This is a genomic window from Pseudomonas sp. PS01301 (genome assembly GCF_029960215.1).
Lineage (GTDB): Bacteria > Pseudomonadota > Gammaproteobacteria > Pseudomonadales > Pseudomonadaceae > Aquipseudomonas > Aquipseudomonas coleopterorum.
On sequence record NZ_JASCPM010000014.1, the window covers coordinates 1 to 107,945 of the forward strand.

A 107,945-nucleotide genomic window follows, 5' to 3' on the forward strand; every position below is an offset into this window, starting at 1 on the left:
GCTCTGGGCTCTGGGCTCTGGGCTCTGGGCTCTGGGCTCTGGGCTCTCTGGGCTCTCTGGGCTCTCTGGGTCGACTTGGCTTTTGGCCAAGTCGACCCAGACCTCCCCGACGCCACATTCTCGAATGGCAGAGAGATCCTGAGGCTCGGTCAGCAGGAAGCTGCCGCGCCAGAATGGGTGTCGAACCCAAGAGCAGGCGAGCTTGTGGATGTACATGCCGAGACGAAGCTCGGATACGGGAATGCGTTTTACCAACTTATTTTCCTTTCTGAGTTGGGTGGTTAGGCGTGCGCCGAGGCTGGCACCCAGCGGTAGAGCGGAGGTAAGGTCACGCCAAGATTCTTGGATCAGCCGGAACCGCCGAAATTTCCGTCAGCCGATCAACATGGCTTTGTCTCGCGCTCGGTCGATGCGTTCCTGCATCGCCTGCATGACTTCTTCGTGGGTGTACGACTTGGCGTTGGGGTCGTCGGCCTCTCGGAGAGCTTCCTCGACCTCGCGGGTCATCCGCGCATATTCTTCCGGCCACAGCGCTTGCTCCATGCGCAGCGACGCCTGCCCAAGCAGGTGCAGCAGGCCGAACAGCCGCATGTCATTGGTGGCGACGACGTGCTCTCGAATCCGCTCCTGGATCACCTCGCAGGCCCGATGCGCCTCTGGCGTCGCCGTGCCCTCGTAGCCGGCTGGGAGTTCTGCTTCTTCAGCGATTCGCGCCCAAGCGATAGCCAGCGCCTCGATGGTGGACAGGTTCATTTGCTCATCCACTTGCGCAGCAGACGCTTTTTCAGGGAGGCGCGCTCTTGCGGATTGCGTCCCTTGTGGTTGGCAATGCGATCCGCCGTGGCGGCCTGGCGCTTGATGGGCCAGTAGGAGCGGCCATCCTTACCCATCGACCAGACGTTGCTGACCTGGTTTTCCAGTAGAGGCAGATGGGCGCATAGAGCTTCCGGCGACGCGCTGGCCAGCGCGGTGCGCTCGTGGGTTCGCCAGCGCTGATGCCAGAGTTTCTTGTCCTCGCGCTCGCTACGGCAGGTCGTGTGCCCAACGATGGGCGTTTTGCGGCGGCTGCGGCTCATGATGTGGTTGTCTCCAAGAACATTCAGGACAGGCTTTCTGGGTAGAGCGCCGTCACCGGGACAGGGTTTCTTGCACTTGTTCCAGCGAGGTCATCAGATGATCAACCTGATCCTGAAGATCCACGGCGAGATCAAATAGCTCAGCCACTCGGCTGCGTGATCCCTCGTTGAACGCGGCCATTGCCAGTTGATGCAGCTTCAACAGGTCGGTGCGCAGTTGCGGAGGTGCGCCGTCTGCGCTGTCATTCAAATCGCCGCGCAGCACGTCCACGGCATCGACTGCACGCAGCAGTGCCGTGGTATCGAAATTCTCGGGAGTCAGTTCGTCCCATTCGTCGTCGGTGATGCGGGCTGCCATCAGGAGAGCTCCGATTAAGCGGTTGCGAGCGTTAGATGCCCGATCGGCTCGGCTGCTGGCCGTACCTTGATTTCGATGTCGTAGCCGAGGCGATTCAGACAATCCATCAGCTTGCGTTCGGATAGATTGGTGAAGTCGCCGCGCATCATGCCCGACACCTTCGGTTGCGGGATGCCCATGCGTTTGGCCGCCGCTTGTTGAGTCAGCCCAAGGGCGCGCATGGCCCTCCTGATCTCGACCACCAGGCCGGTCTTGATCTTGAGCTTTTCAGCGTCAGGCAGTCCAAGGTCGGCAAAGACGTTGCCCGAGCTGCGCTGAACCTCGACGCCTTCAATGATTCGTTTTTGCATTTCGTAGCTCCTGTGCCAATACCTCGGCCACCTTCAGCCGAGCGCGGATGATGTCCATGTCGGCCTTTGGCGTGGCGATTCCGCTCTTGCTCTTCTTCTGGAAGCAGTGCAGGACGAACACCGCTTCCGCAAACTTGACCGTGTATACCGCTCGATAGGTGCCGCCGGCATCGTCTTCGACGACCTCCAGCACGCCGGCACCACCGAACCCCTTGAGCACCTTTGCTGCGTCATCCTGATCGCCTATCTGCGCCAACGAGAGCGCGTAACCGAAACGGCGACGCACGTCGGACGGCAACGCCATCAAATCCTTGTGGCTGCTCGCGATCCATTCGAGCGGTTTTTCTTTGTTTGTCATGACGGAATTTTATACCTGTTCAGGTAATGATGTAAACGCGGCAACCTCAAGGAGGTGTCGTAAAACATTTGTTTTGCGACAGGCTGTCAGCCGCCGCTGTGCTACCTGTGCAACACCCCCTCAAAAATGTACGGAAAACTCTATCGCTATTCACTATTATGCGGAAACCTGTTTTTGATGGTTATCCGCCTATGTTGGTTGGCTACATGCGCGTGTCGTCGGACTCCGACCGCCAGAGCACGGACTTGCAGCGCGACGCGCTGCTCGCCGCCGGCGTCGATCCGCGTCACCTGTTTGAGGATCGTGCCTCTGGCGCGAAGGATGACCGTGCCGGCTTGGCGCGGGCGCTTGAGTTCGTTCGAGCCGGCGATGTGCTGGTGGTGTGGAAACTCGACCGGCTCGGTCGCTCGCTGTCGCACCTGCTCGCCATTGTGACTTCGCTCAAGGACAAGCGGGTGGCGTTCCGCTCGCTGACAGAGAACCTGGACACTACGACGCCCTCGGGCGAATTCCTGTTCCAGGTGTTCGGTGCGCTCGCGCAGTACGAGCGCGCCTTGATTCAGGAGCGCGTCGTCGCGGGCTTGGCCGCCGCACGCAAACGCGGCCGGATCGGCGGCCGGCCGCAGGCGATCACTGGTGAGAAGCTGGACGCCATCGTCGCCGCGCTCGATGGCGGCATGTCTAAGGCGGCGGTGTGCCGCAACTTCAATGTCAAGCGCACTACGTTGATCGAAACATTGACGCGAGCAGGTTGGCGTGGTGCGGGAAGGACGGTCGATGAGCAACAAGAATAAGCTACTCACCGTCTTTTCTGACGCAGAGCAGGAAGCCTTGTACGGCCTACCGGACTTCGACGATGCTCAGCGGCTGGAATACCTGGCGTTGGCCGAATCTGAACTGGCGTTCGCCAGCAGCCGGCCTAGCCTGCAGGCCCAAGTCTATTGCGTCTTGCAGATCGGCTACTTCAAGGCCAAGCATGCTTTCTTCCGCTTCGATTGGCATGAGGTCGAGGACGATTGCGCCTTCGTGCTGAGTCGCTATTTCCACGGCGAAGCGTTCGAACGCAAGGCGATCACCAAGCATGAGCACTACAGCCAGAGGGGTCAGATCGCCGAACTGTTCGGCTACCGGTCGTGGGCGGCTAGCTTCCTGCCGCAACTGGCACAGCAGGCTGAACAGATCGTGCGGCGCGACGTAATGCCAGGATTCGTGGCCGCCGAACTGATCGTTTGGCTCAGCGAGCACAAAATCATCCGGCCCGGCCACACCACCTTACAAGAGCTGGTCAGTGAAGCCCTGTCCACCGAACGCAGGCGCTTGGGCGGCTTGCTGGCAGAAGTGTTGGACGAATCGGCCAAAGCTGCGCTGGGCCAGCTCCTGGTGCGTGACGACACCCTGTCTCAACTGGCAGCGCTCAAGCAGGACGCTAAAGATTTCGGCTGGCGTCAGATGGCAGGGGAGCGCGAGAAGCGCGCCACGCTGAAGTCCTTGCACGGGATCGCCAAGGCGCTGCTGCCCAAGCTCGGCATCTCGCAGCAGAACCTGCTGTACTACGCGAGCCTGGCGAACTTCTATACCGTCCATGACCTGCGCCACCTGAAGGCGGAGCAGACCCGGCTCTACCTGCTGTGCTATGCCTGGGTACGTTACCGGCAGCTCACCGACAACCTGGTCGACGCGATGGCCTTCCACATGAAAAAACTTGAGGACGAGAGCCGCACGGGTGCGAAACAGTCCTTTGTCGCCGAACAGCTGCGACGCCATCAGGAAACGCCGCAGGTTGGCCGCCTGCTGTCGCTGTACGTGGACGACAGCGTGGCCGATCCGACGCCGTTCGGCGAGGTGCGCCAACGCGCCTACAAAATCATGTCCAGGGAATTGCTGCAAAACACGGCGCAGCGCATGAGCGTCAAGCCACTGAACAAACTGGCGCTGCACTGGCAGGCGGTGGACGGCCTGGCCGAACGCATTCGACGCCATCTACGGCCGCTGTACGTCGCGCTCGACTTCGCCGGCACGGCCCCCGATAACCCATGGCTCGCGGCGCTGACTTGGGCCAAGAGCGTGTTCGCCAAGCAGCAGCGCCTATCACAACGGCCACTCGACGAATGTCCGGCGGCAACGCTGCCGAAACGCTTGCGTCCGTACCTGCTGATGTTCGATGCCGAAGGCACGCCGACAGGCCTGCATGCCGATCGTTACGAATTCTGGCTTTACCGTCAGGTCAGGAAACGCTTCCAGGCGGGCGAGCTCTACATTGACGATAGCTTGCAGCACCGGCATTTGTCCGACGAGTTGGTTTCGATGGACGAGAAAGCCGCCGTGCTCGCGCAGATGGACATCCCCTTCCTGCGGCAGCCGGTCAGTGCCCAGCTCGATGCACTGGCGACCGAGTTGCGTGCGCAATGGGTGGCGTTCAATCGCGAGCTGAAACAGGGCAAGCTGACGCACCTGGAATACGACAAGGACACGCAGAGACTGACCTGGCGCAAGCCCAAGGGGGAGAACCAGAAGGCGCGCGAGCAAGCTCTCTACGAGCAACTGCCATACTGCGATGTCGCCGACGTGTTTCGCTTCGTCAACGGCCAGTGCCAGTTCCTGTCGGCGCTGACACCATTGCAGCCACGCTATGCGAAGAAGGTAGCCGACGCCGACAGTCTGATGGCGGTGATCATTGCCCAAGCCATGAACCACGGCAACCAGGTTATGGCACGTACCAGCGACATCCCGTACCACGTCCTGGAGAGTACCTACCAGCAGTACCTGCGCCAGGCGACGCTACATGTGGCCAACGATTGCATCAGCAACGCCATCGCCGCACTGCCGATCTTCCCGCATTACTCGTTCGACCTCGATTCGTTGTACGGTGCCGTTGATGGGCAGAAATTCGGCGTCGAGCGACCAACTGTGAAGGCGCGCTACTCGCGCAAATATTTCGGCCGCGGCAAGGGCGTCGTCGCCTACACGCTGCTGTGCAATCACGTGCCGTTGAACGGCTACCTGATAGGCGCACACGAGTACGAGGCTCACCACGTGTTCGACATCTGGTACCGCAACACGTCGGACATCGTGCCGAGCGCGATCACCGGCGACATGCACAGCATCAACAAGGCCAACTTCGCCATCCTGCACTGGTTCGGACTTCGTTTCGAGCCGCGCTTCACCGACCTCGACGACCAGTTGCAGGAGCTGTATTGCGCCGATGATCTGGCATTGTACGAGAAATGCCTGATCCGGCCGGCTGGCCAGATCGACCGGCAACTCATCGTCGGTGAGAAGGCGAACATCGACCGAATCGTCGCCACACTGGGCCTGAAGGAAATGACGCAGGGCACGCTGATCCGCAAGCTGTGCACCTATACGGCGCCGAACCCGACGCGGCGCGCAATCTTCGAGTTCGACAAGCTCATCCGCAGTATCTACACACTGCGCTACCTGCGCGACCCGCAACTGGAGCGTAATGTTCACCGCTCGCAGAACCGCATTGAGTCCTATCACCAGCTACGCTCGACCATCGCCCAAGTCGGTGGGAAGAAGGAATTGACCGGCCGCACCGACATCGAAATCGAGATCAGCAACCAGTGCGCCAGGCTGATCGGCAACGCGATCATCTTCTACAACTCGGCGATCCTGTCCCTGCTGCTGACGAAGTACGAGGCAGCTGGCAATGCCAAGGCGCTGGCGTTGATCACGCAGATGTCGCCAGCGGCCTGGCGGCACATCCTGCTGAACGGGCATTACACCTTCCAGACTGACGGCAAGTTCATCGACCTGGATGCGCTCGTGGCGGGACTGGAGCTGGGCTGACGGAAATTTCTGGGATTCCGGCGTACAACCCCAGTAACGGCCGCGCGCAGTGTCAACAGCAGGCGAGAGCAATCTCGCCTCTCGATGGATTCGAACCAGGATTAGCCATGCCACTCGTTCACACCGAACTGCCCGCCGGCAGCCTGGCAGAAACGTCCCTCTCTCGTGGCCATGCGACGCAACGGCCACGGGGCACCGGGACCGCCCGATCGGAGGTGATTCCGGTCCGACGGGATCCTGGGCTCAGCCCAACCCCGGCACGTAAAAGGCGCTTGACCGCAACATCGCCCGTGGAAGGCCTAGAGCGTTTGGCGCTTGAGAGCTTGGCCGGGAGGCACACCCAACGCGACGTGGTGTCGATCACTTCAGAGATCGTCGCTCAGCTTCCTTCGCAAACCGGCTGGCGCTGGGCGGCGGCCGTCCGGTATCTTCATTCCGGACGATTCGCCCAGCTGCTCAGCTTCGTCGACCGAGATCAGCCCGTCGAGGGCTTCACCTACGCCATGTCCATCGGGCCGTGCGCGTACACGCCAACAGTTATCGGGGTCTCCTCGTTTTCAGTGCAATAAGTGACGGTACGAAAAGCTAGCACTGGCGCGGAGGTGGTGTTGGTAGATCGTTGATTTCATTGACTTTCCTGTTCACTTTCAAATCTGCGATTCGTGGCGTCAAACCGTGGTCGGTTTCATCCATTGGTGCCAGTTATCGATGCATTTGGCCGCGAAGGCAGGATTTGGTCAGCATAGCGGTCAACCGGGAAGCGAAACACACCCCGCAAGTTGATGCTCTCCAGCCTGGTGGGCGCAATCTTCTCGATCAGTTCCGGTGGAATGACCTGGCGGCGGTTCGACCAGCGATCCAGGACCGCCTGCATCTGTGAGGTATTCCACGCCATCACGATGTTGGCCATCAGGCTCAACGCATCGGCCACAGCCTGCATTTCATCGACACGTTTGGCCTGCGCCGGGCTGATCCGGCCGGTATAAATGGCGCGCTTGAGGGCGTTAACAGCCTCGCCCCGATTGAGCACCCGGCGCAACTCGTTCCTGAAAGCGTCCTTGACAAAGTAGTCAGCCAAAAACGCCGTACGCAGCAACCGCCCCAATTGCACGCCAGCCTCATAGATTGGATCGCCCTGGGCGGCAGAACCGAACCGCGCAAGAGCTGCCACCGCACTGGCATGTCCGCTCATGACCGAGGCTGCCAGGTGCACCAGACTATCCCAATGCTTTTCGATCAAAGCGACGTCGACATTGGCTTCGCACACCGCAGCGATTTCTGCGGGCACTTTGGTGCCGCGTGGCACAAAGAGGTGGCGCTGTTTGAGTTCCTTCAACCGCGGGCAAAGATCAAAACCAAGCAAACGGGCATGTGACATGGCAAAGTCGGTGTAGCCATGGGTATCCACAGCAAGCTGGCTGGTCTCCAGCTTTTCTTGGCGGATGACACCTTCAATGGCCACGCCCGCCTGGCGCTCATTGAGCACAAAGGGCTGCGCATGGAAGATGCCCCACCGGTCTTTTACATGGGAGTAGATTCCAATGGAAGGTGTGTTGCGCCGAGGATCAAGCCGGGCTTGCCACACCCGTTTGGTGGTCTCCATGGTCATCATGTCAGAAGATGCCAAATCGGACCGCCCCCAGGTGGCGGCAATCGGGTGTCGCTGCATGAATTCCAGCACAGCCTGGCAGGCCTGGCTCAGACGCCGTTCGTCCCGCGCCCAGCGCATGGCCTGGCGAATGCTGGTGGCAGACAATTGCGGAATCATGCGCGCGCATTCGACCGCAGTCAGACTGGTGCCGTGGGCCATGATGCCGGCATAGACCATCAGCAGCTCGTCGGTAGAGCGCGGCTCACGTCCGAGCATGATCCAGCTAAAGCGCACCTGGGCGTCAACGGCCAGAATCACTTCCGGCAATTGAACCTCACCGATGCGGTGATCCAAAGCCGCGCGCAGCTTGGTCACTTCTGGGTCTTCGTCCTCTGCGGGCAATGGCGACAAATGGAGTTCATCATCCACGCGCAGTACGCCACTGCGGGCTGCAGCGGCCACCGCATCGACACCGGCAGTTACTCTGGCCAGCAAAGGCTTCAAGAAAGTGGCAGCCTTGCTGGGTAACGATAGACGGGCATAGTGTTTCTTGGACTCTGCCTGCCAACGCTCGTCCGTGAAGAACAAGCGCGCACGACCCCGAAAGCTCAGGCTGTGCTCAATCCAGACCGAGCCATTGCGCACCGCGCGGCGCAGGGCAAACAGGGTGGCCACCTCCAACGCCTGAAACGCCCGTTCCCGGTCTGGGCTGGAGATCGAAACCTGCCAGATCATTCCCAGACTTGGTGCCACCACTTCAACTGGCAGCTTTCTGGATCCTTTGAGATATAAAGCTTGCAGCTTGGCAAGGTACTCGATGGCAGGATGCTCGCCGGTGGCCTGCCAGGGCAGCTTTGCAATGGCGACGAGCAACGACCGCACGGGGCGAATTCCATCAATCAATCCCTCGCGGACCAGGGAGGCCCTGCTCGGTGGTTTGCGTTTCTGGGTTTCGGTGATCAAGGCTTCAAGACGGGCACGCAACTCAGCATCTGGCACCGCACCTTGCGCGCTCAAGGCAACAAGTTCGCCGAGCAGCGTTTTGTACATTGCGGCCCAATTGACGGTAGCGGGGACATCGGCGGCAGCCTGACGCCACAGATCGGCGATCCGGCGCTGCACCATAAGGGGTCGTTTGCGGGAGGGGGCGGAATCCTACGCTAAGGCTTTGGCCAGCGATATTCTCCGGTGAGATTGATGTGTTCCCATCCGAGCGGCGAAACATGGGCCAAGAGATCGGGCGATAGCAGCTTTCCATCGCGTTTCTGGTTTGCAACGACCTCGCCGAGCTTCATGGTGTTCCAGAAGATGATGATGGCGGCGAGCAGATTCATGCCGGCGATGCGGTAATGCTGGCCTTCGGCGGAACGGTCGCGGATTTCACCGCGGCGGTGGAAGCTGATTGCCCGCTTCAGCGCATGATGAGCTTCGCCTTTGTTGAGCCCGATCTGGGCACGCCGTTGGAGTTCGGCATCCAGAATCCAGTCGATCATGAACAGGGTGCGCTCGACGCGACCGACTTCCCGCAGGGCTGTCGCGAGCTCGTTCTGCCGCGGATAGGAGGCGAGTTTCCGCAGAATCTGGCTTGGCGCGACGGTCCCGGCAGCAATGGTGGCGGCGATGCGCAGGATGTCGGGCCAATTGCGCTCGATCATGGCTTGGTTGACCTTTCCGCCGATCAACGCTCGCAGGTGCGCCGGGGCGGCCGACGGATTGAACGCGTAGAGCCGTTTGGATGGCAGGTCGCGGATGCGCGGAGCGAACCGGTAGCCGAGAATGGCACATGCGGCAAAGACGTGATCGGTGAAGCCGCCCGTGTCGGTGAACTGCTCGCGGATATGGCGTCCAGCATCGTTCATCAGCAGGCCATCGAGGATGTAAGGCGCTTCGCTTGCCGTTGCAGGAATCACCTGGGTTGCGAACGGCGCATATTGGTCGGAGACGTGGCTATAGGCTTTCAGGCCCGGGGTATTGCCATATTTCGCGTTGACCAGGTTCATGGCCTCACCTTGCTCTGTAGCGACGAAGAACTGTCCGTCGCTCGAAGCCGACGTGCCCATGCCCCAGAACCGGGCCATGGGTAACGCTGCCTGTGCCTCGACCACCATGGCCAGCGCCCGGTCATAGGCTTCGCCCTCGACATGCCACCGTCCAATGCGGATCAATTCCCAGAAGGTGTGGGTGTTTGTCGCATCCGCCATTTTGCGCAAGCCGAGGTTGATCCCTTCCGCCAAGATAACGTTCATTAGCCCGATCCGGTCAGCGCAGGGTGCTCCTGTGCGCAGATGGGTGAACGCTTCGGTGAAGCCGGTCGCCGCATCCACCTCCAGCAGGAGATCGGTGATGCGCGTGGGCGGGATCTGCTTGTAGAGATCGAGCACCAGATCTTCGGCGCCTGTCGGCGCGGCGGCTTCGAGTTTCTCGATATGCAGAACGCCGTTTTCAATCGACCCGCCCGGGATCGTGCCTGCGCGAGCGGCACGGCCAAGCTCGCGCAACCGCATGTCGAGGCGAGCTTGCCGGTCTGCCAGCCATTCCTCCGGCCGCAATGGCACAGCGAGACGACCGCCTTCCGCGATGGATTGTGCCGGAACGAGTGCGTGTTTCAGATCGCCATAGCGCCGGGACCTAGTAAGCCAGACATCTCCGGAGCGGAACGCATCGCGCAGATGGAACAGCACCGCGATCTCCCATAGGCGAGCGTCGCCAGCCCTCTGGGCCCGAAGGTGGCGATGCCATTTCGAGCTGGGCCGCAAGAAGCTGGTCATCGCGGCATCGTTCAAACCGGTACGAAGGGCCGTCACCGCTTCCAGAAGCGGCAGTGCAACGGGCGCAGCTCGCAGATCGAGCAGGCGCAACATGCGTGGAGCGTATCGGCGGAAGCGGTGATAACCGTCGAGCACATGATTGAGCGGATCGTCGGCCATGGTGGCGGTCAGCCTGGTTGCCATTGCAACAAGGGTTTTTAAGCCGTCCCACCCTGACCCACTCGCGATGACATCGCCCAGCGGCTGGCCATCATCCTGTGCATCGACCAGGGCGCCCCCGATCTCGGCGAAGGATTTCAGGGTGTCACGCACCACCCCCGCTTCGTCTGCGACCTTTGCATGGCAAATACGCTCCGAAGCACGGTAGAGACGGCCGACGATCCGGTCGTGGGTTTCGACCACTGCGTCGGCCAACATCGCCTGCCATTCCGAGACGCAAACAGCCAAGATCGCAAGCCGCCTGTCCTCCGGGAGATCGCGCATGCCGTCGGCATAATACCGTTCACCCTGCCTGCGCAGACGAGTCACCCGATGGGCAGGAACGCCGGCAAGCAGATCCTCGGGGAGATCGATGCGTTGCAGATATTCGAGCCGGTCGAGCAGCCGGTTGGCCGACGAAGAGTTCGAGCCAGGCTCGAACTGGCGCAGCCACACAAAACGGGTCACCCGATCATCAGCCGTCTCCTCGAGCAATGCCAGCAACTGTTCTCGGATCGACATAGGCAGCCGACTGGCGATCCTCGTCTCGATGCGTCGCTCGGCATCGACGAGAGCCGCGGCACAAAGCCGCTCGATCGTGGATGTCGCGGGAAGGACAGTGCGGGTGCGTCGGCACTCGGCTACGAAGCGACGGGCGATATCCTCGTTCGACACCGCCATCTCGGCTTCTCGGAACAACCATTCCTTCAGCTCGCTCGCACCACGTCCGGAGAAGGTGCGGAAGCCGTAGAGCCCCCGTAACTCGGCAAGATGCTCGTGCCGTGTTTCCTCGCGGGCAGCATAGTCTACGAGATCGTCGGCACCCAGGCCAAGCTGCGCTCCGATAAATTCGATGACCTCTGCAGGGATCAGTTCGCCTGGAGCCAGCACCCGGCCGGGATAGCGCAGGACACACAATTGCAGGGCGAAGCCGAACCTGTTGTGAGCGCGCCGACGCAGCCTGATATGCCCAAGGTCTTCATCACTCAGCGTATAGTGCTTGAGCAAATCCGTCTGTGAAGTCGGCAAGCGCAACAGCGCGTCTTTCTGCCGATCGGTTAGAGTGACGCGACGCGGCATACATGTTCCTTTTTCAAAATCTGATAGCGTTCAAGACGCTTTGTTTATGAAGCTGGTTGAGATACATTTCCAGAGGTCAATGCAATCGTGGCCGAAGCGCCGCCTCAAACCAACGTTTGTGATACATGCTGATCGGATATGCCCGCGTCTCCAAAGCCGATGGCTCGCAGTCTCTCGACCTGCAGCACGACGCCTTGCGCGCCGCAGGTGTCGAACGGGACAATATCTATGATGATCTTGCTTCCGGCGGTCGTGATGATCGCCCTGGCTTGACTGCCTGCCTCAAGTCATTGCGTGACGGCGATGTGCTGGTGGTCTGGAAGCTCGATCGCCTCGGACGATCGCTTGCCCATCTGGTCAACACGGTGAAGGAGCTGTCAGACCGCAAGATCGGCCTGCGGGTTCTGACTGGAAAGGGCGCTCAGATCGACACCACGACTGCGTCCGGTCGCATGGTGTTCGGAATCTTCGCCACCTTGGCCGAGTTCGAGCGGGATCTGATCCGAGAGCGCACCATGGCGGGTCTCGCCTCCGCGAGAGCGCGCGGTCGCAAGGGCGGACGAAAATTCGCGCTCACCAAAGCTCAGGTGCGTCTCGCGCAAGCCGCCATGGCCCAGCGCGATACTTCAGTTTCCGATCTCTGCAAGGAACTCGGCATCGAGCGCGTCACTCTCTACCGATATGTCGGTCCCAAAGGCGAGCTCAGAGACCATGGAAAGCATGTTCTCGGACTTACGTAGCAACTCGTTTCTTTTCGCAGGTTGAGCCACCTCCGCGCTTCATCAGAAAACTGAAGGAACCTCCATTGAATCGAACTAATATTTTTTTTGGTGAATCGCATTCTGACTGGTTGCCTGTCAGAGGCGGAGAATCTGGTGATTTTGTTTTTCGACGTGGTGACGGGCATGCCTTCGCGAAAATCGCACCTGCTTCCCGCCGCGGTGAGCTCGCTGGAGAGCGTGACCGCCTCATTTGGCTCAAAGGTCGAGGTGTGGCTTGCCCCGAGGTGATCAACTGGCAGGAGGAACAGGAGGGTGCATGCTTGGTGATAACGGCAATTCCGGGAGTACCGGCGGCTGATCTGTCTGGAGCGGATTTGCTCAAAGCGTGGCCGTCAATGGGGCAGCAACTTGGCGCTGTTCACAGCCTATCGGTTGATCAATGTCCGTTTGAGCGCAGGCTGTCGCGAATGTTCGGACGCGCCGTTGATGTGGTGTCCCGCAATGCCGTCAATCCCGACTTCTTACCGGACGAGGACAAGAGTACGCCGCAGCTCGATCTTTTGGCTCGTGTCGAACGAGAGCTACCGGTGCGGCTCGACCAAGAGCGCACCGATATGGTTGTTTGCCATGGTGATCCCTGCATGCCGAACTTCATGGTGGACCCTAAAACTCTTCAATGCACGGGTCTGATCGACCTTGGGCGGCTCGGAACAGCAGATCGCTATGCCGATTTGGCACTCATGATTGCTAACGCCGAAGAGAACTGGGCAGCGCCAGATGAAGCAGAGCGCGCCTTCGCTGTCCTATTCAATGTATTGGGGATCGAAGCCCCCGACCGCGAACGCCTTGCCTTCTATCTGCGATTGGACCCTCTGACTTGGGGTTGATGTTCATGCCGCCTGTTTTTCCTGCTCATTGGCACGTTTCGCAACCTGTTCTCATTGCGGACACCTTTTCCAGCCTCGTTTGGAAAGTTTCATTGCCAGACGGGACTCCTGCAATCGTCAAGGGATTGAAACCTATAGAAGACATTGCTGATGAACTGCGCGGGGCCGACTATCTGGTATGGCGCAATGGGAGGGGAGCAGTCCGGTTGCTCGGTCGTGAGAACAATCTGATGTTGCTCGAATATGCCGGGGAGCGAATGCTCTCTCACATCGTTGCCGAGCACGGCGACTACCAGGCGACCGAAATTGCAGCGGAACTAATGGCGAAGCTGTATGCCGCATCTGAGGAACCCCTGCCTTCTGCCCTTCTCCCGATCCGGGATCGCTTTGCAGCTTTGTTTCAGCGGGCGCGCGATGATCAAAACGCAGGTTGTCAAACTGACTACGTCCACGCGGCGATTATAGCCGATCAAATGATGAGCAATGCCTCGGAACTGCGTGGGCTACATGGCGATCTGCATCATGAAAACATCATGTTCTCCAGTCGCGGCTGGCTGGTGATAGATCCCGTCGGTCTGGTCGGTGAAGTGGGCTTTGGCGCCGCCAATATGTTCTACGATCCGGCTGACAGAGACGACCTTTGTCTCGATCCTAGACGCATTGCACAGATGGCGGACGCATTCTCTCGTGCGCTGGACGTCGATCCGCGTCGCCTGCTCGACCAGGCGTACGCTTATGGGTGCCTTTCCGCAGCTTGGAACGCGGATGGAGAAGAGGAGCAACGCGATCTAGCTATCGCGGCCGCGATCAAGCAGGTGCGACAGACGTCATACTAGATATCAAGCGACTTCTCCTATCCCCTGGGAACACATCAATCTTACCGGAGAATATCGTTGGCCAAAGCCTTAGCGTAGGATTTCGCCCTCTCCCGCAAACGACCCCATGTAGCGTATGACTTGCTCAAGCGCCTCGATCGCCCAATCTGGACAGGGCCGCGAGCTCGGCTTGTCTGGATCATTCAGCCAGGAGCGCACTGTGCGTGCCGAGCATGGCCGCTTGGTGAGGTACGCAATAAGGCGGGCGCTTTCGGCTTGAGTGATGCGGTGCGCATCGAGCAGGGCGAGGTAGCGTGTACGGTTGTCCATGGCTTGCTCAGTGATAAGTGAATAGGCACAAGTGCCTAAAGCAGCATGATAGGCACTTGTGCCTATTCGCTCAAGCCTGCTTCGTCATCGTAAGGCCGGTACCGAACTCGCCTATCCATTCAGTGCGCAAGTGCATCAGGCTACGCGCCGTGTCCACATAACCCAAACGTGCCGCGAGCTGGCCCTCATAGCTCAGGTTGGCGCAGCGCAGCCATCCTTTGCCCTGCTCGCGAGCCCTACGGCCGAAATAGTAGGCCACATTGAGGTTTACCGCGCCGGACTCGACCGATTCCTTCCAAGCACGTACCCGCGCCGCGTACCGTTCCACCAGGGGGCTCGGGCGGGCGTGACGGCGGTAGTGCAGTATCCACGTTTTGTCCCACGCTTCCTGGCTGTCCTCGGTGTGGCCGCACACGCGGCACTCATACCATCCATGACATGGTTCCTCGCCGATATCGAAAGCCATGGGCTTGAAATGACACATCGGCACCGGGTCATTCTTGCGACGCTCACGCTCGGCCGCCATTTCGCTCATGGCGTTGTCCAGCGCGCTACTGTGCTCTTGAGCCGTTTGGTATGTGTTCACGATGCAGACTCCTTGTCATGTGAATCAGTGTCGTTTCAATATTGAAGTTATATGCTTGCTATGGTGATCAGGGTTTGGATCAGGGGTGATTCAACGGATTCACGCGCCACCGCTATCGCGGTAACAGCCGTAGTGGTTGATATCGTGGGTGAGCGGGCAATCGTTGTTTTGTCGCTCAAGGATGGCCTCACAGGCCGATCGGGCTAGCATTTCCTGTTCGAGTTCATCATTGCGGACTGATGCGAGCAAGGCGCCGTCAATGCCCACCATCACCAGGCCTGCGCGCTTCATGTTACGCAGTGCAGCCTCAAGGTCCTTGATGGCTGCCTGCTGATTGAGCTTGAGGTATTTCTGAGGCATCAGTTGCTTTCTCGCTCATGAGGGTGAACGGTGTGCGTCACCACGCCCCACACGTCGAATTGATCCCCCTCCATCACATGGCGGGGTGGGTAGTCTGGGTTTGCAGATCGGAGTACATGGTGGTATCCGTTGTGATCCAGGCGCTTCACCATGGCGTCGCCATTCACCACGGCGATCACGATATGGCCTCGCACTGGCTCGATGCCTTTGCTGACAATCATCAGATCCCCGTCGTACATGCCAGCGCCCTGCATGCTGTCGCCAGACAGACGCACCAGGTACGTGGATGGGTCACTGATATTGAGCACGTCATCAATCGACAGCACACCGCTGTTGGCCAGCTCGTCGAACGGGTTATCGTCAGTCATGCAGTGCTACCTATCAATCCTGCTTGCGCAGCGCAGCGTCCATGACGGCCTGCAGCTCACGCTGCAAACTGCCGGCATCTGGATTGCCAGTTTCCACTGCCGTAAAGCTGACCTCGCCTTTACCTGGGTGATAGCTGGTGCCGCTGCCTGCACTTGTTTCGATCAGCTGGACGGCAGCAAGCCACAGCTCGTTAGCGTGCTCTGCGCTGGTGGCCTTAATGTCGATGACGATCTTTGCGGTGTAGGTCATGTCCACGGTATGAATACCTCAGTACTAATAAAGTGAGTCGGGCTCGTTTCAATATCGGAACCATACCTTTTCGGTGCTATAGCTGCATCATTCCAATGCTGCAGGGGTACTAGCGGCAAGATCCATCGACACGGTGCCAACTTGGGCCCCGTGGGCTTGCATGGTTGCCGTAATTCGCTCCATGTCACTGTCATTGAGGGTCAGGATCGCTGCCATGTAAAAATGCATATGCATGCCCAGGGCGCGGGGATCTGCACTGCCAGTGTACTTGCGCCACTGGCTGCCCTGAGTGAGGCCAGCCAGGCGCGCCATTTCAGCGCTAGTGGCTTGCAGTTTGCTTTTCAGCGCAAGCAGATCCGCCGGCTCAGGTGGCCGGTACTGGTCGATTCGTTTCATGGTGAGCTCAAGCAGAATAGCGCAACAGAGTCGCGCGTAGTCGATAGCAGAATGCATCTGCATGGGCGTCCTTTCGGGTGGCGGGGCTTGCGCAAAGCAGCCCCTGATAGTTGCTAGTGTACCCTTCGGGGCTAGCCTTTCAAGTGCTCGATGCTCGATCGTTTCACCATGCTGAGCATCGGCCCTTCTTTGCCCTGGACTTCGGCCAGGTCGTACTCGGGCACGTCATTGGCCGTGATCACTTTGCGCAGGTTGCGATAGAAACCTTTGCGGTCGCCGGTGCTACCACTGCGCGCGTAAACGTTCTCGAAGGTCCAAGTTGAATTCGTCTTGCCGGCCGTGCGCCGTGCAAAGCGATAGATGAACCGGGCAATACCCGACTCATGCGAAAAGTAGTCGGGGTGCATGGTGAGCACGTCAGGCCGATCGCCAGACGTTATGTCGTCATACATCCAGCTGGGCAGGGCAAACTCGACATACTCGACTTTACGATCGTCGCCTGAGCTGACCACCTTGGCGTCGTTGATCAGGGTGAACGATTCATCTATCCATTTCTGTACGCCATTCACTATCCGAGGCCGGTTGATAGTCACCTTGGTACCCATCAGTCGATCAATGGCTTTGCCAATGGCCTCGCGCTGATTGCCACCATTCTCCTTACGGCAAAACTTGATTATGTCTACCAGTTGGGGAGTGAGTTTGCGGCCAGGTTTCTCAGCGCCAGGCTTGTCGCGGTACTGGTTCATGGCCTCGGTAAGGGTTGAGATTCCCATCAGCACCAGGTCGTAGTCAAACACCGACGCCATGCCCGCCGGACCCGACGTGATCGTAACGGTGCCCTCGTCGAGCTCATAGGTGATGACCTCGTTCGCTCTGGCATCACGTTTGGACAATCGAAACGGCGCCACATCCATCACCGCTCGATGGTCGCGCGCGCTGACGTCATACAGCATTGGAGCAAACAGGTCCTGTAACTCCGTAGCCTTGGCTTTGGGCTTGCGTCCACGCTTGGGCTTTTCAGCTGCCGGCTCAGCAACCACCTGGGAACTACTCGACTCGACGTCGATATCCTGAAACAGTGGGACCTGCTCCTCGGTGCGCTTTTGCTTAGGCTTTCTGGTCTTGGCTTTTTGCTGCAGCGCATGCAGCTGTTGCATCTTGCGGGTAGCTTGTTCTGATGGTGGTTTGTTGGTCATGGCTAGGTCCGTAGAATCTGTGATGCAAAGGCGCTGGCAAAGGCTTGGGAGGAGGGTGCTTAAATTACGTTTTCACTAGGTGCTTGAGGCTGAAACCCAAGCATGGCGCGGTTTGTAGCGGAAAAAAATGCGCGGTTTTTGGCAATTTATGGCCAAAAACCGTAATTTGGGCACCCAAGAGCTCTGAAGGCGTAATTTAAGCACCAGAACCCGTAATTCAAACACCCGAAACCGTAATTTAAGCACCCCAAACCGTAATTTAAGCACCTGTCCACAGGGTTATCCTTGACCTGCAGGCCACGGGGCGTAAGGCCTGCAGCGGTTATGCACAATCGCTAAATCTTATATACCTAATCTGCTTAAATCTTAAAAATCTGTTTTGGTCGTTTCTGGCAGATGGTCGATAGGTGTGCAGAGCGCCGAGGCGCCCAGCGTCATCGCCGGTCGCCGACTGCCTTGAGATATTCGATATAGGCCTGCGGGCTGCCCAAGGCTTCGCTCATTTGCTGTACTTCTGACAAGCGACTTGCAAGGGCCAGGTCTGCACGGTCCACAGCAGCCTGCGCATCACGCATACGCGCACCAGGCAGCAGGCTGGCAGAAACCATCAGCACCAGGAACGCCGTCACAGCCGCACAGCGAGCCGTGACGCCGTTTCGGGTGGTGGCAGGCCGCTTGAAGTAACGAAACGCCACCAGAGCCGCCACAGGCGCTACAAGAGCCAGCACCAGAACCATCATCGTGTTCATTGAATCACCTCGCGGCCGCCGTTGGTGTTCATGGGGGTGATCACACCGGTGTCTTCCATCAGCTCGATCATGCGAGCCGCACGGTTGTAGCCAATCAGCAAAGCCCGCTGTACCGACGATATCGACGCGCGGCCCGATTTGCGTACATGAGCGACCGCCTTGGCGAACAAGGGATCATCCTCACCACCGATATCGTCATCGTTCATGGCCTTGCTGGCCGCAATGGCTTCCTCAAGGTCGATCTGGCGTTCAGGGCGCCCGGTGCGCACCTGAATCGCAGTTACCGATACGCTCGGCACTGCATCGTTGAGGCCTTGCGGTATCTCCTCTCCGCCCAGCACCTCATACAGCGCCGGCAGGAACTCGGCGAAGGTCAGGCCCATGAGGTGAAAACTGGCATCGAGCTGGCCCAGGGCATCCTCCCCGCCGTCCGCCTCGGCCTGTTCTTCGAGCAGCGCCTCAAACTTCACCGACTTGATGCCGAGCTTGTCATCGAGCGCAAAGGACAGCTTGTCCTGCCACGCCAGTTTCATGCTGGTGGCCAGCTTGCCGGTGGCCAGGTGCATCTGCAGCTCCTCGCTGGTCAGATCCTGTGCCTTGAAGACTACGCGGCCGCCGCTTTCATCGGGGTCGGCCAGCTGGCAATCACTGAGGACATAGAAATCCGGCGCCGCTTTCTGCTGTCTGAGCCAATCGGTCATCGTAGCGCTTGGGGCGATCTTCACTGTGACCGGCCGCACTGGAAGGCTGCCCAGTACTTCGCGAAGGGTAGACAGCAGATCCTCGGCGGTGCTGGCAGAGCTCGCATTCACCACGATAAGGTCATGGCGCGGCATGATCATGGCGAACGTCTTGCGCCGATCGATGAACGCGTGGGGCAGGCGCGCCTGGATCACCTCGTCGCGGATCTGGTCGCGCTCTTTTTTGTAGACCTTGCGCAGCTGCTCCACCTCGATCCCTTTGATGTTGCGCTTCACCTCGCTGGTGATCGCCGCCGGCGGCAAGATACGGCTCGCCTTGGCTGCGCAGACCATCAGGAAATCACCACTCACATGCACCAGGGGCGCATCCTCGCCCTCACCGAACGGTGCGGTGAAACCATAGGTGGACAGCTCCTGACTGCCAGGCTCACGCGCCGGCTTCCTGGACAGGGCGTCCTGCAGGCTTTGCGGATCGAATGGCAGGGCCTGGGTCAGGCGGAACACGCGCAGATTCTTGAAAAACATGGGGTCACTTCCTGTCAGTGGCCAGGGTCTGAGCCTGGGCCAGTGGCGAGCTGCGCTGTTGACGTGCCTGGAACTCGGCGACGGCCTCGGCAAGGGCCTGGCGAGCGCCGGCCTTTGCTGCGACGGTGAACAGCGTTTTATTCAAGTACTCTTGGACTTTCATCAGGGCTTACGTACCCTGCAGCCAGTGCATGGGCCGGAACGGTATGTCGTCGTCTTCGAAATCAGGGGGAGTACCGCCCTGGGGGCCATTGGCGCGGTGTTGCTGAGTCTGATCGTACTGCTGGCCCTGCTGGCCCTGCTGGCGCGTCTGCTGGGGGCGCTGGCCAGTGCCTGGCTGGCGATTTTGCGCGTTGCCGGACTGCTGGTAGCCCTGATGGCGCTGGCCACCGTTATCCTGGCCTTGTGGGCGGCCGCCGAGCAGCTGCATGGTGCCCTGCATGTCCACGATGATTTCCGTGGTGTAGCGCTTGATGCCGTCTTTTTCCCACTCGCGGGTCTGCAGCTTGCCCTCGATGTAGACCTGGGACCCCTTGCGCAGGTATTCGCCGGCAATCTCGGCGACCTTGCCGAACAGCGCCACACGGTGCCACTCGGTGCGCTCAACTTTCTGGCCGCTCTGCTTGTCGGTCCACTGCTCGCTGGTGGCCAGGCTCACGCTGCACACAGCGTTGCCGTTGGGCAGATAGCGCACCTCGGGATCTTGCCCGCACGTACCCACCAGGATGACTTTGTTTACGCCTCGCATGTTTCGTACCTCTGAGCCCCGGCGCACCGGGGCGGTTGAATGGGGGAGTTAAGCGACAGCCTGCAGGTGGCCGATGGCATCGCTGTAGCCTTCCCAGTTGTCCACGCCGTGGGCGTGCAGGCTGGCCAGCAGGGCCGAGTCAGCCAGCAACTTCTCGTGCTCAGCTGCGCTGATGGTCACCATCGCCGGTGCGGCGTAGGAGTGACGGTGATTGCTGGCTGGGGCGTTGCGGCGATCCATTGTCACGGGGTCGCTGGCGCGGCTGCCGGCCAGGTTTCCGGTGCGGCCGGCGGGGGCGCTTGAAGTCACTTGCGCCGGTGGCGCCTCAAGCAGGTCGTAGAACTCACCAGTACTCGCGTCGAAATCGATCGACAGATCCATGTCCTGGGTAACCGGTGCGCTGGCCCGCGCTGCAGCAGCCTCGTCGGCCGCACGCTTGTCGTTCTGGCGCTGCTCCTCGGCTACGCGCTCACGTTCCTGGCGATCGCGCTCGGACTGCTCGTGCTGCTGCAGGCGGGAGTTGATCAGCAGCACCAGGTCTTCGTCGCTTTTGGTCACCAGGTACTGCAGGTCGGTGAACAGTGCCGGATACTGGCCGCCCATTTCGTCGATGGTGAACAGCGCTTGCTTGTAGCGCTCACCGATTTCGGTGGCTTCGTTCTTGGCGCGGATCAATTCGGCAGTGATGGCGTTGTCCATGCTGTCGAGGTTGCGCTTGCCCTTGATCGCACCAGCGAAGTCGCCAGCGATGTTCGGCAGGAACACGCGACCGCCCAAGGCCGAATTCACTTCGGCGACGTGCTCAGCCAGGGCGCTATCGGCCTTGACCTTGCGTTCGTTGCGCACCTCGGTTTCGCGGGTTTTAACGATCTTTTCCAGCTCCAAGCGCTTTTTGGTCAGTGCGCTTTTGAGCTCGTCCACGGTGCGGAACAATTCGTCGATCGAGGCCGTCTGCGCCAGGGCTTGTTTCTTGCCAACTTCGAGCTCGGTTTCAGCCTCTTTGCAGAATTTGACCAAGGCCTTGGCGTCCACGAAATCCTGATCGGTCTGCAGATCGGTTTTGATGTTCGCGACGAATTCCAGGGCAGTCTCGCGGTACAGCACCATATTGCTGGACTTGATGCCGCCCTCGACGATGATCGTGAGCGCCGGCAGCTTCTTGGCCTCATTGGCTACCAGTTTGGGCGCCGCTTCGACCACGACGTGGTTCGCCAGGTCGGCCTCGAACATGGCCCAGCCCTGTTCGATCTGCTCCCAGCGACCCGGTACCGCGCGGTACTCCATCCACACCATGTTTTCGGCGGTACCGTCGGAGACCACGAAAATGACTCGCTCAGCGCCGGAGACGTGCAGCTGCTGTTCGAGCTGAATCCAGTACTCGGCTGGCAGACTGCACGCCTGGACGGCTGCGACCAACTCGATGTTCCACATCTTGTGTTCGAAAAGGGTGTCACCCAGCAGGTTTTGCCCGTCCAGGGAGGCAAGGAACCGACCGCGTGTCATCACCACGGCGTACAGATCCTCGCCAATCTGGCCCTCGATCACCGTGCGCGCAGTCGCCTCAGTAGCATGGCCACGGTCGAACAGGCGCTGCTGGAAGTCGGTGACGTCCTTGGCAACACCCAGCTTTTTCAGGTCCAGTAAAGCCGTGCGGGTCATGCGAGACGACTGCGCCATCATGGCCGGCGCCTCGGATGCGGTGTAGTGGTTCAAGCGCAGCGCGTGCCACTCGGGGGTGCCTTGGTCGAGGTCGTGAATCATGGCTTCGTTGTTCATGCTACTTGTCCTTCCAATGGCTGCAGCTGGCGAATTTTGTCGGCCTGCGCTTCGGTCAATGTGTACTTCTGGCGAATGCGAGCGATCAGGTGCTCGGGGGTGCTGCGCCTGGCCTCGATCGCGGTGCGCCAGGTCGGCAGGCTTTCCTCGATGGTTTTGTCGGAGTACTCAGGCTTCTTCGGCTCAGCCTGATCAGCTGCAGGGCGCTCGTCGGCCGCTGCCGTTCGGGTGTGGGTCTGTTGCGTCTGTTGGGCGCCCTGGGCGGGCTGCTGAGGAGTGACGTCACGCTCGTGCTTACCCTCCATTTCCTCGGCAGTCGGCTGCGAACCAATCTCGGGGAAGGCCTTACGCAGGGCTTGAGCCTCGGTGCATTTGGCCAGCTGAGCGCGCGGGCGCTTGGCCCACATGGTGTTGGGGGTGCCGTCGGCCTTCTCGGCGTAGTTTTCCATCCAGTACTCTTTGGCCGTGAATTGACAGGACACGCCGCCGACCATCTTGGTGACCGTGATCGAGCACCATTCCGGCACTGCAATCTGATATTCCTCACGGGTCTTGGTCCGGTTGCTCGATGGGCCGGACCAGTTATCGCGGAAGCAGGACATAGGAATCATGGGGCCGAAAGTTGGCTCGCTCATGCCGGCATAACTGCCGCCACGGGTGGCGTTGATGCGGTACAGGCCGATGCCAGGCAGTACAGTGTCGCGCATCGCTTTGATTTCTTTCCCTTGGCCGTCGTATTGGCCGGTGCTCACCTTCATCGGGACGATGTGGACCGGCTTGAGTAGAGGATCCAAGCCCTGCGCGCGGCAGTAGTCCCACACCATCAGCACGCTTTCCTGCTTTGCACCTGGGTAGATGGAGTCACACAGCGCCCCCCATGTCGCCTGATTAAGGCCTCGCTCCACGAGCTGGGGGTTCTGCTGCTCCCACAATGTGATTTCGCTGCTCATATGCTTCTCCCTTGCCGTATAACATTTGAGTACGGCGAACGATACCGGACGATATTCACGCCGGCAAGCATATGATATAAATTTCCTAGCGCAAAAGATGGCTTTCCCATTTTTGCGGTATCGGAGAGGCCCCAGTCTGCAGCCCCCAAGGAATCACGAAATTTTCGGAAAGTGGGGTTAGCATTCGATTGCTGGACCTCATATCATTTGATATATTCCGCCAATCGAAACACACGCCATTGGTGGAGAAAAGCATGGCACCCCTTGAAAACGGCCCGGATGGGTCAGTTGATGACGAGTCAGCGATAGCGGAACGGGATGTTCGCAAGCAGAAAGCAATCGCGTCTCTTCGCGCGTTTTTTGGGTCCGAGGAAATGGACACAAAGCGCCGGAGGGCTGCCTTTGTCGCGAAATGCGGAACGACCTGGAACCACATGCAACAGGTCATGCAGGGCGAGCGAAACGTCGCGCCCTGGCTTGCGATCAACCTTGATCGAGAGTCGGGCGGTCAGCTCGATATGACAGCACTTACTGTCGAGGCTGATGAACGACACAGAATCGACTGGATGTATGTCCGCACAGCAATGCGGAGAAAACCGAGAGACTAAAACTGATGACCCAGCTGTCGCGCGTATTGGAAATTCTTGAAACTTCAAGCAAGCCACTTGCTCTGTTTGAAATCAAAGCCGCGATTCTGGAAAGATTCAGACAATTAGACTCTGAGGCCGGCATATCGGCCAGGATTCGTAATATCCGCCATCGTTTAGAAAATGATGGGGCTGGAACCGTTCGCGCTGAAAAAGCCGAAAATGTTTCGTGGTACCGATACCGATTACAGCGCAACACAACGAGCAATGCAGTCATCACTCCTGTCTGAGTGACGCAAGCGGATAGGTCGGGTTAGCTCCCCGGCTGACAAAGCCCACCCTCCAGGCTCGGGGCTTTCTGCTTGTAATCCTGGGGGGAAGCGCCTGCACTTTGCGTGCGGCGATCATGGAAAGTCATGCGCCTGGAGACAAGCATGAGAGTCAAATCAAATTCAGCAGTTAAGCTGGCGGCACCCTTTTGCCTGAAATTGACAAACCGTCAATTCCCGGAAAAAGACTTCATCGCAAATAAGCAATATCTGATTAATTACCAGGGCGGTGCTGTATGAGCATTCGTCGTGGCCCACGCCCCGAACAACGGTTCTATACCGTGGACAAGTCGCTGAGTGAAAACGAGCGTCTTTCGTGGGGTGCGCGTGGTCTTTTAATCTTCCTGTTGGGCAAGCCCGACAACTGGGAGATATCGGTCGCGCATCTGATCAAGCAGACAGCAAATGCCCAAGGCAAATCATCGGGGCGTGATGCCGTACGGATGATCCTCAAGGAGCTGGAGCACGTTGGGTACCTGGTTGCTGACCATGCGCGAAACAGCACCGGTAAATTCAGCGGAATGGCCTACACCGTCTACGAACAGCCCATTGCACCGCAGACGGATTATCCGTCGCTGGATTCACCGCAGACGGATTATCCGTCGCCGGCTAAACCGGCCCCGGCAAATCCCCCACTAACAAGTACTGATAAAACAACAAGTACTGAAACCCCAGCAAAGGGTTCGCCTAACGGCTCACCCGGCGCGATGGATTTCGGCGATCACGCAGCCTCCTCGTTCTCCTCGATCCAAAGCAGTTCTTCGAATGGCACCGGCGAAAGCTGGGCAGCCACCTCGGCCGACACGATGGCTGCACCCACGATCCAGTCGAACCGGTCGGGCGATGCAGCTGCAGCGGTTGGCAAGGAGGCGAAGAAGTCTGCGAAGGCGGCACCTGGCAAGGCGGCTGCGATTGATATGGCCATGTTTACGATCCCTGAGTGGCTTGACGAACAGCTGATTGTGGATTTCATCGAGAGCCGCAAGGAAATCAAAAAACCTGCGACCCAACGTGCTGTTGCAATGCTGATAAAACAAATGGTTGATCTGCGAGCCAAGGGCTACGACAGCGTTTCGATGTTGCAAAAGACGATCGTTGCAGGATGGCAGGGCTTGCCCGATCGGAATATCGATCAGTACCTGACAACAAAACAGCAACGTCGTTTCCCGGAGTCTAGTAAAAAATTCGACCCTTGGGCATTCACCGGCGCGAACTCGAACCACGGCATCCACACTGGAGGCAATTTCCATGAGCACAATGACCGAAACATCATTGACGTCGCGCCTGAGTGAGTGGACCGTCAAGCGTGCCCAGCAGCCCTATGAGCCTGGTGGTGACGCTCCCGATCCGGTGTCGTACATGGATCGGCTGTGGCAGCGTTTCGCGGCGTTGTTCCCCACGCAGTGGGCGCCAAAGTTTACCAGCGCCGAGTCGGTGCGAAACTGGGCTGAGCTGTGGGCTATCGCGTTTTGTGAGGAATCTCTCACGCCCGAGGAGGTGATGCTGGGGCTGCGCTCTTTGCGCCGGCACAAGTTCCCGCCAAGCCTGGGTGAGTTCATCCAGGTATGCCGTCCGATCCTGTCTGACGAACAGGCGTACTACGAGGCGTGCGACCAGATGAAACGCCGCCGTAGACCTCGGCTGTTGCCCACCGGTGAGCGAGTCTCGGAAGACAAGTGGACAGAGCCTGCGATCTACTGGGCAGCTGCGCGCATGGGCAGCGACCTGCTCAACCGCACCTACCCCGAGGTCAAAGTGCGCTGGGCGCGGGTGCTGGAAATCGAGCGCAAGAAGCCACGCCGCGAAGTACCGGCGCCGATGCTGGCGATCGAGGCGCCCAAGCCTGAGCCCAAGATCAGCGAGGCGGATCAAAAACGCATCATTGGCGACCTGTTGACGACTTTGCGCAAGCCGGTGGCCAGGGCACCGTCCAGGCCTAGCGATCATGACCTGGCAGAGCGCAAGCGCGCCATGGGCGATCTGCTAGCGATGCGTGAGCGCAACCAAGCCGGAGCCGCCCTGGCCCGGTAACCCTGGTGCCGCTGGCGGGCATGGTTCGGAAACCCACCCCGAATCACTGTCTGCCAGGTGCCGACAATGTGACCCAACGATCAGCCACTGACCCGCTCTGTCACCTCGACAGGTCCGGCGTCGATCAGGGACACAAGCCGCATGAAAGGTCGCACCCCCACAACCCGCGAAAAGGCCTGGCACGACCAGCTGGCCCAGCACGTCGGCTGTTTGCCCTGCCTGCAGGACAACGGCGTGCGTAACACCTGGGTCTCTATCCACCACATCGACGGTCGCACGAAGCCCGATGCGCACTGGCAGGTCCTGCCACTGTGCGGTGGCCACCACCAGGAGGGTCGAGGCCTGCCTGGCCAGCTGGCCGTCCATGGTCACAAACGCCGATTCGAGACCCTGTATGGGACGCAGCAGGAGCAGCTGACCCGCGCCGCCGAGCAGCTGCTGGATATGGGCTGTGAAGTGCCCGAGCGGGTACTGGAGCTCACCGGCCTGGCGACTGAGGCATGACGGTTCTGCGTCAGCTGCGCCTGCTGGTGCATGTGTGTGCAGCCATGGTCCTGGGTCGCCTGCTCACCCAGCAGCTGCAGATCCTGCATCGCCTTGGCCATCACCATTCGCGCCGGCCGCCAGCCAGCACCAAGACCTGCCCCAGCTGCGGCGACCCGAACATGGTTCCCCTGCACTCGACCAACGAGAAAATCTGCCCCAGCTGCGCCTACTCGGTGCCTTGGATGCTGACGGGCGATCAACAAGCCACCCACCAGCCCCATAGGGCAACACGTAAGGCGAACACACCATGAGTTATATCGCAGTCCAGCGTATCGGCGACCATGACTGGCCATTGCCGATGCAACAGACCGCTGGCGCTGCCGGTTACGATCTGCGCGCTGTCGAGGCGACCGTACTGGAGCCAGGACAGCGCAAGGTCATCCCCACCGGTTTTGCCTGGGCCCTCCCTGACGAGTTCGCCGGTCAGATTTGGCCCCGCTCGGGTATCGCGGTGAAGTACGGCATCGACGTGTTGGCCGGCTTGATCGACAGCGACTACACCGAGGAGGTCAAGGTGGTTCTGGTGAACCACGGCGACAAGCCATTCCACATCGAGGCAGGCGATCGCGTGGCGCAGATGATGCTCACCCTGTATGCGCGGTCTCGTGTCCAGGAAAGCGTCGTGGAGCAGACTGGCCGTGGTGGCTTTGGCAGCACCGGAGTCCAGTGATGGCCAACGCGCTGCGCATGAGCCCCGAGGCCTACGTCGAGCACCAGCGGCGCGTGCTCGGCGCGGCCGCACCTGCCTCCAAGTCAGCGCAACCGGTCAAGGGTGCCGCGAAGCCTGTCGCCGGGGCGACCCAGCGGCTCTATGCCCTGGGGCGGATGGCCGACGGGCACATGAACAAGACCGAGGCGCGATATGCCGAGCACCTGGATGCGCTCAAGCGTACCGGGGAGGTGCTGTGGTGGGCGTTCGAGGGGATCAAGTTCAAGCTGGCCGACCGTACGCACCTGTGCGTTGACTTCGCGGTGATGAAGGCCGACGGCATGATGCAGTTCCACGACGTGAAAGGCAGCAAGGGCGTGATTCAGGACAAGGCGGCCGTGAAAATGAAGGTCGCCGCCGCTCAATTTCCCTTCCCGTTTTTCTACGCCTTCCCGCCGCCGCGTGTGGGCGGTGACTGGATCCTGGAGAGCGTATGACCCTGCACGAGGTTTACATCGGCCACGTCATGGGCTGTCCGCACTGCTACGCACCCAAGAACCGCTATTGCACGGACGGCGCGCACGTACGCGCCGACTACCTCGCCGCCTACCTGATGGAGCTGGAGCCCACTGTGGCCAAGAGTCTGATGCGTGCTGAGAAGCGCGATAACCCAAGCCTGTTCCCAGGCGTGGCTGATCGAGTGCGTGAGCTGCAGGCCGAACAGGTCGTGCAGGAGGATCTGGCCAATGGCTGAGCTATGGGTGGTCAAGTCACTTGACGGCAGCCTTCGCCCCTTGCATGAGGAGGACGCCGAATTCTTGAAGGTTTTCAAGCCAGGCGATCCGTTCAAGATCAAGACGGGCAAAGCCCGCAACCCCCAGCATCACCGACTAGGCATGGGCATGCTGCGATTCGTGTTCAACAACCAGGAGCGCTATGACGAGTTCGAGGACTTCCTGGTGGAGATCAAGCTGCGCACCGGGCACTACCGCGAGCACATCACCTGCCGGGGAATTGTCACGTACGTTCCCAAGTCGGTCGCTTTCGAAAATATGGACGAATCCGAGTTCAAAATCTGGCGCCAAAAGACGATCGACGTCGTGCTGAAATATTTTATGCCAGAAATAGATACACCCGAATTCGAGAAAGCGTTAGCGCGGGTGCTCCATTCCGCATGAATGGTTATAAGTCGCGTCTGTAGGGGGCTACCGTGCGTCATTATTTTGCCACCTCGTGCATTCGTAACGTTTTTGACAATTTCGGATGCATGTCAAAACGTATATCATTTGACTCAGTAAACAGACCTTAGCTCGGAAGCAAAGATGACCCCTGAACAGGAACGAGGCGAACGCTACAAAGTCATTGCGACACGCCTTGCGGCAGCCCGTCGCCACGCTGGCATGAACCAGATTGAGGTTGCCAAGCGGGTCGGCCAGAAGAACATGACGCAGGTGTCATTGTGGGAGACTGGCGACCGGCTGCCCAAGCTGTTCGACCTGATCGAAATGGCTCAGATTTACTCGGTTCCGATGGATTACCTGTGTGGTCTGAGCGACGACTGGATGGCCGATGCGCCAGAGAACAATCAGGCGTTCCTGGCAAACGTGATCTGTAAAGCGATCATGACCAATCACACCAGCTGGGCGTCATCGACTGCGCAGGTTATCTCTGCAACGCTGGCGGGTAATTCCCAAGACCGCAGCGATCTGCTCCAAGTGGCCAAGGCCATGAACGAAGCCCGTGAGGCCTTCGACACGTTCGTGAAGCGCAACCCGGATTTCGATGACTATCCAGGTGGTGCGCAGCTGGTCAGTCGCTTCAAGACTGCCGAGCGCATGATCAGCATGGCCAGTAGCCGCATCAGCGACGAAGTGCGCCAACGCAGCATGATGGATGCTGAAATCGGTGTGGCAAGCGGGCAATTCACTGCTCGTGCTGAGCGCGACGTCAGCGTAAGCGTCAACCAACAGCTATTGGATCTTACCAACGGATGAGCACCCGAACACTCAAGTGGTTCAAAGGCGCGCCTGAGCGCCTGGTATGCGGCATGGCAGTACGCCGCACCAGCACTCAGGCGATCGAATTGATTGGTACGCACACTACCAGCGAGACCCAAAGCGCTATTGCGTCGGACTGCGCTGAATGGGCACAAATGATCCAGGGATATGAGCTGGAATGGCTGGGTAAGACTGGCGCAGTCTGATTGCGCTGGTCCTGGCATTCCAGGGCGCATCGGGGAAATCTTGTGGTGAGAGATTTGCCCGATGCGTAAGCATCCGCCCCCCGTGCTATCGGGGTGACAGAGGCCGAATAGTTGGCTGATGGTCCAAGGGGCTAGACCCTATCCCGACCTACTTCGGGATCAAGAATTTCGAGCAGTACGATGACCCTACAAAGGCTCGATGCTTGCTCAAGGCTTGGAACTAGCTACCGGCTAGCCGGTGTTCCACGCGGTGTCCTCATGCTAGCAGGGGCCCGCCCCCAAGGGTCACGGGGAGAAGGTTGCGGAAAGCCGGTCCAATCAGTAGACCTTAACCCCAGGCTTGACGGTTCGGAGAGACGAGCACGAATTGACGTGAGCGCTGGCGCGCCACATGAACCGGTGGCCGTGGAATACGGGAACTCCTCAAGGATCGATCGTGAGCTTGGGGCGCAATACGGCAGGAGCATGCGGGCCAGTGACAGTCGGGAATAGACCGATCCGATGACCTGGGCGACCAGGCCGTATCGGGGAATGATCAAGGCGTGCCCATGTGGGCTGCAGCGCTCGGACAGCAAAGACCCCAATCTCCTGGGCCGGTATGAGCAAGACGGCCAACCACCAAAAACGGCGGGGGGAAGTAAGCGGGTGTGACGGCCCGGTGTCTCGATCATTGCCCGATACGGGTCAATACCCAGGCTGATGGGTAGAGCAAGCATGGCGAGCATGTGATCCCCGCTCGTTGAGGCGCCATTCACGAAGTTGACCATGCGCTTAAGTCGTGAAATGCCGGATCTGCAGCACCGGCGGCCCGTTGTATTTTCAACCTTTCAGGGAATGACGTACATGAACAAGCAGGAACTGGTCAGTGCAGTGGCTGATGCCACCGGTATGACCCAGGCGCAATCCACCAAGGTGCTCAATGCCGTGCTTGAGTGCGTCACCAGCTCGCTGGCCAAGGGCGAGGACGTGGTACTGGTCAATTTCGGCACCTTCGCGGTGCGCAATCGGCTGGCCCGCAATGGCCGCAACCCGCAAACCGGCGCCGTGATCCAGCTGCCCGCTACCAAGGTGGCATCCTTCACAGCCGGTAAGGCCCTCAAGGCTGCAGTAAACCAGTAACGCCCCGCGCCATGAGGGTCACCCGATGAACGAAATCGGGAAGGCCCTCAAGCCACCGCCTCGCCCCGTAGTGCCCCATCCGTAGTGTCACCATCACCCAATCAGCGAAATCGGGAAAGTCCCGCATATCACCCTCTCTGCGCCCGTTTAACCTCTCTCCTGCATCACCGGTGTGCCTGTTCACCGTAGGGGAGTAACACAAGCCTCCCCCTTCCTCGACCGTTAGCCGAGTTGCTGAAACTCACAACACTGACCGTGCAGGCTTGCGCTATTAGGTGGGCGCGCTAGGGAAGCAATAAGCATGGAATCGCCGTGGGTTTGATCCTTCCCACTCACAGGGCCGCGCTGGGCAATCAGCGGCACCCCTTCCCCCATTTCCATAGGACGCACCCCCATGGCAGCCAAGACACCGGTTACCACGGGCAAGGACGGACAAGCACAACAGTCCAAAGCCACCGCCGCCCGTAAGAAGCCCGCAACGCCCCGCGCCACCACCAAGCCCAAGACGCCCAAACCCGCCGCTCCTGCAGAGCCCGTAGTCCCGGCCGCACCGCTGTCCCCCGAGGACGAGCTCATTGCTGTCATGGATCCGCGCCATGTGGAGTTCGTCGAGCATTACCTGGTCGATCACAACGCTACCAAGGCCTATCTCACCGCGTTCAACCCCGAGCTCGCCGAAAATGTGGCCCGTTCCGCCGCCTCCCGCCTGTTAACAACAGTTAACGTCAAAAAACTCTTGTGCGTGCGCGTAAAGGCGATGTTCGAACGCACCGAGGATCTGCAGGACCGGATGCTGGCCCAGCAATTTGCGATCGCCTTCGCCGACCCCAACGAGCTGGTAGAGCACCGCCGTGAGGCTTGCCGCTATTGCTATGGCGAGGGCCACCGGTACCAACGTAAGACCAGCGAGCAGGACAGGCGCAGGCAGGATTGGGCGAAGGCCGTAGACGAGGCGATCGAGGAGGGCGAGCCCCCGCCAGAGTGGGACGAGGAAGGCGGTATTGGCTACGACCCGCGCAAGCGCCCGCATGAGGATTGCCCGGAGTGCTTCGGCGAAGGTGAGCCGCGCATCGTGATCAAGGACACCCGCGACCTCTCCCCAGGTGCCCGCGCCCTGTACGCCAGCGCCGAGCTGACAAAGGAAGGCTACAAGATCAACACGCACAGCCAGGAGAAGGCCCGCGACGTGCTGCTCAAGATCCTCAAGCTGTTCGACGACAAGGCCGAAATCATCGTCGGCGTTATACCGCAGGACAAGCTGGACGATATGTATGCCAGGGCTATGGCCAACGCCGAGGCCGGACGCGCTCGCACCCAGGGCCGTTCGCGCTTGCCATCAGCCACCAATGCCGAGAAAGCGCCGTGAAGGCCCCAACGAGCGCCGTACAGGCGTTTTCACATGCTCAGCTATGCGACGTAGCCGTAAAGTGGCTCAAGCGGCCTCACAGCGCCGGCGGGCCTGGCTGCCTGGTGGCCGTCAGTGAGGTGGCCACCGGCTGGACAGGAGAAATCCCCGACGCCATTGGTTTCAGCCTCTCGCACTGGGAGACGGGCGCCACCGTGGTGGAGGTCAAGGTCAGCCGCTCGGACTTTCTCGCCGATCGGCGCAAACCGCACCGCATGGTGGGTGGTGTGGGTGCCTGGCGCTACTACATGGCACCCAAGGGGCTGATACGCCTGGACGAGTTGCCCGCCGGCTGGGGCCTGATCGAGGTCACCCCTGGCGGGATCTGCCGCGTCCAGGCTGGCGCAATGGCTGACGTGCGCAAACTGGGCTATGACGCCCTGCAGCTGCAGGTGGAGCGCTGGAAACACCACTACGCCGACCGTGACCGCGAGCAGTGGCTGCTGGTCAAGCTGCTGGCCCGCCTGGGTGACGTGGAGAAACTGAATCGCGATCGCCGCGACGAGTACGCCATCAGGGCGCGGCTCAATGGAGTGATCGAGGAGCAGGCCAAGACCATCAGCGCCCAGCGCCGCATGATCTACAAGGTGGGCCATCTGGAGCGTGCAGCCCTCAAGAAGGCGAGCAATGGTGAACAAACTTCGCTTGCCCATAGAGTAGGGAACTAAGTTCACATGGCAAAGGCACAACGACCCCCGCTCACGGCCAAGCAGGTTCGGGAAATGCGCGATCGGGCCGGCCTGACGGTCGCGTCGAGCGCTGAGCTGATCTATGTAAGCCGCCGCATGTGGCACAAGTACGAGTCTGGCGAATCGCAGATCCACGCCGCGTTTGTCGAGCTGTACAGGATCAAGACCGGCCAGTTTTAAACGCGCCCCGAGTCATAGCCCGCAAACGCGGGCTTTTCTATGCCTACATCGCACTCAAACGATATCCGTATCGTATATCAAATGGTATTGACATTCGAGTCGTCGTGATGCGACTATGGCGCCCTCACAGCGACAGGCTGACCGCCAGTCTCCGCGCACCTTGCGCCCCAGGAGGGCAAGACGATGATCCAGGCCAATACCCAGCAGCAGCCAGCGACCCCCACCAAGATCACCGCCCCCGGCGTGCGTTTTGGCGTGCGCTCTATCGGTCCTGATGGCGTGCATATGAAAGACATGGTTTCGGGCCACTGGACCACCTACCCGGTGCGCGACATGACCCGCCAGGAAGCCGAGGAGGTGGTTGCCTATGAGTTGACCAAGGGCACCGTGAGCACCTACGAAATCATTGACCTGGACGAGCAGGCCCAGTGCAACCAGGTGCGATCCGCCGCCGTCAAGGCTGTGCTTGATGCAGCTGGATACGACGACCTCGCTTACGAGGTTCGCAAAGGCGAGGTCGGCCGAGTGCTGCGCGCTGCTGCCCGTATGGCAGGTGACAAGGCCGTAGCTGCCGCCCGCGCTTAAATCCACTTGCCTGGTTCGCTGGGCGCCTTGCAAGGAATCACCATGAACAACGAACGCCGCAAACAGATCGCCGCCCTGCTCGACCGCATCGAGTCGGTGTGCAGTGAAGTCGAGGATCTGCAGAGCGAGGAACAGGACTACTACGACAACATGCCCGAGTCGTTCCAGGGCGGCGAGAAAGGCGAGAACGCGCAGGCTGCGATCGACGCGCTCGACTCCGCCGCCCAATCGCTGCGTGAGGCCGTTGAGTTTCTAGGCACTGCCCAAGAGTAGCCGCCTCCCTTTGCGCCCCAGCCCGCCCCGTGCGGGCCTTGCCAGTACCAGAACCCCACAAGAGACGCGCCATGACCATCGCCACCAGCACCACCGACCAGATTGATAGCCTGATTGCTGCCGGCGCGCTGTTTGTGGCGAATCACTCCGGGGGCAAGGACAGCCAGGTGCAGCTGATCCGCCTGCTGGAGCGCGTGCCAGCGTCGCAGATCGTCGTGGTACATGCCTCGCTCGGCGCCATGGAGTGGCCAGGCGCAATGGAGCTGGCCCGCGATCAGGCTGCAGCTGCCGGTCTGCCATTCATTGTGGCCAGTGCAGCCAAGACCCTGCTCGAAATGGTCGAGCGCCGGTTTGCAGGTCGCCCCGAGGTGCCAAGCTGGCCGTCAGCCTCGACTCGCCAATGCACCAGCGACCTCAAGCGCGGCCCGATCCAGCGTGAGGTGCGCAAGTTCGCCAAGGCCAATGGTTTCAAGGTGATCGTTAACTGCCTCGGGCTGCGCGCCCAGGAGTCGCCAGGCCGTGCCAAGCGCAAGGAGTTCGGCCTTATGGGTATCAGCAACAGCGTGCATACCTGGTACGAATGGCTCCCGGTACACGACCTGTCGGCCACCGAGGTGTTCGGCATCATCGAGCAGGCCGGCCAGCAGCCGCACTATGCCTACGCGCTCGGCAATGACCGGCTGAGCTGCGTGTTTTGCATCATGGCCAGCAAGGAGGATCTGCGCACCGGGGCGAGCCACAACCCCGACCTGCTGCAGCAGTACGACGCGCTCGAAAAGCGCACCGGCTACACCATGCACATGAGCCGAATCCCCCTGGTTGAGCTGGCCGCCTAACCCCACGACAACACACCGCCCCTCACGGGGCTTTGTCAGTATCGAAACCCTGCACCTGGAACACCCCATGGACACCACGAAACCCGCTGAATCCAAATTGGAGCGCGTGATACGCAAGATCAAGCGATGCCTTGCCCTGGCTCGCAGTGCCAACGAGAACGAGGCCGCGACGGCTATGCGCCAGGCGCAGGCACTCATGCGCCAGCACCGCCTGAGCGAGGACGATGTGCGCGCCAGCGATGTGGGCGAAACCCAGTCGCGAATGACCCGCGCTACCCGCCGGCCGTACTGGGATCGCCAACTTTCCGGCCTTGTGGCCGAGACATTCGGTTGCACCACCTTGCGATACAGGCACTGGTGTCGGCAGTCCGAGCGTGTCGTGGAGGTGGCAACCTTCGTTGGGGTAACGCCTTCACAGCACATCGCCCTGTACGCCTATGAGGCCCTGCTGCTGCAGGTGCGGCAGGCCCGTAAAGAGTACGTCGCCGGTGTGCGTGCAGGCCGCTACAAAAGCCGTTACAGCCCGGATACGGCGGGCGACCATTTCGCGATCGCTTGGGTCGGCCAGATGGCTGGCAAGTTGCGGGCGCTGGTGCCGACTGGCGAGGTAGACCTGGAGCTGGAGCAGCATTCGGCAGGACGAAGCCTGGTCACTGTCCAGGCGCAGGATCAGGCGCTTATCGACCTGTACCTGGCCGACATGAAGGTGGGCAAGGCCCGAAAGCAAACCGAGCGCGAGCTGGACCTGGATGCGCAGATCGCCGGCATGCTGGCGGGCTCCAAGGTCGAGCTGCATGCAGGCCTGGCGACAGGCGATGAAGAACAGGTGCTGCTCGCCAGCGCGTAGAACGTGACCCTATGGGCTGGGAGGCTCAAACATGATCGACACCACCTACACCATCATTCGCGCTGACGGCGCACAGGAAGTCCGCAAGGTAGCCCTGGGCGAGCACAGCAACTACGAGGCGCTGCAGGCGCTGCTGTGCCCGCTGCTGGACTGCGACTACGCCGAGCACGTCCGTGTGTGGCACAACGGCGAATACCTGGACCTGTTCGTGGACGAGGACAGCCTGCACAAGGACCTGCCGCGCAACGAGCTGGCCACCACGATCTATCGCAACAACGTCATGACACACGAGCCAGATACGGATCCAGACAGCCTGCCCTTCATCCTGGGCGACGCGGTGCTGTTCGATCGCAGGGTTTGGAGCTGATCAAGCATCACCCCGCAAGTGACTTGTAGCCCGCCCTGTGCGGGCCTTGTCAGTGAAACCACTCACACAGGATGCAACCCATGGTACCCGTAAAGAAAATCACCCTCGTCGATCGTGGCCAGGACTTCACCCAGTGGTACGTGCGCAACGGCATCGTGATCGACTGTCAGCCTGCCCAGGGCGACGTATGGGTCGGCACCTTGATCGTGGGCGCCCTCAATGCTGCGCAACCCGATGCGACTGGCGAGCAGCAGGCAGGTGCTGATCATGATGTGCGTGTCGGCAGTCTGCTGGGCGTGAAGCCGCGCAACACTGGCGTGCCTACTACGCTCAACTATCCAGTCGAGACAGTGGAGGCTCTGGAGCCTGCCGAGGCCTTGGAAGTCGAGGAGTTCGCGCGGCGCTGGGCTGAGCGCCTGGAAATCCCATTGGTCGAGTTGGGGTTGTAATTGCTTTCAGGTTTTAAGGGGTGTAGCACACCCCTCCTGCACTATTAATACCAGCTAGTACCTATAGTTGCGTTACATACTACGATCTTTTTCCTAGGCGCCACCATGGGGGTGCCACAGGGCTTTGGAGATTAATGTGGCCTGCAAGAAATCCTGCGTAAAGTTCGTCTTTGGGTATCACATCAGGATCAAGATCTGGTGAAACAATCAGTTTTTGTATGGTTATTTTAGCATTTGTAATTTCTTTATAGCGTTTTTTCAACTCTGCTGCATGGTCGTATAAGCTTTCACACATCTTAAGGCAATAAAATATTGTGTCGTCATTAAACTTATTGATGCTTCTAAGGCTGTCCTTGTATTCAGTGTTTGTAATTTTTTTGTAAGTTTCACCAAAATACATATCTTCGAACCTTAATGGCTTTTGGAAATCACCGTCTTGAAAGCGCTTAATTAAAGCGTTACGCTGTCCGTGCGCATGTGCATAGCTATGTGTAGAAATCTGCAGTTGAACAAACGCACGCATGGCTGCAGTCGAGGATGATATTTCGGTCAATACCAGATGGCTCAGTTGATCGATTGGCATAGGCGCACACTTTATCGTTTCAAGGTTCAAGGGGCGTGATAGGTGTTTAACAAAGTCATCCCCATGCTTCTTAAATATTTCTAGTTCTTCGTCAAAATTTTCTTGAAGAGTGCGTGACCATTCTATCTTGGTAGTAACTGCTACATTGAAGATTACCTGGCCTAAAAGCAATGCAGAGTTTGTACTTCTAATCTCTTTAATTAGCTCTTCTCGCAATTTACTTCTCGTAGCAATGCGCTGTGCAGCCCAAGCGCCTGCGAATGCCCCAGCCAGCGCGCCGAAAACGGTAGTAAAAAATGACGAGTTACCCAAGTCTACCAACCATCCTATACATGGCAGGAATGATCCATTGCTCGAATAAACCCCGCACACGGGTTCCCACAGATTCGTCATTGCCGCTCCTTGTGAAGGGTATGGTGCCGTCGTAGCAAATAGCCATTCATCATAGTAGCTGTTCCAATTTGGCAGCAATCATTTGCTATCTGTGGGTCTAGCCGGCGCAGCAGCCAGGGCATGGCCGGCCTTACGACCCCCCAACGTCCCACTGCCGCTGCTCCCTCTCGCCTGACCACTGCGTTCTGCCGCTGACCACAATAGGTCCCCCCCCGCCGTGTCATGAGGTAAGGCAGTGGTCTCTCGCTCCCTCCACATGACATAGGGAAGCAATTCTTATTTTCTAAAAATATATCATTTGAGTGTTGAAACGTATATCAAATGAGTGTGATAATCAGCGTCGGAGCATCGTAAGAAAAGAACCACATGGAGAGCATCAAAGTGGACGCTAATCAGCAGCAAGCAAAGCCCCGAGCGGGTCGTGAATGGTGGGACCGCTTTCGCGCCCTGCCCCGTTTCAGTTTCTGGCGTGGCGAGAAGGGAGACGGCATCGTAATGCGGATGGCCGACCCGTCTGGCAACTGGGTGGAGGCAGACAAGGTGGGCACGTTGGCGGAAATCGTGGACGGCCATACCAACGATCTGCGCAATTCACTTGCGGCGTTCGAGGGCTTGGGGGAGATAAGCCGCAACGCACTGCTGCTGCATCGCCAGATCGGGAAGGTGACCGTGGGCCCCACGGCCGAGACGGCCATCGTCCTGGAGCTGCAGGCCACTCACCCTACTGGCGAGCCTGTCGTACGCCACCCTGACGGCCGCACGTTCGTGCTCAGCTGGGCCGATATCTCCCGCCTGGCCGCATTGGCCTTTGACCGTGACGAAAAAACTCTGCAAACCATCCAGGAGAACCCGCTGTGATTAACCTCCCACTGGCCTCGATGATCCTCGTCACTGCTGTGCTCGTGCTGGTAATGGCCGTCGGCCTGGCTCACATCGTCATGAACGACCACGGCACCCGCAAAGCTGCCAGCCTGGGCGCTGGTGCTGCTGCTGTCGCCTTTGGCCTGATTGTCTGGCTGTGGACTGCCTTTTCGCCCCTGGCTGCCTCGGTGGCCTCGTGAGTCAGACGCCCAAGGTATTCACTTCCGCTGAGATTCGTTTCAGCACCAACGGGGGCGCCTTCGTGGCGCTCCACGACTTCCAGGCCCTGCAGGCGCGCCTGGCGACGCTCGAACGCTCGCCCCTGCGCGCGGCATGGATCCCGCTCGGCTCGCACCGTCCGCCCGAGCAGAAGGGCCCCAACGGGCGACCCGTGGAATACCTGTGTCTGTACAGGGACGGCCGCCAGGCTGTTGACGAGTGGCTGGAGGATGACACCGACGGCTGGGTGTTCTGGCAGGGTGAGCCCACCCACTGGATGCGCCTGCCCGAGGGTCTGCCCCAAGCACCGGATCTGCTGAACTTCACGCCCGGTCTGTACGCGGTGCATTACATCGACAATTGGAATGGCGAGGGTGATTACACCTTTGGCCTGGCCGAGCTGGACAAGTCCGGCACCTGGTACAACGCCAACCCGAACGAAAGGCAAATCCCCCTGCTGACGCACCACGGCGATCGCCTGATCCAGGCCTGGCCGCTGGTGGACAACGGTGCGCCCGAGCTGACGTATCAGGCAGGCATCACCGCTGCCCGAGCAGCTGCAGCACAGCACCTGCGCCAGTACTGCGACAACCACTCGCCCACTGGCCAGGTCCGCGACCTGGAGCCGGAGCACTTCGCCATCTGGCACGCGCTGTATGCCATGGCCAACACCATCACCGAGCAGCTGGACGCCGAGCCTGTGCCGTCGAGCGCCATCCTGACACCTGCCCTGGAGCTCACCGTATGACCGATATTGCATTGTTTCTCGCCGGCTGGGTGCTGGCGGCTTGCCTGGCCGTGCTCCCGGTTCTGCGCGCTATGCGTCGGGCCAATTACTCGCCCAACGTTGCCGCCCAGGCAGGAGGTGCTTGTTCGGTGGGTCTGGCTGACGCTCCACGTTTGCCAGGCCGGCGAATCATGAGGATCGAAGCGTGACCCGCGAACAGATCAAGGCCATTTTTCTGGCCAACCGCTACCTTCAAGACGTCGAACAGGCGATCCGCGACTCGGGCACCGAGGTGGTCAAGTGATCGTGTGGACTATTCGCGATGTAGTGCAGGTGTCCATCCTCGGATTGTGCCTGGTGGCGTGGGCTGGTGTCGTACTCAAGCACTGGGTTTGCGACAAGCTAAGGCTCTGGCGCAAGCGTTTCAGCTGATTCGCCATGGTGGGCGGTAAGTGACCGCATAGCTGCGCCATAATTCAATCGGAACGATGGTCGATTTATTTGTGTAACAGTCAATGAACATAGGCAAATTACCAAATAAATTCGTAGCAAATGATATAAACCGCTGATAGCATACGCTACAGCATAGAGCAAAGGGCCGCCCTACGCAGGGTGGCCCTTTTTCGTTTCCAGGAGGGCGTCATGGTTTCACCGATCGAAGTATTAACAGCTGAGGCGCCGCAAGCCGCTGGCGAGGGGAAATGGTCCGTTCGCATCAGCGGCGGCCGCTTCCAGTGCCAGGTGATTGTCACCGACAGCACCCCGGAGCGCGTACAGCTGCAGGCCGACCGTGTTCTGCAGGGCATGAATGGGAAAGTCCGCCCTGCCAGCGACGACTCAATCGCCACACTGGACGCCGCCGAAACGCCTGATTTCAAGCGCGGTTATGCGGCAGCCCTGGATCGGGTACGGAAATTCATCGATCGCATTTAATGATTCGCCAGCGCTGGGCGACAACCACATCGAATTTCAAGGAAGCCACCGTGAAACAAGCCAAAAGCGCCACCCTCAAGCAGTTGCAAGAACAGTGCGACGCCTGGAAAGCCAAGCATCCAGAAGGCACCCAGGTCTCTTATGAGTCGATCATCGGCGAGGGCGAAACCCATCGCGGTGCCACGCGCAGCGAGGCTCAGGTTTTAAGCCAGCACAGCGCCGTCGTGTGGCTCAAGGGCAAGAGCGGTTGCGTGCTGCTGGACCACTGCACCGTCATCGAGCCGGAGGAGGTATGCGCGTGATCCAGTTCTTCAAGGCTCTGTTCAAGCAGACAGGCAGCGTCACCATCAACGGAGTCACTTATCGCGGCAATAGCGTTGTCGTCAGCGGCAACATCGTAGGCGGCGATCTGAACATCGGAACGGTCACCATCGACGGCAAGCGCCAGCAACAGCAACTGCACCTGGGCGCCAGCATCGCCGTACGGGTAATGGGCGACGTATCCCAACTCGATTGCGGAGCGGGTGACGTCAAGGTCTCGGGCAGTGTCGGCTCGCTCAAGACCGGTAGCGGCAATGTGGAGTGTCGCGACGTGCAAGGCGACGTCGCCAGCGGTAGCGGCAACGTGTCCTGTGGCCATGTCGGCGGCAGCGTGCGCACCGGCAGCGGGAATGTTTCAACGCGAAGGCGATAGCAAGTCGCTTGCGGACTGATCCGTAACCCGCGCGCGGCCGCGCCCAACCGCCGTACACCTCCAATCAACCCGTTGTGCCACAAAACCGTGGCAGGGGTTTGTCATGCCCAGCGATCAAGCAAGATCATCGAAAAAGCGGGTGCTAGAGCCTGCAGAGATTGAGAAAAAGGCCCGTGCATTGGCCGCCAAGGGATACAGCATGACAGCAGCAGCCAAGGCAATGCAGACGAGCTATCGCCGCCTTCGCGAGCTGTGCGCCAGCCTGATTAAGCCAATTCACTGGCCGCATCGCTCAATCTCACAACAGGAAGTGATCAAGAAGCGCAAAGGAGTTTTGCGACCTGGGCAAAAGGAAGGCCTAAAGCGCGGCACGCAAAGCCGCCGCTCGAAAGGAAGGCATACGGTAGACGGGCGTACTGGGAATATTGACTACCTGGCCCCGTTCTACGGCGTCAGCCCGCGCACTGTGTATCGACGTATGCAAAAGGGCCTTACCGTAGAGCAGGCCTTGAAGGGCAGCAGAGTGCCCAAGGCCAGAAAGCCGGTCCTCAACGAGATACAGAACGACTAATGGACGTTGGTCGGCTCAGCTAGAACCACAACAGTCCAGCTTGATGCCAAGGTCATTAATTCCGAGGTAAGCTAGCTCCCCAATCACGTCTGTGATCGAGGCGATGGACCGCCTACGCCAGGCTCTTGGCTTTGCGGCAGATACTCAACGCGGTAAAAGTACGTATCACCTGTTCATAGTCCTGTATGGGTAACGGTGCCTGTATTTTAGACTAGGCTTTGTGCCATGATCGTAAAGATTTTCTGTCATCTTCGCCTATAGGAAAATAAATGAGTGATGTAAAAATTACAAAAATTGAAATAACTAATTATAGATCCTGTGTCGCTACTAAGTTCTACCCAAACAAAGATCTTTCCGTTTTGATTGGGCCAAATGGTAGTGGCAAAACAACCGTCCTTTCGGCGTTCCAGCTATTAACTAAACTTGTAAATGTTAGTCACCGCAGAAGTTATCATGATACATCCTCAATTGCTTGCGGCTTGAAGGTGGTTTTTATTTGGAATGGATATCCTATAACCTACGAGGCTAAAGTAAATCTTGTAAATAACGAGCGTAATGAGGACGAAATCCAAGGTGCCGTTGAAACTTGGTATGCTTATTCCATAACCGGCTCCAAGAAAAAGATAGTTTTCCCACTGAATGCTCTAGGGGATGCCTATAGTTTTGGGACGCGCTATCAAAATCCGGTGGTAGGTTATTTTGCAAAGAACATAGTAGATCCTGAGAGTGCGAGGAAGCTAACAACCGCAATTACTGAAATCGCAGGATTTGTTAGTGAAATTACTTACTACAGCGCTTCCGTATTTACAAACCCTTCTACTTCTCCGATCTCATTTGAAGTAGAAAGTGAGTCGGGAAACCGTAGAGTAATTTCTATAACAGGCCACAAGAAGTTTCTTTATGACCTGTATATGAGCTACAAAGCCAATGATGATGACTACCAAAATTTTATAGACGTCGTAGGTAGTAATGGTGCTTATTTAATTGATGACCTAACATTTTTAGAGGTAGAAACATCTTCTTCTATATACAAGGTGTTGGTTGGCGGTAAATTAAGTACAAAACAAAAGAAAAATAATCTAGTCATTCCGAACTTTATTATCCAAAAAAGCTCTCTTTCTCCAAGCCAACTTTCCGAGGGGACTTTCAAAGCACTGGCTTTGATATTTTATATAATAACTAATCATGGATCTCTGATGCTTATTGAGGAGCCAGAGGTCTGCGTGCATCACGGCCTACTTTATAACCTGATAGACCTGATCAAAATTTACTCGCAAGAAAAACAAATCATTATCTCCACTCACTCAGACCAACTTCTAGATAAGGTTGAAATGAGATCTGTATTTAAAGTAATAAGAGGTGAAGATGGAACGAAAGTTTCCAGCGTTAGGCAAGGATTGAATTTTGACGAGCTGAATGCTTTGAAAGACTATCTTGCCAATGAAGGCGGGCTTGGTGAGTATTGGAAGCATGGAGATCTTTAATGGCTACGAGATTTGGTATAATAGCAGAAGATAAAAGTGACGTCGATGTTATAAAAGTACTTATAGAGAAATATCTTCATTCTTCCGAGTTTTCTGTCAAGCAGTTTGTGGGGCAAGGTTGTGGCAAGCTTAAATCAAAATGTCAGGCATGGGCCGTAAACCTGAAAAAGAGCGGATGCGATCATATTATAATATTCCACGATCTAGATCGTAACAATGAATCACTATTGCGCGCAGAGCTGAACAATAAGCTTGCAGCTCCCGGAACGCCGCCAGCGTTGGTTATAATTCCTACCGAGGAGCTGGAAGCATGGCTTTTGACCGATCTAGATGCTATCAAAATAACCTTTTCAATTCCGGCAAGTGGGATGATTAAAAAGATTCCTCATGCCGAATCAATCAAGTCACCAAAGGAATACTTGCAAAAGCTTGTCCAGCAGAGCTGCAAGAAGATCTACATGAATACTGCACACAATAAGAAAATAGCGGCTAATACAAGACTGGAGAGGTTGGTCACATGTAAATCTTACACGCCATTTGATGCTTACATGAAGGCAATTTAAACTGCTAAAGCTATTTTCGAATGTCGTAGTGCTGCGTTAGTAGGCTGGTGCTTGGCTCCCAAGCCTACAAACCTTTGATGATTCTATTTAAGTGCTTCAAGATTTTTATTTGGGTAGTACCTAACAACAAAAAAGAAACACTTAGATTTTTGAAATAACATGCGACTATCCCTAGATTTTGATGAAATGATAGCCGTTCGAAATGCAAAGCCATATGCAAAAAGCCATATTCGGAATATGGCCCCGTAGAGCCTTCCTAGCCCCCAATACGCTATGTACTCCTTTCCTAGTAATGATTCACGGAGTACATAGATGGCCTTTAAGGCACTTCTGCAGCCGGGTAACTCCCAGGCTGTTTCTCAAACGATTGTCTTGGGTTCGGGCCAAGGCGCGCGCCTTTCGATCTACTCGATCGACGATGGGGTCGCCCTGCCCCAGGCCACCCGTTTCGAGATCCATCAGATCGATGGTGACTACAAAATCAATCGCGGCCGCCTCAAGGGCTTTGACCGCACCAAGGTCATCGAAGGCCCTGGCACTTTCACCCTGACGCGCCCCGCCTACGAAGGTCCGTTTTTCGGCGCCTCGTTCGAACTGATCAGCCTGGGCGGCTACCCTTCCAAGACCCTCGCAGAGCTCGCCACCACCTACCTGGCAGCCGATCACATCGGCCAGGTGGTGATGGTGTCCGATGGCACCGAATCGCCCGCTACCTACGCCTATAGCCTCAACGGTAAGTGGCTGAGCGTCTACAGCCGTCAGATCCTGACTACCGACCCGGTTGCTCGCGTTCGCGGCTGGCACATCCAGGGTCTGGAATCGTTCGGTACCGGCAAGATCCCTGGCGTTGCTGGCACGGACTACAACCCACCAGTGGGGGCCGACTTCGACTACCTCAAGCTCAAAGGCGGCACTGTGGCGCGTATCGGCATGCTGTGGGAGCGCGCACAGCTCAAGCTCAACGGCCAGCTCGATACCACCTACATGGGCTACATCGACGCTTGCGTGGCGATGGCCAAGGCTCGCGGCCTGAAACTGATCCTCGACCCGTGCCACGGCACTGCCGAAGCATCCGGCGGCCGCTATGTGGACGGCGTGGTCTACAAGATCGGTACCGCCCAGGTGCCTATCGCGGCCTGGACCGACTACCTGGTCAAGATGTACCTGCGCTACGGCAACGATCCGGCGATCTACGCCATCGACGTGTGTAACGAGCCGATCAACATGCCGGTGGCCGCCACGCCTGGCAACTACGACCCGAGCAAGACCGAACTGCAGTACCTGTTCAATCCCGACTTCGCCAAGAGCACTCGCGGCTGGACCTTGGGCCGTACCTTCGCGCGTGTTGCCGATGGCAGCGGTGGTTTCTGCATCGAGCAGCGTGCCGCCGGCGGCTACGACAACTTCACCACGTCCAACGACGAATCCAGCGGCATCTTGCTGCCGGCCGGCAAATACAACCTTACGCTGGAGTACAAGGCGCAGATCGACTCGGGCAATCCGTGTGTGGTGCAGATCAACACCAAAAACCCGTTCGGCAACGATGGCGGCACGAGCCTGGCCAGCGGCACTTTCGTCGCGGCAGCCGACTACACCCGACTTGCCGTGGCCTTCACTGTGCCCGCCGGCGGTGCTCGCACCTACCTGCGCTTCCTGGACAACGGCGGCAAGGGCCTCAACCGCTACCGCAAGATCAACATCACCCCAGGCGCGGACGTGGTGAAGTACATCGGTTCGGCGTTCACTGGCCTGCCGTACGCCACCACCTCGCTGATGCACCGTGCTGCGGTCGATGCACTGCGCGGCGCTGGCTGCACCTATCGCATCTGGCTGGAAACCGAAGCCTTTGCTGGCCCGCACGCTTTCGTGCGCCTGTACGGCGATTCGCCAGACGTCTGGTGGAACGATCCGTTGGGCAAGACCGACCTGTCGTATCACTACTACCTAGACGAGGACCATTCCGGCCAATACCTCACGGAGTGGACTCAGGCCACCCGCGATCGCCAGGCGCAGGATCTGGACCCAATCCACGCCTGGGGCAAGGAGAAGGGCATCCGCATCGCTGTGGGCGAAACCGGCGTGCCAAGCGATGGCAGCGCCAGCTCGATCAACTACCGCACCGACTGGAAATCTTTGTTCCAGCGTTGGGACGCTGCCGGCATGGACGTGATGGTGTTCGCAGCTGGCCAGCAATTCAGCTCGATCACCACCGTGCAGCCAGTGGGTGGTGCTGACCTTACAGCCATGGCGGTCATGGCTCCTCACATGGCGTAAGCCGACGTCACACGCGACCCGGAAAGCAGCGCCTTATGGCGCTGTTTTTCGTCGTGATACTGGCATTTTTCGGACGGCCGCCTGTGCTGGCCGTGCAATGGAGAACGCAATGAACGTCGAGCTCAACGACGAATTAAAACGGCTCAAGGTCGCCAGGACTGACGAGCTTGCCAAACAGGGGGCGGCCGCTACCTTGGGCGCGGTCACGCCAGGTGCTGGGGCTAAGGGTGCCCTGATGACAGTGCAGGACGCCCTGGACGCGCTCAAGGCGGCCATTGGTACCGGCGACAAAGCTGCCACCGATGCCCTGGCCACCTTCAAGGAGACGGTCAACACCAAGCAGACCGCAACCGATCGGGTCATTGCCGAATTGACCACTGCAGTGGGTACCGGCACCGGCAGCCGCGTGGGCATTGCAACCAAGGCCGAGCTCAAGACCACCCACCTGGCGCGTTCCTTCCCCTACCACTTGGCCGTTTGTACAGACCAGGGGGTGCCCTTCACCGTGCTCAGCGACGCCACCAACTGGCGCCGCATGGACGGCAGCATTTTCAGCACTGACCCGGTGATCGAGGCCTGGTCCTACGAGCGCGGCTCGGCCTTGTCGGGTTTGGAGCGTTCCGAAAAGGATCTTCCGGGCGTCGAGGGTACGCACTACCAGGCGCCCAAGCTGGTGGACATGCAGTACCTGGCCGCCCAGGGCTTTACCGTGGTGCGTATGCCGTTCCTGTGGGAGCGGGTGCAGCCGGATCTGATGGGCGATCTGGACCCTGTGTATGTGAGCTACATCGATAAGGCGTTCACCTTCGCCAAACAGCTCAACATGCGCATCCTGCTCGACTGCCATAACTACGGCGCCTACAACATTGAGGGTGTGCGTTACCCGGTTGGCAGTCCCACTGTGCCCTATGAGGCCCTGGGCGACCTGTGGCGGCGCCTGGCAGAGCGTTACAGCCTCAACAGCGCCCTGTTCGGCTACGACATCATGAACGAGCCGCACAGCATGCCTGTGCCGCAATCGCCCTGGAGCTACAACACCAACGTCAAGCAGGTGCAGGTGGTCATCAACCCCTGTTTTGATGGCGCTTTCACTGACAACTGGACGCTCGACGGTAACGTCTATTCGATCGTTGCCGACCCCGAGCGCGCCGACGGCTACATGCTGCACATGATCGGCCGCCAGGGTCAGTACGACAACTTCACCACGGCGAACTCGTTCACCCAGGGTTATGAGGTCGAGCCCAACACCGTCTATGCCTTCTCGGTGGAGCGCAATTACAAGGTCACCAGCGGCCGAGGGCCGGTGATCCACATCAACACCGGTGACGCCTACGGCAAGGCCGGTACGATGCTTGCCCAGTTCAACATCAACGACTCGGAAGGCACCTGGCAGCGCACTACGGGCACGTTTACCACTGGTCCCGAGGACACCAGGGTATTCATCCGCCTGTTCAACATGGGCGACACAGGCGTCGGTGATTTCCGCTATTTCAACATCACGCCTGGACCTCGCCTGCGCGAGAAAACCAACGTCGCGTTCCTGGGCCAGTACTCCACCTGCTCGATGATGATGCAGGCCGGTATCGATGCCATTCGAAAGGTCGATTCCACGAGCTGGATCCTGGTCGAAATGGACCGCTTCGCAGGCGTGCATGAGTTCCTGCGCAACGTGGGTCGCCTGCCCGAGGTGTGGTGGCATGACCCGTCCGATCGCACCATGCTTTCCATGCACTACTACTTCGACACCGATCACTCTGGCTCCTACCCGCCAGGATCCGGTGACTGGACCGCCGAGACCCGTGCGCGGATGGTGGGCGAGGTGGAGCCGGTCCTGCAGTGGGCCAAGAAGAAAGGTATTCGCGTATTCATCGGTGAATACGGCATACCGCCTGACAGTGGAGACAGCGCCAAGAACTATCTGGCCGACATGGAGACCTTCCTCACGCTGCTCGACCGCTACCTGGTCTACGGCGCAGTATGGGCCTCGGGCCAGGGTTTCACCTCGCAAACCACGATCCAGGCGCCTGGCAACGACTACACCAAGGCCGTGCCGGCAATGGCGGTCTACAAGAAGCACTTGAGTAAGACCAAGCCCGCCTAGCGTTTGGCGGGTGATTGGGAAAGTGCGCCGCAATGGCGCGCCGGCGGGCCGTTACCTTGACGGCTCGCATCCTTCCCGACCCCAGGACAGAAAGCCATGCCTCGCCTACACCTCTCCCCTATTGAAATCCTTGAGCGCCAAGGCACGTCGGACGCCTACCGCATCTGCGAGATGTTTGACGTGGCCGACTGCAGTGGGGCAACCCAGTACGCCCTTGCGCAGCTGCTAGCGTCTGGTGGAAGCCAAGTGGAGCGCTTACAGGGCGCCGTTCAGTCCATTACTCGGCGAATCGACATGCTGCAAAAGTCCGTCGCCCAGGACCAGCCATGGACCGAGGCCGAGGAGCAGCAGGTGGATCTGATGGCGCGCCAGGCCGATGAAAGTCACTTGCCCGATGCCTTGAGCTGGGATGGTGCGCCCTGCTGGGCTATGGGGCTCGTCTCCACTGGAGACCCTTCGAGCCCGACAGCGGTTTTCGTGTGGGTTCCGTCGCTTGCGGGCGATGTAGTCGGTGTGCTGGCCAAGGACGTGCTCGACAAGCCTGGCCAGTGTGCAGGCGCACGCCAAAACTGCGCGCTCAGCCATCCCGATAGCCAATGGCTGATTGTCGCGGTGCGGCCCTTCGCCTAGCTCAATACCGTTTGCATTAATAAATCTATATCAAATGCTTTACATTAAATATCGCAAACGGTTAGGATTCTCCCCGCAAACGACAGCCGGGAAGAAATCCACATGAACATCACGCAAGCGCTGCAAGCCAAGCGTCCAGAGGTCGCCCAAATGGCGGCCCACCTGGTGCGCTACCAGTACGACCAGCTCGTTAAAAAGCTGGGCAAGTCCATGCAAGAGGTTGCCAATTCAGTGTGCTACCGCGTGTGGGACGAGACAGTCCGCCCGGTGTGCAAGCGCGTGCCAACCGGCGAGAAGGTCCATGGCCGCGATGTGTTTGAGTGGGAGCTGAACGAGGAGGCGCTGGCCCGGTTTGCAGACAAGCAGGCAGGGCTGGTGGTCGAGGCCTGGCAGGCCAAGATCCAGGAGAAGCTGGGCGAACTGGAAGATGGCCAGGTGCAGGACGTCACCAATCACCAATACCGCATCACCGGCAAGCGCGACGGCGCCGAGGTGCGCATTGAGCAAAGCATGATCATCAACGTTTCAGGCAAGGGAAAGCTGTTCAACCAGTTTCCAGCTCGGATCTACGTCGATGGCAAGTTCATGAGCGCCGCCAAGTACAAGGCGCGCTTTTCCTGAGCAACACCGCAACGCCAGCCCTGCAGCGTGTGGGGCGTCACCCTCTCGATACCGGAGTGCATCGAATGAACCGAAACAGCCCGTTTCAACTGCGTACCAAACCCGCCATCACCAGCGCTCAGTGCCGCGCCGCCATTAAGCGCTACCTGAACCAAACCGGCGAATGCTTCCCGGCTGCCGCCGCCAAGGTTCACCCCAGCACGCGTGTCCTCCCCTGCACCAAGGACAAGTTTTTAGACGTGTGCGAAATGAAGGGCGCACGCCTCGTTTACAGGCTGGGCGTTGTCCTGGCGCAGCTGCAGGACCGTGTGGTGGCCATGCAGCTCAATGGCGAAAGCGATAACCCGCGCTACTTCGTGGACCGCGCCAGCCTGGCGGCCTGATCAATCTCTCAAGGCCGCCCGCGTGGCGGCCGCTTCAAGCACAAAGGATTTCGCATGAAACTGACCAATGCCGTAGGTATCGCCGTCGTCACCGCCACCGCTGAATCGCGCGCCCAGCAGCTGGCCGCCGCCGCTGCCGCTCGCCCAGGCAACAACGAGAAGCTTGGTATGACCCTGGGCATGCTCATGGTCTCCATGACCAACGACAAGCAGGAGGCGGATCTGCAGCGTGACCAGACCAGCAACAGCGCCCGCATGGACCAGGTGCGCCGCCTGCATGCCGACATGAACCGCCAGGCTAATCGCACCGTGGACGAACAGGCGATCGAGCGTGCTGCGCTCAAGCGCCAGCGCAAGGCCAACAAGCTGCTGGGAGTGGGGGCATGAGCAAAAACACCATCGCGGCGATGCTCAAGACCCGCATGATCACCCGTACCGACAAGGGTATGTTCATTGCCCTGGCGAACATTCACATCGACCCGGCGTTCAACAAGCGTCGTGAAGGGCCGAAGCTGCAGGAAAGCATTGCCCGCCTGGCTGCCTGGCTGATCTGCCCCGAGGCGGCGGCGCGCGGCGAGAAAAAGCTGCGCGATCTGACCCAGTACCTACCCCAACTCGAAGCCTATCCCCACCCCGACCTCAATGGCGGCGTGGTGATCGTGGAAGGCCATCGCCGCACCCGCGCCTTGCTCCTGCTGCAGGAACAAGGCTATCCGATGCAGCTGGTGCCGTTCCGGCCGTTTTCGGGCAGTGCGGTGGACCGCAAGATGCGTATCGCCAGCAGCAACAAGCAGGAACCGCTCGACCCGTTGGAAGCTGCCGACCTCTACCACGACCTTTACGTCAACGACGGCCTGACCCATGAGCAGATCGCCCAGGGCGCCGGCGTTACTCGTCAGCAGGTCGAGCGCCTGCTGGTGCTGGCCGACGCACCTCAAGAGGTCAAGCTGCAGATCATCGATGGCGTGATCGCGGCCGACACCGCCGTGGATCTGGTGCGCACGCACCGGGAGAACAGCGGCGAGGTGATTCGCCAGAGCCTGGCCGAAGCGCAGGCCCAAGGTAAATCGCGTGTAACCCGCACCACCCTCAAGGCTGCCGCTGTGGCCAAGCTGGCTGGCCAGGCGCTGCCCGTGCTGCCTAAGCCCCTGGCGCGCGATTTAGCCACGGCTGCGAATCGGGTGGCCCGTGAGGTGCCGGATGATGTGAAAGCGCTTGTAGCACGCTACAGGAGCGGCGAGAGCGCCCTGGGCGATCAGACCGTCGCTCTGACTATCCGCTCGCTCAATGCGCTGCTCGCAGCTACCGGCCAGATTCAGGAAGTCCAGGAAGAACACGCGCGCAAGGCCGCGCTGCAGGAGGCCGCATGACAACGCTTAACGTAGGCGATCGCATTGACCCTATCACCGCTGCCCTGTTCGCCGTCAACGCGCCGGATCCAGCGCCTGAGACGGTCACCGTGCTGCGCTCGATGCTGACACACATCGCAGACACCTTGGAAAAGGGTGAGCCTGCAAACCTGGCTACCGATCGCCAGCTGCTCGGCTCGCTCAGTCACGTCCTGCAGCAGCCCAGCGATCAGCTGTGGGCCATGCACTGCGTGGGCGCTTCCGAAATCTGGCCGATGCTGGACAAAGAGCACGCCGAGGAAGTCGCCAAGGCCACCATCGCTCGCTGCAGGGAAATCGACGAAAAGGCCGGTATGGAGCCAATCGAGGTGGTCATCAACGTGGTGCCCTCGCCCTATGTTCCTCACGACCATTTCCAGTACCTGGCCGAGGATCTGCGCGAGAACTACGACAGCACGCGGGTGGCATGTAAGCGCTACCACGGGCACCGCGACGCGCTCCTGCAGGCCCTGAACGAGCTGCTGGCAGAGAGTGGCGATACTGCTGCCGCCCTTAAAGCCAAGGCCCTGATCGTGCAGGTCAATGCCGAGGCTGATCTGCCGGCGGCCAAGTTTGCCGAGGAGCGTGGCGCATGCACATCGCAGATTACGCACTGATCCGCGCCCTGCTCGACTCGGTACCGCCCGACACTATGAGCACTCTTGAGCAGGCGTCGGCCCATTTGGGCATTGATCTGGCTGAGCGTGGCGCTGAGCGCACCGTGATCGTCATCGGTAGCGGCCAGCATTTGCCCAAGACCCTGCTGGTGGGCATCCCGCGCGGGCCGGAGCGGCCCGATCTGCAGTTCGTTCGGATCACTGACGAGCTGTTCGAGCAGCTGTCGGATCCGGTGAGCGCGCTCCCGGACGTGGCAACTCTGCGCGCCTTCGATTGCCTGCCCTTGCGTGTAAAGGAGCCGGCTCTGCAGCCGCCTATCTGGTCGCCTGACTTCCGCAACAAGCACGCCAAGCGCGGCCGCCATCGCACGCGCTGACTACCTGCTTTAGCAAGGACCCTATCCGTGAACAACATCCCTACATTCGTGGGTCAGCCCCCGGCTGCCTGTAATTCGCCTACCGCCCCTGCACCGCTCGTGCTGGAGCTCAAGCGCCTGGCCGAAATTTATGCCCGCCTGGTGGACAGCGAGGACACGGACAGCTGGGCCGAGGCCCGCGATATCTATGTCGAGGCTGCCAGCAACGTGACCACCATCCAGCAGCTGTTTGAGCAGCTGCAGGAGTTCGAGGACGGCCTGCGCGAGCTGGCCAGCGCCCTGGGTGCCGATGCCTTCACCGCCGACTATCAGAGCGCCCAGCAGCTGCTCGAAATCATCTGGCGAGGCATCGAGCGCCAGCTGGACGCCAGCGACAACCAGCTCAATGAAGCCTTGGAGCGAGCGCGGTACTGGCGCCAGCGCGCCAAGAGCGCCGAGGGGCATTTGCTGGCCAGCGATCAGATCGCTGCCGCACATGCCGTAAGCCAGTGGCTGAGCTTGCCGGCCAATTCCCCCCAGGTCGAGCTCGTGGTGGAAATGGTGCTGACAGCGGTTGCTGACCGCCGCGCCACCCGCCTGCCCCACGACAGCCGCGAGGAGCCCGAGCCATGCCCAAGCCCAGCCGTTTAATCCCAGGCTTGCGCCTGGGACAGCTGACCCTGGTGTGCAAGCTGACGCACCGCCCCAGCGACTACTGCTCTACCTGGCTGTGCCGTTGCAGCTGCGGTACCGAGGTCAAGAAATCGGCCAATTACCTCAATGACAAGAAGGTGCGGCATCGCTGCGCTGGCTGCTTCTCCAAGTCGCAGAGCGCCCACCTACGCCTACTCAAGATGTTTTCACCATCAAGGTGCGCCCAATGAATCTGAACCTGACCGATGCCGAACTGGCCCTGCATTACGGCCTGCCCGCTGATCAGCCGCTTGACCCGAGCCTGCGCGAGGCGTGCGCCCCTGTCGTCACGCCTTGGACCCCCTGTCCCAAGGCCATTGCGCGAGTACCAAACCCTTTGCCGGTACCCACCGCCTGCCGCTACTGCAACGGTGTGGTAGCCATCACCCACCACCGAGCCATCTATCGCGGGCGTACCTATGGGGATTGGCCGTGGGTGTACCGCTGTGAGGACTGTGAGGCGCGCGTAGGCATGCACCCCACGACCAATCTGCCTTTGGGCACGCTTGCCGATGCAGCGCTGCGTGATGTGCGCAACGACTGCAAAAAGCCGTTCGAGCAGCTGTGGCGCGGTCGTCAGCTGGGCCGTACCCAGGCCTACAAGTGGCTTGCAAAGGCGATGGGCAAGTCGCTTGCGCAGTGCCATTTCGGGCTGTTCGAGGAGCAGGAGTGCATGACCGCCCACCAGCTATGCCTGGATAAGCTGCAGGAGGCTCAAGCCCAGGGCTCAGTCATGGCCAATGCCTTCAAGAAGGCCCGTCAGTGATCGGCTACGCCATGGCCAGGCGCAACAGGCGCGAGCTGGCGCGGCGCTGGCCTGAGCACAACCGTCGCCGCCACCCCGAGGGAGGCTATGAAAAGCTATGCGGCCGCTGCCAGGAGTGGCTGCCAATGGATACCGCGTTTTTCAGTTTCATTCCTTCCCAGGGACACTTTCGCAGCTGGTGCTTGTTCTGCGAGGCCGAGGCGATGCGCCTGTATCGCGAGGCCAAGAAAGTCGCGGCCTGAGTCCATTAGCTGAAAGGGTCATGGCTTACCCCGGTGGGCAGCATGTGCGCCTGCTGCTCACCGGCTATTTCACCGACTTATCACTTGCCGCTGGAGCTATCGCCTGCGGCAAACATTTGGATGGTGATACTTGGTTGAATCATTCCAGGAATGCCCTTGATAGCGGTCAGTTGGAGCATCGCACCATCGCTGCGCTTCCAGCGCCTGAGCTCCACCGCTTCTGAGTCCATATCCTGATCAGAAAGGCTCGTGTAGTACTCGCTGATACGCGACGTGAACGCAGTTCTTTTGGCGGAATTTGCATATTCCACCGGGAGTTCTGTCGCTATTCTGAAAGGAGTGTCCGCGCCCTCCCGAAAGCCTACTGAGACCCCTTTGACGTCTTGCCCGAAGACCGATGCTTTGATATCGAAGTTCTTGCAATTTGTGAAGGTTGCCCCGTCCTTCGTACTGTCTTTGCAGATGTACCCCTCACGCTCAAAATCTGATTTATTCATTCTGAACGAGACACCGGCAAAGTCTGGTTTATCCGCTGTCTTGGCCGCCGCATCCGTCGATAGGGTCTGCCCTTCTACTGTTCCAGCCCCTGCATCGCAGGCTACTAAAGCCGTAGCGCACAGTGCTAAAGCGAAAATCCTTGTTTTCATGACCACTCCTCGATTAGTGCGCAGATTCTAGCGCATGAAGGGAGCCCTGAGCCGGTCCCTAAAAGTCTGAATGGCGGCCATTTTTCTCGGAAAGTCGCGGCCTGAGCCCTCGGCGTGAGGCGGTAGGGTGGATTACGTGTTAATCGACCCTGCTGCCAGGCCATGCCAAAAAAGATCAAAGCCCTTACCGCCGACCCCAGGTGGGAAAATTTCTGTCTCGCCTACGCCTTCGACCCTACCCGGTTCGCCATCGAAGTATGCGGACTGCAGGTAACTTGGCAGCAGATCGATCTATTCGACAGCCTCGCCCCCTTTGGCTCACGGACCACGGTTTCGTCCGGTCACGGTACCGGCAAGACACGAGCGCTCGCTACCGGAGCCCTGTGGCACCTGCTGTGCTATGCCGACTCCAACACCTACCTGACCGCGCCCAAGCTGGCCACCCTGCAGGAGGGTGTCTGGAAAGAGCTCAGCACCATCAAGGAACACATCGAGGCGGGCCCGCACGCCTGGATTGCTGACTACTTCGAAATCAAGGCGAAAAAGGTCTACGTCAAAGGCGCCAGCATGCGCTGGTTCATCATGTGCCGTACCGCACCGCGAGGCTCGCCCGAAGGCATGGCCGGTACCCACAACAACTACCTGCTGTGGATGGCGGACGAGGCCTCGGGTATCCCTGATCCCAACCTCAAGGTGATCAGCGGCGCACTGACCGATGCGCGTAACCGCTGGATCATGTGTTCGCAGCCCACTCGCTCCTCGGGCTTTTTCTACGAAACGCACCATGGCCTGTCGGCGGAGAACAACGGCCCATGGAACAACATGGTGATGAACTCCGAAGAATCGCCGATCGTTTCGGACAAGTTCATCGCCGACAAGATCCTGGAGTACGGCGGCAAGGAATCCACCGAGTACCAGGTCAAGGTGCAAGGGCGGTTCCCGGAAAACAGCGACCGCTATCTGTTGGGCCGTGCCGCCATCGAGCGGCGCATCGATGCCCCGCGCGTGATCGGCGAGCACGAACCCTACGGCAATCTGCTGTTGGTGGACGTGGGCGCCGGCATGTATCGAGACAAGACCGTAGCCGTGCATGCCCGCGTGATCGGTTTCGGCGGCCCCGAGGCCCTGGAGCCCCGGCGCATGGACGTCATGGACATTCCCATCTATACGGCGGGCCTGGACTGGACCGATTCGGCTGGCCGCGTGGCCGAAGCTGCCCGTCAGCTATCGAACTGCACTATCGCGGTGGACTGTGGCGGCCAGGGTGTGCAGTTCCTCAAGCTGCTGGAGCGCCTGGAAATCCCGAACCTGGTCAAAATCTACTGGGGCAATCCCTGCTTTCGCAAAGAGTACAAGGAGCGGTTCAAAGACCTGCGCGCGCAGTGCCTGGTACACCTGAAATTTGCTGTCGAGCAAAACCGTGTGTCCTTCATTCGCCCTCAGATGAAAGACCTGCTCGATCAGGGCTCACGGATTCCCTACTTCTTCGACGAAATGGCGCGCTTTCGCATAGTGAGCAAAGAGGACATGCGGGGCGAAGGCCTCAAGTCGCCCGACCTGTGGGACTCGATCGGTTTCGGCTTCCTGGAGAACGTGCATTACATCCAGGCTGAAAACGGTGGGGTCGTTGACAGCAACGTGCGCAAGAAGTCGGCCCGAGAGCGTGCCATGGCTGCATTGCAGCAGGCAGCCGCCGCATAGATCCAATATCGTTCGAGTCCCAAATAAGCATTCATATGTATTGATATATGCATATCATCTGATATAGATTTGTCGGCGAACAATTTGGAGGTTCGGTGACATGGCTAAGTCAGTGAAATGCACATGCAAGGCAATGCACGGCGTCATCAAGTACGCCCAGGAAAATAGCTGGCAAGTCGATCGTACGGCCGGCCTTCACTTGCGGTTTCGCAAGCCTGGTCGCCGCGCTGTGTTCGGCAGTGGCACCCCCAGCGATCACCGTACCGGTATGAACATCATCACCAAGCTGCGTCGCAGCGATAAGGAGGCATTGGCGTGACCCTGGAGCAACGTATTACCGCATTTGCTGGCCAAGGCCTGACCAGAAAGGCAGCTGCTGCCCAGCTCGGCATGAGCTACGACCAGCTGCGCAGGTTTACCAAGCGCATGCCCGATTTACGCTGGGTCCGCGATAGCCGCGTGCCGGCCGAAATCGAGGCAATCGGTGTCGAGGCATTCATACGCCAGGCAGCGGCGAGGAACTGGACCCACAAGCAGACCCGTACGGCGATGAACATGAGCGCATCGAAGTTCGCAATGATCGTGCAGGCCCTACCCGACGTCGCCTGGGCCCCGCGCGGCGTGCGTGGCGACATGGCTGCGCGCGTTCGCGACAACCCTCGCGCCATTGCAGGGCGAGCCAAAGGTCGAGCCGTAATGATGGCGCGCCACACGCACACAGTGAACGGCCGTAGCGGCACCATTCCCCAGCTCGCCCGCGAGGTAGGCCTTGCGCCTGCCACGATCAACCGTCGCCTGGCCACCATGAGCCTCGCGGAGGCACTGGCCAAGCCTAGCCGGCGCCGAGCAAAGCCCGTCAATCAGGTGGTAGCCGCATGAAAGCATTGAGCATCCGCCAGCCCTGGGCGCACTTCATCCTGCACCACGGCAAGGACATTGAGAACCGGACCAAGCGCACCCGTTTGCGCGGTCGGTTTCTGATCCATGTGTCGGCCACCATGACCCGCGACGAGTTCAATGATGCGAATAACTTCGCCATTGCCACCGGGCATGTCACCCCTTTCGATGTGCCTTCGCGCGAGCAGCTGGCGCTGGGTGGAATCATCGGTTCTGTGGAGCTCGTTGATTGCGTGGATGACAGCGAATCGCTTTGGTACATGGGCTACAAGGGCTATGTGCTGCGTGACCCCCGACCAATGACCTTTATTCCCTACAAAGGGAAGCTAGGATTTTTCGACGTGCCCGACAGCGTGTTGGGCGATCGCCTGCATGAGCACACAAGGATTGAGTCATGAACAATGTGACGCGATACAAGGGAATGACTGTGGGGGCGCTGACCGACTGTGTGCTGCTATCGGATTTCGACGCCGTGCAACAGCTTTTGGCAGATGCACAGGCGCTGCTTGTCGAGGCGCGGGATCATATCCGCCCGACCGCTGTACTCAATCCCACCAGCGCCCTCGCCGCGCTCAAACAGCGTATCGATCACGCTTTACTGTATCTGCCGGCGTCCTCCCCGATCGATCGGGTCGAGGGCTGCGCCGATGCGGCATGGCTGCTCTATGACGCCGGTTTTTATGAGCAGCACGGCGTGCTGGTGATGCCTGCCGAAGTCATCATTCGCAAGGCTGTCTCCTATGCGGGCTACCGGCCCGAACAGCAGGTGCAGCAGCCATGATGCACGCCTATGGAAAATGTGAGCAGTGCCGAGGCGAGGGCGCCCTGTGGAAATGGAGCGTCCTGAAAAAGCGATTCTGGCTTTTTGGTCCGATGGTCGTCCGCACCTCCCTCCTGTGCGACGAATGCGTGGTGCAGTGATGGACTTCGACAACAGCCGATACGCCGACAGTGCCCAGGCTCGCGCCCTGGACGAGCGCCTGGCCCCAACGCTGGCGCCGGTGCAGTCCGAGCCTGCGCGCATCACGCCAGAAGAAAGTGCTCAGCGGCAACGCACCCTGGAGCAGTGGCGCCTTGACGAGAAAGCCCGCTCCCGTGCGGTCGTGAAATCAGCCCTGGTGAAGATGGAGGCGTTTTTCGCGCCTCGCCCTGCGCCCTCGGCCACCTGACAGATAAGGAATCCCTCCATGCAGTCCGCAAGTCAATTGCCGGCATCCACTGCGCGCGCCTACCTGGTGCGCTTTGCAGATGATCCAGAGCAACAAGTGATCCGTTTCGCCCGCTACAACACCCGCGCACGCCGAGAGGGGGCCGCCCTGCTCGACTGTGACCCTATCCAGGTGACATGCACTCGCGAGCCTTGGGCGGACGCCTTCGCCGAGTCGCGCATCATTCCGGCCCAGGCCTACATCGCGAACGGCTGGTATGTGAGCTGCCGCTGCTGTGGGCGCATGGTCGGCGACGATAGCAGCGATGACGACGGATGCCCCCTGAATTTGATCTATGAGGGCCGCGAGGTGTTTTGCAACGCTGAGTGCCAGGAGGTCGAGCATGGGCAGCGCGTCATGTGCGCCAGGCTCAAACAGCAGGTCATCGACGCCACCCTGGCCAAGTTCCCCGGTGTGACCATCATCAACGGCAGCGAGCACACCCTTGAACGCTGGTGCGACTTCACATTTCCGGGCGGCCTGGGGCGTGTCATTTGGCGTCTCGGCGAGGAGACGGTAAGCGTTCATGCCCGCGACGTGGCCGCCTGGGAGGCGTTTGTAGCCACGTTGCGCGTGGAGCGTGCGCCATGAGGCTGGCCGGTACCTGGATCAAAGAGCGCGACCTGATCGCAAGCGTGCTGCGCAACTTGTGCGGGCCCTCGGGCAACACCTACGGCCGCCCGCGCTGGGCGGTGGTAATGGACGTGTTCGCCCTGGGCAGCACGTCCGCAAGGCAGCTGTGCCACGAGTTTGAAATGGACCCTGACCACATGCTGATTCACCCCGACGCGGTGGATCTTGAGGAGGAAGAATGACGATGGACACCTACCGAACCCGCACCTGTGCGGTGTGTGGCTACACCCAGGGCATGCAAGACCCTACCAATCACAGTTGCGCCAGTGTGCTGCGCGAGACCTTGCGCATGACCCGCGACGAGCTCAAAGAGTTGCGCGGCCAGCTGCAGGCCCAGGAGCACCTGCACCAGGACACGCTGCAGGAGCTCGATACAGCACGCCGCTATGGTGATGTGGCCTATCAGCGAGGTTTCAGCGGCGCCCTGCGCCTGGCGCTGGGTCGTCTGGCACGCATGCCGTGGGCGCGCCACTTCGTAGTTCCTCGCCTCAAGGATCTGGTCGATTTGCACGCCGTCGCTATCGAGCACGAGCTGCACGCGCGCCACCGATAGTTTCGGAAAGCGCCGCCCAATGCGCGCCGGCCGTGCGCGCATGATCGCGGCATGACTGAGGCCACCCGCTTTTACCGTGAAATCCGACAGTTCGCGTCCACCAGGAAAGCCTGGCAAGACGCGATCCGGTACGAAACCCAGCCCGACGAGGCCTGGGATCTGACGCTTGTGTCCGAGCGCGTCTATGGCACCCGCAACGAGGCGCTGGCTGTGCTGGCGGCCGCTGGCCTGGATCGCTTCGATCAGCAGCTCATTCAGCGTCGTATCACCCTGCCGACCCCTGTGCAGCTCGAAGCATTCAAGCAGATGACCGGCTACAGCAGCACCACCAGCGTGGCGGTGCGCTGATGGCTGGCGAGCGCCCCGATCTGATCCAAAGCGCCGCCAAGGTCCAGGCCTACGCGCGCCAGCGCCTCAAGGAAGGCGTTGCGCAGCGTGATGGGTCTGACGTCATCCTGGCGCCTGATGACGTTGCCGGCGCGTACGACGCGGCGCGTGTGCTGCTCACTACCCTCGGCGGCCAGGTCCGACCGATCACCCGCGACGACTTGCTGGCCTTCCAGGCCTCGGCGCAGCAGCTGGGCAAGCGCTTCAAAGGCGGCATCACCGCCAAGCAGGTCATTGACCTGTCCATGCCAATCGCCCGCCAGCGCACCCAGCGCCAGATCCATACAGCGTTCCCGGTAACGGCCAAGGGCGGCCGCGTTCTGTTCCAGACCAATGCCGGCCCCGACTCCAAGCACCGGCACCACACCGTGACGGTTGAATTCCTCAACTTCGATGCCTGCGTGGCCAGCCCCGTCGCCGCCAAGGCGATCGTGCCTCAGTTGCTCAAGGGCGCCATCAAGATCGATTGCGATTGCGAGGACTGGCGGTATCGGCTGCGCTACATGGCCACCAAGGGCAAATACGCTGCAGGCCCGTGGTTCGAGACCGGTTTCCCCAAGATCACCAACCCCCTGCTGCACGGCGTGGGGTGCAAGCATGTTCTGCGCGTGTGCGTGCTGATCACCGGTTCCCCGACGTTCAAGGTCCACGCCATCGACCTGATCGACAAGGCTCGCAAGTCGGTCGAGCGCAAGGTGGCCAACGTTCACGTCAAGAACATGAAGGCGTTCCAGGACAAGGTAAAAAAAGAGTCCAGCCGTCAGCGCCAGATCAAGACCACGGACGAAAAGAAGGCGCAGCGCCTGGCCCAGCCGTCGTACCAGCGCCAGCTCGCTGCGCGCAAAGCGATGCGCGAGGCCACGGCGAAAAAGCCCGTCGCCCAAAAGCGGGTACCCGACGCCAAATTCATACAAATGCTGATGCAAGGCGGATTCAGTCAAGCCGCCGCGCAGGCCGCCCTGGCTGCTGCCAAAGCCGCTCAATGACTCAGGCCCAGGAGGCCGAACACCCATGATGCACTCTATCCCGACCGAAATTGACCGCGCCGCGCGCCAGGTGGTGCTGCGCGCGCCCAACTCGATGGAGTGCGTGGTGTTTCGCAAGAAGCTGCTGCGCACCGCCGCTGACCTGGTGGGCGGCCTGCCGACGATCGCCGGTATCGGCCTGCTCGATTCCGAGGACGAGGCTGAGTATGAGTATGAGGAGCTGGGCGAGGGCCGCGTGCTGTTCGCGGGCAACTATGCCGCTGCCGCCAGCAATATCAACGACAGCGACGACGGCGTGATCTACGGCGAGGGCACCATGCTGCTGCGCGTGGAAAGCAAGGTCGAGGGCGCGTTTGAGGTCAAGAAGCACGACATGCTGCAGGTCATGCCCGGTAACGGCTTTGTGATGCCCTATGAGGTGGTGGGGCGCACCTCGCCCACCTCGATTCCGCCCTATGTTCGCCAGTGGATTGTCGAGCCGCGCCAGGATGATCAGGTGGGCATCTAACGGGAAAGTGCCGCCCGAGACGGCATTGTGTGACCCCTACCATCGGTGCATCCCAGGCTAAAGCGCCCGAGCACCGATTTTATGGCAATTGTTAAGCAGATCCTCCAATCCACTAAGCAGGCCGCCAAGGACCTGATGGGCATTGTCGATTCCGCCGAGGAAATTCGCGGAAACGAGTACGCCCTTGGCTATGACGCGGTGTCGGTGTCCATGCTCCTGGGCACAGGCCAAAAAAAGGCGCGTTCGCGCATCCAGATCCTGGAGAAGTACCACCTGATGATGGGTGACCCCATTATCTCGACGGCCCTGCGCACGCATGTGACCCAGGCCCTGGGTGGTCACGAGACCACCGGCGACACGATTTTCATTGAGGCCAAGCCGGACGCCAAAGGACCCGACCGCAAGCGCGTGCAGGAGATTTCTGCCGCCCTGGCGCCGCTGCTCAACGAAATCGCGCACGGCCTGTGCTTTAACGCTGCAGGCTTTGGCGATGCCTATGCGCGGATCTTCACCAAGCCAGGCCAGGGTGTTGTCGGGCTGTACACCGGCGAAATGATCCTGCCCCCGCTGGTGCAGTCCTACGAGCGAGCCAACACCACGACAGGCTTCGTCGTCACCACCGGCGAGAAGGCCAACGAAAAGCTCACCGTGCTGCAAATGGCGCGCATGAAAATGCCGCGCATGCAGTACGTGCCGCAATTGAGCGCCATGCTGCAGGCCCAGCGTATCGCCCTGCGCGAGGATGACCCGGACAAATGGCCGCATATGCCGGCGCTGGTCAATGGCTCGTTCCTGGATTCGGCAGAGGATCCGTATGACCGATTCGTCACCGGCCTGGCCGGCCTGCTATCCACACGAATTCTGAGTTCCCAGGATGAAAGCCTGCTGACCGTCAACACCGACGGCATGACCCTGGAGCAGCAAAAGCTGTTCATTGGCTCGCTGGGCAACATGCTGCAGAAAGGCAAGGACCGCGCTCGCAAGCTGATCGAGAAAGGCCAGTTTTCCACCGAGCGCACGGTGCATCTGATGCCCGTTTCGGGTGAGAAACAGATCACCCAGGTGCAGGCGTTCCAGGGCTCGGGCTCAAGCAGCACTATCTCGATCGAGGACTTGATGCTCTATGCGCGCCTGCTCAGCGGCGCGATCGGCATCGACCTGTCCATTTTGGGCTTTGCAGACCAGCTATCGGGCGGCCTGGGCGATGGCGGCTTTATGCGCACCTCGATCCAGGCGGCCGAGCGCAGCGAAATCATTCGTACCGCCCTCACCCAGTTCATTGATCACGTCGTGGACGTGCATTGCCTGACCTTGTACGGGGAAGTCTTCCCCACCAATGACCGCCCCTACCGCGTGAATTTCTACGGCGCCACCTCGGCCCTTGAGCGCGAGACGCAAGAGTCGCGCGAGCGCGCAACCAACAGCGCCGTGGTCCTGCTGCAGGTGTTCCAGATGATGCTCGACCAAGGCCTGCCCGAGGACATGATCATCGAGCTGCTTACCCACACCCTGCAGCTGGACGAGGACTACGCCAAGCAGCTGGCCCAGGGCCTGAAAAAAGCCAAGCCCAAAGACGATGCGGGCGGCGGCCAGGACTTTGGCGGCGGTAACAATTTCAACGACGACACCCCTGGTGCGGCGGCAAACGATGACAACGAGGACGACGAGTGATGAACCTCCCAAGAACAGGCGTAATTCGCTACAACCTGGCCGATCGGGAGCGTCAGCACCGTGGTCCCAACCGCAATTTCGATATTCCTGTGGCCGTGGCGCTGATCAACAGCCCGCTCATTCAGGAAAAGATCAAACACGGCGACATGCTCGGCTATTTCGGCCATTGGCCGCGCGTGCAGTTCGGCCTCAATCCGGCCGAGGGCGGCATCGTCAACGGCCGGCAGGTGGCTGTGGAGCCGGCCATTCGTACCGTGTACTGCAAAGCCTTCCCTGACGGCACGGTCGAGCACGAAACCGAGTTTTTCACCGGTAACGCCGGCGGCAAACTGGCCTGGCGTCTGTTCCAGCAGAAAGCTGGCGGTTTCTCGTCGGCCATCCGCGCACCCACGATCGCCGGCAAGGAAATTGCGCGCGAGTTTCATGGTTTCGACTACGTGCTCGAACCCAACTACACCCGCAATCGCGGCTATGGCCTGGCGCTCGATGGCGTGGCCAGCGAGGAGGATCTGTACGACGCGGTAGCCGAGCGCCACCAGATTATGGAGCTGTGCGCAACGATGCTCGACTCGGTGCAGGTCGAGTACGACCACATGGCCAGCGCGCTGGCCAAGGCCCAGGATCACATCACGCTGCTGACCGGCGAGCTGGCCCGCAAAGGCCGTGCTGTCGTACTTGATAGCGTCGGGGTGCTTGATGTGGTGACGCGCCCGATTGCGGCCCCATCGCACCTGGCCCGCGCCGAGGATTTCCTTGATGCGGTGCTGATCCACCAGGACAAGCCCAAGTCTGAGCCGGCCAAGCTCACCCCCAGCCACGAGCGCCAGCTCAGCCGCTACGGGGTCCGCTAATCCATGACCATGAAGCTGAACGCAGACGAAAGCGGCTTTCTGGTCGCGGCCGGCCGCGTCAACCTCGACCAGGATCGCCAGCGGCTGACACTTCTGCGCGCGATCAAGGCCGACACCAGCGCCATGCGTCAGGCGTTGGCCAAGAGTGCCACGCCCAGGGGTAGCACAACGCAGCCCTTGGGCCCCGCGCCGAGCGCGGGCATGTCTGCGCGCGCGCGTCGTATTGCGCCACGCGAGGCGGCCAACGAGGCCGCTACCGAACATCGAGCCGTCACGCGCGATCGCGCCGAGGGTGCCCGCCAGCGCCGCCAGAGCGAAACTCGCCAGGCGCGCCAGGCACAAGCCACTGCGCGTCCGCAACGTGACGGTAAGGGCCGTTTCCTTGGCAAGGGCGATCAGGGCGACCAGGGCGGTGCCGAGGCGCGCCGCACCGGCGGCAAGTTACTTGCGCGATTCGGCGCCCTACTGGGCAAGGCCAAGGGTGCTTTCGCCGGCAGCGGCTCGGGTGAAGCGGTGGATCCAAGCATCACCGCTGCGCGTGAATTTGGCTCGATCCTTTCCCCAATCACTCGCCCATTCAAGGGTATGGCCAGCCTCCTGTTTCGCCGCCGCAATGGCGACAGCGAGCAAAAGGTCGCTGTGCCTTGGTATCGCCGGATCTGGAGCGAGCTGCGCGGCATCAACCAGAAAAGCGGCTCGCGCGGCGGGTCGATGCTGGGCAAGCTGGGCGGCCTGCTGGGCGCTATTCCAGGCGTTGGCCTCATTGGCCGTGGTGCCAAAGGCATGTTCGGCGGTGGGCGCCGAGGCGAGGTACGCAGCACTGGCGTACCACGACGTGCGGGTGCCCGCGAACGGCTCAAGCGCATGCGCGATAGCCGCACTGCCCGCACCGGTGGCAGCCCCTTGCGCCGTGGCACTGCTGCGGTTCGTGACAAGGTGGCCAAAGGCGCCAACGCCGTGGGCGGCGCCCTGGGCAAGGGCGTCAAGGGTGCAGGGAATGCGCTGGGCGGCTTGGCCAAGCGAGTACCCCTGCTGGGCACCGTACTGGCAGGCGGTAAGGCCATAGGCGGCATGCTGGGCCTGGGCGACCAGACGCGAGAGGAGCGATTCAGCAACACCGGCGGCGGCGTGGGCGCCTTGATCGGCGGCGCGGCCGGCACTCTGCTCGGCCCGATCGGCACCATGGTCGGCGGCATGGTGGGCGATATGGTCGGCACCAAGGTCGGGCAATGGCTATCGACCGTGGACTGGTCCGACGTCAGCGCCCAAATGACAGGCACCTGGGACAAGGCAGCAGGCAAGATCGGCGATGGCTGGGCATTGGTGCAGGGCAAATTCACAACCGCACTCGATACCGTCTCGCAGACCTTCACGAACCTCAAGCAAAGCGCCTCCCAGGCCATCACCACGGCTGCGAACTGGACGGGCAACAAGTACACCCAGGCCAAGCAGGCGGCTGCTCAAACGGCCACGCAGGCCAAGGAGTGGGGCACGAAGAAGCTCGAATCGGTCCAGGGTGTTGCCACCAAGGCGACGGCTGCCGTCAAGAGCGCGGCCGGTGGCGCCTATGAGGCCGCAACGATCGAAGGCGGGCGCCTGGTGGGCAGCCTCAACCCCAAGTATCGCCACAAGGAGACGTTCGCCGGCATCAAGGGCGGCGAGCAACTGGCCAAGTATGGAACCTACACCAACGACGAGGCGGCGCGCATCCGCGAGCTCAAGTCCACCGGTGCCAACACCTCGGCGAACCTCAAGGGCGGTATGCCGCCGGCGATCCGTAACAAGATCATCGCCCAGGCCAAGCTCGCAGGTCTGGATCCTGACGAAATGCTGCAGGTCGCAGCGCTTGAGAGCGGCGGCAACCCAAACGCCATTTCCGGTACCGGCGCCACCGGCGTGTTTCAGATGACAGGCCAGACCGCCACCGGCCTTGGCATCACTGACCGTTTCGACGCCGACCAGAACATCGCTGGCGGCATGCTCCTGGGGCGCCAGAACAAGGCAGCGCTGCAGCGCGCAGGCCTGCCGGTGAACCGCGACAGCCTGTACATGATGCATCAGCTCGGCCCCACGGCCGCCACTGAAATGCTGCGCGGCGCGGCCATGGGCAAGAGCATGAGCGAGCTGTCGGCAGGCACGCAGAAAGCGGCTTCGCTCAACTACGGCAAGGGCGCGGCTACGGCCAAGGACTATCTGGCGAAAAACTCCAAGGCCCTGGATTCGCGCCTGGCGCAGGTCTCGGGCGGCACGACTGGGGTGCCTTCCACCCTGGCCGCGCCGGCCTCGGCCGCACCCACTGCACCGGCGCTGCCGGCGGTGGCCAGCGCAGCAGCACCGATCGAGCGTCAGCAGCTGGCGCCGGCGCCCACGGTGCCGCGCAAGGTCGGCGACAACAGCAAAAAGCCCGAGGTGCCGATGTTCCTGGCGCCTCCTATCACGCAAAACGTCTCCGATCGCGGTTTGGCCCAGGCGGCCACCGGTGGTTTGGGAATGAACCTGGGAGCTCGATAAATGGCCGGCAATACACTGAGCATGCTGGAAGTGGCGGACATGGTTCGTCACTGGCTGCGCACGCCTGCAGGCGCCTACCTTGGGCAAAGCTACGGCCAGGACATCAAGTCGCTGCTGCAGCAGCCGCAAAACATGGCGCTGGGCGATGCCTTCGTCGAAAAGCTGCTCAAGGATGTTCCCGTGTTGCAAAGCCTGCCGTCGGGCACCGTGAACGTCTTTATCAAAAATGAAGGCAAGCAGCGCCAGCAGCTGATCATCGACCTGGCCGGCACCGAGGTCGCGACCGAACTACTGGGGAACATCCGTTGAAAACTACCGACGAGTACATGCAGGCGGCGATCGACGCCATCACTGAGTACCCTGCAGCTGCCCTCGCCTACCAGGTACAGGATCCGCGCACCATGGCGCTGCTACGCGCGATGGCCACGCAGCTGTCCATGCGATCGCAAGAGCAGGATGTGGCCGCCCTTGAGGCCTTCATGCCGGCGCGTGATATGACCGTGTACGCGGCGGCGGCCGCCAAGGGTGTGATGCCGTTTGGCACCTCGGCGCTGATGACCCTCAAGGTGCAGAACGTCTCCGGGGCGCCATTCGATGTGCTCAATGCGCGCGTGCTGCTCGATCAGCAGGGGCGCCGCTACGTCACCACCCAGGGCGCCACTGTGGCCGCTGGCGCCACCGCCAGCATCAAGGTGGCCCAGCGTACGGAATCCTCGTTCACGCACACTGTGAGCGAATTCAAGGGCTTTTACCGCATTCCGATCCCGGCGCCCGATGAAGGTCTGTACATGACCGAAATCCGCGTGGTGCATAACAACGGCACGATTTTCACTTACACCCCCGAGTTCACCAACATCGACGCCGGCGATACCGTTTTCCACCTGGAGAGCGACGAATACCGCCAGGTCGCTGTCGTACTCGGCGCTCGGAATATCGGCGGCTACGTGCCCTCGATCGGCGAGAAATTCACGGTCACGGTGGTGCTTACCGAGGGCGAGGTCATCCTGGCAGCCGATGCGCCATTTGTGTTCGAGCACGCCACTACGGTGGCCGAGTCGGGCGCCAAGGTGGCATTAAGCTCGGTGCAGTCCACCGGCGCCAATCCACTGGGCGTGGACGAGCTGCGCGAGCTCATTGCCTATCCGGCGATGTATGACGGCAACGCGGTGTTTCAGGCCAATTTCGCGTTCCTGCTGCGCCGCAACCTGGCGCCCTTCCGGTTTCTGTCCGTCTGGAACGAGCAAACCGAGGAGGAGGTGCGCGGGGCCAACGTGAAAAACATGAACACCCTGTTTGTCGCGGCGCAAAAGGACGGCGTGGCCACTGCCACCCTGCAGGAGCAGATTGCGCGCGTGATCCTGGCCGCCGACAACAGCTACAAGGTGCGTCACGTCGCGGTCAAGGTGGTGGAGATTCCGGCTTCCATCACCCTGACGGTGCCTGATGTGTACAGCGCCGATGAAGTCAAAAAGCAGGCCACCGAGATTGTGCTGGCCGAGTACGGGCCAGATTCCAAGTGGTCGAAAAAGGGCCTTGGCCAGGTGCTCAATCGGCGACTGGTTACCAAGCTGCAGGCCGGCATTGTGGCCCTTCAAGCGGACGATGCGGATATCGTGGCGGTGATCAACGAGCAAGGCACTACCCTGCCCGAGAGCTACCGCTACATTTCCGCCGACAGCCTCACCGTCAAAGTGTTGCCGATCAAGGCGCGGGGGCAATAAGTGAATCCGTTACTCAACAGTTTCACCAACGGCGAGCTTGAGGGCGATCTGCAGGCGCTGTTCATCCGGCTGTACAACGAGACGCTGGCGCCGACCGACGATGAAATCAACGTCTACGGCGCCCCGCACCTAGGGTCGCTGGCGCTGCTGCAGCGCGTGTTCGCTCAAGAGGGTATTTCGGTGCTGTCCAACATCACCGAGGACGGCCTGCGCTACCTGTTTCGCGCCTGGCGCTACCAGAACCCTCGGCGCGGTACCCACTTCCTGGAAACCTATCTGCGCGTGCTGTTTGGCGACGTTTATCAGGTGCATCAGCTGTACCAGAAAATCGCCGGAACGTACCCAAACGAGCTGCGAACTCTTGAGGAAATCCAGTTAGCTCGCGAGTCGGAAAGTGCCTACTTTTTGACCTCAAGGCTGCGGGTAGATTTGTCCACAAGCGAGGTTCCAGAGCGTGTAATCAGTGCTTTACGCACTGTCGTGCCGGCCCGTCTTGTGTTGGAAGTTCGTATCTCACAAAGCGCTATTTCGACGTTTGAAATGGCCAGCTGCCTGAGCATGCTCAACTTCTTTACGGCCTCGGGATCGTCCGTGGTTGAAGACGAGCCGGCACCGGACACCTGGCAGTACGATGGCGTGGTGGTGTCTAACGGCGACTACCTTGTTTCCAACGGCTACCAGGTGCAAAGCACAATGGCCTGACCTCGCGAACGTATGCGCCCCCTGTTGGGGCGCGTCATTCGACAAGGTAGGGCCCGATGGCTGTTTACAATCCAATCATCACCACGCAAGGCAAGGCGGCGGTGTTCAACGCCAACGCCACCGGCACGCAACTGGTGCTGACTCACATGGCCTTCGGCACGGCCGCCTACGACCCCAAGGGCGACGAGGTTGCGCTCAAGGCCGAGGTCAAGCGGATTGCGATCAGTGCCGGCGGGCGCATTGCTGAAAATCAAATTCGTCTCGCGACCATCTGGCCTCAAAGTGACGAGAAGGCCGACGTCAACGAAATCGGTTTCTATGCCGGCAACGTTTTGTTCGCCGTGATCAGCCGTAAGGACGGCGGGCCGTACCTGGTCAAAAGCGCAGGCGCAAACCTCATTTTCAGCTACGACTGGGTAATCAATGCGGTACCCAGCAGCTCGATCACCATCAAGGTGGACCCCGACGCTTTGGCGCTGCTGGTCCATATGGCTGACGCCAACGCTCACCCCCAGTACCTTACGATCGCCGAGTACCAGACCCGCGACTTCAAGGACAGCGTGCGCGTCGCTACAACAGCCCACATCGTCACTCTGGCCGGTCTGCTGATCATTGACAACGTGCAGCTCAAGGCAGGCGATCGGGTGCTGGTGCGGGCGCAGAACAGCGCCTTTCTCAACGGTATCTATATCGTGGCTGCCGGTGCGTGGTATCGGGCTGCTGATGCCAACACCTCGGCCAAAGTTACCCCCTCGCTCACTGTGTCTGTTGAGGAAGGCGCGGCGAACAAGGACACGCAGTGGACACTGACCACTGACGGCCCGATCAACCTGGGCACCTCGAACCTTGCGTTCGAAGTGGTAGGCGGGCCGTCGGGCGCTGCTGCCGGCACTTACACCATGGTGTCAGTCGATGCCCGTGGGCGTGTAACCAGTGGCTCGAACCCGAGCACGTTGGCGGCTATGGGCATTTTGGATGCGTATACCAAGACGCAGACACAAGCCACCTTTGTGAAGCAGGGCGGCGCGCCCAACATGGGTGTCAACAACATCTACCTTGGCTGGAGCGGGCAGCAGTTACTCGCCCAGGTCGATAACACGCCGATGGGTAACCTGTGGTACTCGGCCAACTTCCAGCCGGCACTCAAACAGGACCGTCTGGAAATGGTTGCTGCGATCGCAGGCTTTCCGTTGTCCAGTGCGCCAGCGGGATGGCTCAAGGCCAACGGCGCGGCCGTAAGCCGTACCGCCTATGCTGACCTGTTCTCGCGCATCGGCACCACCTTTGGCGCCGGCGATGGATCTACCACGTTCAACCTGCCCGACTACCGAGGCGAGTTCCTGCGCGGCTTTGACGATGGGCGCGGTCTGGATGGTGGGCGCACGCTCAACAGTGTCCAACCGGCAATGGTGCTGGCGCACGGTCACACTGCCGGCACCGACGTTCAGGGCAACCACGCCCACACCACAACTGTCAGCGCTGGCGGCGGTCACGGCCACACCGGTAGGGTTGCGAACGATGGCTGGCACGGTCACAGCTCGGGTACCACGTCCGAGGCAGGCTGGCACGCCCACCTCGGTACTGCTGCCGACAACGGGTGGCATAGCCACTCCGGTGTCACCACTGTGGCGGGTAACCACAACCACCAGATGGCGCACGACGTTGCCGGCAACAGTGATCTTCTAACGTTCGCCATTGGACCTACCAATCAGGCGGACGAGGGCTACATCGTCGATGAATCCCTGATCAGGTCGGCGGGTGATCACCAGCACGGCCTGGCCATCGATGCCAGCGGTACCCACCAGCACGAGCTGTACATTGGTGCCAACGGTACGCACACCCACGCCGTCGAGGTTTATGGCAGTGGTGACCACGCTCACGGCCTGACAATCGACGGTGTTGGCGATCACGGTCACACCGTGGCTATCGGCACGACCGGCGCGCACGCCCACAACATCACAGTGAACAGCACCGGTGGCGCCGAGAACCGGCCGCGCAACATGAGCGTGCTGTTTTGCATCAAGTACTGAGAAGCGACCATGACTACTGATCATCAAGAGCCTGCACAGATCCAAGAGAGCGCGGAAACCCAGGGCCTGTCGGCCGTGTTCGAGTACAGCCCTGCCAGGCTGCCCGTGCAGGAGGAGGCCCCGCGCGAGCTCAAGTGCAAAACGGTCTGGCAGCTGGACAGCGATATGATCCTGATCGGTACCACGGTCGCGGACGAGTCGCCCATGGAGCCAGGGGTTTTCATGATTCCAGGCGGGTGCGTAGATGTGGAGCCGCCGGCGTTCCCGGCCACTCACCGCGCTCGCTGGACGCAAGCTGGCTGGGACATTGAGGAAAGGCCCGCCCCTGTCGCGGTACCAGTCATCACCACGGCGCCGGCCGAACGCATGACGTTCCACTCAGTGGTCAAGGCATTCATGGACGCCACCGCGTTCGCCAATGGCTACGACAACCTGATGACAGTGATCAGCTACGCCGAGGAGGAGGCTGTACCGGCATTCCAGGCCGAGGGCAAAGCGTTTCGCGCCTGGCGCTCGCTGGTATGGGCCAACGTCTTCGCCCTCAAGACCGAGCCTGTGGGCGTGGTCGCCGTGCGCGATGCCTTGGAAGCACTCCCTGAGCTCGAAGGCCATCACCACGCTGTTGATCTGGACGAGTGGGACCTGCTCGACACCCCCGAGGTCTCGGCATGAGCGAGAGCGCTGGGGTCATGTTCCCTATCAAGGTGGCGATCGCCGAATACATGGCGCGTTGGTACCAGGGCGTGTTTGGCGACACCAAGGCGGTCGCTGAATTCGCGGCGCGCGGGGCGCCCTACGCTATCAAGATCGTTGCCGATCGCATGATCGACGACGTGGAGGCAATGCTGGAGAGTTACCAGAAAGACCAGCAAGGCCCACACGGCAAGAATTCCAAGTTTCCGGTGGTGTTCATCGCGATCGACCGCGCTTACACCACCACCGGGACCGACTGGGGCGCGCGCCAAGGTCCGCGCCGGATGGTCTGCCTTGAGAGTCCGCCCAACGCTTCGGTTTACGGCCTGCGCGTGGCCATGCATGACGTGCGGGTGCAGTTCGCCATCCTGGCGGCCGACTCGCCGTCTGCGCGCAGTATCGCCGCTCAGCTGGGTCTGTTTGTGGGCGACATGGGCAATCGGCGCATGACGGCGCGTCATACCTTCGGCCAATACACCATTCCGGCGCCGGCGGTGATCGAGAACCCCGACATGATGTTCGGCGTCGCGGGCCAATCCAAGACCAGCACCGTGCTGGTGGGCGACATAACCCTCAAGGTCACAACGCCCTTTCTGGATGCACCCAAGCCTGGCGAGGAGAACGATGGAAGCACGAACAACCCGCCAGGCTACCCGATGGTCACCGAGGTGACGGTCAAGCAGCTGCACGGCACGCAGGGCGCTCGGGTGACGATGGATGGGGTGGACTGGGAGGAAATGGCGTGAACATCTACTTGAGCAAAAGCGGTGGGCAGATCCCCGGCGACCTGATCCAGGAAACGGTGCTGCGCAGCGATCTGGCGCCGATACCGCGCACCCTGGAGCTCACCGTACAGCTCAAGGATGACATGCAGCAGCGCCTGGCCATGGGCGCGTCGCTGTGGGGCGGCTATGAGCATCTGGAATACACCATCGTCATGCGCGAGCGGGCACAGCCTACCGGTGTTATCCAGGGCGACACGCCCATGCAGGCCATGAAGGTGACGGCCTTTCTCACCAGCTGCCAGTCGATCGGCCGCCCGCGCCAGCCTGGCCGTGCTGTGACGGCCTACAATCAGTCGCTGGGCGGAATTTACCGGGCGTGCGGATCCTCTCTGGTCATTGCCAACGATTTCAATGTCGGGCGGTTCGTGTGCCTGGCCGGCGATACGCCCAGTCATGCGGTTGCTGTCGCACTGCAGGAGGAAGGCGCCGCGCTGGTGCTGCGCAATGGTCGTATCTCGATCGAGCGCCTGCACAACTTGATGGCGCAAACGCCTACCGACTCGCTTGGGCAGTTCGACAGCTCGGCGGCGCACGAAAGTGACTTGCTTGAGCAGACCGGTATCCCGATGTGCATTTCGCTCGATGACTACGGCCAGGTAGTGCAAGGCGATTTCGGCACGGCCCGCAACGCCCGATTCATTCCAGGGATGGACGCCCGCACCCTGCACAATCTGTCTCATGTGCCGATCACGCGCCGCATCATCGACAACCAGCTGGCGATGAAAATACGCGCCGGCGACGTGGTAAGCGTGGCCGGCAGAACCCAGCTGGTGATCACCGCCGCGCACCGATCGCTGAGCAACAACGGCATCATGGACACGAGCTCGCGCTTTTGGGTGGGGGAAATCTCCTGATGGCTCGCTGGCCCGCGACTGTTGTGCTGTACCAGCGCGATCCCCGCCGCTGCGAGGTGTCGATTCCAGGCATCAGTGACGGCGGCACATTGCTCGCCGAAATCGAGCAGAACCTGGGCGATCGCAGCCCCGAAACCGAGATTCGCATCAAGACCGGCGACCTTGTGTGGGTGGATTTCATTTCAGGCGATCCACGCTATCCGATCATCACCGGTTTTCGAGCGCGCAACGTCGAGAACATGATCGGCACCCGGCACTGGGAGCACGAGAACTTCACCATGGTCGCGGACGAGACGGTGCTGATCACCGCCGGCCAGAGCGTGCGCATCGAGGCCGGCGCTTTGATCGAGCTGGTAGTGGGCGGCTCGTTGCTCAAGATCGACGCGGGCAGCATTGCCCTGGCGGCCAAGGCGCTATCCATCAAAGGTCCAGTCACGCAAACCGGTGGCGATATCACCAGTGACGGCATCAGTGTGCAGCTGCACAGCCACATCGAGCAGGGCGACGGCAAACCGGTCGGCAAGCCTATGTAATCGGAAATACCGAGCGGGCGGCCCCTTTTTGCGCCCGCACACTACGGCAAAACCTGTGAGATATGACCATGCCAGATGTGCTATTCGACTTCGACAACCCCGCCGATACCCAGCGCTCGCTCAAGCGTATCGCGCAGCTGATGCAGCGCGCCGGCCAGCCGGTGGTGTCCCATGACTTTGATCCCAAGGTAAAGCGTACCTCGGGCGTCAGCTACCACCAGGCGCTGCTGACCTTGGCCAGCGGCCAGACCGTTACCCTCATGGTCAAGCTGACCGGTGACGTGTTCCGTGTGCTGCTCAACGGCGCCGTGCTGCCCATTCACCAGCAGGAAGACACCAAGGCCATCGCCGAGATTGCAGCGGCCGCACAGCGCAATCAGGCCAAGTTCCAGGCGCAGCAGGCGCGCATCAAGGTGGAGCTGCCAAAAGGCATCCGCACGGCCGCGCCCAAGATGGCCGACGCACTGGCTGAGCGCATCAGCTACCTGGACAGCCAGATCGCTGAGCGGGGCGAGGTTCGCGACGGCCTCAAGCGTGAACTGGGTATGACCCTGGACAGCGTGGGCGCCGAGGCTCTGTCGGCCGCCGCCGTGGACACCCTCCTGTACCTGTTCAGACGCCACAATATGGCCTCAGAAGACTATGCGGTGCCGAGCAAAATGGGCAGTGACGAGCTGCTCACCGCCAAGCTGATCGGCCGTGATGACGGTGCCATCTGGCTGGTGCCGGCCGGTATCGATCTGGCAGAGACCCTGACAGCCGAGCGCCTGGACGCGGTGGTGCAGGGCCAGGCCCTGGCCGATGACGTGCTGCAGGGCGCTTGCCTGGATGGTGCTGACCATAGCGCGGCCGTGGCCACCCTGCAGAATGCCCTGGCCGTAGTGGACAACAATGCGCCAATTAACGAGGCCGCCGGCAACCTGGAGCAGGCAGCCCTGGAACGCGCCAGCGCCGAGTCGTTTCGCCAGGCGCTGGCAGTACTCGATGACGCCGGCGTACCGGACGAGGATGAAGCGGCCTAGATCGTGGTGAGGCTGTAAAGGTCGGTGGAAATCAGGCTGGTTATGTCGTCCATCAGCGACAGCGCCCGCTCCACCGACGACTGCCCTGCTGCAAAAGCGCACGCAGCCAGCACGGCGACCTGACCATTACTGATTTCAGGCGCCAGGCGGTATTTGGGACCGCGTTCGTCGAAACCATCTTGCGTCACTGCGTTTTCAGGCGAGTGGCGTGCCAGGCTGCCGTCCATGTCGATCGTCTCCTGGCCCTGCCGGCGCTGGAATTCGTGAATCGACTTGCGGATCTGCTCGTTTTCAAAACGCATATCCACCGCGTCCAGGTTCAGGTTTGTGACCATGCCAAAGCCTGGCCGGCGCAGCTCCACCAGCGGCTCCTCGCCGGCAATGACCAGCATGTCGTCCTGGGGAGAATGCACGCACACCAGGGTGACGGGGCTTCCGTAATACCCGGCAATGCTCACGAGATACATATTGACCTTGGCATCGTCTTGCGGCTGCTGCGATTCACCGAACATAGGTGGCTCCTTAAAAACGCCACTGTAGCGTGTTTAATCCATATCATCAGATACGATTTCCGATATTCATACGATTGCAATAGCGTATATCAAATGATATAAATCTCACCTCACACAATCAGACCAAACGGTGACCCATGAATACCCCACCCGAGCACACGTATCAGCTGCCGATCGCGCGTGACTACATCCGCCATTGGGGCTTGAAAGAAGGCGTTCGCGAGCTGCTGCAGAACGCGCTCGATCACCTCAACCGCCAAGGCGACCCCGATGCACCGTTTGAATTTTCGTTCTATGGCGACGCGCTGAGCATCACCAGCCGCGGTGCGCTGCTGGAAGCAAAAACCCTGCTGCTGGGCTGCACCTCGAAAGCCGACGATCCCCACTCGATCGGTCATTTCGGCGAAGGGTACAAGCTGGCCCTGCTGGTGCTGCAGCGCGCTGGGTACCAGGTGCGCGTGCTCAACGGCACCAAGGAATGGCGGCCTGCGTTTTCGTACAGCGAACAGTTCGAATCCGAGGTGCTGACCATCGAGCAGCGGCCGCTGGGGCATGATGAAGGCGGTGTGACGTTTGAAATCACCGGTCTGACCGATACCGACTGTGACCAGGTGCGCAGCATGTGCCTGCGCATGCAGCCCCCTATGCGTGATGTGATCGGCGTGCCCATTGGCCACATCCTGCCCAGCCGTCCGGGCAAGCTGTATGTGGGCGGTCTGTATGTGTGCGATACCTCCCACAAGTACGGCTATGACATTCAACCCGCGCACCTGCAGCTTGAGCGCGATCGCCAGACCGTTGGCGGCTGGGAACTGCAGAGCGTCACCCGCGATATGTGGCTGGCGAGCAAGCGCTGGGATGACGTGATCAGCATGCTTGAAATCGAAGCGCCTGATGTTCGGCTGATCAAGTACACAAGCGTGCCCGACGAGCTGGCCACGCAGGCTGCTGCCCACTTCGATCGCAAGCACACTCACGCATTGCCGGTGGCCACCCAGGAGCAGGCCGAACAGCTCGCCTATAGCGGCTACCGCACTGTGATCACCACGCCGGCGATGACTGCCGTGCTGGCGTCTGCGCCGTCGATCAAGCAACGCACGGCCACGGTCAAGGTGGCCACCCCGCGCCAGACCCTGGAGACGTGGATGGAGTCGCACAAGCGGTACCTGTCGCGCCTGCCCAAGGTGGCGTTCAAAAAGCTGATTGACCAGGCGTCAGACTGGAAGCTGGCCGATAAGGGCGTGCGATTCTGATGGTCTACGTTCGGTTTAACGGCGCCACCAAGAGCGTGCGCGCCCGTGGCCTGGCCAAGTCGGCGGCGCTCAAACTGCGCCGCCGCTGGCTGATCCGCGTCCACCTTCGCTGCATGGATGCATCGGGCAGGCCTGCGCGTGGCCTTGCCGAGGCCCGCCTGCCCAAAGCGGTCACATTGAGCCAGGCGCGCACCCTGATCGACGCGATGCTGCACGAGCTCGGGGCCATTGATCTGCGCGAGTTCACCCACCTGGGCGCCACCTGGGTGGCCGTCTCGGAAAGCTGACCCAGGGCATCGAGCTGGCCCCGGTTATCGTGGGTCATGAACGATAAATTTGCCGCCATCCAGTCTGCAGCCAACGCCGGCGCCTTCGGGCGCAACGGCTACGCGCTGCCCTCCATTGCCCAACTCAACGCTGGCAACTACCTCAAGGGGCGGTTCGAGCTGTACGGGCTGTCGATCGCTATCGAAACACCTCAAGGCACCGCTCGCATGGGCAAGTCTGACGGCAAGCCGTGGAGCGTGATTTGCCAGGCTCACTATGGCGATATCGCCGGCACCCTGGGTGCCGATGGTGATCCGGTGGATTGCTACGTGGGACCTGTACCCGAGAGCGATCGGGTGTTCGTGGTGAACCAAAACGGCAAGAGCGGCGCCTTTGACGAGCACAAGGTCATGCTGGCCTTTGCCGACGAGGATAGCGCCCGCACCGCCTACCTCAACAGTTATGAGCGCGGCTGGAACGGCCTCGGCTCGATGGTGAGCGCTTCGGTGTCGCAGTTCACCTGGTGGCTCAAGTACGGCAACACCCGTGTGCCTTTCGATAAATCTGCACTCCCCTACCACGGCGACGACGATATGACCGACATTACCTGGGACAGCGCAGCACAGCCTGTCCAAACTGACCTTGCCAGCCTGATCTATGGCCTGCGCCAGGGCGACGGCGGCGGGCTGCTGCTCGATGCGCTGAGCATGAGTGAAATCCTCGACGCGGAGGGCGAGCAGCAGGTGCTCGATGCGTTGGTGGTGGTCAACAGCAAGCTGGACATGAAAATGGAGCAGCTGATGCGGATCATGGCGGCCGCCAGCGAGACCGTACAGCCGGTGGCCAAGCAGATCAGCGCCCCCTTCAAGCAGAAAGGCACGACCAACATTGTGGCGCTGTTCGAGCTGTCCGACGGCCAGACGGTGGCCATCTACCTGCACAACCCTGACAGCACGCCGAACAAGATCCTGCCCGACGACGAGCTGGTGAGCTGGAAGTGGTTGCTCAACAAAAAGGACGTCACCATTCTGGTGGCCCCGGAGAAAGGCCGCGACCTCAATCCACGCGAAGTGGCGCGCCGCGTCATGCGCCTGGCTGAGAAGAACAGCGCCAAGTTCACCAAGGCCAACGGTGACCGCGCCGCGCGCATGGCTGCGATCGAGGCGGCGAAAGTCCAGGTCACCAGCAAAGAGGCCACCCTGGCCGCCATTGAGGCCGAAATCAGCGATCTGACTGTGCAGGCCGAGGCCAAGCGCGCCATTGCCCCGCCCATGCCTGGCGGTGAGCAGGGCGGCGCCCAGTCGTTCGAAGCGCTGGCCAAGCTACACACGCCGGTTCAGTACGTGTCCAGCGGCGACCCTGACGGCTTCACTGCTGTGGATCCGCAAGGCTGGGGTCTGCGCTTGCGTATGTCGGCCAACAAGCGCGGCGTGTCGAGCTACATGATCCAGCCAGGCAATATCGGCTACGACAGCTTGGGCATGTCGTCGCTGGCCGAAGGCCTGGAATCTGCAGTGATCAAAGCTATCGGTGTCGCCCTCGATCGGATCCGCGAACTGCGCGTACGCACGAATGCAGCGGGCCGCCCTGCAGAGCCGGAGTATGTCACCCGCTCCAAGGCGGTAAAGGCTGCCCTCAGCGCCCTGGGCTGGAATACGGACGCCGGCAGCACTCAGCTGATGGTAACGATCGACGGCAGCACGTACGGCGTGCGCAGCGCCGTCCAGCAGGTGGGCAAAGGGCCTATGACCCTTGTATGGAAAGACGAGGGCAGCACCCTGCAGTGGCCAGATGAACCTGAGCTGAGCGCCGAGGCCATGGCGGCCAAGGTCGATGGCGCGTTCCGTGCGGCTGTTGCCGAAGCGCGCGCGGCTGTCACCGGCGCCGAGGGCAACACGGCGGCCAAGACAGGCACAGACGCTGGCGCCGGCGCCACCATGACCAATCCCACCGGCAAAAAGCTGGTCATTACCCTGGCCAACGGCGACGAAGCATCGCGCTCGACCTACAACCTCTACACAGCGGCCGTCGTGGGCTACGACAAGGACGGCAAGCTGCAGGTGCTCTCTGCGCACTGGAGCAAGCGCGACGCCCTGGGCGCCATCAGCAATTTCAAGGCGGGCAAGCATGTGAATTTCAACTATCGCGACAAGCTCGTGGGTGAGCCGTTCATGGTGACTGCGCCCGAGGAAGGCGTGAGTCCTGCGCCTACGCCTGACCCAGCGCCCGCCCCGACGCCAGATCCGGCTCCCGAACCACAGCCTGCGCCTGCTGCCAATGAGGATCCTGCACAAGTCGAGGCTCTGGCCCTTTTGCAATCCGTGATCGACGGCATTGCCAGCATGGACGCTGCGCTGGCCGATCGCCTACTGGCGGCACACGAGAAGTTCGCCGGCGGTGCTGAGTTCGATCCGCTATTTGAGCAGGCATCGCAGGCCTACGCGGATGCTATGGTGGCCAAGGCACGGACTGCGCTCGCCGCTTGAGTCTGGCTGAGGCTGCCCTTTATCTAGGGCGGCCGATAGCCTAATTATAAGCCCTACTGCGCTTTGCCTTTGCCAGAATCCTTGAAAATCTTCCTGATTTTCTCCAGTGACGTATGCGCCGCACCCATTGACTCCATCATGTAGTTGAAGTCATTGGATGCTGCACCTTTGTAGGTTGGCCACTTAACATCTTCCTTCAAAGCCTCCATCATTTTGTCTCGTGCTTCAACCTCATCACCGGCCTTAAACGACTTCAAAGCGTAATATGTCAAAAGATATCTATCGTAGACAGACCTAACTCGAAGACATGATAGTGATACTTCGACGTAATACCTATACTGCTTAAAAAACCATGCAGCTAAAAACTCAATCACGATAAAAGTCAGAGAGCATGCTGCCATTCCTATGTACATAACATGGGAATCCGGCTTTGTAGCGTTTGCGAAGAACTGCCAGAGCCCTATGGCTATGCAATAAAAAAACAAGCCTCTCGCCATGAAGGTTTTACCGGTATCTAGAAGTCGCTGGGCTGTAATTTCTGAACTCACCGCATACGCTGAAAGAGAACGCAATACCTCAGATATATACTTTTCGAAATGGGTATCATCCGATGCAGCGCCATAGTAACGGCTATCGGTTTTAGCGTTCTCTCCCCCCTCTTGCTCCAAGCCTGCCTCCGAACTATCTAGGGGCTTGTTGCTTGTTTCGCGCGCCTCCTTCGCTACTTTCTCAACCAAGCGAGATATGCTTGAATCACTTGTATATTTAATATATGAGTTTCTAAAACTTATCCCTGTGCTTGGGTCACGTTCTTCTTCGAAAGTTTTATCGCCCATGGATAAAGTAATGAGGGTCACTATCACTATGAGGATAAATCCTCCGAGAAAAAAGCTTATGGCGCCTATACTATTAGCTTGAATCTTGGTGATGAACTCTGGCTCCGCAAACGAGAACCAACCATAAACTAGTAATCCTATAGATAGATTGGCAAAGACAGAACCAATGAATATATTTAGCTTTGATGTTTTTAGATTTCTGTCAAGTATTCGGACGGGCAATCTAGCCTTGTTAAGTCTTTCGCGCAAATCTTGTTGCGAATCTTGTTTTAAATGTTCTTTTTCTGAAGTTTCCAAAGTTTGCAACTCCGATGTAATTTATAGTTTTTCCTAACAAGACATTATTATCTAAATATGTGCAAAGCGCCACCTATAGCACACGGCCTGAGCGCGGCTACTCACCTTCCCGCTATTGACCATTTATAGTGCCACCTCCTTTTTCCAGTGTCATAGCCCTCACGAAAAATCAGTGCTATCTGCGCTCGCCTCGCATCGAATACTCCTGTCTCAGTGGGCCAGGCCTCAAGCGCTTGCAAGTGGCTTGCATATCAATATACTGAAAACCTACCGTTCCAATGCCCAATCCGTAGGCATTAGGCCGTCATTCAATATTGAAAAAGGATTGAATCAGTATGACCACCATCGCTATCGCCAACTCGAAAGGAGGCGTCGGCAAAAGCACCCTCGCCGTGCAGATCGCCGGTGAGAAGGCACGCCAAGGTCGAGACGTGCTGGTCATCAATGGCGATCGCCAGAAAAGCTCCGAGCTCGCCTTGCTCAATCGCGCACAGTCCGACGACTTCCCGCCCATTACCTGCGTGCGCTACGAACACGGCCCCGAGCTGCTGGCCGCGCACCGCGCAATGAAAGGCAAGTACGACGATATCGTGATCGACGTGGGCGGCCGCGACTCCTCGGCCATGCGCGCGGCGTTGGCGGTCTGTGACGTGGCACTGGTACCGTTCGCGCCTGGCTCGTTCGAGGTATGGGCCCTGGAAGAAATGGACGAGCTCCTGCGCAATGCGCTCAGTACCCGTGACCCTTTCCCGGTCTACGCCTTGCTCAACCTAGCCGAGGCCAAGGCGCAATCAGCCGATAACTCCGACGCACTGAGCGCCCTGGACGAGTACCCCGTTTATCAGCAACTGCCGTTTGTGATGGTGCGTCGTAAGCCCTTCGCCAGCGCTGCAGGCCAGGGGCTTTCGGTCCACGAGGTTCGCCCGAAAAACCCGAAGGCGTGCTACGAGCTGGACAAGCTGATGCAGGTGCTCGATGGGCGCCCAGCGTACGAGGTAGCAGATAGCTTGGATCCGGTCGATGGCGGCACGGACGTCGCATGAAGCAATTGATTAGGCACTGCATCAGCATCTAATCAATATTGAAAACGTACTATTTGACCACCGGATCGCTCGCATATGGCTATTACCTCGAAACCCAAAGCAGTTCCCACTGAAACTCCGGCAAAGCCTGTAGATGATGACAAGGTGCTGGCTTACGTGAACGGCGCACCCGACGGCGAAACTGCTCAAGCAGCGCGCGCCATCAAGCCGAAAAAGCGCAACAAAGAGCAGATCAGCCTGACGATTGATCCCGAATTGCTCGAAGCAATTGACGCGCACGCCACGCACATCGGCCTGGGTCGAGCGGCCACTATTTCTCTTGCCTGCCGCCAGTTTCTCAAACGCGGCGCCATCATCGATGGCGCCAACGAGTAACCCGGAAAGCCCCTCCCAAACGCGGCGCCCCAATGGCTGATCATCACGCGATGATTAATCGTTCCGGGCGCCGTGCGCATGTTTGTTCTCGATGATATAGCTGCATTCGACCGTATCCGCATCAGCGGACTCATGGCCAACCAGGTCGAGGCGCTGATGGGTGGCCTCGACGCGCTCGCCCGTCTCAAGGCGTCCAAGCAGGTCGCCGAATACCTGGCGCAACTTGGCGTCACCCTCACCACCCCCAAGGAGCCGCTGGACGGCTTTTCGATCGCCGACAGGGTAAGTGCCAGCGAAGCGCTGGACCGCTACCTGGAAACGGGTCTGCACGCTGTGCCGGACGCCTTACGCCCCTTCGAGGCGATGACGGTCGGCGAGCTGGCCAGCACCGCCCAACTTCCCGCCATGGCTCGACGTGCAGCCAGTCTCGCCCCGATCGTGAACATCGAGGCTGCGCAGGTGGCAGCCTTCGACGAGCTGCAGAGCCGTGGGGTGAATCCTGGCATCGTCGAGGAGCACGTTCTAAAGCGGCTGACGGCCTCGCGCGAGGTGCTGGCGGAAAGCCGCATGAACAACCCTGCCTATGCCCAGGCAATGGCGGCCATCCAGGGCGTCAATTCGACCTACAAGGACGCGGACGCCGCCATTGCCGCGCAGATTTCCATGGTTCGCAAGCAGATCGAGCAATCGCTGGCTACGCGCGCTGACCTTGCCGAGGTTGCCGAAAAGCGGGCAGTTCTGCGTGAGCAGTACGTCAAAGACTACAACGCCGCAAAAGCGGTTCTGGATCAAGCAAACAAGACGTTCGATGCCGATCGTGCTGAGCGTGCGGCCGCTGTACTGCGCGAGGACGGGCAGGCCGTGCGCAATGCCATTTTCGCCGCCTCGCCGATCAGTGAGGAGCAGGCAACCGAATGGGCCTCGCGCCAGATCATCGACAAGGACGCCCTCGCCAAGCTGGCCCGCCAGGGCTACAAGCGCGAAGACGTGTATCGCGATATCGCCGAGTTCTACCGCATGAGCGGCGGCAAGTCCTCGGCCATCCGTATCTCTGCCGGCGGCAAGCGCGCCAACGCGGTCGGGGTGGAAACCCGTACTGACGAGAAAGTGGTGAACCTGGGTACCCACTTCAACAAGACCGTGCTGTTCCACGAGCTGGCGCACCACCTGGAAAACGACCCGATCGCCAAGGCAGCCAGCAACGGCTTCCTGATCAAGCGCCGCCTGAGCGATAAACCGGTGAGCCTCAAGAAACTGACCGGCCACAAATATGGCAGTCACGAAGTCGCGTATGAGGACCATTTCATTTCGGCGTATACCGGCAAGGTTTACAGCGACCAGGTAACCGAAGTGTTCGCCATGGGCGTCCAGTACCTGGCCACTCCCGAAGACTCGGCCATGTTCGCTGTACGTGACCCGCAAATGTTCGCCATGGTCACCGGCTACCTGACCAGCGCCCTCACGCCGGCCATGAACGCCAAGTTGAACATGCACAGCGGCGCCATCGACACCCTGCAGGTAGCTCGCCAGGAGCAGGCCGACCAGTACGCGGCCGCGATCGCTGCGCTGGCCAAGCGCGTCACCATTGCTGCAGACAGCTGGTGGGAGGATCTGCAGCGCGATCACCCCCAGGAGAGCTGCTGGGTCAAGAACGAGTTTGATCGCAAGACCGGTGCCGAGTACTTGGGCAGCTGGAACGGTTTCGCTGTGTTCAAGGGCGTATTCAAGAATCGCAACACCGACCGCAAGGCCAAAGGGCATTTGGTCATTCGCGCCAACACCGTGCTGCGCATGGTCATCGACTCGATGCCCGTGCATGGCGACCAGTCCACGCTCAAGGCCTTCTTGGCCATCTGCGCCGACCGCACGCTGCGCCTTTCGACGATCTGGTACGACGTGCTGTGGGACAAGCGCCGTGATTCGAAGAAAAACCTTATCGCTGCCGCGCAGAGTCTGGAGGAGACAGCATGATCACCACCCATTACACCGTGCTGACCCCGTGCGGCGCCTTTGTCGCGCACTGGGATGAAGACGAAAACGTGCCACCGGTGTTCTCCGGCAACTGGAACGCGCTGGAGTACTTCAAGGCCTACCTGGCTGCGACTCGCCCCAACGGCCCCGATGGCAGCCTGCTGGCGTTTGAGGCACTGGAGCCCAACGAATTGGAGGGCTTTTGCCAGTCCGACGAGTTTGGCATCAGCGTATGGCCGGATGACGCGCCGATGCCTGAGCACGAGGAGGAGCAAGACGGCGCCCAGCTGCTCGATGGCATCGAATACACCGATCCGCTGCAGGTGGAGCTGGTGCAGCTGCTGGGCGAGCTGCCGTCTTGTGAAGGCCCGTCGTGCGGCGCCAAGGCTCAACGCCTGATGGATCTGATACCGCAAGTGATGTTCGACACCGACGAGCAGGAAGACGCCGCTGTGGCGATCGCTGCTGCTGTCCTTGAGGAGCTGGCCGGAGAGGATGACCTGGCGCTCGATGCCATTCCGACCCCAGCCGCCAACCTGGCGCGCGGCCTGGCCTCGCTGCAGAAATCGCTGACCACCAAGGCCACCGTGCATCGCGCCATGTATCGCGAGGGCCTGGGCTGGATCGACTTCGAGTGGGGCGATGAAGGCAAGCCTGCCAACGCCAAAGGCGTGCGCAAAGGCGGCAAGGGCCTTGTCCACGCGATCGAGGCGCGCGGGCGTAAAGACGGCTACACCGCCGCCCAGGTGGACGCAATGCTCAAACGAATGGTGACCGCGATCGCAAACGGCACGCTGCCCAAGCCACCGGTAGAGGTGGGTTCGGTCATGCGATTGGTTATCGCCAAGGATGGGCTGGAGGTGCAGCTGGTGAAGCGCAAAGGCTCGAACGCTTGGGTGCTGACTGTGTTCGACCTGCACGACTAAAAGATGGGAGGGGGTGCGCCGGGAGTCGCTTGTCGATACTCCCGGCCTACGCAAAACGGGCCTACACCTGGCCGTCCCGTTCTGGTTGCCCCTCATTGGCCTGCAGGTGGTCCCCATCATCGCTGGTGGGCCTACGCACGGGACTCTACGAGAGAGGCGGCCCGTGGGTGCAACAGACGGTTCAAATGTATATCAAACAGGAAATTTTGTCGATGACCGCACTATTCGATTCCGTGGCCATGATGCTGCGAATCAAGCTGGCCGCCCAGGTCGATACCGAGGTCGCCCTGCTGGGTGCGGCCAACCCCCTGGAACGGATCAAGATTGCCGCGCGTCTGGCGGATCTGCTGCAGCAGCTGACCGGCGAAGGCCTGCCTGCAGCTGATCCGCTGCAGGTGGAGCTCGATGCAGCCAAGGCCGAGCTGGAGCAGCACAACCGACTGATCAACCTGGGGGCACTCACCCCGGCAGGCATTGCCGCGCTTGATCGCTACTCAGCTGCCAAGACCGCTATCGAGCGCAGGGATCGCGAGGCCGAGCTGGCCAAGGCCCTGGAGCGCGATATTGGTAGTGCGGTGAACAAGCCCCGCATCATTTCAGCCGCCGACGCGCTGACCCCTGCCGGCGCCATCAAGGCCGATGCGAAAAACAGCAAAGCAGATAGTGCGATTTGGTACTACCAGGGCGATATCAAGGCGCTGGGATTCACGGCAAGCGTACGCATTGGTGGCCAGCTGTCCGCTGGCGCCGATCGCGCCAAAGCGATACTGGCAGGGCTCAAGGCAGCCAGGGCCCAAGGATTTCGCCTGGTAAGTATGCGCGCCGGATCGCTGGGCACCGTGTGGGTGCTCGAATCGCCCGACGGCAAAGGGTTTATGACCCGTGGCGGCTTCGAGGATGCATCCAATCCAGTGTTCGCCCGCCCACCAATGCCAGAGGACGCCCCAGGCTACGAGAGCATGCTCGCAGGGCAAAAGGCGCTGGCCAAAGCCTTCGTGACCTGGCTTGACACCCTTCCGTATGAGCAGCGCCATAATCAGGGCGTTGTCACTCGCAAGATCAACAGCACTGCGATAGCGGACTGGCTGCGCATCAACACCGACCTGCTGGGCATTTTCATCCAGTACCGGGGTGCCAACGGCGCCATGCGCACCAGGATCCAGGGCAAAGACTTCGACGCGATGGTGGCGCTGGCTCGCGACCTGGCGACCATGCCCGAAATCGTTCCCCAGCAGCCACCGGCGCCGGCCGCCAATTACCCGCTCTACCCAAGCACGCCGCTGTTCCACGGCACCGCCCTGCCCTTCACCAGCTACACCGACGGCACGCGCAAGGGCAGCGGCTACGACCACCAAGGCAAGGGTTTCTATCTCACCAGCGACAAGCGCGGCTATGCGCACTTTTTCGCCCTGCAGGCTGCCGACAAGATCCTCAACGGCCCAAATGAGCCCGAAGGCGAGGAGGCGCGGATTCTGGAGAGTGGCGGCGTCATTCTGGACGTGTCGCTGGCCAGCGATGCCCGGATCATTGACCTGACACGCCCCCAGGCGAGCCCCGAGCTGCTGGCCATGGTGAAAAACATCACTGAGGGTGCAGCCCTGCGCGAGCGTGTGCTGGCCGAAGGTTTCGACGGCGTGGCGTTCATCGAGCCCAACGCGCCCGAAGGTTTCCAGGTGGAGGGCAGCGCCGTAACGGTGGTGGTCTACAACACGGACAAGGCCAGCATTGCCGGCTTCGAGGAGGCCGCCAACGTGCAGCCCCTCGCCCTGGGTGAAACGGCGGTACCAGAACCCGAACCTGCACTGGCAATCATCGAGCACACCACCGGCAAGGGCAAAGTGCTGCGCGGCATCGTGCGCACGGATCTGACCTACGCCGAGGCGAAGGCGATCGACGAGTACACATTCAAGAAGGACGGCGGGTGGTTCATCCGGGAAAAGCACCTGCAGGGCTTTGCCGGCAGTACCGACACCAAGGTCAAGAATCCGGCCGCACGCCCTGACCCCGAAGACCCCGAGGCCGAAATGCGCCGCCTGGAAGCAGCGGCCCAGGCCCAGGCCGATCGCCTGGCCAACGAGCAGCTGCGCCAGCAGGAGAAGATCACCAAGCAGGTCGCCAAGTTGCGCGAGGTGGCTGCCAGCACTCTGGAGCGTGCCGAGGCCGAGGTGGGCCGCGATCGGCTGGCCAACACTGCCAGGCGCGCCCGTATGGCCGCCAGTGGCATTCAGGCGGCCGAGGCCACCCGAGCCATTGCCTTGACCATGAACAACCTGGCAGATGCCATTGAGCGCGGCCAGGCGCAGCACCTGTCGGGCATTACCAGTCGGGCGGACGTTGAGACGTTGGTGCAGCGACTCGTGGGCGCGCGTAGTGAGTACGAAAAGGCCAACAACATCAGCTACTCGGAAAGAGAGCGGCGCAAGCATGACCCGATCACCGCTGACGAGGCGCGCTATGCCACGTTCCCCGATCCCAAGTGGGACACTGCCGGGGCAAATCGTGCCCGCGTGCTGGAGCTGATCAAGGGCAAGAAAGGCGCCCCGGCGCTGGCCCAGCGGATCCGTTACGCCCCGTACATGAAAGCCGAAGATGTGCAGGAGCTGCGCGCCATGATTGGCCAAAAGGAGGCTGATTCGCAGCTGGGATGGTGGAACATCGAGCAGCTGGCCAGGGCCGCCCGCCTGCGTCGTGCCGGCATCACAAACACCCTGGAGCTGCGCGACGCGCTGGCCGAGTTCGTGGAGTTCAAGCAAGGCGCACGACCCGAGGATCCGATCGCGAAGGCTGAGCGCGCAATCATTGGGCAAAAGGTCGGCATCGACTTTTTCCCAACGCCCAGCGGCGAGGCCACCACCATGGCGCGCCTGGCGCAGATCAAGCCTGGCGATGACGTGCTCGAACCCTCGGCCGGCAATGGCAATCTGGCCGACGCAGCCAAGGCCGCCGGCGCGAATGTGGACGTGATCGAAATCAGCCCCCAGCTGCAGGATATTTTGACCGCCAAGGGGTACACAGTCGTCGCCCATGACTTCGAGACGTTCACCCCGACCAAGCAGTACGACGCCATCGTGATGAATCCACCGTTCTCCAATCGCCGAGATGCGGCCCACATCATGCGTGCTTTCACCATGCTCAAGCCTGGCGGCCGGCTGGCGGCGATCGCCGGCGAAGGCGTGTTTATCGGCTCGGACAAAACGGCCGTGGCGTTCCGCGAATGGCTGCAGGCCAACGGCGCCGAGGTCGAGGGCCTGGCCGCCAAGACCTTCATGGACACCAAACTGCTCGCCACTACGGGAGCCAATGCGCGCCGGATTGTCCTCACGCGCTGAGTTCGGAAAGTGCGAGAAAAAGGCCCGTTCCAGGGCCTTTAACTTATTCATAGCCCCGCCCTTGGGGTGCCTCTCACATTCAATCCGAGACGGGATGCTATGACCACTCGCGCCAACTATGCAGAACTCAAGCAGGCGAAAACCGAACGCGTTTTCGACGGCCTTTACGAAGAATCCAAAGGTGCCACGGCGCTTGGCACTGTGCTCGACAGCGCAGGCAAAGTGAGCGACGGCTTTTCTCACAGCTTCCTGCAGAACAACACCGGCGCACTGCCGGAATGCCTGCAGAAGATCCTGGACCAAACCAACGGCGAACACGGCGCCTTGATCGTGGACAGCGTGCTGCAAGGCATGAAGCTGCACGAGAAAGCGCACGGCTACCTGCCGACCGCTGACGTGATCGAGTCCGCCCTGGACTCGGTGATGATTTCGCTGGCTCCTCTCAAGGATCTGAAAATCGACGGCGTGGGCAGCACCGCTCACCACGACGCGCGGTCGGCCATGCCTGAAAAGATCCAGATCGGCCTGCTGAGCAGCATTGCCGAGGCCTTCCCGGCGGCCACCTACCTGCCCACCGGCATCGGCTCCAACCAGGCCATCCTGGGTATCGTGAACCACCAGGCAGGCTCCGAAGTCGGCGGCTACAAGATCGGCCAACTGCTGGACGGCATCAACACCGGTGACACTTACCTGTCGTCCGAGCGCCGTGTTGCACTGACCTTCAACGCCGATCGCACCACCGGTACCGGCGCCCTGTCGCTGACCGCTGGCGGCGCAGCCAACATCAAGCTGCTGCGCGGCCGCACCCAGGTGTTCGTCAACGGCTTCCATGTGGCCGAAGAAAACCCGAACACCAATGCTGCTGTGGTGCAGAGCCCTATCAGCGGTACTGCGATCCTGAAAGGTACCCAGTACGGCATCAGTGGCTCGGTCAACTTGATGACTGGTGCCGTTACTCTGGGCTTCGCTCCGGCGTTGCCAGAAGGCACCACCGTTGTGGCCGAGGGCTACCTGGACTACGAACTGCAGCCTGAAATGGCGCCAGTGATCGAGACCCAGGTGCAGACCTTCAACCACTACGCTGTTGCGTGGCGTGGCCTGCTGTCGCAAACCATCGACTCGAAAACCCAGTACCAGAACGAGTTGGGCATCGACCTGCAGAGCGAATCGCTGCTGTGTGCTCGCAACCAGGTCACCGTCGAGCGTCACCGTTCGATCCTGCGCAAAGCGCTGGCCCTGGGTCAGCAGAACCGCCAGGTGTTCGACTTCGATTACACCACTCAGATGGCGCAGAAGACTCGCGCTCAAATCTGGCAGGACTTCCCGTCGGTACTGGGTATCTGCGACCAGGTGATGGCTGAAACCACGATGGACCGTGGCATCACCCACCTGTACATCGGCAAGCGCATCAAAGCGCAGTGGGAATCGCTGCCGCGTGACCTGTTCGAGCCGTCGGGTCTGGTGGCGGTACCAGGTATCTACCGCGTGGGCCGCCTGTTCGGTCGCTTCGAGGTCTACTACTGCCCATGGGAATTGGTGGAAACCGCCAACTCCTCGCAGATCCTGGGCCTGGGCCGTTCGACCACTCCGGCGCGTAACACCTTCGTCATGGGCGACGCGGTACCGGTCACCATCCTGCCGACTGCGTTCGGCACCAACATGAAGTACGGGCAGGCGATCTACACCCGCAACTTCACCGATGTGAACAAGCACCAGCCAAGCGCAAGCGGCGTGTGCCTGATCGACGTCATCAACCTGCATTCCTCGTAAGGAGCTGCCCATGGCGACCACGCCTACGGCCAAAGCAAGCACGCGCAAGCCTGCTGCTGCCAAGGCCAAGCCGGTCGCCACTGCCACTCAAGACAAGGCCGCCGATTCGGCGGCTTTGTTGCTTGTGGGCGGTGGTGAATCGAACACCCCAAACCAAAACGCTGACTCTGGTGCAGCCTCTCAAGGCCCCGGCGGCCTGCCAGGCGCGTCTGACAATGCCGATGCGTCCGACAGCGCTTCTACAGCCCCTGCAGGCGATGGCACCGGCGATGCTTCGGCAGCGCCCCCTGCAACCCCTCCTGCATCGACAGAGAGCGACACCCCGGCAGATGAAGCGCCAGCGGATGAAACACCAGCAGAGCCTGCGCCAGGGCCCGAGAGCGGCGCCGACGAGGCCGTAACGAGCCCAGGTGAGGCCGAGGTGCAGATTCCTGCGCCGGTGCTGCTCATGCGCCGCGTATCCAACTCGCTGCACGAGCCTATCCACATTCCAGGCACCAGCGTGACCGTGGAGGCCCTGCAGACGATCGAGGTCCAGTTTCGCGACGAGCGACACCGCGCCGCTGTTCATAGCTCGCTGGAGCAGCTGAGCGTGTTGCGTGGCTGGACTACCACGTACGGCGTGCATTGGGAGGTCGAGGATCATGGCGAGTAAAAAAGCTGTGGCACCGGCTACCGGCCCCGACGTGAGCAAGGGTGAGCTGGGCAAAGGCCTGGACGCGGCCGCGATCACGACCCAGCTGCTGAGCCAGTCACCCGTATTCCCCGTGACCATTCAGGTGACCAACGCCCTGCCGCGCACTCTGGTCATCGCCCAGGCCGTGCCAGCGCTCGTGATCGACTCGGAAATGAGCGTCGAGCACACCTGTCACAGCCACGGCCAGCTGTACGACGTGGTTTTCGGAATAGTCGCCACGGCCGACGTTCTGGACCAAGAGAAAATCGGCACCGTCACCGTCGTTACGCCGGTCGTTCAAGGAGCGTCATAATGTCTTCCATTCCTTTTTCTCGCGACAAGATCGTTTACCGGTCGGGCGTCCAGCTGCTAGCGCTGCAGGACAATACCGGCGGTGGCGTGATTCAGAACACCGACCAGATCGTGGCGACCCTCGGCCGCTTCGAGCGTGGCCCGATCGACCGCGCTTTTCTGGTCGATGCCAGCACTCGCCAGCGCATGCTCGGCCAGGCCAGTTCCACCTTGGCCAGCGCCCTGAATGAGGCGCACATTCAGCTGTATGAGAGCCTTGATGCTGGCACCTATCAAATGGTCGTCTCGCGTCTTGCTCCTGCGGCTGCGAAAAACAACCTGATGGTGGCCACCCTCGGGGCTGACAAGAAAGGCGCCTGGGCCGTGGCGGAAACCGCACCGGGCAATTTCCTGGTGAGCGTCAAGCACCTGGAATGCTTCAACGATGGCGTGAAAATCGGCATCTACGCGCCGGAAAGTCGCACCGACCAGGGCGTGCTGCAGCCTTCCACCGAGGTGGTCATTCGCTTGCTCGATGCGAAGACGGGCGAACCTTTGTTCGACGACTTCCAGGGCTCGCTGCTGGCCAGCGCCAAGAATCAATCGGGCATGAGCTCATTCCTGCCGGCAGTCGTTTCCGGGCTGACCGAAATGGTCGAGGTGGCCGTGGGCAACGGCCAATCGGTACCCACCGATGCCGACTTCTACGGCTACGATAACAACGGCAATGAGAAGTGGGTTTTTGCCACCCTGAACTATTTCAGCGAAGGCGGCACTGCCTACGCCTCGACCGACTACGACGCGGCAATCACTCGCCTGTTCGACACCGATATCGGCTGGGGCTACTTGCACGGTGGCGGTACGCAAAACGTCTCGCTCCTGTCCAAGCTGTCGGCCTTCGCGACCAAGACCAACAAGCCATTCCCGTTCGACGTTCCGGGCAACCTGTCGGCCGACGCTGCGATCGCTTTCGTGCAGAACCTGGGCATCGACAGCCACTATCCGGTCGCTTTCTGGTGTCCTGTTCTGGCTGATGATCCGCTCAACGGCGGCAAGGCCTACATCGGTGCATCGGGCGTGCATTTGGGCATGCGCTGTGCGCGTAACGCGGTCACCGACGCCAACGGCGTAGCACCCAAGCATCGGCCAGTAGCCGGCGCAGCGTTTCCGATCACCAACCGCACCGGCGCCCGCCAGATGCGCAAGCTCGATGATCCGACCCTGGACAAACTCGCCAAGGCCAAGATCAACCCTGTGTGCTTCGAGACCTACTCCTCGGGCAGCAAACTGGTGTTCCGCGACAGCCTGACCTGCGCCAAGACCAACGGCGACAAGTCGCTGTCCTCGGTTGCAGAAATGTCGGCATCTGTGGATGACGCGGTGACTGCATTCGAGAAGGAAGTGCTGCAGGGCCCGATGGACGAGGCCATCAGCAAGAGCAAAAACTTCATCGAAAACGCCTTCGAAGCCCTGCAGATCGCCGGGTGGTTCGTTCCATCCGATGACCTCAAAGGCTCGGCCTACAAGGCGACTATCTCGGCGAACCCCCAGGCGCCCAAGCAAAAGATGGATACGCGCTACTCGATCGCCTACCAGGGCGTTGCGCGCGTTATCACCGTCGGCCAGACCCTTTCCAAGTAAGGAGTAGATCCATGTCCACTTTTCTTCGCAGTGTCCTGATGGCAGCCCGCATGGGCTCGCCGGTCGCGGCCGCCAGCGCCAAAGCTGCGGCGGCCCAGGCTGCGCTCGACTCGGCCAACCAGAACGCCGAGCAGAACCCTAACGATGACGCGGCGCGCCTGCTTGCCGAACAGGCAAAGCTCGACGCTGCCAATGCCGATCAGCAGGCCCAAGAGGCCGCGCAGGTTGCTGCCGCTGTCGAACAGGCCAAGCTCGATGCGGCGGCGCAGGCGAACATGCGCCTGGATTCGAGCGAGCCTTTTGCTGATCAGTGGATCGCTGCGCACTCCCAGGAGCTCGCTGCGTCTGCTGTGCTGCAGTGGGCTGAGACCGATGACCTGGGTGAAGGCGAAGGCTACGCCGATCGCCTGTTGTCGCTGCTGGTGGGCGCGGTCGATGAAGATATCGACGGCGAACTCAGCGACATGGAGCAGGACGACCTGCTGGAGCTGGCCGACTCTGCTGCTGAATACCTGTCGAGCCTGGGCGTATCCGACGACGACCTCGATGCTCTGCTCAACGAGTGGGACAACGACGCCGGCGAGCGCGTGCAGGAGCTGGTGGCTTCCAAGCTGGGCAACGATGCCGACGCTTCCGACTTCGTATTCGGCGACGGCAGCGACGAGGCCGCGCTCGATGCGGTGTACAAGCGCACTGTCGCGGTACGCAAGGGCAAGAAGGTGCGCATCAACAAGCGCGTCTCCGGCACTGTGCGCTTGAGCTCGGCGCAGAAAATCGCGGTGGCCAAAATGCGCCGCAAGAGTAATACCGGTATCGCCAAGCTGCGCCGTGCCAAATCGATGCGCGTACGCGCCAAGATGGGTATCTAAGCCATGGCGAGCGTGTTCGACCAGGCCACCGAAATCGCCCGCAAGGCGGCTGCCGGCACGGTCCAGGGCGCGCGCTCGCTGGCGCGCGAGCTCACTGGCGAGGTGACCGGTACCGCAAGCGACTTGCTCGCTCGCGGCAATGGCGCAGCGCTCACGGTCGAAGGCATTGTGTCCGACCCGATCGGGGCGGTGGGTAGCGTGGCGGGCAGTGTTGCGGGCGCGGCAAAGCAAGCCGCTGCGTTCGTGACCGGCACCACGGTGGGCACTCTGGTAAGCGGTGTCGGCTCCGAGATTATCGGCGCCGCCAGCAGCCAGGGCGGCCTGCTCGGCACCGTGGCAGGCATTGTCGGGGGCGTGGGCGCCAATCAGGCGGCCGACGTCACCTGGGGCAAGCTCAACCCCAAATTGATCGCCAATTTCTTCGCCTGCAACTCAGCCGGCAGCCTCAACGCCGGTGAGGGATTCGTGAATGCGCCGATCACCGACGCCAACATTGAATTCGTCATGAACTGGCAGTCGCCGTTTGAAAGCGTGGGTCCTGAAAGCAAGGCGCCGGCGCTGATGGCCATGCTGCAGACGGGCCAATTCGCCACCGTTATCAACGCGCTGCAGACCGTGCTGCCTGATGCTCTGGCGGGCGCAAACGGCTTGCTCAATGACACGGCGAACAAGGCGCGGGACGTGGCGTCGGCGATCGAGGGGCGTACCGGTATTACCAAGCTCAACAGCCGCCAAGTGTTCTCCGGGATGCCGCCGATCAAGATCAATTTGACGCTGCACCTTCGTGCGCTCAAGGACCCGGAAAGGGAGATTTATCAGTACTACCAGCGCTTGTTACGCTGGTCCCTGCCGCAAATATTGGCGGCCGACGGTGCATTGTCGAACATCATCCAGCAAGGCGGTGCCGTGGGCTCAACAGCTGCCAATAGCGGTGTTGCGCAGGCGGCCAGGTCCTCGGGTGACGCGACGATCAAGGCGCTTTTTCCTTCGATAGCCCCCCTTATGGTCGGCATGACTTATGGCGGCCAGGTGTTCAAGCCAATGGTGCTCGAATCCATCAGCAATCCGCTCGATGGCCCTCGGTACCGAGACGGAAAGTATGTGTATCTGCCGGTGCAGGTCACCCTTTCTTCACTGACAGCGCTCGATCGCAGCGACGTCGCCAAGATGTTTCTAAATTTTTAAGGGGTACACCATGTCCGTTAGCAGCCCGGAATATCTCAAGGAGCTGTTCGACCAGCAGATGGCACTGGGCGATAAGTCCATTTCTTCCGACTTCACTGTCGTCCTGGACGGCTTTGAAAACCTCATGATCCTGTTCAAGCAGTTTCCGACACCGGTGCTGAGCTCGCAGGGTGAGATTGAGGTGCCAGGTCCAATGGGCACCAAGGTCTGGCAGATGCAGCAGGTCTCAACTGCATTGCAAGGTCCGGTGGCCATGTTTGAGACCAAGCGTCAGGACTTCCGCAAGATGCAGCGCCGGCTGATTAGCCAGGGCGGTGTCATCGCCAGCGGCCGCGTCTACGAAGGCACCCCACAAAACAACACCGGCAGCTACCGCATCAAGAATATCGGTTTCGTGTGGGACACCCTGGATCGCGACGTTGAAAACCGCACCCAGGTAGTGACACCGACCGGTACCGTCTTCTACCACTACCACGATGAAGACTAATGCGGTGCTCTGACCTGCTGGCGGCGTTCCTTGCCGAGCGCCCGCTGGGCAACATCCTCACGGATGAACAGATCGAGCGGCACCTCAAAAACGCCATTCGGTTCTACTGCGGCTGGGCCACCCTGGTAAACGCCCCGAGCGCTTTCCAGGTGGCGCAGGCCGAGGCGCGCATTGCCGGTGCTGACCTGTTGTTCCCTGAGCCTGGCCAGGCTGTGCATTCGCCCGTGGATGCCAGCAACCGGGTCGCTGGCGAGCAGGACTTTGACCTGAGCCCCAGCGAATACGCCCTGATCTGGCCCCTGTTCCGGCTGTATGTGGAGCGCGAGGATGCGATCGGCCTGGAATCGTCCAGGAGCCTGGGCATCGAGCAATACGGGCGCAGCACCGCCGAGGTCGAGGCGGCGATTGCGGCCTATGAGGAAATGCTGCCCAAGCGTGCCTTCATGTATGAGGTCATCACCATATGAGCGTGTTCGAAAAGGCCGCCAATCAGGTAGCGCAAAACTACCTCTCCAAGCTGGGCCAGGTATCCCCCCTGGTCAAGTTTGGTACCGACCTGCTCAGCAGCAAGCTCACCAGTCGGGTCAAGGCTGGCAAGCATGTGCTCACCGGCGGCCTTTCGCTGAGCAACTACCGCAAGACGCTCGACGAGTTCGCCAGAATCGACCTGACGCGCAAAAATCTGTTCATGTTCAACGCGGTGAACGTCACCAGCGGCACCGCACCGGACCTGAATATGTTTGTCATCGACTACAACGTTTCGCCCTTCACAGCGCGAGGCGAGCAGGTGACGATCGGCGCCGGCTCGTTCGACAACGTGAGCGGAGTGGAGGCAGTGCGCTTGTCTGTCACCACCTACGACGACCTGGGCGGCTCGATTAAAACGTGGTTCAAGAACCTCAAGCGCATCATGGCGCCAGGTGATGGGACCGTGGGCCTTCCCTTGGACTACCTGGTGCGCATCACGCTCACCAGCGCCTTTGCCAACAGCAAGGCCGAAGGGTCGGACGGTGCCTACATCGACACCTGGATTATGCGGCCCGAGGCGATCGAGCACGAGGGTAGCCGGCGCGAGGATGGCATGCAGGAGCTGCGCCTGTCGTTTGTGCAGTGGGACACCTTTAGCAGTTTGGTCTGATATCTTTTATGGGGCCTTTCGCCCCATAAATGCAACTGCATTACCATCCCTTCGATATTGAAAGTATATCATTTTGGGAAAGTACGCCCCGAGCGTACTGCCCTAGGCCCATAGCATTTGCAGGTCATCAGTCACCTTGCGACTTGCAGCCCATGTCCCTATTTAGTGTTCCCCTCGGCGACGTCGAGGCATGCATCAGCCCCCGCCGTACTGCACCCGTGGTTCCACTCGACGACGATGGCAAGCGATTCGCTTTGTTCATGGTTTACGGCGAAGGCTTGTATCGCAACTGTGTGACCATCGGCACCGCCTGGATGAAAGGGCGCGGCACTGAGGCCGACGAGCGCTACGCGGCCGTGTGCATGGCTGGCCAGTGCAATGACACCAAGACACTGCTCGACGCCCTGGATGGGTCTCCCCTGAGCCGGCATACGCCCATCTTCGTCAACAAGCGCGGTCGCGGGGCCATCTTGTACCAAGGGCTACGCAAACGTGGCTGGTGCCGTGTGTACTGTGTGAGCGACGCGGTGGAGTGTCTGGAGCAGGGAAATAGCCGGCGGTGCTCCAACTTGCGTGCGCAGTGCCACGCGGATATGCGTAACGCCATCATCGAGGGGCGGGTCAGTTTCAGCGGCCAGCTGGCCGAACTGCTGCCAGTGCAGGGTGTTCGCGCCCGCTACACCTTCGACGAGCGCGGGCGTTACGTCTCCCCTGAGCGCTCGCGTCTGGCTCGACTGGTGGGCACTGGTGACACCACCGCCTGGGACACGGCCGCAATGGCCTTCCTTGATAGCGCCTATGACTTGTCCTATCCAACTGGAAACGCCGCATGAATTTCACCCCCTACCGCACGCCGCGCCTGGAGGTGCAGCTGCGTGAGCTGAGCCTGGGCCAGTCCATTGCCATCTGTGGGCGCTCTTCAGCGCGTCACGAGGCCAATACCACTTACGCCCTGCAGTGCATCGTCCAGCCGGCCGAGCGCTACATTGAGGGCCGCGTGGAGGATCCGCGCCTGTGGACCGTTGAGGAGCGCGGCGCTGTGCTCGCGCATTACCTGGCGCACACCATCGGCCCGACATTCAGCATTGGCGATACGGGCACTTTCCCCGATTACCTGTATGCCGGCCAGACCACGGCCGAGGAGATTTACATAGGCCCAGTGGGCGACGATGAATGGTACCTGTCGCCGCTGCTGGGCTATCAGGCCGAGGCCATCGAACGGATTATTATTGGCCAGCGGGTGGAACTACCAGACGGCAGCGGCAAGCTGGTGGGTCGAGTCGGCTGGATTATCGGCGCTATGGCTTGCCAGCTGCGTCGCGGCCAAGAGGAGCCCCTGGAGGATATCGGCGCGGACGAGTTCGACGAATGGCTTGAGGAGCGCATGGCGTTCCTGCTGGTCTACGGCGACAACGACTCGGCGGATCTGCGCGAGGCATTCATGGCCGCCAGATTCACCCAGCGCCACCTGCTCAATGCCCACTTCAACGATGAAGGCGTCGTGTTTGTGTCGGAGGTGCCGGGGCGTCCCTCGGCCCGATTTCCGGTATCCGATCTGCTCAGCGAGCGAACAGCGCGCTTTCTCGGAGTCGCTGCGTGAGGTGCGCGCCGAGCTGGTGATGTATGCCGGCCAGCCCTTTGACGTGGCCAGCGCCATGAGCATGGGTGACGCCCGATCGTTGCTTGATAGCAAGACGATGGACGGCTGGAAGAAAGCCCGCGACAACCAGACCGCGATATTGATTGGCATCAACAACCGGCTCGACAGCCTGATCCGCGCGCGCTGATCGGTGAGCGGGAAAGCGCCGCCCTGCCACCTGGTGGGGCGCCGGCACACTGAACCTGTCTTTCCTAGAGGTTCATCCCATGACGACCGTTCGACGCATCAAATCACTGGGCGATAAAAGCGCATGGCTGCTGATACTGCCCGCTTCCCTCCTCCTGTTTGCCCTGGATCCGTCCATGATCAAGACGGTTGCCGTCTGGATCCTGGTATCCCTGGTGCTGGCGGGGGCGGCAATCGTGGTATCGCGCATCACCTTCCCTCAAATCGTGTTCGGCGACCTGCTCATTCGTGCAGTAGCAGGCAATCGCGCCTGCGCCATCGTGCTCGCCGCCCTGATCTGCACCTGGGGTCTGATCTTCCTGAGTCTGGTGCTGTGGGCGCGCGGCTAAGGCGTGTGCGGGGCCTGCTGGTAGGCCTGGCCCTGGCCGCCTTCACCGCCTGCAATGGGGGTGCCCCTGCCTACGCTACCCAGTACGTGCCGCCGGCAGCGCTGGAGCTGCTGCCAGTGCTGGTCGAGCAGCAGCGCGCCATCTGGCCCGACGCTCCCCTGCCCTCGTTCCTGGCCGGCCAGATCGAGCAGGAGTCTTGCATTTCGCTCAAGCACAGCAAGTGCTGGAATCCTCGCGCCGAGCTCAAGACCGCACGAGAAAACGGCATAGGCCTGGGGCAGTTCACGCGCGCCTACCGTGCCGATGGCTCGATCCGTTTCGACACCATCAAGAACCTGGCCAACACCTACGACAGCCTGCGCGATTGGAGCTGGGAAACGCGCTATGACCCGCGCTACCAGATCACAGCCTTGGTGGAAATGGACAAGGGCATCTACGAGCGCCAGCGCAACACTGCCAATGACCTGGAGCGATTGAAATTCACCCTGTCCGCCTACAACGGCGGCGAGGCGGGCCTGCTGCAGGATCGTTTGCTGTGCCGCAATACCACTGGGTGCGACCCCGCACGCTGGACCGGAAACGTGGCGTTGTACAGCCTCAAGTCCAAGCGCCCCCAGGCGGGATATGGACAGTCTTTTTTCAGCATCAACCGCGAATACGTGGCGAATGTCCTGGAACTGAGACGCTACAAATACGTTTCCTACTTCGAGGATTCGCCATGAGCGAAGAGAAAATTCACGCGCTGGACGTTGCTCGTGTCGAGCACGACTATCGCCTCAAACGGGTCGAGGAGCTGATCACCAAAACGATCACCGTCGAACAATTCTCCATCGTCAAGCTGCTGGTTTACGGGCTGGCGACAATCATTCTCATGGCCTTTGGCACGGCCCTGGTTAAGGTGGTTATCAAATGAAAAAGGCCATTACCCCCGCCTACGTCTGCCCTGCCCTGCTGCTGGTGATCATCGCCGGCCTGGGCATTGCTCTGCTGGTGGCCAGCTCCGGCACCCAGCCGTTCAAGGTCCGCAATATCGGCATCGAAAACGCCGGCGGCGCTCCACAAATGCAATTCTCGGCCGGCGAGCTGGTAGGCATTCGCCGGGAGGTCTGCACGCAAAGCGATACGGCGATCGAGTTTTTTCCTTCGCTACGTCGCACCGCCGGCGGCCTGGTCGCCCTACCTCAAGGCGCAGTGTTCATGAATCAGGGCTGCCGGGAGACGGTGTACCTGTTCTCCCTGCCGAGCAACCTGCCACCGGGCAAATACGAGTACGACAACCTGGTGAAGTATCAAAGCAACCTGATCGGACGGGACGAGCAGACCGTTTACCCGCCCCTGGAGCTGGAGGTGGTCGCCCATGCTGAATAATACCGTTCGCCTCATTATCGGTTTCGCCCTGGTCTCGGCGCTGTCCTATGCAGCGCTCACATTGAGCTCGTGGTACGACGCCTATTCGGCGCTGGGTAGCGCGCAGGCCGAGGCCAAGGCCCTGCGCGACAAGTACGACGAGCGAACGCAGCAGACCATCGAGACCCTGCGTGACAATCAGGAGCTCAAGGGTACGGTCGGCGACCTCAAGCTGCAGATCCAGGCGCAGAACCATGCCGTGGAGCTGGCCAGCCAGCAATCGCAAGCAGCCCAGGCGCAACAGGAGCAAGCCCGTACTTACGCTGCACGACTGCAGGATCAGTCCCAGGCCCGCATAAGGCTGCTCGAATCGGACCTGCAGGACGCGACGAAAACAGTCTCCGACATGCTCGATAACAACTGGAAGCAGCAGCCATGATGACCGTGAAACGTTCACCGCCCACAGCGGGTCGGGTCCTGCTTGGGCAGTTCGGGGTCTGTGCATTCGGCCTGGTTGCAACCCTCGCAGTGGCCAGCCTGATCGCTGGTTGCCAGACGGTACAGCCGGCCGAGACACGTCAGACCGTGCCCACCGAAACCGTCCAGGTGCAGGTGCCGATCGCCGTACCCTGCATCAAGGAGAAGCCGGCGCCGGTCGAATATGGCTGGCGCAAAGGGCCGTTGCCAGTAGGCAAGGACGAGGCTGATACGCTCAAAATCAAGGTGGGGATCTTGCTCAAGGATGCCGAGCTGGCCAAGGCCCGCGATCAGGCCTGGGAGGCGGCAACTGTCGGGTGCCTTGTAACGCCTCCTGGACCCTGATGGTTTTCGGAATGCAGCCCCGAGACACGGCGTGGCGCCGATTTACCATGGCGCCATAACCGATAGAAGGCTCTCACCATGAATCGCATCCTTGTTGACCTGCTGCCCGAGCAGATCGAAGGCTTGAACCAGCTCAAGAAGACGAGCAAGCGGACCCGTGCGGCGTTGATCCGCGAAGCCGTCGCCCAGTACCTGGTCGCGAGCTCGAAAACGAGCTCAGTCGTTACGCCGAAATCCGATGCTTTTGCCGCCTGATTACCCAGCCGACGCCGGGGTGGCAGGTTAGGTAAGTCATTGAAACGCAACGGGCTGTAACGGCTTGCATAGCCGTTGCGCGCGGCGCGCCGGGCGGCTGAAACCCGCGCCACTCTTGACCTATAGCGTTACGCTGCGTGAAATCCAGAGCGGCAACAAGGGTATAGGGCTGCAGATTTCGCGTAGGAGCATCAGGTACGGTCTCCCCTGCCATGGTCATAAGCACCGGGCTCATGCGTCAGCAACCACAGTGAAACTCTCACGTCAACCCCGCACTTGACAAATCGCACTTTGTGATATACATTAGATATCACTCCTCACCGAGATACCCGAGGAGTTTTACCAAATGGCATGCCAATAGGCCCGTCACACCTGGAGTACAGCTATGACCCTCACCGCCGAAAACGCCGGCAGTGTTCTTTTGCGATATCGCAAGCAGGACACTCCCACCGGTGTAAGCAGCTCGACTATCGATCTGCTTGCCCAGCAAACCGGCCTGAGCAAAACCGAAGTTATTCACCTCGCACTACGTCAGATGGCCGACCGCTGCCTGCCCAAATACGAGTTGGACGACGGACCATTAACCGACGCTCAACATGCCGCGATCCGTGCCGCCAGCCGTGCAACGAACATCCCGGAGGAGCGCTTTACTAAGAGGCTATTCTGAAACATGACATACCAATTCACCCCACTACCTGAGCCAGGCGATATCGTCTGGTGCTATTTCCCACACCAAGAAGACGCTGGCGCTCCCGGCCCCAAGGAGCGCCCCGCTCTGGTGATCCGTGTGTCCGAAGCTGATCATGCCGTACAGGTGGCATACGGCACCTCGAAGCGGACCCACCAGATCCATAAGGGTGAATTCGTGATGGACCCCGCCGATGGCGGATTTCAAATCAGCGGCCTGAGCGTACGGACCAAGTTCGACCTCAATCGTCGCGAACAGCTGTATTTCGATGCTGAGTACTTCGCCCCTGCCCCAGGCGTACATACTCAATCCCCGCTGCCCAAGATGGGTACAATGCACTCCAGTTACTACGCAGAGCTGCAGAAGGCTGCCAGCCAGATAACCTAGAAAAAGCGTCTGTTAGAACCTGGAGAAAACCGGCTGCGGCCGGTTTTTGTGTGTCTGCGGCCGTGAAATCCGCTAGGGTGTAAACAGATATCAATCACTCAGCACATTCAGCATGGCCACTAAACGCATACGCGGTGATCGGTGGGAATTCACCATCAAGCGCAAGAAGATCCTGGACCGCCCTTTCTCCATATCATTCGACACCGAGGCCGAAGGCATAGCAGTCTGCGCACGCATCGAGCAGCAGCTGGACGCGGGCATTATCCCGCCTGAAATCCGCGACCGCGCGACGGCGAACAAGGACAAAGTAGAAACCATCCTGCAGGCAGTGCGCCGCTATGAGCTGGCGATGGCGGTACCGGACTCAGATCGCCTTTTGCTCGACACCCTGGTGGGTCAAATAGGGCACATCCGCCTGGAACGCATCACCTATCCTTGGGTAGAGGCCTGGATCACTGACCTCAAGCGCGAGCAGGTGTTGGCTCCTACGACCATACGCCACTATGCCGGCGCCTTGTGCCGCTGCCTGGACTACCATGTCCGCCGTGAGACCATCGAGCGCAACCCTATCCGGCTCCTGCCCAAGAAATTCGCCAGCTACAACGATGCCGATCGCCAGGCCGTCCAGGCCAAGGGCGAATCAGCACGCTATGACGTCACCCGCGATCGCCGCCTGGACGAGCTGGAGGAGCCGCGCATACGCGCCGTGCTATCGGGCAGTCCGATGCCTGGTATTTCCGTACGGCCGGTCCTGGTTGATAACCGGGCAGCTCTCACCCTGGTGTTCGAGCTGGCCCTTGAAACCAGCATGCGGATGCGTGAAATCTACACACTGACCCGCGCACAGGTGAATCTGGCCAAGCGCACGGTCTACCTGGAGCGGACCAAAAACGGCAGCTCGCGGCAGGTGCCGCTATCGACGGTTGCCCTGGCCAAGTTCAAGAGCTACTTCGCCTCGTTCGAGCGGCCACTTTCGCCAAGTGAATTGCTATTTCCCTGGTGGAGCGGCAACCAAGAAAACAAGGAGCTGCGCAGCGTCTCCTCGGACCTGTCAAAGCAATTCGCGAAGGTGTTCGAAGCGGCCGGCTGTCCGGATCTGCATTTTCATGACCTGCGCCACGAGGCCATTTGCCGGCTGTTCGAGCGCACGACCCTGCAGCCGATGATGATCGCCAGGATCAGCGGGCACAGTTCGCCCAAACTCTTGCAGCGCTATCTGAGCTTGCGAGGTAGCGACCTGGCAGAACACTTGTGGTAGTGGAGCAATCCCCAATAGGTATGCTTTCAATATTGCTTCACACCGCTTTCAGTTTATGACCTGTATTACAACGATCGATATTGTTATGGGCGGGTTGAGCGGTGGCGCCTGTACAAGGGGTGCAATAACGCTGCCGATAACGGTGCCGATGGCGCTGGTTAAGACGCCGATGAAAATCTGTTGAAGGTAGTGCATGGTCGGGTATCCCGATTTCACTTTGGGATACCAATTAGATGATCACGACTGTGCGCCATCCACTTGTGGGAAATTCAGCAGAAGCCTGCAAAGCTATCACGACAGTTTCCAAGTAAAGGGCTGCAGCTCGCCGGCAGTATTTATGTGCCACAATACTGGCAATGCATACAGTATTCGAGATACCGCCATGCCTCCAAACCTTCCCCCATTCAAGGCGGGGGAACCGCAGAATTCGGAAAAAATCGTACGCTAAGCTAACGGTGTTCTCGTGACAGCTCTTTGACTAGGCTTTCTAAGGGGTCGTCTCAGAAAACGGAAAATAAAGCACGCTAAGGCATAGCCGAACCTGCCAAGCTTGCTCCACCCTGTAGTGACGCGATCAGCGGGCAGGAAACGTTCCCCCTTCGCGCATGGCAGGCGCACACCAACTCAGACAGCACGGCCTCCATGCGCGCCAGGTCAGCCATTTTCTCGCGCACGTCCTTGAGCTTGTGCTCGGCCAGACTGCTGGCTTCCTCGCAATGGGTGCCATCCTCCAGCCGCAGCAGCTCGGCGATCTCATCCAGGCTGAAGCCCAGCCGCTGGGCTGATTTCACGAAGCGCACCCGCGTTACATCCGCCTCGCCATAGCGGCGGATGCTGCCATAGGGCTTGTCAGGCTCCAGCAACAAGCCCTTGCGCTGATAGAAACGGATGGTCTCCACATTGACCCCGGCCGCCTTGGCGAAAACGCCAATGGTCAGGTTCTCCAAATTGTTTTCCATATCGCTTGACTCCGTACATGAGTACGGAAGTAAGGTTACGCTATCCAATTTCAATTCGAAAGGACAAGCGCATGTCTGAACCAAAAACCGGGCGCGGCGCGCTCTTCACTGGAGGGCTTGCCGCCATCCTCGCCTCGGCTTGCTGCCTCGGGCCGTTGGTTCTGATCGCCTTGGGGTTCAGCGGCGCTTGGATCGGCAACTTGGCGGTGTTGGAACCCTATCGCCCCATCTTTATCGGCGTGGCGCTGGTGGCGTTGTTCTTCGCCTGGCGGCGCATCTACCGGCAGGCAGCGGCCTGCAAACCGGGTGAGGTCTGCGCGATTCCCCAAGTGCGAGCTACTTACAAGCTCATTTTCTGGATCGTGGCCGCGCTGGTTCTGGTCGCGCTCGGATTTCCCTACGTCATGCCATTTTTCTACTGATCGGAGTTCACCATGAAGAAACTGTTTGCCTCCCTCGCCCTCGCCGCCGTTGTTGCCCCCGTCTGGGCCGCCACCCAGACCGTCACGCTGTCCGTACCGGGCATGACCTGCTCCGCCTGCCCGATCACTGTCAAGAAGGCGATTTCCAAGGTCGAAGGCGTCAGCAAAGTTGACGTGACTTTCGAGACACGCCAAGCGGTCGTCACCTTCGACGATGCCAAGACCAGCGTGCAGAAGCTGACCAAGGCAACCGCAGACGCGGGCTATCCGTCCAGCGTCAAGCAGTGAGTCACTGAAAACGGCACCGCAGCACAACGGACGTCATTGTCTGGCGCCACAAACGATAAAGGATCTGTTGCATGACCCATCTAAAAATCACCGGCATGACTTGCGACTCGTGCGCGGCGCACGTCAAGGAAGCGCTGGAAAAAGTGCCAGGCGTGCAGTCGGCGCTGGTGTCCTATCCGAAGGGCACAGCGCAACTCGCCATCGTGCCGGGCACATCGCCGGACGCGCTGACTGCCGCCGTGGCCGGACTGGGCTACAAGGCAACGCTAGCCGATGCGCCACTGGCGGACAACCGCGTCGGACTGCTCGACAAGGTGCGGGGATGGATGGCCGCCGCCGAAAAGCACAGTGGCAACGAGCCCCCGGTGCAGGTAGCGGTCATTGGCAGCGGTGGAGCCGCGATGGCGGCGGCGCTGAAGGCCGTCGAGCAAGGCGCGCAGGTCACGCTGATCGAGCGCGGCACCATCGGCGGCACCTGCGTCAATGTCGGCTGTGTGCCGTCCAAGATCATGATCCGCGCCGCCCACATCGCCCATCTGCGCCGGGAAAGCCCGTTCGATGGCGGTATTGCGGCAACTGTGCCTACGATTGACCGCAGTAAGCTGCTGGCCCAGCAGCAGGCCCGCGTCGACGAACTGCGGCACGCCAAGTACGAAGGCATCCTGGGCGGTAATCCGGCCATCACCGTTGTGCACGGTGAGGCGCGCTTCAAGGACGACCAGAGCCTTACCGTCCGTTTGAACGAGGGTGGCGAGCGCGTCGTGATGTTCGACCGCTGCCTGGTCGCCACGGGTGCCAGCCCGGCGGTCCCGCCGATTCCGGGCTTGAAAGAGTCACCCTACTGGACTTCCACCGAGGCCCTGGCGAGCGACACCATTCCCGAACGCCTTGCCGTAATCGGCTCGTCGGTGGTGGCGCTGGAGCTGGCGCAAGCCTTTGCCCGGCTGGGCAGCAAGGTCACGGTCCTGGCGCGCAATACCTTGTTCTTCCGTGAAGACCCGGCCATCGGCGAGGCGGTGACAGCCGCTTTCCGTGCCGAGGGCATCGAGGTGCTGGAGCACACGCAAGCCAGCCAGGTCGCCCATATGGACGGTGAATTCGTGCTGACCACCACGCACGGTGAATTGCGCGCCGACAAACTGCTGGTTGCCACCGGTCGGACACCGAACACGCGCAGCCTCGCGCTGGACGCAGCGGGGGTCACTGTCAATGCGCAAGGTGCCATCGTCATCGACCAAGGCATGCGCACGAGCAACCCGAACATCTACGCGGCCGGCGACTGCACCGACCAGCCGCAGTTCGTCTATGTGGCGGCAGCGGCCGGCACCCGTGCCGCGATCAACATGACCGGCGGCGATGCGGCGCTCGACCTGACCGCAATGCCGGCCGTGGTGTTCACCGATCCGCAAGTGGCGACCGTGGGCTACAGCGAGGCGGAAGCCCACCACGACGGGATCGAGACCGACAGCCGCACCTTGACCTTGGACAACGTGCCGCGTGCGCTCGCCAACTTCGACACACGCGGCTTCATCAAGTTGGTTATCGAGGAAGGCAGCCATCGGCTGATCGGCGTACAGGCGGTCGCGCCGGAAGCGGGTGAACTGATCCAGACGGCGGCTCTGGCCATTCGCAACCGCATGACGGTGCAGGAACTGGCCGACCAGTTGTTCCCCTACCTGACGATGGTCGAGGGGTTGAAGCTCGCGGCGCAGACCTTCAACAAGGATGTGAAGCAGCTTTCCTGCTGCGCCGGGTGAGAAAAAGGAGGTGTTCAATGAACGCCTACACGGTGTCCCGGCTGGCTCTTGATGCCGGGGTGAGCGTGCATATCGTGCGCGACTACCTGCTGCGCGGATTGCTGCGCCCGGTGGCGTGCACACCAGGCGGCTACGGCTTGTTCGATGACGCCGCCTTGCAACGGCTGTGCTTCGTGCGGGCGGCCTTCGAGGCGGGCATCGGCCTCGACGCGCTGGCGCGGCTGTGCCGGGCGCTGGATGCGGCGGACGGCGACGAAGCGGCCGCGCAGCTTGCCCTGCTGCGTCAGTTCGTCGAGCGTCGGCGCGAAGCGTTGGCCGATCTGGAAGTGCAGTTGGCCACCCTGCCGACCGAGCCGGCACAGCACGCGGAGAGTCTGCCATGAACAACCCCGAGCGCTTGCCGTCCGAGACGCACAAACCGATCACCGGCTACCTGTGGGGCGGACTGGCTGTGCTGACTTGCCCCTGCCACCTGCCCATCCTCGCTGTCGTGCTGGCCGGCACAACCGCCGGTGCTTTCCTCGGCGAGCATTGGGTCATCGCGGCGCTCGGTTTGACCGGCCTGTTCCTTCTGTCCCTGTCGCGGGCGTTGCGGGCATTCAGGGAAAGAGAATGAGCGCTTTCCGGCCGGATGGATGGACGACGCCGGAACTGGCCCAAGCGGTCGAGCGCGGGCAGCTTGAACTGCACTACCAGCCCGTCGTCGATCTGCGCAGTGGTGGGATTGTCGGCGCGGAAGCCCTGTTGCGCTGGCGTCATCCGACGCTTGGACTATTGCCACCGGGCCAGTTCCTGCCCGTGGTCGAATCGTCCGGCCTGATGCCTGAAATCGGCGCTTGGGTGCTGGGCGAAGCCTGCCGCCAGATGCGTGACTGGCGAATGCTGGCATGGCGACCGTTCCGGCTGGCCGTCAATGTTTCGGCGAGCCAAGTGGGACCGGACTTCGACGGGTGGGTAAAGGGCGTGCTGGCTGATGCCGAGTTGCCCGCCGAGTATCTCGAAATCGAGCTGACCGAATCGGTCGCGTTTGGTGATCCGGCGATCTTCCCCGCCCTGGACGCCTTGCGGCAGATCGGTGTGCGCTTCGCCGCCGATGACTTCGGGACGGGGTATTCCTGTCTGCAACATCTGAAGTGCTGCCCAATCAGCACGCTCAAGATCGACCAATCGTTTGTCGCCGGGCTCGCCAACGACCGCCGCGACCAAACCATCGTGCACACCGTGATTCAGCTTGCGCACGGGCTGGGCATGGATGTGGTGGCTGAAGGCGTGGAAACATCGGCGAGTCTTGATCTATTGCGACAAGCGGACTGCGACACAGGACAAGGCTTCCTGTTCGCGAAGCCAATGCCGGCGGCGGCATTCGCCGTCTTCGTCAGTCAATGGAGGGGTGCCACCATGAATGCAAGTGACTCGACCACCACCAGTTGCTGCGTGTGCTGCAAGGAAATCCCGCTCGATGCCGCCTTCACCCCGGAAGGCGCGGAATACGTCGAGCACTTCTGCGGGTTGGAGTGTTATCAACGCTTCGAAGCGCGTGCCAAGACAGGGAACGAAACCGATGCCGATCCGAACGCCTGCGACTCGCTACCGTCAGATTGAGGCATACCCTAACTTGATGTCAGGCAGGGCCGCGCCGCTTCGTCAGAATAGAGTCTGCTTTCCCATTTTTTGACACATGCCCGCGAAGGTTATAGATTTCAGCCTGACAGAAATGGGCTTTGAGGCACAACGGAACAGAAAGTGCACTTAAGCCGCCTTCAACCAAGGAGACATCGTGCAGGGGCACCGCATCGGCTACGTCCGGGTCAGCAGCTTTGACCAGAACCCGGAACGCCAGCTGGAACAAACCCAGGTGAGCAAGGTGTTCACCGACAAGGCATCGGGCAAGGACACCCAGCGCCCCCAGCTCGAAGCGCTGCTGAGCTTCGTCCGCGAAGGCGATACAGTGGTGGTGCACAGCATGGATCGGCTGGCCCGCAACCTCGATGACCTGCGTCGCTTGGTACAGAAGCTGACTCAGCGCGGCGTGCGCATCGAGTTCCTGAAGGAGGGCCTGGTGTTCACTGGCGAGGACTCGCCGATGGCCAACCTGATGCTGTCGGTGATGGGGGCCTTCGCTGAGTTCGAGCGCGCCCTGATCCGCGAGCGGCAGCGTGAGGGCATCGCCTTGGCCAAGCAGCGTGGCGCGTACCGGGGCCGC

General features: G+C 60.4%; 133 protein-coding genes and 4 pseudogenes (1 of these 137 running past the window's edge). 111 read left to right on the plus strand and 26 right to left on the minus strand.

What is annotated here, in order from left to right; translation table 11 throughout:
- From QMX89_RS09540 to QMX89_RS09565, 6 genes and pseudogenes are all read right to left on the minus strand, one after another.
- Positions 1-216, minus strand: a 216-nt coding sequence (locus QMX89_RS09540) for a DUF3391 domain-containing protein (protein WP_254865990.1), incomplete at its 3' end; no start/stop codon positions are given.
- Between the two features lie 156 nt (positions 217-372).
- The gene (locus QMX89_RS09545; protein ID WP_001054412.1) at positions 373-753 is read right to left on the minus strand and encodes a hypothetical protein; all 381 of its coding nucleotides are present in this window, start codon (positions 751-753) and stop codon (positions 373-375) included.
- Positions 750-1,076 carry a hypothetical protein gene (locus tag QMX89_RS09550; protein WP_000091614.1) on the minus strand — a complete coding sequence of 109 codons (327 nt, stop codon included), beginning with the start codon at positions 1,074-1,076 and terminating at the stop codon, positions 750-752. Before QMX89_RS09550 ends, QMX89_RS09545 begins: the two co-directional genes overlap by 4 nt.
- Positions 1,077-1,099: 23 nt before the next feature.
- Positions 1,100-1,434, minus strand: a pseudogene (locus tag QMX89_RS09555) (transposase).
- A 14-nt stretch (positions 1,435-1,448) separates the two neighbouring features.
- Positions 1,449-1,784 (minus strand): helix-turn-helix transcriptional regulator, encoded by a 336-nt coding sequence (locus QMX89_RS09560; RefSeq protein ID WP_001172026.1) that lies wholly within the window; start codon positions 1,782-1,784, stop codon positions 1,449-1,451.
- On the minus strand, positions 1,765-2,142 hold the full coding sequence (locus QMX89_RS09565) for a type II toxin-antitoxin system RelE/ParE family toxin (protein ID WP_003151133.1): 378 nt from the start codon (positions 2,140-2,142) through the stop codon (positions 1,765-1,767). Before QMX89_RS09565 ends, QMX89_RS09560 begins: the two co-directional genes overlap by 20 nt.
- 191 nt (positions 2,143-2,333) lie before the next feature.
- Between QMX89_RS09565 and QMX89_RS09570 the strand changes: the two genes are divergently transcribed.
- Entirely contained in the window at positions 2,334-2,936 is a 603-nt protein-coding gene (locus QMX89_RS09570; protein ID WP_010465829.1) for a recombinase family protein, read from the plus strand.
- Positions 2,920-5,949 carry a Tn3 family transposase gene (locus QMX89_RS09575; RefSeq protein WP_024015041.1) on the plus strand — a complete coding sequence of 1,010 codons (3,030 nt, stop codon included), beginning with the start codon at positions 2,920-2,922 and terminating at the stop codon, positions 5,947-5,949. Before QMX89_RS09570 ends, QMX89_RS09575 begins: the two co-directional genes overlap by 17 nt.
- Before the next feature lie 685 nt (positions 5,950-6,634).
- On the opposite strand, the pseudogene QMX89_RS09580 reads toward QMX89_RS09575, so the two are convergent.
- Together QMX89_RS09580 and QMX89_RS09585 are read right to left on the minus strand one after the other, a co-directional pair.
- Positions 6,635-8,668, minus strand: a pseudogene (locus QMX89_RS09580) (Tn3-like element IS1071 family transposase); the annotation flags it as partial.
- Positions 8,669-8,700: 32 nt separating this feature from the next.
- Positions 8,701-11,586, minus strand: a complete 2,886-nt coding sequence (locus QMX89_RS09585) for a Tn3 family transposase (RefSeq protein ID WP_001138082.1) — start codon at positions 11,584-11,586, stop codon at positions 8,701-8,703.
- 125 nt (positions 11,587-11,711) lie between these two features.
- On the opposite strand from QMX89_RS09585, the gene QMX89_RS09590 reads away from it, so the two are divergent.
- The 3 genes from QMX89_RS09590 to QMX89_RS09600 all read left to right on the plus strand — a co-directional run bounded on the left by QMX89_RS09590 (position 11,712) and on the right by QMX89_RS09600 (position 14,031).
- Positions 11,712-12,326 carry a recombinase family protein gene (locus QMX89_RS09590; RefSeq protein WP_000904906.1) on the plus strand — a complete coding sequence of 205 codons (615 nt, stop codon included), beginning with the start codon at positions 11,712-11,714 and terminating at the stop codon, positions 12,324-12,326.
- A gap of 65 nt (positions 12,327-12,391) precedes the next feature.
- The gene (gene aph(3'')-Ib / locus QMX89_RS09595) at positions 12,392-13,195 is read left to right on the plus strand and encodes an aminoglycoside O-phosphotransferase APH(3'')-Ib (RefSeq protein ID WP_001082319.1); all 804 of its coding nucleotides are present in this window, start codon (positions 12,392-12,394) and stop codon (positions 13,193-13,195) included.
- Entirely contained in the window at positions 13,195-14,031 is an 837-nt protein-coding gene (locus tag QMX89_RS09600; RefSeq protein ID WP_000480968.1) for an aminoglycoside O-phosphotransferase APH(6)-Id, read from the plus strand. The genes aph(3'')-Ib and QMX89_RS09600 overlap by 1 nt, the downstream gene beginning before the upstream one ends.
- Before the next feature lie 379 nt (positions 14,032-14,410).
- Here the strand turns inward: QMX89_RS09600 and QMX89_RS09605 are convergent, their stop codons facing one another.
- The 13 genes and pseudogenes from QMX89_RS09605 to bet all read right to left on the minus strand — a co-directional run bounded on the left by QMX89_RS09605 (position 14,411) and on the right by bet (position 22,945).
- Positions 14,411-14,926, minus strand: a complete 516-nt coding sequence (locus tag QMX89_RS09605) for a hypothetical protein (RefSeq protein ID WP_282347937.1) — start codon at positions 14,924-14,926, stop codon at positions 14,411-14,413.
- A 99-nt stretch (positions 14,927-15,025) separates the two neighbouring features.
- Positions 15,026-15,286: a hypothetical protein gene (locus tag QMX89_RS09610; RefSeq protein WP_282347938.1), complete on the minus strand. Its 261-nt coding sequence runs from the start codon at positions 15,284-15,286 to the stop codon at positions 15,026-15,028.
- A complete protein-coding gene (locus tag QMX89_RS09615; RefSeq protein ID WP_282347939.1) occupies positions 15,286-15,654 on the minus strand; it encodes a S24 family peptidase in 369 nt (122 codons plus the stop codon). The genes QMX89_RS09610 and QMX89_RS09615 overlap by 1 nt, the downstream gene beginning before the upstream one ends.
- 13 nt (positions 15,655-15,667) lie before the next feature.
- Positions 15,668-15,910: a hypothetical protein gene (locus tag QMX89_RS09620; RefSeq protein WP_282347940.1), complete on the minus strand. Its 243-nt coding sequence runs from the start codon at positions 15,908-15,910 to the stop codon at positions 15,668-15,670.
- Between the two features lie 81 nt (positions 15,911-15,991).
- Positions 15,992-16,363 carry a hypothetical protein gene (locus tag QMX89_RS09625; protein ID WP_282347941.1) on the minus strand — a complete coding sequence of 124 codons (372 nt, stop codon included), beginning with the start codon at positions 16,361-16,363 and terminating at the stop codon, positions 15,992-15,994.
- Between the two features lie 68 nt (positions 16,364-16,431).
- The gene (locus tag QMX89_RS09630; RefSeq protein WP_282347942.1) at positions 16,432-17,496 is read right to left on the minus strand and encodes a replication initiator protein A; all 1,065 of its coding nucleotides are present in this window, start codon (positions 17,494-17,496) and stop codon (positions 16,432-16,434) included.
- Positions 17,497-17,930: 434 nt separating this feature from the next.
- Positions 17,931-18,245 carry a hypothetical protein gene (locus QMX89_RS09635; protein ID WP_282347943.1) on the minus strand — a complete coding sequence of 105 codons (315 nt, stop codon included), beginning with the start codon at positions 18,243-18,245 and terminating at the stop codon, positions 17,931-17,933.
- Positions 18,242-18,433: pseudogene (locus QMX89_RS09640) on the minus strand (DNA translocase FtsK); the annotation flags it as partial. The gene QMX89_RS09635 and the pseudogene QMX89_RS09640, both read right to left, overlap by 4 nt.
- A 120-nt stretch (positions 18,434-18,553) precedes the next feature.
- Positions 18,554-19,471 (minus strand): annotated as a pseudogene (rdgC, locus tag QMX89_RS09645) (recombination-associated protein RdgC); the annotation flags it as partial.
- Positions 19,472-19,475: 4 nt separating this feature from the next.
- A complete protein-coding gene (locus QMX89_RS09650) occupies positions 19,476-19,634 on the minus strand; it encodes a hypothetical protein (RefSeq protein WP_282347944.1) in 159 nt (52 codons plus the stop codon).
- 6 nt (positions 19,635-19,640) lie between these two features.
- Positions 19,641-20,219, minus strand: a complete 579-nt coding sequence (locus QMX89_RS09655; protein WP_282347945.1) for a single-stranded DNA-binding protein — start codon at positions 20,217-20,219, stop codon at positions 19,641-19,643.
- A 48-nt stretch (positions 20,220-20,267) separates the two neighbouring features.
- Entirely contained in the window at positions 20,268-21,995 is a 1,728-nt protein-coding gene (locus QMX89_RS09660; RefSeq protein ID WP_282347946.1) for a YqaJ viral recombinase family protein, read from the minus strand.
- Positions 21,992-22,945, minus strand: coding sequence for a phage recombination protein Bet (gene bet, locus QMX89_RS09665; protein WP_282347947.1), 954 nt, complete (start codon positions 22,943-22,945; stop codon positions 21,992-21,994). The genes QMX89_RS09660 and bet overlap by 4 nt, the downstream gene beginning before the upstream one ends.
- A gap of 254 nt (positions 22,946-23,199) precedes the next feature.
- Here bet and QMX89_RS09670 point away from each other — a divergent pair, with 254 nt between their 5' ends.
- The 22 genes from QMX89_RS09670 to QMX89_RS09775 all read left to right on the plus strand — a co-directional run bounded on the left by QMX89_RS09670 (position 23,200) and on the right by QMX89_RS09775 (position 36,040).
- Positions 23,200-23,553 (plus strand): hypothetical protein, encoded by a 354-nt coding sequence (locus tag QMX89_RS09670; protein WP_282347948.1) that lies wholly within the window; start codon positions 23,200-23,202, stop codon positions 23,551-23,553.
- A gap of 5 nt (positions 23,554-23,558) precedes the next feature.
- A complete protein-coding gene (locus QMX89_RS09675; protein ID WP_282347949.1) occupies positions 23,559-23,822 on the plus strand; it encodes a hypothetical protein in 264 nt (87 codons plus the stop codon).
- Positions 23,823-23,966: 144 nt separating this feature from the next.
- A complete protein-coding gene (locus QMX89_RS09680; RefSeq protein WP_282347950.1) occupies positions 23,967-24,101 on the plus strand; it encodes a hypothetical protein in 135 nt (44 codons plus the stop codon).
- On the plus strand, positions 24,098-25,153 hold the full coding sequence (locus QMX89_RS09685; protein WP_282347951.1) for a hypothetical protein: 1,056 nt from the start codon (positions 24,098-24,100) through the stop codon (positions 25,151-25,153). Before QMX89_RS09680 ends, QMX89_RS09685 begins: the two co-directional genes overlap by 4 nt.
- On the plus strand, positions 25,110-25,892 hold the full coding sequence (locus tag QMX89_RS09690; RefSeq protein WP_282347952.1) for a replication protein P: 783 nt from the start codon (positions 25,110-25,112) through the stop codon (positions 25,890-25,892). The genes QMX89_RS09685 and QMX89_RS09690 overlap by 44 nt, the downstream gene beginning before the upstream one ends.
- A gap of 141 nt (positions 25,893-26,033) precedes the next feature.
- Positions 26,034-26,396: a Ref family recombination enhancement nuclease gene (locus tag QMX89_RS09695; protein ID WP_282347953.1), complete on the plus strand. Its 363-nt coding sequence runs from the start codon at positions 26,034-26,036 to the stop codon at positions 26,394-26,396.
- Positions 26,393-26,689, plus strand: coding sequence for a hypothetical protein (locus tag QMX89_RS09700; RefSeq protein ID WP_282347954.1), 297 nt, complete (start codon positions 26,393-26,395; stop codon positions 26,687-26,689). The genes QMX89_RS09695 and QMX89_RS09700 overlap by 4 nt, the downstream gene beginning before the upstream one ends.
- Positions 26,686-27,108 (plus strand): dUTP diphosphatase, encoded by a 423-nt coding sequence (dut, locus tag QMX89_RS09705; protein ID WP_282347956.1) that lies wholly within the window; start codon positions 26,686-26,688, stop codon positions 27,106-27,108. Before QMX89_RS09700 ends, dut begins: the two co-directional genes overlap by 4 nt.
- Positions 27,108-27,584 (plus strand): hypothetical protein, encoded by a 477-nt coding sequence (locus QMX89_RS09710; RefSeq protein ID WP_282347957.1) that lies wholly within the window; start codon positions 27,108-27,110, stop codon positions 27,582-27,584. Before dut ends, QMX89_RS09710 begins: the two co-directional genes overlap by 1 nt.
- Positions 27,581-27,841: a hypothetical protein gene (locus QMX89_RS09715; protein ID WP_282347958.1), complete on the plus strand. Its 261-nt coding sequence runs from the start codon at positions 27,581-27,583 to the stop codon at positions 27,839-27,841. The genes QMX89_RS09710 and QMX89_RS09715 overlap by 4 nt, the downstream gene beginning before the upstream one ends.
- Complete coding sequence (locus tag QMX89_RS09720) at positions 27,834-28,265, plus strand: DUF1367 family protein (RefSeq protein ID WP_282347960.1); 432 nt, start codon at positions 27,834-27,836, stop codon at positions 28,263-28,265. Before QMX89_RS09715 ends, QMX89_RS09720 begins: the two co-directional genes overlap by 8 nt.
- Positions 28,266-28,409: 144 nt before the next feature.
- Complete coding sequence (locus QMX89_RS09725) at positions 28,410-29,081, plus strand: helix-turn-helix transcriptional regulator (RefSeq protein WP_282347961.1); 672 nt, start codon at positions 28,410-28,412, stop codon at positions 29,079-29,081.
- Between the two features lie 1,052 nt (positions 29,082-30,133).
- On the plus strand, positions 30,134-30,409 hold the full coding sequence (locus tag QMX89_RS09730; protein ID WP_282347962.1) for an HU family DNA-binding protein: 276 nt from the start codon (positions 30,134-30,136) through the stop codon (positions 30,407-30,409).
- A 394-nt stretch (positions 30,410-30,803) separates the two neighbouring features.
- Positions 30,804-31,775, plus strand: a complete 972-nt coding sequence (locus tag QMX89_RS09735) for a terminase small subunit (protein ID WP_282347963.1) — start codon at positions 30,804-30,806, stop codon at positions 31,773-31,775.
- Positions 31,772-32,482, plus strand: a complete 711-nt coding sequence (locus QMX89_RS09740) for an adenylosuccinate synthase (protein WP_282347964.1) — start codon at positions 31,772-31,774, stop codon at positions 32,480-32,482. Before QMX89_RS09735 ends, QMX89_RS09740 begins: the two co-directional genes overlap by 4 nt.
- A gap of 6 nt (positions 32,483-32,488) precedes the next feature.
- The gene (locus tag QMX89_RS09745; RefSeq protein ID WP_282347965.1) at positions 32,489-32,683 is read left to right on the plus strand and encodes a helix-turn-helix transcriptional regulator; all 195 of its coding nucleotides are present in this window, start codon (positions 32,489-32,491) and stop codon (positions 32,681-32,683) included.
- Between the two features lie 183 nt (positions 32,684-32,866).
- Positions 32,867-33,268 (plus strand): hypothetical protein, encoded by a 402-nt coding sequence (locus QMX89_RS09750; protein ID WP_282347966.1) that lies wholly within the window; start codon positions 32,867-32,869, stop codon positions 33,266-33,268.
- A 42-nt stretch (positions 33,269-33,310) separates the two neighbouring features.
- Entirely contained in the window at positions 33,311-33,541 is a 231-nt protein-coding gene (locus QMX89_RS09755; RefSeq protein WP_282347967.1) for a hypothetical protein, read from the plus strand.
- A 71-nt stretch (positions 33,542-33,612) separates the two neighbouring features.
- On the plus strand, positions 33,613-34,377 hold the full coding sequence (locus tag QMX89_RS09760; RefSeq protein WP_282347968.1) for a phosphoadenosine phosphosulfate reductase family protein: 765 nt from the start codon (positions 33,613-33,615) through the stop codon (positions 34,375-34,377).
- Between the two features lie 67 nt (positions 34,378-34,444).
- Positions 34,445-35,224, plus strand: a complete 780-nt coding sequence (locus tag QMX89_RS09765) for a DUF2786 domain-containing protein (RefSeq protein ID WP_282347969.1) — start codon at positions 34,445-34,447, stop codon at positions 35,222-35,224.
- A 31-nt stretch (positions 35,225-35,255) separates the two neighbouring features.
- Positions 35,256-35,591, plus strand: coding sequence for a hypothetical protein (locus QMX89_RS09770; RefSeq protein WP_282347971.1), 336 nt, complete (start codon positions 35,256-35,258; stop codon positions 35,589-35,591).
- Between the two features lie 80 nt (positions 35,592-35,671).
- Entirely contained in the window at positions 35,672-36,040 is a 369-nt protein-coding gene (locus tag QMX89_RS09775; protein WP_282347972.1) for a hypothetical protein, read from the plus strand.
- A gap of 79 nt (positions 36,041-36,119) precedes the next feature.
- Here the strand turns inward: QMX89_RS09775 and QMX89_RS09780 are convergent, their stop codons facing one another.
- Positions 36,120-37,016, minus strand: coding sequence for a hypothetical protein (locus tag QMX89_RS09780; RefSeq protein ID WP_282347973.1), 897 nt, complete (start codon positions 37,014-37,016; stop codon positions 36,120-36,122).
- Between the two features lie 366 nt (positions 37,017-37,382).
- Between QMX89_RS09780 and QMX89_RS09785 the strand changes: the two genes are divergently transcribed.
- The 23 genes from QMX89_RS09785 to QMX89_RS09895 all read left to right on the plus strand — a co-directional run bounded on the left by QMX89_RS09785 (position 37,383) and on the right by QMX89_RS09895 (position 53,139).
- Positions 37,383-37,874 carry a hypothetical protein gene (locus QMX89_RS09785; RefSeq protein WP_282347974.1) on the plus strand — a complete coding sequence of 164 codons (492 nt, stop codon included), beginning with the start codon at positions 37,383-37,385 and terminating at the stop codon, positions 37,872-37,874.
- The gene (locus QMX89_RS09790) at positions 37,871-38,077 is read left to right on the plus strand and encodes a hypothetical protein (protein WP_282347975.1); all 207 of its coding nucleotides are present in this window, start codon (positions 37,871-37,873) and stop codon (positions 38,075-38,077) included. The genes QMX89_RS09785 and QMX89_RS09790 overlap by 4 nt, the downstream gene beginning before the upstream one ends.
- Entirely contained in the window at positions 38,074-38,844 is a 771-nt protein-coding gene (locus tag QMX89_RS09795) for a hypothetical protein (RefSeq protein ID WP_282347976.1), read from the plus strand. Before QMX89_RS09790 ends, QMX89_RS09795 begins: the two co-directional genes overlap by 4 nt.
- Positions 38,841-39,032, plus strand: coding sequence for a hypothetical protein (locus QMX89_RS09800; RefSeq protein ID WP_282347977.1), 192 nt, complete (start codon positions 38,841-38,843; stop codon positions 39,030-39,032). The genes QMX89_RS09795 and QMX89_RS09800 overlap by 4 nt, the downstream gene beginning before the upstream one ends.
- A 433-nt stretch (positions 39,033-39,465) precedes the next feature.
- On the plus strand, positions 39,466-39,756 hold the full coding sequence (locus QMX89_RS09805; RefSeq protein WP_282347978.1) for a hypothetical protein: 291 nt from the start codon (positions 39,466-39,468) through the stop codon (positions 39,754-39,756).
- Positions 39,757-39,806: 50 nt separating this feature from the next.
- A complete protein-coding gene (locus QMX89_RS09810) occupies positions 39,807-40,058 on the plus strand; it encodes a hypothetical protein (RefSeq protein ID WP_282347979.1) in 252 nt (83 codons plus the stop codon).
- Positions 40,049-40,450, plus strand: a complete 402-nt coding sequence (locus QMX89_RS09815) for a hypothetical protein (protein WP_282347980.1) — start codon at positions 40,049-40,051, stop codon at positions 40,448-40,450. Before QMX89_RS09810 ends, QMX89_RS09815 begins: the two co-directional genes overlap by 10 nt.
- A 103-nt stretch (positions 40,451-40,553) precedes the next feature.
- On the plus strand, positions 40,554-41,021 hold the full coding sequence (locus tag QMX89_RS09820; RefSeq protein WP_282347981.1) for a hypothetical protein: 468 nt from the start codon (positions 40,554-40,556) through the stop codon (positions 41,019-41,021).
- Between the two features lie 269 nt (positions 41,022-41,290).
- Positions 41,291-42,505 carry an ATP-binding protein gene (locus tag QMX89_RS09825; protein ID WP_282347982.1) on the plus strand — a complete coding sequence of 405 codons (1,215 nt, stop codon included), beginning with the start codon at positions 41,291-41,293 and terminating at the stop codon, positions 42,503-42,505.
- Positions 42,505-43,068 (plus strand): DUF4276 family protein, encoded by a 564-nt coding sequence (locus tag QMX89_RS09830; RefSeq protein WP_282347983.1) that lies wholly within the window; start codon positions 42,505-42,507, stop codon positions 43,066-43,068. The genes QMX89_RS09825 and QMX89_RS09830 overlap by 1 nt, the downstream gene beginning before the upstream one ends.
- A 312-nt stretch (positions 43,069-43,380) precedes the next feature.
- Positions 43,381-45,342 (plus strand): cellulase family glycosylhydrolase, encoded by a 1,962-nt coding sequence (locus tag QMX89_RS09835; RefSeq protein WP_282347984.1) that lies wholly within the window; start codon positions 43,381-43,383, stop codon positions 45,340-45,342.
- A gap of 109 nt (positions 45,343-45,451) precedes the next feature.
- Positions 45,452-47,443: a cellulase family glycosylhydrolase gene (locus tag QMX89_RS09840; protein WP_282347985.1), complete on the plus strand. Its 1,992-nt coding sequence runs from the start codon at positions 45,452-45,454 to the stop codon at positions 47,441-47,443.
- Between the two features lie 96 nt (positions 47,444-47,539).
- On the plus strand, positions 47,540-48,073 hold the full coding sequence (locus QMX89_RS09845) for a hypothetical protein (protein ID WP_282347986.1): 534 nt from the start codon (positions 47,540-47,542) through the stop codon (positions 48,071-48,073).
- A gap of 102 nt (positions 48,074-48,175) precedes the next feature.
- The gene (locus QMX89_RS09850) at positions 48,176-48,694 is read left to right on the plus strand and encodes a hypothetical protein (protein WP_282347987.1); all 519 of its coding nucleotides are present in this window, start codon (positions 48,176-48,178) and stop codon (positions 48,692-48,694) included.
- A 65-nt stretch (positions 48,695-48,759) separates the two neighbouring features.
- On the plus strand, positions 48,760-49,077 hold the full coding sequence (locus tag QMX89_RS09855) for a hypothetical protein (RefSeq protein WP_282347988.1): 318 nt from the start codon (positions 48,760-48,762) through the stop codon (positions 49,075-49,077).
- Positions 49,078-49,131: 54 nt separating this feature from the next.
- Complete coding sequence (locus tag QMX89_RS09860) at positions 49,132-49,464, plus strand: hypothetical protein (protein ID WP_282347989.1); 333 nt, start codon at positions 49,132-49,134, stop codon at positions 49,462-49,464.
- On the plus strand, positions 49,461-50,447 hold the full coding sequence (locus tag QMX89_RS09865) for a hypothetical protein (RefSeq protein ID WP_282347991.1): 987 nt from the start codon (positions 49,461-49,463) through the stop codon (positions 50,445-50,447). The genes QMX89_RS09860 and QMX89_RS09865 overlap by 4 nt, the downstream gene beginning before the upstream one ends.
- Positions 50,444-51,082: a hypothetical protein gene (locus QMX89_RS09870; RefSeq protein WP_282347992.1), complete on the plus strand. Its 639-nt coding sequence runs from the start codon at positions 50,444-50,446 to the stop codon at positions 51,080-51,082. Before QMX89_RS09865 ends, QMX89_RS09870 begins: the two co-directional genes overlap by 4 nt.
- On the plus strand, positions 51,058-51,459 hold the full coding sequence (locus tag QMX89_RS09875) for a hypothetical protein (RefSeq protein WP_282347993.1): 402 nt from the start codon (positions 51,058-51,060) through the stop codon (positions 51,457-51,459). Before QMX89_RS09870 ends, QMX89_RS09875 begins: the two co-directional genes overlap by 25 nt.
- Before the next feature lie 27 nt (positions 51,460-51,486).
- On the plus strand, positions 51,487-52,089 hold the full coding sequence (locus QMX89_RS09880; RefSeq protein WP_282347994.1) for a hypothetical protein: 603 nt from the start codon (positions 51,487-51,489) through the stop codon (positions 52,087-52,089).
- On the plus strand, positions 52,068-52,322 hold the full coding sequence (locus QMX89_RS09885; RefSeq protein WP_282347995.1) for a hypothetical protein: 255 nt from the start codon (positions 52,068-52,070) through the stop codon (positions 52,320-52,322). The genes QMX89_RS09880 and QMX89_RS09885 overlap by 22 nt, the downstream gene beginning before the upstream one ends.
- Entirely contained in the window at positions 52,319-52,897 is a 579-nt protein-coding gene (locus QMX89_RS09890) for a zinc-finger-containing protein (protein ID WP_282347996.1), read from the plus strand. The genes QMX89_RS09885 and QMX89_RS09890 overlap by 4 nt, the downstream gene beginning before the upstream one ends.
- Entirely contained in the window at positions 52,894-53,139 is a 246-nt protein-coding gene (locus tag QMX89_RS09895) for a hypothetical protein (RefSeq protein WP_282347997.1), read from the plus strand. The genes QMX89_RS09890 and QMX89_RS09895 overlap by 4 nt, the downstream gene beginning before the upstream one ends.
- Positions 53,140-53,219: 80 nt before the next feature.
- Here the strand turns inward: QMX89_RS09895 and QMX89_RS09900 are convergent, their stop codons facing one another.
- Entirely contained in the window at positions 53,220-53,786 is a 567-nt protein-coding gene (locus QMX89_RS09900; RefSeq protein WP_282347998.1) for a hypothetical protein, read from the minus strand.
- A 162-nt stretch (positions 53,787-53,948) separates the two neighbouring features.
- On the opposite strand from QMX89_RS09900, the gene QMX89_RS09905 reads away from it, so the two are divergent.
- The 24 genes from QMX89_RS09905 to QMX89_RS10020 all read left to right on the plus strand — a co-directional run bounded on the left by QMX89_RS09905 (position 53,949) and on the right by QMX89_RS10020 (position 74,032).
- Positions 53,949-55,487 carry a hypothetical protein gene (locus QMX89_RS09905; protein WP_282347999.1) on the plus strand — a complete coding sequence of 513 codons (1,539 nt, stop codon included), beginning with the start codon at positions 53,949-53,951 and terminating at the stop codon, positions 55,485-55,487.
- Between the two features lie 100 nt (positions 55,488-55,587).
- Entirely contained in the window at positions 55,588-55,806 is a 219-nt protein-coding gene (locus QMX89_RS09910; protein ID WP_282348000.1) for a type II toxin-antitoxin system HicA family toxin, read from the plus strand.
- Complete coding sequence (locus tag QMX89_RS09915; protein WP_282348001.1) at positions 55,803-56,366, plus strand: hypothetical protein; 564 nt, start codon at positions 55,803-55,805, stop codon at positions 56,364-56,366. The genes QMX89_RS09910 and QMX89_RS09915 overlap by 4 nt, the downstream gene beginning before the upstream one ends.
- Positions 56,363-56,782, plus strand: coding sequence for an ASCH domain-containing protein (locus QMX89_RS09920; protein ID WP_282348002.1), 420 nt, complete (start codon positions 56,363-56,365; stop codon positions 56,780-56,782). Before QMX89_RS09915 ends, QMX89_RS09920 begins: the two co-directional genes overlap by 4 nt.
- Positions 56,779-57,165 carry a hypothetical protein gene (locus QMX89_RS09925; RefSeq protein WP_282348004.1) on the plus strand — a complete coding sequence of 129 codons (387 nt, stop codon included), beginning with the start codon at positions 56,779-56,781 and terminating at the stop codon, positions 57,163-57,165. The genes QMX89_RS09920 and QMX89_RS09925 overlap by 4 nt, the downstream gene beginning before the upstream one ends.
- Positions 57,166-57,304: 139 nt before the next feature.
- Positions 57,305-57,553 carry a hypothetical protein gene (locus QMX89_RS09930; protein WP_282348005.1) on the plus strand — a complete coding sequence of 83 codons (249 nt, stop codon included), beginning with the start codon at positions 57,305-57,307 and terminating at the stop codon, positions 57,551-57,553.
- Positions 57,554-57,571: 18 nt separating this feature from the next.
- Positions 57,572-58,183 (plus strand): hypothetical protein, encoded by a 612-nt coding sequence (locus QMX89_RS09935; protein WP_282348007.1) that lies wholly within the window; start codon positions 57,572-57,574, stop codon positions 58,181-58,183.
- Positions 58,180-58,407 carry a hypothetical protein gene (locus QMX89_RS09940; protein ID WP_282348009.1) on the plus strand — a complete coding sequence of 76 codons (228 nt, stop codon included), beginning with the start codon at positions 58,180-58,182 and terminating at the stop codon, positions 58,405-58,407. The genes QMX89_RS09935 and QMX89_RS09940 overlap by 4 nt, the downstream gene beginning before the upstream one ends.
- A 2-nt stretch (positions 58,408-58,409) precedes the next feature.
- Positions 58,410-58,778, plus strand: a complete 369-nt coding sequence (locus QMX89_RS09945; protein ID WP_282348010.1) for a hypothetical protein — start codon at positions 58,410-58,412, stop codon at positions 58,776-58,778.
- A 51-nt stretch (positions 58,779-58,829) separates the two neighbouring features.
- Positions 58,830-59,126 (plus strand): hypothetical protein, encoded by a 297-nt coding sequence (locus QMX89_RS09950; protein WP_282348011.1) that lies wholly within the window; start codon positions 58,830-58,832, stop codon positions 59,124-59,126.
- The gene (locus QMX89_RS09955; RefSeq protein ID WP_282348012.1) at positions 59,126-60,151 is read left to right on the plus strand and encodes a hypothetical protein; all 1,026 of its coding nucleotides are present in this window, start codon (positions 59,126-59,128) and stop codon (positions 60,149-60,151) included. The genes QMX89_RS09950 and QMX89_RS09955 overlap by 1 nt, the downstream gene beginning before the upstream one ends.
- A gap of 25 nt (positions 60,152-60,176) precedes the next feature.
- Positions 60,177-60,659, plus strand: coding sequence for a hypothetical protein (locus QMX89_RS09960; RefSeq protein ID WP_282348013.1), 483 nt, complete (start codon positions 60,177-60,179; stop codon positions 60,657-60,659).
- Positions 60,660-60,740: 81 nt separating this feature from the next.
- Entirely contained in the window at positions 60,741-62,330 is a 1,590-nt protein-coding gene (locus QMX89_RS09965; RefSeq protein WP_282348014.1) for a hypothetical protein, read from the plus strand.
- A complete protein-coding gene (locus tag QMX89_RS09970; RefSeq protein WP_282348015.1) occupies positions 62,330-63,181 on the plus strand; it encodes a hypothetical protein in 852 nt (283 codons plus the stop codon). Before QMX89_RS09965 ends, QMX89_RS09970 begins: the two co-directional genes overlap by 1 nt.
- 3 nt (positions 63,182-63,184) lie before the next feature.
- Positions 63,185-65,692 carry a transglycosylase SLT domain-containing protein gene (locus QMX89_RS09975; protein WP_282348016.1) on the plus strand — a complete coding sequence of 836 codons (2,508 nt, stop codon included), beginning with the start codon at positions 63,185-63,187 and terminating at the stop codon, positions 65,690-65,692.
- Entirely contained in the window at positions 65,693-66,001 is a 309-nt protein-coding gene (locus tag QMX89_RS09980) for a hypothetical protein (protein ID WP_282348017.1), read from the plus strand.
- Positions 65,998-67,413 carry a hypothetical protein gene (locus tag QMX89_RS09985; RefSeq protein WP_282348018.1) on the plus strand — a complete coding sequence of 472 codons (1,416 nt, stop codon included), beginning with the start codon at positions 65,998-66,000 and terminating at the stop codon, positions 67,411-67,413. The genes QMX89_RS09980 and QMX89_RS09985 overlap by 4 nt, the downstream gene beginning before the upstream one ends.
- Entirely contained in the window at positions 67,414-68,115 is a 702-nt protein-coding gene (locus tag QMX89_RS09990) for a hypothetical protein (RefSeq protein ID WP_282348019.1), read from the plus strand.
- Positions 68,116-68,171: 56 nt separating this feature from the next.
- A complete protein-coding gene (locus QMX89_RS09995) occupies positions 68,172-70,145 on the plus strand; it encodes a tail fiber protein (RefSeq protein WP_282348020.1) in 1,974 nt (657 codons plus the stop codon).
- A 9-nt stretch (positions 70,146-70,154) separates the two neighbouring features.
- Complete coding sequence (locus tag QMX89_RS10000; protein ID WP_282348021.1) at positions 70,155-70,817, plus strand: hypothetical protein; 663 nt, start codon at positions 70,155-70,157, stop codon at positions 70,815-70,817.
- The gene (locus QMX89_RS10005) at positions 70,814-71,584 is read left to right on the plus strand and encodes a hypothetical protein (protein WP_282348022.1); all 771 of its coding nucleotides are present in this window, start codon (positions 70,814-70,816) and stop codon (positions 71,582-71,584) included. Before QMX89_RS10000 ends, QMX89_RS10005 begins: the two co-directional genes overlap by 4 nt.
- Complete coding sequence (locus QMX89_RS10010) at positions 71,581-72,477, plus strand: hypothetical protein (RefSeq protein ID WP_282348023.1); 897 nt, start codon at positions 71,581-71,583, stop codon at positions 72,475-72,477. Before QMX89_RS10005 ends, QMX89_RS10010 begins: the two co-directional genes overlap by 4 nt.
- The gene (locus QMX89_RS10015) at positions 72,477-73,010 is read left to right on the plus strand and encodes a hypothetical protein (protein WP_282348024.1); all 534 of its coding nucleotides are present in this window, start codon (positions 72,477-72,479) and stop codon (positions 73,008-73,010) included. Before QMX89_RS10010 ends, QMX89_RS10015 begins: the two co-directional genes overlap by 1 nt.
- A 68-nt stretch (positions 73,011-73,078) precedes the next feature.
- A complete protein-coding gene (locus QMX89_RS10020; protein ID WP_282348025.1) occupies positions 73,079-74,032 on the plus strand; it encodes a hypothetical protein in 954 nt (317 codons plus the stop codon).
- Here QMX89_RS10020 and QMX89_RS10025 read toward each other — a convergent pair.
- Positions 74,029-74,544 carry a hypothetical protein gene (locus tag QMX89_RS10025; RefSeq protein WP_282348026.1) on the minus strand — a complete coding sequence of 172 codons (516 nt, stop codon included), beginning with the start codon at positions 74,542-74,544 and terminating at the stop codon, positions 74,029-74,031. The genes QMX89_RS10020 and QMX89_RS10025 overlap by 4 nt on opposite strands.
- A gap of 137 nt (positions 74,545-74,681) precedes the next feature.
- Between QMX89_RS10025 and QMX89_RS10030 the strand changes: the two genes are divergently transcribed.
- Genes QMX89_RS10030 through QMX89_RS10040 form a run of 3 tightly spaced genes read left to right on the plus strand, consistent with a single transcriptional unit; the run spans position 74,682 to position 78,550 of the window.
- Positions 74,682-75,797: a hypothetical protein gene (locus QMX89_RS10030; RefSeq protein WP_282348027.1), complete on the plus strand. Its 1,116-nt coding sequence runs from the start codon at positions 74,682-74,684 to the stop codon at positions 75,795-75,797.
- Positions 75,797-76,084, plus strand: coding sequence for a hypothetical protein (locus tag QMX89_RS10035; protein ID WP_282348029.1), 288 nt, complete (start codon positions 75,797-75,799; stop codon positions 76,082-76,084). The genes QMX89_RS10030 and QMX89_RS10035 overlap by 1 nt, the downstream gene beginning before the upstream one ends.
- Before the next feature lie 36 nt (positions 76,085-76,120).
- A complete protein-coding gene (locus tag QMX89_RS10040; protein ID WP_282348030.1) occupies positions 76,121-78,550 on the plus strand; it encodes a hypothetical protein in 2,430 nt (809 codons plus the stop codon).
- A 53-nt stretch (positions 78,551-78,603) separates the two neighbouring features.
- On the opposite strand, the gene QMX89_RS10045 is transcribed toward QMX89_RS10040, so the two are convergent.
- Complete coding sequence (locus QMX89_RS10045; RefSeq protein WP_282348031.1) at positions 78,604-79,683, minus strand: hypothetical protein; 1,080 nt, start codon at positions 79,681-79,683, stop codon at positions 78,604-78,606.
- Positions 79,684-80,018: 335 nt separating this feature from the next.
- On the opposite strand from QMX89_RS10045, the gene QMX89_RS10050 reads away from it, so the two are divergent.
- The 27 genes from QMX89_RS10050 (at position 80,019) to QMX89_RS10180 (ending at position 102,316) form a co-directional block, all read left to right on the plus strand.
- Positions 80,019-80,726, plus strand: a complete 708-nt coding sequence (locus QMX89_RS10050; RefSeq protein WP_282348033.1) for an AAA family ATPase — start codon at positions 80,019-80,021, stop codon at positions 80,724-80,726.
- A 75-nt stretch (positions 80,727-80,801) separates the two neighbouring features.
- On the plus strand, positions 80,802-81,101 hold the full coding sequence (locus QMX89_RS10055; RefSeq protein WP_282348034.1) for a CopG family transcriptional regulator: 300 nt from the start codon (positions 80,802-80,804) through the stop codon (positions 81,099-81,101).
- A gap of 78 nt (positions 81,102-81,179) precedes the next feature.
- Positions 81,180-83,072, plus strand: a complete 1,893-nt coding sequence (locus QMX89_RS10060) for a hypothetical protein (RefSeq protein ID WP_282348036.1) — start codon at positions 81,180-81,182, stop codon at positions 83,070-83,072.
- Positions 83,069-83,998, plus strand: a complete 930-nt coding sequence (locus QMX89_RS10065) for a hypothetical protein (RefSeq protein ID WP_282348038.1) — start codon at positions 83,069-83,071, stop codon at positions 83,996-83,998. Before QMX89_RS10060 ends, QMX89_RS10065 begins: the two co-directional genes overlap by 4 nt.
- A 212-nt stretch (positions 83,999-84,210) precedes the next feature.
- The gene (locus tag QMX89_RS10070; protein WP_282348039.1) at positions 84,211-87,327 is read left to right on the plus strand and encodes a methyltransferase domain-containing protein; all 3,117 of its coding nucleotides are present in this window, start codon (positions 84,211-84,213) and stop codon (positions 87,325-87,327) included.
- A 99-nt stretch (positions 87,328-87,426) separates the two neighbouring features.
- Entirely contained in the window at positions 87,427-89,097 is a 1,671-nt protein-coding gene (locus tag QMX89_RS10075) for a hypothetical protein (protein WP_282348040.1), read from the plus strand.
- 10 nt (positions 89,098-89,107) lie between these two features.
- On the plus strand, positions 89,108-89,752 hold the full coding sequence (locus QMX89_RS10080; protein ID WP_282348041.1) for a hypothetical protein: 645 nt from the start codon (positions 89,108-89,110) through the stop codon (positions 89,750-89,752).
- Complete coding sequence (locus QMX89_RS10085; protein ID WP_282348042.1) at positions 89,742-90,086, plus strand: hypothetical protein; 345 nt, start codon at positions 89,742-89,744, stop codon at positions 90,084-90,086. Before QMX89_RS10080 ends, QMX89_RS10085 begins: the two co-directional genes overlap by 11 nt.
- Positions 90,086-91,705 (plus strand): hypothetical protein, encoded by a 1,620-nt coding sequence (locus QMX89_RS10090; protein WP_282348043.1) that lies wholly within the window; start codon positions 90,086-90,088, stop codon positions 91,703-91,705. The genes QMX89_RS10085 and QMX89_RS10090 overlap by 1 nt, the downstream gene beginning before the upstream one ends.
- A gap of 11 nt (positions 91,706-91,716) precedes the next feature.
- The gene (locus QMX89_RS10095) at positions 91,717-92,574 is read left to right on the plus strand and encodes a hypothetical protein (RefSeq protein ID WP_282348044.1); all 858 of its coding nucleotides are present in this window, start codon (positions 91,717-91,719) and stop codon (positions 92,572-92,574) included.
- 3 nt (positions 92,575-92,577) lie between these two features.
- Positions 92,578-93,759 carry a hypothetical protein gene (locus tag QMX89_RS10100; protein ID WP_282348045.1) on the plus strand — a complete coding sequence of 394 codons (1,182 nt, stop codon included), beginning with the start codon at positions 92,578-92,580 and terminating at the stop codon, positions 93,757-93,759.
- Positions 93,760-93,769: 10 nt separating this feature from the next.
- Positions 93,770-94,246: a hypothetical protein gene (locus QMX89_RS10105; protein WP_282348046.1), complete on the plus strand. Its 477-nt coding sequence runs from the start codon at positions 93,770-93,772 to the stop codon at positions 94,244-94,246.
- Positions 94,246-94,713 carry a hypothetical protein gene (locus QMX89_RS10110; protein ID WP_282348047.1) on the plus strand — a complete coding sequence of 156 codons (468 nt, stop codon included), beginning with the start codon at positions 94,246-94,248 and terminating at the stop codon, positions 94,711-94,713. Before QMX89_RS10105 ends, QMX89_RS10110 begins: the two co-directional genes overlap by 1 nt.
- Complete coding sequence (locus tag QMX89_RS10115) at positions 94,710-95,384, plus strand: hypothetical protein (protein ID WP_282348049.1); 675 nt, start codon at positions 94,710-94,712, stop codon at positions 95,382-95,384. Before QMX89_RS10110 ends, QMX89_RS10115 begins: the two co-directional genes overlap by 4 nt.
- A 152-nt stretch (positions 95,385-95,536) precedes the next feature.
- Complete coding sequence (locus tag QMX89_RS10120; protein WP_282348051.1) at positions 95,537-96,217, plus strand: hypothetical protein; 681 nt, start codon at positions 95,537-95,539, stop codon at positions 96,215-96,217.
- Positions 96,214-96,984, plus strand: a complete 771-nt coding sequence (locus QMX89_RS10125) for a hypothetical protein (protein WP_282348052.1) — start codon at positions 96,214-96,216, stop codon at positions 96,982-96,984. Before QMX89_RS10120 ends, QMX89_RS10125 begins: the two co-directional genes overlap by 4 nt.
- A 1-nt stretch (position 96,985) precedes the next feature.
- The gene (locus QMX89_RS10130) at positions 96,986-97,171 is read left to right on the plus strand and encodes a hypothetical protein (RefSeq protein WP_282348053.1); all 186 of its coding nucleotides are present in this window, start codon (positions 96,986-96,988) and stop codon (positions 97,169-97,171) included.
- Between the two features lie 79 nt (positions 97,172-97,250).
- Entirely contained in the window at positions 97,251-97,559 is a 309-nt protein-coding gene (locus QMX89_RS10135; RefSeq protein WP_282348054.1) for a hypothetical protein, read from the plus strand.
- A 5-nt stretch (positions 97,560-97,564) separates the two neighbouring features.
- Positions 97,565-98,281 carry a hypothetical protein gene (locus QMX89_RS10140; protein WP_282348055.1) on the plus strand — a complete coding sequence of 239 codons (717 nt, stop codon included), beginning with the start codon at positions 97,565-97,567 and terminating at the stop codon, positions 98,279-98,281.
- Positions 98,278-98,472 carry a hypothetical protein gene (locus tag QMX89_RS10145; RefSeq protein WP_282348056.1) on the plus strand — a complete coding sequence of 65 codons (195 nt, stop codon included), beginning with the start codon at positions 98,278-98,280 and terminating at the stop codon, positions 98,470-98,472. The genes QMX89_RS10140 and QMX89_RS10145 overlap by 4 nt, the downstream gene beginning before the upstream one ends.
- The gene (locus QMX89_RS10150) at positions 98,469-98,927 is read left to right on the plus strand and encodes a hypothetical protein (RefSeq protein WP_282348057.1); all 459 of its coding nucleotides are present in this window, start codon (positions 98,469-98,471) and stop codon (positions 98,925-98,927) included. The genes QMX89_RS10145 and QMX89_RS10150 overlap by 4 nt, the downstream gene beginning before the upstream one ends.
- Positions 98,917-99,345, plus strand: a complete 429-nt coding sequence (locus QMX89_RS10155) for a hypothetical protein (RefSeq protein ID WP_282348058.1) — start codon at positions 98,917-98,919, stop codon at positions 99,343-99,345. The genes QMX89_RS10150 and QMX89_RS10155 overlap by 11 nt, the downstream gene beginning before the upstream one ends.
- A complete protein-coding gene (locus QMX89_RS10160) occupies positions 99,342-99,728 on the plus strand; it encodes a hypothetical protein (protein WP_282348059.1) in 387 nt (128 codons plus the stop codon). Before QMX89_RS10155 ends, QMX89_RS10160 begins: the two co-directional genes overlap by 4 nt.
- A 78-nt stretch (positions 99,729-99,806) precedes the next feature.
- Positions 99,807-99,983: a CopG family transcriptional regulator gene (locus tag QMX89_RS10165; protein ID WP_282348060.1), complete on the plus strand. Its 177-nt coding sequence runs from the start codon at positions 99,807-99,809 to the stop codon at positions 99,981-99,983.
- Between the two features lie 385 nt (positions 99,984-100,368).
- Positions 100,369-100,650, plus strand: coding sequence for a hypothetical protein (locus QMX89_RS10170; protein ID WP_282348061.1), 282 nt, complete (start codon positions 100,369-100,371; stop codon positions 100,648-100,650).
- Between the two features lie 3 nt (positions 100,651-100,653).
- Positions 100,654-101,058, plus strand: a complete 405-nt coding sequence (locus QMX89_RS10175) for a hypothetical protein (RefSeq protein WP_282348062.1) — start codon at positions 100,654-100,656, stop codon at positions 101,056-101,058.
- A gap of 112 nt (positions 101,059-101,170) precedes the next feature.
- The gene (locus tag QMX89_RS10180) at positions 101,171-102,316 is read left to right on the plus strand and encodes a site-specific integrase (protein WP_282348063.1); all 1,146 of its coding nucleotides are present in this window, start codon (positions 101,171-101,173) and stop codon (positions 102,314-102,316) included.
- A 524-nt stretch (positions 102,317-102,840) separates the two neighbouring features.
- Here QMX89_RS10180 and QMX89_RS10185 read toward each other — a convergent pair.
- Complete coding sequence (locus QMX89_RS10185) at positions 102,841-103,275, minus strand: mercury resistance transcriptional regulator MerR (protein WP_003131969.1); 435 nt, start codon at positions 103,273-103,275, stop codon at positions 102,841-102,843.
- 71 nt (positions 103,276-103,346) lie between these two features.
- Between QMX89_RS10185 and merT the strand changes: the two genes are divergently transcribed.
- From merT to QMX89_RS10220, 7 genes are all read left to right on the plus strand, one after another.
- Positions 103,347-103,697: a mercuric ion transporter MerT gene (gene merT / locus QMX89_RS10190; protein WP_003131974.1), complete on the plus strand. Its 351-nt coding sequence runs from the start codon at positions 103,347-103,349 to the stop codon at positions 103,695-103,697.
- A 12-nt stretch (positions 103,698-103,709) separates the two neighbouring features.
- Entirely contained in the window at positions 103,710-103,985 is a 276-nt protein-coding gene (merP, locus tag QMX89_RS10195) for a mercury resistance system periplasmic binding protein MerP (protein ID WP_003131987.1), read from the plus strand.
- Between the two features lie 71 nt (positions 103,986-104,056).
- Complete coding sequence (gene merA / locus QMX89_RS10200) at positions 104,057-105,742, plus strand: mercury(II) reductase (protein WP_003156770.1); 1,686 nt, start codon at positions 104,057-104,059, stop codon at positions 105,740-105,742.
- Positions 105,743-105,759: 17 nt separating this feature from the next.
- Positions 105,760-106,125, plus strand: a complete 366-nt coding sequence (gene merD / locus QMX89_RS10205) for a mercury resistance co-regulator MerD (RefSeq protein WP_000995360.1) — start codon at positions 105,760-105,762, stop codon at positions 106,123-106,125.
- On the plus strand, positions 106,122-106,358 hold the full coding sequence (merE, locus tag QMX89_RS10210) for a broad-spectrum mercury transporter MerE (protein WP_003132004.1): 237 nt from the start codon (positions 106,122-106,124) through the stop codon (positions 106,356-106,358). Before merD ends, merE begins: the two co-directional genes overlap by 4 nt.
- Positions 106,355-107,344, plus strand: coding sequence for a DUF3330 domain-containing protein (locus QMX89_RS10215; protein WP_003132006.1), 990 nt, complete (start codon positions 106,355-106,357; stop codon positions 107,342-107,344). Before merE ends, QMX89_RS10215 begins: the two co-directional genes overlap by 4 nt.
- A gap of 175 nt (positions 107,345-107,519) precedes the next feature.
- Positions 107,520-107,945 carry the 5' portion of a recombinase family protein gene (locus QMX89_RS10220; RefSeq protein WP_001161490.1) on the plus strand. Its footprint extends 135 nt past the window's final position, so only the first 426 of its 561 coding nucleotides appear in the window; it begins with the start codon at positions 107,520-107,522; its stop codon lies off the right edge, out of view.

What these genes read in the sequence shown, in the direction of transcription:
- QMX89_RS09855 (WP_282347988.1), top strand. Translation starts at nt 48,760, where the DNA reads ATGAACCGAAACAGCCCGTTTCAACTGCGTACCAAACCCGCCATCACC.
- QMX89_RS10065 (WP_282348038.1), top strand. Translation starts at nt 83,069, where the DNA reads ATGATCACCACCCATTACACCGTGCTGACCCCGTGCGGCGCCTTTGTC.
- QMX89_RS10055 (WP_282348034.1), top strand. Translation starts at nt 80,802, where the DNA reads ATGGCTATTACCTCGAAACCCAAAGCAGTTCCCACTGAAACTCCGGCA.
- QMX89_RS09725 (WP_282347961.1), top strand. Translation starts at nt 28,410, where the DNA reads ATGACCCCTGAACAGGAACGAGGCGAACGCTACAAAGTCATTGCGACA.
- QMX89_RS09825 (WP_282347982.1), top strand. Translation starts at nt 41,291, where the DNA reads ATGAGTGATGTAAAAATTACAAAAATTGAAATAACTAATTATAGATCC.
- QMX89_RS10215 (WP_003132006.1), top strand. Translation starts at nt 106,355, where the DNA reads ATGAGCGCTTTCCGGCCGGATGGATGGACGACGCCGGAACTGGCCCAA.
- QMX89_RS09955 (WP_282348012.1), top strand. Translation starts at nt 59,126, where the DNA reads ATGGCTGGCGAGCGCCCCGATCTGATCCAAAGCGCCGCCAAGGTCCAG.
- QMX89_RS09960 (WP_282348013.1), top strand. Translation starts at nt 60,177, where the DNA reads ATGATGCACTCTATCCCGACCGAAATTGACCGCGCCGCGCGCCAGGTG.
- QMX89_RS09920 (WP_282348002.1), top strand. Translation starts at nt 56,363, where the DNA reads ATGAAAGCATTGAGCATCCGCCAGCCCTGGGCGCACTTCATCCTGCAC.
- QMX89_RS09600 (WP_000480968.1), top strand. Translation starts at nt 13,195, where the DNA reads ATGTTCATGCCGCCTGTTTTTCCTGCTCATTGGCACGTTTCGCAACCT.
- QMX89_RS09975 (WP_282348016.1), top strand. Translation starts at nt 63,185, where the DNA reads ATGACCATGAAGCTGAACGCAGACGAAAGCGGCTTTCTGGTCGCGGCC.
- QMX89_RS09565 (WP_003151133.1), bottom strand. Translation starts at nt 2,142, where the DNA reads ATGACAAACAAAGAAAAACCGCTCGAATGGATCGCGAGCAGCCACAAG.
- QMX89_RS10075 (WP_282348040.1), top strand. Translation starts at nt 87,427, where the DNA reads ATGACCACTCGCGCCAACTATGCAGAACTCAAGCAGGCGAAAACCGAA.
- QMX89_RS09710 (WP_282347957.1), top strand. Translation starts at nt 27,108, where the DNA reads ATGGCCAACGCGCTGCGCATGAGCCCCGAGGCCTACGTCGAGCACCAG.
- QMX89_RS10155 (WP_282348058.1), top strand. Translation starts at nt 98,917, where the DNA reads ATGCTGAATAATACCGTTCGCCTCATTATCGGTTTCGCCCTGGTCTCG.
- QMX89_RS09805 (WP_282347978.1), top strand. Translation starts at nt 39,466, where the DNA reads ATGGTTTCACCGATCGAAGTATTAACAGCTGAGGCGCCGCAAGCCGCT.
- QMX89_RS09660 (WP_282347946.1), bottom strand. Translation starts at nt 21,995, where the DNA reads ATGAACAACGAAGCCATGATTCACGACCTCGACCAAGGCACCCCCGAG.
- QMX89_RS09770 (WP_282347971.1), top strand. Translation starts at nt 35,256, where the DNA reads ATGATCGACACCACCTACACCATCATTCGCGCTGACGGCGCACAGGAA.
- QMX89_RS09835 (WP_282347984.1), top strand. Translation starts at nt 43,381, where the DNA reads ATGGCCTTTAAGGCACTTCTGCAGCCGGGTAACTCCCAGGCTGTTTCT.
- merD (WP_000995360.1), top strand. Translation starts at nt 105,760, where the DNA reads ATGAACGCCTACACGGTGTCCCGGCTGGCTCTTGATGCCGGGGTGAGC.
- QMX89_RS09995 (WP_282348020.1), top strand. Translation starts at nt 68,172, where the DNA reads ATGGCTGTTTACAATCCAATCATCACCACGCAAGGCAAGGCGGCGGTG.
- QMX89_RS10160 (WP_282348059.1), top strand. Translation starts at nt 99,342, where the DNA reads ATGATGACCGTGAAACGTTCACCGCCCACAGCGGGTCGGGTCCTGCTT.
- QMX89_RS09610 (WP_282347938.1), bottom strand. Translation starts at nt 15,286, where the DNA reads ATGCCTCAGAAATACCTCAAGCTCAATCAGCAGGCAGCCATCAAGGAC.
- QMX89_RS09870 (WP_282347992.1), top strand. Translation starts at nt 50,444, where the DNA reads ATGACAACGCTTAACGTAGGCGATCGCATTGACCCTATCACCGCTGCC.
- QMX89_RS09680 (WP_282347950.1), top strand. Translation starts at nt 23,967, where the DNA reads ATGAGAGTCAAATCAAATTCAGCAGTTAAGCTGGCGGCACCCTTTTGC.
- QMX89_RS09940 (WP_282348009.1), top strand. Translation starts at nt 58,180, where the DNA reads ATGAGGCTGGCCGGTACCTGGATCAAAGAGCGCGACCTGATCGCAAGC.
- QMX89_RS09545 (WP_001054412.1), bottom strand. Translation starts at nt 753, where the DNA reads ATGAACCTGTCCACCATCGAGGCGCTGGCTATCGCTTGGGCGCGAATC.
- QMX89_RS09760 (WP_282347968.1), top strand. Translation starts at nt 33,613, where the DNA reads ATGACCATCGCCACCAGCACCACCGACCAGATTGATAGCCTGATTGCT.
- QMX89_RS09700 (WP_282347954.1), top strand. Translation starts at nt 26,393, where the DNA reads ATGACGGTTCTGCGTCAGCTGCGCCTGCTGGTGCATGTGTGTGCAGCC.
- QMX89_RS09860 (WP_282347989.1), top strand. Translation starts at nt 49,132, where the DNA reads ATGAAACTGACCAATGCCGTAGGTATCGCCGTCGTCACCGCCACCGCT.
- QMX89_RS10030 (WP_282348027.1), top strand. Translation starts at nt 74,682, where the DNA reads ATGAATACCCCACCCGAGCACACGTATCAGCTGCCGATCGCGCGTGAC.
- QMX89_RS09900 (WP_282347998.1), bottom strand. Translation starts at nt 53,786, where the DNA reads ATGAAAACAAGGATTTTCGCTTTAGCACTGTGCGCTACGGCTTTAGTA.
- QMX89_RS10175 (WP_282348062.1), top strand. Translation starts at nt 100,654, where the DNA reads ATGACATACCAATTCACCCCACTACCTGAGCCAGGCGATATCGTCTGG.
- QMX89_RS09890 (WP_282347996.1), top strand. Translation starts at nt 52,319, where the DNA reads ATGAATCTGAACCTGACCGATGCCGAACTGGCCCTGCATTACGGCCTG.
- QMX89_RS09905 (WP_282347999.1), top strand. Translation starts at nt 53,949, where the DNA reads ATGCCAAAAAAGATCAAAGCCCTTACCGCCGACCCCAGGTGGGAAAAT.
- QMX89_RS09765 (WP_282347969.1), top strand. Translation starts at nt 34,445, where the DNA reads ATGGACACCACGAAACCCGCTGAATCCAAATTGGAGCGCGTGATACGC.
- QMX89_RS09615 (WP_282347939.1), bottom strand. Translation starts at nt 15,654, where the DNA reads ATGACTGACGATAACCCGTTCGACGAGCTGGCCAACAGCGGTGTGCTG.
- QMX89_RS09685 (WP_282347951.1), top strand. Translation starts at nt 24,098, where the DNA reads ATGAGCATTCGTCGTGGCCCACGCCCCGAACAACGGTTCTATACCGTG.
- QMX89_RS09785 (WP_282347974.1), top strand. Translation starts at nt 37,383, where the DNA reads ATGGAGAGCATCAAAGTGGACGCTAATCAGCAGCAAGCAAAGCCCCGA.
- QMX89_RS09950 (WP_282348011.1), top strand. Translation starts at nt 58,830, where the DNA reads ATGACTGAGGCCACCCGCTTTTACCGTGAAATCCGACAGTTCGCGTCC.
- QMX89_RS09585 (WP_001138082.1), bottom strand. Translation starts at nt 11,586, where the DNA reads ATGCCGCGTCGCGTCACTCTAACCGATCGGCAGAAAGACGCGCTGTTG.
- QMX89_RS10060 (WP_282348036.1), top strand. Translation starts at nt 81,180, where the DNA reads ATGTTTGTTCTCGATGATATAGCTGCATTCGACCGTATCCGCATCAGC.
- QMX89_RS10125 (WP_282348052.1), top strand. Translation starts at nt 96,214, where the DNA reads ATGAATTTCACCCCCTACCGCACGCCGCGCCTGGAGGTGCAGCTGCGT.
- QMX89_RS10180 (WP_282348063.1), top strand. Translation starts at nt 101,171, where the DNA reads ATGGCCACTAAACGCATACGCGGTGATCGGTGGGAATTCACCATCAAG.
- QMX89_RS10080 (WP_282348041.1), top strand. Translation starts at nt 89,108, where the DNA reads ATGGCGACCACGCCTACGGCCAAAGCAAGCACGCGCAAGCCTGCTGCT.
- QMX89_RS09730 (WP_282347962.1), top strand. Translation starts at nt 30,134, where the DNA reads ATGAACAAGCAGGAACTGGTCAGTGCAGTGGCTGATGCCACCGGTATG.
- QMX89_RS09965 (WP_282348014.1), top strand. Translation starts at nt 60,741, where the DNA reads ATGGCAATTGTTAAGCAGATCCTCCAATCCACTAAGCAGGCCGCCAAG.
- QMX89_RS09815 (WP_282347980.1), top strand. Translation starts at nt 40,049, where the DNA reads ATGCGCGTGATCCAGTTCTTCAAGGCTCTGTTCAAGCAGACAGGCAGC.
- QMX89_RS09885 (WP_282347995.1), top strand. Translation starts at nt 52,068, where the DNA reads ATGCCCAAGCCCAGCCGTTTAATCCCAGGCTTGCGCCTGGGACAGCTG.
- QMX89_RS09970 (WP_282348015.1), top strand. Translation starts at nt 62,330, where the DNA reads ATGAACCTCCCAAGAACAGGCGTAATTCGCTACAACCTGGCCGATCGG.
- QMX89_RS10050 (WP_282348033.1), top strand. Translation starts at nt 80,019, where the DNA reads ATGACCACCATCGCTATCGCCAACTCGAAAGGAGGCGTCGGCAAAAGC.
- QMX89_RS10020 (WP_282348025.1), top strand. Translation starts at nt 73,079, where the DNA reads ATGCCAGATGTGCTATTCGACTTCGACAACCCCGCCGATACCCAGCGC.
- QMX89_RS10170 (WP_282348061.1), top strand. Translation starts at nt 100,369, where the DNA reads ATGACCCTCACCGCCGAAAACGCCGGCAGTGTTCTTTTGCGATATCGC.
- QMX89_RS09670 (WP_282347948.1), top strand. Translation starts at nt 23,200, where the DNA reads ATGGCACCCCTTGAAAACGGCCCGGATGGGTCAGTTGATGACGAGTCA.
- QMX89_RS09800 (WP_282347977.1), top strand. Translation starts at nt 38,841, where the DNA reads ATGACCGATATTGCATTGTTTCTCGCCGGCTGGGTGCTGGCGGCTTGC.
- QMX89_RS09625 (WP_282347941.1), bottom strand. Translation starts at nt 16,363, where the DNA reads ATGCAGATGCATTCTGCTATCGACTACGCGCGACTCTGTTGCGCTATT.
- QMX89_RS10035 (WP_282348029.1), top strand. Translation starts at nt 75,797, where the DNA reads ATGGTCTACGTTCGGTTTAACGGCGCCACCAAGAGCGTGCGCGCCCGT.
- QMX89_RS09750 (WP_282347966.1), top strand. Translation starts at nt 32,867, where the DNA reads ATGATCCAGGCCAATACCCAGCAGCAGCCAGCGACCCCCACCAAGATC.
- QMX89_RS09820 (WP_282347981.1), top strand. Translation starts at nt 40,554, where the DNA reads ATGCCCAGCGATCAAGCAAGATCATCGAAAAAGCGGGTGCTAGAGCCT.
- QMX89_RS10005 (WP_282348022.1), top strand. Translation starts at nt 70,814, where the DNA reads ATGAGCGAGAGCGCTGGGGTCATGTTCCCTATCAAGGTGGCGATCGCC.
- QMX89_RS09980 (WP_282348017.1), top strand. Translation starts at nt 65,693, where the DNA reads ATGGCCGGCAATACACTGAGCATGCTGGAAGTGGCGGACATGGTTCGT.
- bet (WP_282347947.1), bottom strand. Translation starts at nt 22,945, where the DNA reads ATGAGCAGCGAAATCACATTGTGGGAGCAGCAGAACCCCCAGCTCGTG.
- QMX89_RS09925 (WP_282348004.1), top strand. Translation starts at nt 56,779, where the DNA reads ATGAACAATGTGACGCGATACAAGGGAATGACTGTGGGGGCGCTGACC.
- QMX89_RS09720 (WP_282347960.1), top strand. Translation starts at nt 27,834, where the DNA reads ATGGCTGAGCTATGGGTGGTCAAGTCACTTGACGGCAGCCTTCGCCCC.
- QMX89_RS09910 (WP_282348000.1), top strand. Translation starts at nt 55,588, where the DNA reads ATGGCTAAGTCAGTGAAATGCACATGCAAGGCAATGCACGGCGTCATC.
- QMX89_RS10110 (WP_282348047.1), top strand. Translation starts at nt 94,246, where the DNA reads ATGCGGTGCTCTGACCTGCTGGCGGCGTTCCTTGCCGAGCGCCCGCTG.
- QMX89_RS10100 (WP_282348045.1), top strand. Translation starts at nt 92,578, where the DNA reads ATGGCGAGCGTGTTCGACCAGGCCACCGAAATCGCCCGCAAGGCGGCT.
- QMX89_RS10090 (WP_282348043.1), top strand. Translation starts at nt 90,086, where the DNA reads ATGTCTTCCATTCCTTTTTCTCGCGACAAGATCGTTTACCGGTCGGGC.
- QMX89_RS09830 (WP_282347983.1), top strand. Translation starts at nt 42,505, where the DNA reads ATGGCTACGAGATTTGGTATAATAGCAGAAGATAAAAGTGACGTCGAT.
- QMX89_RS09655 (WP_282347945.1), bottom strand. Translation starts at nt 20,219, where the DNA reads ATGCGAGGCGTAAACAAAGTCATCCTGGTGGGTACGTGCGGGCAAGAT.
- QMX89_RS09550 (WP_000091614.1), bottom strand. Translation starts at nt 1,076, where the DNA reads ATGAGCCGCAGCCGCCGCAAAACGCCCATCGTTGGGCACACGACCTGC.
- QMX89_RS09840 (WP_282347985.1), top strand. Translation starts at nt 45,452, where the DNA reads ATGAACGTCGAGCTCAACGACGAATTAAAACGGCTCAAGGTCGCCAGG.
- QMX89_RS10120 (WP_282348051.1), top strand. Translation starts at nt 95,537, where the DNA reads ATGTCCCTATTTAGTGTTCCCCTCGGCGACGTCGAGGCATGCATCAGC.
- QMX89_RS09635 (WP_282347943.1), bottom strand. Translation starts at nt 18,245, where the DNA reads ATGAACACGATGATGGTTCTGGTGCTGGCTCTTGTAGCGCCTGTGGCG.
- QMX89_RS09850 (WP_282347987.1), top strand. Translation starts at nt 48,176, where the DNA reads ATGAACATCACGCAAGCGCTGCAAGCCAAGCGTCCAGAGGTCGCCCAA.
- QMX89_RS10115 (WP_282348049.1), top strand. Translation starts at nt 94,710, where the DNA reads ATGAGCGTGTTCGAAAAGGCCGCCAATCAGGTAGCGCAAAACTACCTC.
- QMX89_RS10000 (WP_282348021.1), top strand. Translation starts at nt 70,155, where the DNA reads ATGACTACTGATCATCAAGAGCCTGCACAGATCCAAGAGAGCGCGGAA.
- merA (WP_003156770.1), top strand. Translation starts at nt 104,057, where the DNA reads ATGACCCATCTAAAAATCACCGGCATGACTTGCGACTCGTGCGCGGCG.
- QMX89_RS10185 (WP_003131969.1), bottom strand. Translation starts at nt 103,275, where the DNA reads ATGGAAAACAATTTGGAGAACCTGACCATTGGCGTTTTCGCCAAGGCG.
- QMX89_RS10095 (WP_282348044.1), top strand. Translation starts at nt 91,717, where the DNA reads ATGTCCACTTTTCTTCGCAGTGTCCTGATGGCAGCCCGCATGGGCTCG.
- merT (WP_003131974.1), top strand. Translation starts at nt 103,347, where the DNA reads ATGTCTGAACCAAAAACCGGGCGCGGCGCGCTCTTCACTGGAGGGCTT.
- QMX89_RS09930 (WP_282348005.1), top strand. Translation starts at nt 57,305, where the DNA reads ATGGACTTCGACAACAGCCGATACGCCGACAGTGCCCAGGCTCGCGCC.
- QMX89_RS09780 (WP_282347973.1), bottom strand. Translation starts at nt 37,016, where the DNA reads ATGACGAATCTGTGGGAACCCGTGTGCGGGGTTTATTCGAGCAATGGA.
- QMX89_RS09715 (WP_282347958.1), top strand. Translation starts at nt 27,581, where the DNA reads ATGACCCTGCACGAGGTTTACATCGGCCACGTCATGGGCTGTCCGCAC.
- merE (WP_003132004.1), top strand. Translation starts at nt 106,122, where the DNA reads ATGAACAACCCCGAGCGCTTGCCGTCCGAGACGCACAAACCGATCACC.
- merP (WP_003131987.1), top strand. Translation starts at nt 103,710, where the DNA reads ATGAAGAAACTGTTTGCCTCCCTCGCCCTCGCCGCCGTTGTTGCCCCC.
- QMX89_RS09630 (WP_282347942.1), bottom strand. Translation starts at nt 17,496, where the DNA reads ATGACCAACAAACCACCATCAGAACAAGCTACCCGCAAGATGCAACAG.
- QMX89_RS10145 (WP_282348056.1), top strand. Translation starts at nt 98,278, where the DNA reads ATGAGCGAAGAGAAAATTCACGCGCTGGACGTTGCTCGTGTCGAGCAC.
- QMX89_RS10025 (WP_282348026.1), bottom strand. Translation starts at nt 74,544, where the DNA reads ATGTTCGGTGAATCGCAGCAGCCGCAAGACGATGCCAAGGTCAATATG.
- QMX89_RS09775 (WP_282347972.1), top strand. Translation starts at nt 35,672, where the DNA reads ATGGTACCCGTAAAGAAAATCACCCTCGTCGATCGTGGCCAGGACTTC.
- QMX89_RS10165 (WP_282348060.1), top strand. Translation starts at nt 99,807, where the DNA reads ATGAATCGCATCCTTGTTGACCTGCTGCCCGAGCAGATCGAAGGCTTG.
- QMX89_RS09745 (WP_282347965.1), top strand. Translation starts at nt 32,489, where the DNA reads ATGGCAAAGGCACAACGACCCCCGCTCACGGCCAAGCAGGTTCGGGAA.
- QMX89_RS09650 (WP_282347944.1), bottom strand. Translation starts at nt 19,634, where the DNA reads ATGAAAGTCCAAGAGTACTTGAATAAAACGCTGTTCACCGTCGCAGCA.
- QMX89_RS09690 (WP_282347952.1), top strand. Translation starts at nt 25,110, where the DNA reads ATGAGCACAATGACCGAAACATCATTGACGTCGCGCCTGAGTGAGTGG.
- QMX89_RS10085 (WP_282348042.1), top strand. Translation starts at nt 89,742, where the DNA reads ATGGCGAGTAAAAAAGCTGTGGCACCGGCTACCGGCCCCGACGTGAGC.
- QMX89_RS10105 (WP_282348046.1), top strand. Translation starts at nt 93,770, where the DNA reads ATGTCCGTTAGCAGCCCGGAATATCTCAAGGAGCTGTTCGACCAGCAG.
- QMX89_RS09875 (WP_282347993.1), top strand. Translation starts at nt 51,058, where the DNA reads ATGCACATCGCAGATTACGCACTGATCCGCGCCCTGCTCGACTCGGTA.
- QMX89_RS10015 (WP_282348024.1), top strand. Translation starts at nt 72,477, where the DNA reads ATGGCTCGCTGGCCCGCGACTGTTGTGCTGTACCAGCGCGATCCCCGC.
- QMX89_RS10135 (WP_282348054.1), top strand. Translation starts at nt 97,251, where the DNA reads ATGACGACCGTTCGACGCATCAAATCACTGGGCGATAAAAGCGCATGG.
- QMX89_RS09575 (WP_024015041.1), top strand. Translation starts at nt 2,920, where the DNA reads ATGAGCAACAAGAATAAGCTACTCACCGTCTTTTCTGACGCAGAGCAG.
- QMX89_RS10070 (WP_282348039.1), top strand. Translation starts at nt 84,211, where the DNA reads ATGACCGCACTATTCGATTCCGTGGCCATGATGCTGCGAATCAAGCTG.
- QMX89_RS10040 (WP_282348030.1), top strand. Translation starts at nt 76,121, where the DNA reads ATGAACGATAAATTTGCCGCCATCCAGTCTGCAGCCAACGCCGGCGCC.
- QMX89_RS09695 (WP_282347953.1), top strand. Translation starts at nt 26,034, where the DNA reads ATGAAAGGTCGCACCCCCACAACCCGCGAAAAGGCCTGGCACGACCAG.
- QMX89_RS09755 (WP_282347967.1), top strand. Translation starts at nt 33,311, where the DNA reads ATGAACAACGAACGCCGCAAACAGATCGCCGCCCTGCTCGACCGCATC.
- dut (WP_282347956.1), top strand. Translation starts at nt 26,686, where the DNA reads ATGAGTTATATCGCAGTCCAGCGTATCGGCGACCATGACTGGCCATTG.
- QMX89_RS09570 (WP_010465829.1), top strand. Translation starts at nt 2,334, where the DNA reads ATGTTGGTTGGCTACATGCGCGTGTCGTCGGACTCCGACCGCCAGAGC.
- QMX89_RS09675 (WP_282347949.1), top strand. Translation starts at nt 23,559, where the DNA reads ATGACCCAGCTGTCGCGCGTATTGGAAATTCTTGAAACTTCAAGCAAG.
- QMX89_RS09590 (WP_000904906.1), top strand. Translation starts at nt 11,712, where the DNA reads ATGCTGATCGGATATGCCCGCGTCTCCAAAGCCGATGGCTCGCAGTCT.
- QMX89_RS09935 (WP_282348007.1), top strand. Translation starts at nt 57,572, where the DNA reads ATGCAGTCCGCAAGTCAATTGCCGGCATCCACTGCGCGCGCCTACCTG.
- QMX89_RS09735 (WP_282347963.1), top strand. Translation starts at nt 30,804, where the DNA reads ATGGCAGCCAAGACACCGGTTACCACGGGCAAGGACGGACAAGCACAA.
- QMX89_RS09945 (WP_282348010.1), top strand. Translation starts at nt 58,410, where the DNA reads ATGGACACCTACCGAACCCGCACCTGTGCGGTGTGTGGCTACACCCAG.
- QMX89_RS10150 (WP_282348057.1), top strand. Translation starts at nt 98,469, where the DNA reads ATGAAAAAGGCCATTACCCCCGCCTACGTCTGCCCTGCCCTGCTGCTG.
- QMX89_RS09865 (WP_282347991.1), top strand. Translation starts at nt 49,461, where the DNA reads ATGAGCAAAAACACCATCGCGGCGATGCTCAAGACCCGCATGATCACC.
- QMX89_RS09560 (WP_001172026.1), bottom strand. Translation starts at nt 1,784, where the DNA reads ATGCAAAAACGAATCATTGAAGGCGTCGAGGTTCAGCGCAGCTCGGGC.
- QMX89_RS09845 (WP_282347986.1), top strand. Translation starts at nt 47,540, where the DNA reads ATGCCTCGCCTACACCTCTCCCCTATTGAAATCCTTGAGCGCCAAGGC.